The organism is Aliikangiella coralliicola (assembly GCF_007004725.1).
GTDB lineage: Bacteria > Pseudomonadota > Gammaproteobacteria > Enterobacterales > Kangiellaceae > Aliikangiella > Aliikangiella coralliicola.
This window is the reverse complement of sequence record NZ_ML660166.1, coordinates 230,686-346,028: the sequence shown is the minus strand read 5'-3', so window position 1 is coordinate 346,028 and position 115,343 is coordinate 230,686. Positions and strand designations below refer to the sequence as shown.

The following is a 115,343-nucleotide window of genomic DNA, read 5'->3' as shown; positions in this document are numbered from 1 at the left end:
CATCCGATAAGTGTGACGACTGGGAGTAACAGCAATAACTTTAATTTCAATGGGTTTTCCTTATTAGCGTTAAGGTTGTATAACCAAAACTGTTCTAGGGTCTGTTGATCTGATCTGGATTTAAACTTACGGTATCGGTTGTCCAAAAAAATGGTTGCCCAAAAATGAAGTCTAATAGAAGCCTGGATTCATTCTTAATTGAAAATAATCTAGCTTACCAGGTTATAGGGATCTTTGGATTTTAGATCAAATTAGTCTATTGGAAGCAAATGTTATTTTTATTGAGCTGTTATGTCAAATCCTGGTTAAAATTTGGCTAAAAACTGTCTTTCCATTGCCGAATGACTGCGAATACTTCTGGTTCGCTTAAGGTGTCGCGACTAACCCGATGCATCGCACTCGAAATCACACTTGGCTCTCTGATTCGAAGAAATGGATTAACCTGTTTCTCTACTGACAATTCGCTTGGCAAACTAGGCTGGTTTAATTCACGTAGCGCCTTAACTTTCTCTATATAGTGAGTTAAATGTTGATTTTGAGGCTCGACCTCACTCGCGAACTTTAAATTAGACAGGGTATATTCGTGGGCAGGGTAAATCTTGGTATTTTCCGGTAACGAGAGAATTTTCTGCATAGATTGCCACATTTGCTGCGGAGTACCCTCAAACAGGCGTCCACAACCGCCAGAGAACAATGTATCGCCACAAAACAAGCCGTTAGTGCAAAGACTGCTCTCAGGCATAAAATAAGCGATGTGGCCACGCGTATGTCCCGGAACATCGATAACCTGAAAAGATAAGCCGAGTTCTTCAATTGTTATCGAATCTCCCTGATCAAGTCGATAATCTAAACCATTAACTGAATCGTTACTCGGCCCATAAGTTCGACAACCATACATCTGTTTTAATCGAGGCACACCGCCGATATGATCGCCGTGGTGATGAGTGATTAATATGGCGGCCAGGTTGAGGTTATTACTCTTTAAATAGGCATCAACAGGCGCTGCGTCACCCGGATCCACTACAATTGCGTCGACGCCGTTGTCTAGCAGCCATAAGTAGTTGTCATTAAAAGCGGGAATAGGAGTGATGGCTATCATTGAGGACCTGATCTATATTTAATAAATGGGTAAGTTATTAGTCATAACGACTTAATCAATGTTCTTTGTAATATTGACTTTGCAGGGTAACTAATAGGTAGAATATTAAGTAATGAGTTACCAAATAACAAATTTTACTCGCTCAAACAGGCCGATCTATAGAATCGTCTTATCGAGCTATGCTCTGTCAGATATTATCATTTAACATGGATTTTAATTTTGGATCAATATCCCGGTAACTGGCTTATCAACATAATAGAGGACCGCTTTATTGATTCTCTTTAAATTTGGCTAAATGAGTAACAGTCTTCAGGAAAAAACGGTGAGCTTGAAAAATGAAGAATTAGGTAGTAATCGGCATCAATTGATTGCAGAAAAGCTGGCGCCACACCTGGCGCAGATCTTCGGCTATCACGCATTGCTTTATTCGCCACTCGCAAAATCGCTTTGTGGTGAGGAACTTGTCATCAAGCATCAGGTCATTGTTGCTGAATCTGGCGCTAAGTCACCGAAAGTTCAAAAAGAGAAAGTCACGTTACAATGCCTATATACAGAACTGCCTATTGCAGCAGATACGATTGATCTCGCGGTTTTACCCAATGTTTTACAAAATAGCACACACCCTCACCAGGTTTTGCGTGAGGTTGAGCGTATTTTAATTCCTGAAGGGGTTGCCATTATTGTGGGTCGCAATCCATTTAGCTGGCAGGGGGTCAACTTTCGTTTCCAACAGTGGCGACAAAAGCCGAAAACCCCCATTCGTGATATTAGCCGCAGTCGAATTGCTGATTGGTTTAGCCTGCTGGGCTTTGAAGCAGAAGCGCAGATTAATATCAGTTTGACGAACGACAAGTTGCAAAATAGCCATTTTTATTCCTGGGTGAAGAAGTTAGGTTATTACGTCTGTGAATTTTTTTGCAGCTATTACGTCATCATTGCCAGGAAAAAAGTATCTACACTAACACCCATCAGACCAAGCTGGAGAAGAAATAAACAACTCGTGCCACCGAGGTTGGCAGAACCCAGTGTCAAATCTCAGGTCGAAAATTGGTTTAACCATCTGAAAAACAGTTAGCTTACCCAGCGTCTGATAACATTTAGTATCAATAGACTGTGACTGCTCCGATTAATATTCTCTTTATATTAGTATGCCGCCAATTTGTGGCGAGTGTCGATATTAAAAAAGGCGCGACGCTGTGACTGATTATTGGCATAATAGGTTTTTGAATTCGACTTTAAGAGAATTGAGGCTTGAGTAAAATCGAAGTTTTTACCGATGGTGCTTGTCGGGGTAACCCTGGACCCGGTGGTTGGGGGGCACTTCTGCGAGCAGGTTCTCATCAAAAAGAGATTTATGGTGGAGAGCAAGAAACAACCAACAACCGAATGGAATTGACGGCGGCAATCAGAGCGTTGGAGGCAATAAAAAAACCGAGTGTTGTTGTGCTGACAACTGATTCTCAATATGTGCGTAAAGGCATTACAGAGTGGATGAGTGGTTGGAAGACAAGAGGATGGAAAAATTCTGCTAAAAAGCCCGTAAAAAATGTCGATCTATGGAAATTACTCGATGCGCAAAACGAGCGGCATCAGGTTACCTGGAAATGGGTTAAGGGGCATAGCGGACATCCAGAAAATGAAACCGCGGATCAATTGGCCAATCGTGGAATTGACGAACTCGGCAGTGTTTAAACCTTCTGACAAATTTAATTGTGACACTGAATTGAAATTGATAGTCAGAATAAAATATTTGGGATAGTTACTCGGAATTAAAAAAGTATGCGGCAAATTGTACTAGATACTGAAACAACCGGTTTAGAGCCAACTCGCGGACACCGTATCATCGAAATTGGCTGTGTTGAAATGGTCAATCGGCGACTCACCGGAAACCATTTCCACGTGTACATTAACCCTCGGCGGGAAGTTGATGATGGTGCGATGGAAGTCCACGGAATTACCAATGAATTTTTGGCAGATAAGCCATTTTTTGAGGACATAGCTCAAGACTTTATTAACTACGTAAAAGATTCTGAATTGGTAATTCACAACGCACCGTTTGACGTTGGATTCTTAAACCATGAATTAAAACTTTTAACGTCACCGCTTGGTCAATTAGAAGATTATTGTACTGTTCTGGATACGTTAGTGCTTGCCAGGCAGATGCATCCCGGGCAGAAGAACAGCCTCGACGCGCTATGTAAAAGATACTTTATTGATAATTCTCATCGAGATCTTCATGGCGCACTACTTGACTCTGAGATTCTAGCCGAAGTTTACCTCTCAATGACAGGGGGACAAACTGATTTAACGCTTACACAAAAACAAGATTATTTGAGTGCGAATAGAGACGAAGACGGAATTCGTCGACTGCCTGAAAATAGACAGCAGTTTAAGGTTTTGTCGGCGACATCAAGTGAACTGGAAGCACATGAAGCTTATTTAAAAAAAATGCAAGAAACCTGTGGCGATAAGTTGATCTGGAGCTGATAGAGCTTTGTCGATTTTTTTGCCAATTAATGGGAATAGGGCAACCAGAGACTAGATGACCGATTATTGTAAGTACCATCCTAAACAGAAAGCAAGTTGGTTTTGTGCCAATTGTGATACTGCTTTTTGTAATACCTGTACGCCAAAAGATGAAGAAAACTATTTCCCTAAGTGTGTTTTATGCCGGCGCAGCCTTCGCTCATTAAGTATCGCCAATACCATTAAGCCCTTCTGGCAAAATCTTGCTGCTATTTTAAGTATTCCGCTAACGACGGCCCCGTTACTTTTTATCATTATTTTCGCTTTTATTTTTTCATTATTACCGACCGGAAAAGTTGGTGCGATTTTATTTTTGCTTTTTACCATGCCGCTGATTGAGTTTTTGCTTAAATCTATGGAGCAGGTTGCAAGTGGCGAGTCGGTGAGGGCGAAAGTGACCCAGATTTTTAATTTGAAAAGCGACGCGTTATTTTTAAAATTGCTGGTGGCCTATGTTTTATGTGTGCTTGTGGTCGCAAAGTTGTATGCGTTTAGCCCTGTTTTTGGGATTTTACTCGGCGCTTTTTTAATACTGGGAACACCTGCTTCATTTATTATTTTGATGATGGAAAAATCGATGCTGGAAATGTTTAACCCGGCGAAAGTAATTTATATTATTAAACTTTTCGGTGGTGCCTATTTTTTACTTTACGGAATAATCTTTGGCGTTGTTGGACTTTCTATTGAGTCATATCAAATTGCTTTGACGTCCCCGTCTTTTTTAGCATCGATGTTGGTGAATTCGCTGATTTTATATTTGACGGTGACTGTTTTTGTGATGGCGGGTTATCTTGTGTTTCAATATCATCAGGAGTTAAGTTTTTCTATTAATCGTCAGGTACTTCACGACATAACGCCAGACTTGAAACCGGATGATATGTCGGAGGTCAACATTTTTGTGCAAGAAGGACGCTTTGAAGATGCGCAAAAGATATTGTTAGACAGAATTAATAATCATTCTCTGGACTATAAGGCGAATGAAAAACTGATTTTGCTTTATGCCATTCAAGAAAAACCGCAATTTCTTGATAAAATAGCGCAAAGCTATTTTACCCAGTTAGTTCAAGCGGGTAAGCAAAAACACGCCGCTGACTTTTACCAAAAGCTACAATCAAAATCTATCCAGTTTATACCTGAGAAAGCTAAAGTTGTTGCAGCAATCTGTGGGGAAATGAAAAATAAAAGTCAATTTAAAATAGCGCTAAGTTTAATTGACGCATTTCTTGAAAACAATAAAATGCCTGAAAACTGGGAGAGCTTATACTTGGTGCATTCACAGCTTTTGGCAGAGTTTGCCAACCGGGCCGATGAGGCTCGCGAAAAGTTGAGCATTATTATGCGTCGAAGTCTGGACCAGGATTGGTCGGAGCAAGCGGAAAATTACCAACGGTTTCTAGATCAAACTTAGTTTCTGATAACGCACTTTAATTAATGTCTGAAGTTTACCAGTACCAGTTTTTCCGATACTAAAACTTTATCAATACCGGCAATCTGATAAAACTAACGAATGATTTGAGCTTCGATTTGTTTGCGCATATTCAGCGCCCAACGGCCGGACTCTGTTTCTGCATAATAAGCGATTATATATTTGAGCTCGTCTCTCACCTGAATTAATTTATTTTGACGGATAAGTTGTTCGCAGCCTAATTGAAGTATTTCAGGCGTAATTTTGTCATCGGCAAACTCCTTTTTAATTCTATCCCTTAAGCGTTCAGTTTCATCGAGTAAGTGCGAGTTGCCTAATTGTATAAATAAGTTAAACAACTGAGTTTTATTTAATGGCGGCGGCTCTTGTCTGAGTTTCGAGTAATCGCAATAGGTATTAACAATTAATGATTGTAATTCTGGTTTATTAGATTGAATGGAAAAAATATGCTGGCAGATTTTTTGATAGCCAGAGGAGTTTGGGCGCTTGATCTCTAGCGGATAAATTCTCTGAATTAGTTCGAGGTCTTTAGGGTGTTCTTCTAACAATTGATAGAAAAGCGTTAAGGCTTTGTCCAGTTCAAGTTCTCTTAACCAGCTCAAAGCCTTATCGATAGTTTCTGTGTAGTCCATTCCTGAGTATTAATCTTTTGGTCGGCGGTTCAATGACTCCATATTAACCGCCTGAAAAGTTAACTTCCAATGGTTCCGTTAACAATCGGCTCGAAAGCCGTCATGCTGTCAATTAATGCGGAATTACCAAGACCATGATTAGGGAACAGGTTAGCGAAATTATTCTGCTCACCATGTAGTGCCATGTAGTTGAGAATAATTGTTTCTACCAGCAAGTTAGGGTTGTTAGCCGCCGGGGAAGATGCCGTCTCAGTCGAACCGTCAGAGCGCATGTAACCAATTTGCTGATGTATGGCTTGTTCTTCTGGTGTCGCACCAATCAAGTTTGCACGTCCGTCAGGGTTATAAACCATAAAGAATGAGCCAGCAGTAGAGGAGTTATCACTCTGCCACATAAACTTGCCACGACCTTCTACAGAGTCATCAACAACGCCGTTGGCGCTGACTGAGCCATCACTAAAAACGTACATCATCAATGGAACGCCGACCTTCGCTGCGTACTCCAGGCAAGCTCCCATACAACGACCAGCGCGGAAATCTCGCACTTCGCCGGTTGAACGGCCTTGACCGTGATAATCATAACCACCCATGGTGATTGTTCCTGCACCTGAAAAGCCGTTAATAACCATTTTCATGACAGAGGCAGTTTTTCTAAATTCGCTATCTGAGTCAAATTCAGCTTGTGTAAAGATACCCGTCGGGCCGACAATATCAGGGTCTAACGCTGGGTCGAGAGTCGATGGGTCACCAAATCTGTCAGCCAGGTCAGCACTTTTAACATAACCGCAGCGAACCATTTCTTTGATTACCGCGTCGGAACTGACATTGGTATTTACCTGGTCCATTTTATTGTCTGAAATTCGGTATATCGACTCCATGACCGAAACAGCATCATCCTGGCTAAGTAGTCCGACTAAGTCGCCAACATCAACCAGGCCTGTTACGTCGCTCGGTCGATCAACTTTGGTCGGTCGAACAGACAGATCAATCATGTTATTTGGTGACATGGAGTTACCGCCGGAATCACTGTTTCTCGATCCAATTAAAGTGAGTAGCGAGCCATCCGCACCTGCTCTGTTGATCCCATACATTGGATTGTGTGGGTTGTTTCCAGTGTCATTGTCAGAACGTGCCGGTATTACAGCACCGTTTGTATTTGCAGCAGTTGTTGCTGTGGTTTTGTCCTGAATTCCACGTAAAAAAGCACTATCGGTATGAAATGACAAACCATAATCAGAATTAATAAAGTCAGATAATCCAGTTTGGGGATTCATCACCGAAGGAATCATATCTCCCGGTAATCCTTGTCTGCTGTAACCCGCTGAAGATATAAAGTCCAGCTGGCCGCCACGACCGCCAATCAGCACATTTGAGCCGGCAACATTCGCGCCGCCGGCCAGGTCAAAACAGATAAAAGGGATTTTACCCGCGCCCTGTACCGCAATTCCACAGGCACTTTTAAGTGCTTCAATATCTGGAGACAAGGTCGCGTGAGCCTTTTGCGGATTGGCGAACAGACCCAGAATTGAAGGTCCCATTACGCTCGCAGTACCAGCCATAAAACCTTGAGAGATAAAGTCTCTACGAGTGGTTGGTCGTTTATGCGAATTGTGCAATAAGGGCGCATTTAATAGTTGCTCTTTAGTCAATTTCTTCATGTTCATGCTCCCGTTATTGAACTAACATTGCTGCGCTGCCTAAGGCGGTTGCGCATACTGCTTTTACTACGATTTCCGTTCGGTCCGCTGAACAACCTGCTCCACAGGAAGTTAAAGTATCAGTCAGGCTACCTAACTCTGTTTTAACATCGACAACTGCAGGCTGTGTCGACAGATTACTGCCCATAATATTGGTAATCAATGGGTCGTAAATCAGATCGCGTTTTGCCTGAGAGTCAAACGCTACATTGGCTGCCGAGCTAAAATTAAAGCCGCTAAAATAAGCTGCTCTTGCGGTATTGTCTTCAACCAGTGCATTACAGTATTCGATTGCTAGCTGAGTAACCCCCATCTGTTGCGCTGAAGTAAAGAAGTCAATATCAGTCAGCGTTGGAAGTTGTTGCTTAACACGCTCATAGGTTTGTGCAACATCTGTTTGAGCCATACTGATCCCCGTCGCTTTTGACATTGAAGCGTGAATTTCAAAGAAGTCTCTTATGCCAATTTCAGGTCTTTCTGGTAAATCTGTCGGTGTTGCAGGCGTTGGAGCCGGAGGTTCAACAAACGCGTTTTCCGCTGTTCCGATTTTTTCGAAAGTCAGGAAGAACTCGTCGGCTGTAGGACCTTTTTCCAATGCTATTACCGTGCCCAGTCGAGACATAGTTTGTCCGGTTTCTGTGCTGTAATCCGTCGTATTCAGATTAACATTCAGATTCTTATAAGCTTGGCCGTTTTTAACTTCTTTACCGTTAACCGCAACACGAATTTTTTCAATATCAATGTTGTCAGGAATATTCTGGTCGTTAAGGTTGATAAAGAATGGTTTGTCGAACAAGTATCCATAGCTATCCCATTGGCTAACTTCATACACAACATAGGACTCTTCCAAATTGATCAGATGAGAGATACTGAACAACATGAAGAACTTCTCACCGACACCTACATCAAAATTTTGCACAATCTGTTCTGGCGTCAGTGTTCTATTATGGATAGCAACCATTCGTAGAGTTCCTTGCCACAGTCGGTCACTTGATACTTCATTACCCATGACCACCGCGAAAGTGTCATCCCAGTCATTGAGCGTGCCACCGGTTTCTACTTGCTCCTGAGCGACCAATTCTCCGTTAACAAAAAGTTTTCTACCTTCAGTAGGAGAGAAAGTGGCAACAACATGCTGTAATGCCGTTTGTACAATTTCGTCAGCATCTGGTGTTGCTAATGAAGCTTCCCCATTTGCGTCTGTTTCGCTTGAGCGATTAAGGAATTCATAGTTATACAGCGTTTGACCAAGGGTAAAGTTTCTCGCTGTCGTTCCTGCCGAGTAACTAACGATACCTGCTGGACCTTCTTGGGTGACATTACCAGGGGCAACCCAGGCTTCAATTGAGTATTCACCGGTTGCTGTAATCAAATCATGTAGTTTTTTACTATTGCTGGTCGAGCCTTGCGCTTTACCGTCGATAATCTGGATACCCCAGCCACCGACCCAGTTGTAGCTACCACTTAGGGTGAGATTGATCGCTGGTTCTATACCACTGGTGTCAAAAGCCGTATCACCTTGACCCGTTTTGAAATTCCAGAGGGCAATAACATTGGTGTCGTGACGTCCACCGCCGCTAGCAACAATCCCATCGGTCAAGAATAAAGATTTACTGGCCAACAAGTTAGGATCAACTTGAGTGAGCGGGATTTGATTTGCAAATGAACGAATTGCGTCTTCCATCTCAGTTGAGTTAGCGCCGCAGTCACTCCAGCAGTTATGGAATTCATTACGCAGTCGAATAACAAAACGTGAGTTTTCAGGTGTATCCAAATTGATTCGAGCTTTCGCCGCGGCGTAAGCAGAGTCGATATCATCGTTTGCGAAAAACGGTGAAATAGGATTAGCAGAGTTTTCGTTGTGACAACCTGCGCAGTACTGGCTCAACAATGGATAAACTGTGGTTCCAAAAAGCGCTGAAGATTCTGGAAACGAACGGCTATCACCTGGATCTCGAATAGTCGGAGCTACCAGTTCAATGGTGGTTCCGCCGCCTGCAGCGTCGCCAGCCCAGGCTGTGATATAGCTGGTAATGGTATCGGCACAGGCCGCATCACTAGTTAACCAACAGTTATGCCCGCCGGCCACTTTGGATACCATTCGGGACTCTGATGGTCGTTCTAAATCAACTATTTTATTCGCTTCAGCGTAGGCGATATTAATATCAGATAAATTAACAAATTCCGGGGCCTGGCCGTTTCCATGACATTCGCCACAGCGATTTGAAGGAGACAAGTTATCCCAAACATTGAGTTTAAAAGCTTGTACATCGTCTGTTTGAGGTGGTGGTCCGCTATAGTTTGAGCTGGGAGGCGGTGCGACTACTGGGTTCTCTTCAACATCTGCGCCGCCGCCTGAACATGCCGCTAAAACTGAAATGAGTGCTGCGCCAAACGAAAGTCTGAGCATTTTCTGGCTACTCTTAAATTTTTCAACAATTGACAGTGCGGACATCAGTTGAGTCGGCTGTCGTTTTTGAGAGAATAAGGTTTGCTTTAAATTCATCATTTATTCTCCCATACAATAAACGGCTGATTCTGCGAAAGTTCGCTTTAATTGATAGCCATTCGCTTTTAGTGAAGCAATCATGGTATCGACCTGAGTTCTATCGGCGCTATTTCCCGGTGGTCTTAAGCAAACATTTTCGAATACTTTTTCAACCTGACATCTGGCAAACTTTTCGCTGTGGGCCAGTTCTTGTCCCATTGATTTTGCACCATTTCCGCTACCGGGCAATGCTGGATCCCAACCAATCAGCTGATTTGGACCTTTACGCCAATAGTTAACCCAACTGTCATCTTCAGTGACATATCCGGGAGGGAAGTTAAATTTATTGTTGTGGTACTTGGAAACAACGCGAGTACCTGTTTCCGCATCGAGTTGGCCTTCGCCGTTGTAGACTAATCGGCCGCTTTCGCCATCCGGGTCTGAGTCGACGTCATAAACATAATCATAATAAGCAAAGGATTGAATCATCGGATCCATTCCTGAATGGCAGCCGTAGCAAGAGTTCATAAAGATTCTGCTGTCGCCACCGGGGCTACGTGATACATCTTGCCTGATTCGGTCTGCTGCACGTTCGATATCTTTCAGAGGTTCTAGATCACCACAAAAATGGTTGATTAAGGTAAATCGAAATATTGCGCGATTGGTTCCATCAATTAAAAATGCTTTCGCCGCCGCTCGCGTTGTTAATACGCCGGCGGTGGCTTGCGCTTCAATACCGGTAACGCTTGATTGCGTAGCCTGTTGTAACACAGTGCCAAGCGGCAGGGCTTGTGACTCCATTTGTTCATAGTGGTCATTATTCGTGGCTGAATAAGCAGGAAGACCTGCAGATTGACCAGTGTAGATAATGTCACCAAACAACATTTGTCTAATATCTACATCATCTCTAATCATGCCAATAACAGTCGCGGTATAATCATTTAGTGGTGCAAAGACTGTTTCAGGCTCATTGGTCCAGGGAGTTACCCAGTTTTTGAGTGTAACACTATAAAAGGCATCATTATCCATTGCCTTGTAAGCTGCCGCGACAGCATCTCCTGATTGAATATCTGCTTGCATACTAGTTAAAACAGCTTCTGTTGGTGGTATGCCTGCGATCCTGTCGTGGATTCGTTTTGCTTGTTCGCGAGGGCCTGCACTAGCAGAAAGCGAAAAAACCGTTATCATGCCGACGATAAAACAGGTGAGCTTACTTCTTTGGGGGGTAAAGTTACCTATAGTCATAACGAGTGCCTTTCTATGGAACACCGGTAGGTGTTTGGAACGGAAAAGAGGCAATATTGTCGTTATTTTACTTAATTGACCCCTTTATCATTACGAGATAGTTTAGCCAATTCAACTTCATTTTTCCGTGAATCTTCGCACAGAAATCAAATCGCAAATAGTGGATAATACCGTTCAATGGGAGAAATAGCCCTTTCATACTGTTTGCTGTTGTCGGTGCGAAAATCTTTGCTGATAACAATGAGAGCCGTATGAATTTTTGCTAGTCTAATCAACCAGGTCTAATCAACAAATATGCTGTGTTTAGCGACGAGATCATTAATGAAAAAATCTTATTTTAGTATATCGGCGATTTTAACAATGGCAATGCTTGCCGGTTGTACTGGCGGCGGCTCTAGTGTGCAACAAACAGGACAAGAACCTGACCCAGTCGTCATTGATTTTCCAATTGCCTATATTAAACGTCCTCTGCCAGTGGAAGTCGATGACAACAATAACGAAACGCCTGTAGAAGAAAACTTAAGAGAACCAATCGCATTTAATGCTGGCGCAGCATTATTTATAAGAGACCGGGCCACTCCAAGTGCGGCAGAAACTAATATCACCGCTCAGGCATTTGAAGAAGGCGCTTTATACGATGTTAGAGATGTCGACGTTTCTCACGATGGGAATAAGCTTGTATTCGCGATGAGAGCTCCAGAAATTGAAGGTGCTGATGAAGATGAACAACCCAAATGGAATATTTGGGAATATGATCGTACGACCCAGGTACTAAGAAGAATTATTGCATCAGATATTACTGCCGAGGCAGGTGATGATGTCGCACCTCATTTTTTACCAGATGGGAAAATTGTTTTCGCATCCACCAGACAAAGATTGGCGAAGGCAGTTTTATTGGATGAGGGCAAGCCTCAATTTGCCGCGCTAGATGAAGATCGAAATGTTGAGGCGTTATCGCTTCATGTCATGAATGATGATGGTAGTGAAATAAAACAGATTACTTTTAATCAAAGCCATGATACCGATCCAACTGTTTTGACCAACGGAAAAATTGTATTTAGTCGCTGGGATAATTATGGTCGAGACGTGATTAATTTATATCAAGTCAACCCAGATGGGACCGGTTTAGAAATTTTATACGGAATGGAAAGCCATAACACTGGTACCGACGGTGGTGCTGTTGAATTCTCGTCGGCAAGACAGGTGGAAGATGGCCGCATATTAGTGCATTTGAAACCCAATACCAGCCGCCGACTAGGTGGAGAGCTAGCCTATATTGACTGGGAAAACTTTATTGATATTAACCAGACGACAGCTCAGGCAGCAGGAGCAGCCGGCCCTGGTCAGGTGAGCGCAACGCCGTTTGAAGTACGCACAGATGATGAGCCTTCTAGTGGCGGAAGATTCTCGACCGTATTTCCGTTATACGATGGTAGCCAGAGACTGTTAGTGAGTTGGACTCCTTGCCGACTCGATTCAGTAGACGCTGATAATAATCCTATTATTGTTCCCTGCACAGATGAAGCCATAGCCCAAGGCGGTGTTGTCGAAGCGCAACCGCTTTACGGCGTGTGGATTTATAATCCTGCCGATGGAACTCAGTTGCCGATTGTCACCGCAGTAGAAGGGCAGGTGATCAATGAAGTGGTTGCGATGGGGCCGAGAGAACTACCTGCAGTATTCGTTGATACAGCACTCACTGCTGATACGGATCTGGTTGCTGAAAATGTTGGGGTGGTTCACATTCGCAGTGTTTACGATTTTGACGGTCTTGATCTCAGCCCACTCGGTATTTCTGCGATGGCCGATCCAGCCCAGGCTGACGCTGCGGACAGACCTGCTCGGTTTATTCGAATCGTAAAAGCGGTTTCGATGCCTGATGAAGATTTAGTCGACCTCGATAACACGGCCTTCGGTCGAAGTCAGGCGCAGTTGATGAAAGATATTATTGGATATGCGCCGGTAGAACCTGATGGTTCCACTATGTTTAAAGTACCTGCAGATATCGCTTTCGCGATCAGTGTTTTAGATGTTAACGGCCGCCGAATCGGTGGCAGGCATCAAAACTGGATGAGTGTGAAAGCGGGAGAAGTTAAACAATGTAATGGCTGCCACACTGATGTCGGTGTGTTACCGCACGGTCGACTTGAGGCTCAGGCTGCTTCTGCTAACGCCGGCGCGCCTACAACAGGTTCTCCATTTCCAAATACCGTTGCTACCCTGTTTGCCGATGAAGGGGAGACTATGGCGCAGGTTTACAACCGTATAAATGGTTTTCAGGATTTATCCGTTAATATCAATTTTGATGATGTCTGGACTGACCCGGCCGTAAGAACGCCAGATGTTTCATTTACCTATTCTTATGCAGATCTGACTACGCCTGCGCCAACAACAATAGGCTGTGTTACGAGTTGGAACGGACGTTGTCGAATTACAATTAATTATGTTGATACTATTCAACCGATCTGGGATTTGCCACGTCAGGTATTAGATGGCATGGGAAATTTAGTTCAAGATAACACTTGTGTCAGCTGTCATAGTCAAACCGACGCAATGGACCAGATCCAGGTACCAATTGCGCAGCTGGAACTTGTGGGAACTCCCTCGGTTGATGAACCCGATCATGTTACTTCCTATCGTGAATTGATGTTTGCCGATAATGCTCAGGAACTGGTGAATGGGGCTTTAATTGATCAGTTAGTACCGGCGACTGATGCAAATGGCAATCCTATTTTTGAAGTTGACGAAGATGGAAATCTCATCCTGGACGCAAATGGCGACCCGATTCCCGTGATGAATACCGTTGGGGTTACTGCTGCGCTCAATGTTAACTCTGCGGTGACAAATACACGTTTCTTCCAACTATTTGATGCTGGAGGTTCTCATCAGGGCTGGTTAAGTCCGGCAGAACTTAAATTAATCGCGGAATGGCTGGATATTGGTGGTCAATACTATAATAATCCCTTTGACGTACCCCAGTAATTTGGTATTCAATAGAGCAACTGTATTTAGGGACCAAAAATAAATTGAATAAACTTAAATCAGATATCAAACTCGTTTTGATATTTTTTCTGATGATTAGCTGTGGCACGCTCGTTGCGAAAAGTAACGATGGTGCCGAAAGTGAAGACGAAGAATATCAGTCTGTCGAAATCGTCGATCCTTTTGTTGAGTTTCATACTGGGCCGGGCAGAGGCTATCCGGTTTTTCATATCGTCGAGAAAGGCGAAAAAATCTTATTGATAAAGAAAAAAACTGAATGGTACAAAGTGAAGTCTCCAAGAGGAAGGCTAGGCTGGGTTCACGAAGATGAATTAGAAAAGACTTTGGCTGACGATGGTGAAAATTACGAAATTGATAAACCAGATCAAGAAGGATTTATCGCACGGAGATATGAAACTGGGGTATTAGCAGGTGATTTTGGTGGAGCGACAGTGATGACCTTGCATGCAGGTTGGAACTGGACCGAAAATATCGCGACAGAAATTGCTTATTCTCAAGCGCTTGGTAATGTATCAGATATACAATTTTTAAATTTAAATATTTTGCACCAACCTTTCCCTGAGTGGCGAGTTTCACCCTACGTTAAGCTTGGCACAGGTATTATTAAAGTAAAACCGAATGCGACATTGGTGTTGCCTGAAGACAGAGAAGATGAAATGGTTCATGCCGGTATCGGCGCGAAGATATATGTTTCTCGACAGTTTTTCATTCGCGCAGAGTACAACTCGCATACAATTTTAACCAGTAGAAACGATAACGACGAAGTAGAAGAATGGAAATTAGGATTCAGCGTATTTTTCTAGGGGCTCTATTAGTCGGAGCCCTTACAATTAACTCTTCTCTGGTGTTGGCCCAAGAGGCTGATTCTGAGCCGGAGGAAGAGCAAAGTATTTCGAATGTGAAAGTGTTCGATCCGCAGGTAGAGCGACGTGAAGTTGATCGTGATGCGATAGATACTGAAAATTGGGAAATTGGTTTGCAGTACGGTGTCATTAGTATTGAGGATTTCGGCTCTAATGAAATTACCAGTTTTATGGCGGCCTATCATGTCACCGAAGACTTTTTTCTATCGTTGAATTATGGCGAGTCTAAGGCCGGCGAAACCAGTTTTGAGCGGTTAAGCGGTGACGTGGTACTGCTTACCGATGAACAAAGAGAATATTCCCATTATAGCGTTGCCCTTGGATTTAATATTTTGCCAGGCGAAGGTTTTATGGGAAGAGACTTGGCGTTTACCAGCTCATTTTATATTTTGACAGGATTGGGAAGTACTGATTTTGCAGGAGATACTCGTTCGACGGTTATGCTTGGTGGCGGCTATCAGGTCTTGTTTAATGATTGGTTCTCAATGCACGTCATGCTCAAAGATCACTTTTATGACATTGAGTTGTTGGGAAGCAAAAAGACGGCAAATGATTTAGAAATCTCAACTGGTTTCACAATATTTTTCTAGCACCCGGCTATAATTTGATGATTGGCTCTATTAGAGGAATTGGAAAGTAACATGAAAAAGCGAACAGTATTTGGTTTTAAGGCATTTTTAACGGGTTTGATGTTAGTCGCCTGCTCAACCTTGTCAGCAGCGGACAAAGTCGCGGCACCAGATTTCACATTGAAAAGTTTAACCGGCGAAAATTTGCGTTTGTCTGACTTTCGTGGCCAGGTGGTATTGTTGAACTTTTGGGCTTCCTGGTGTGGGCCTTGCCGTCAGGAAATGCCCATTCTCGATGAAATCCATAAAAAATACGAACCGCTCGGGTTTGCCGTGCTGGGCGTTAACGTCGATTTAAAGTCGGAAAAAGCGATTGATTATTTAAGAGGAACGCCAGTCAAGTTCCCGATATTACTTGACCCAAAGAGCAAAGTAAGCGAACAGTATAGTGTTTCTGCGATGCCTAGCACTGCGATTATTGATCGAGATGGCAATGTCAGGTACGTTCATGCTGGATATAAAACCGGCGACGAAGAAAAATATAAAAATAAAATCAAAGAGTTAATGAGAGAGTAAATTCTGTCATAAGACAAAGATTGAAATGGGATTGTGCATGAGAGATTTGTTGTGAAATATGAAAACACTGTAGTCAAATTGAAAGCCGATTGGTTTCGTGCAATCCTGTTAGTTACCACCTTGGTAATTTCAGGTTGCTCTTCTTTAGAACCTTGGGTTAAGCCTTACGAAAGGCAAAATCTGGCCGATCCAATCATGGCTTTCGGACGAAATCCCGTTTCAGATAATTATCTGCATCATGTCCACCAGGCCCGTGAAGCGGCTCGTGGAGCAGAAGGAAGTGCCGGTGGAGGCTGTGGCTGTAACTAGCCCGAAAATCATCAAGTGAAATTAATTCAATGAGAGTGATAAAAAAAATTAACAAGCATTGTCTATCTTATAAAGTTGTTCTTGTTAGCTTATTTTTCGGCTTAAATTTAAGTTGCAATAGTTTATTGGCGGCAGTTCTTCCTGTAGACAGGGCTGATGCGTTATACCACTATTTTGAAGGTGGCGGTGTCGATATTCAGGGACCTTCATTTTTAGTTAGAAAGTCGATTAAGGATACAGTGTCGATTTCGGCCAACTACTATGTTGATAATGTCAGCAGCGCCTCTATTGACGTGGTAACCACCGCGAGTGCTTATACCGAAGAGCGAAAAGAAAAGAGCGTTGGTATTGATTACTTACGCGATAAAACTGTCATGAGTTTCAATTACACGGAAAGTGATGAAAATGATTTCTCTGCCAGATCTGCCCACTTTAATGTTTCTCAAGATTTTTTCGGCGATTTGACAACGCTCAATATCGGTTACTCACAAGGTTGGGATACCGTCGGAAAACGTGATGAACCTGAGTTTTCTCGTGACACTGACAGGCGGCACTTTCGCTTGGGTGTATCGCAAATATTGACAAAAAATAGCCTTATTAACGTATCCTGGGAAACAATTACTGATGAGGGATTGCTAAATAACCCTTATCGATCAGTTCGTTACCTCGACCCGTCTGTTGCTACCGGTTATAGTTTTCAGGATGAATTATATCCAGACACTCGTACCAGTGATTCGTTTGCGATCCGTGGATTGTACTATTTACCTTATCGGGCAGCATTGAAGTTAGAGTTGAAACAATTTTCAGATACCTGGGGAATAGGAGCTAATACTGCTGAAGTCGGTTATACCCACCCGATAGGTGACGAATGGACTTTGGAATTTAAATTGCGAAGTTACAAACAAGATCAAGCAGATTTTTATAGTGACCTTTTCCCAAGAATCGACGCACAGAACTTTCGTGCCAGGGATAAAGAAATGAGCGCCTTTACCACCAACAGCATTGGTGTAGGAGTGACTTACGAGCAACCGTTAAAGAGTTGGGAAAATTTCGATAAGTTCAGTTTCAATCTATATGTCGATCATATCCAGTTTGATTATGATAATTTTAGAGATATTCGAGTTTCTGCGGAACCTGGTACTGAGCCATTTTATAGCTTTAATGCCAATGTTGTTCGCTTATTCTTGTCTTTGTATTACTAATCGCGAATTCATTCTAGAGAGCTGAATTTCAAATCAGAAATAAAAAAAGCGTGACTTTAAGTCACGCTTTTTTTATGGAATTAGTGGATTAAAACTAGTTTCGCTTAGTTAAAGCTTATTTTCGGTACTTTCCAATTAGAGCCAGTATCTCCAAAGTCGACAGGTAAGCTGCTGAGCTCATTTTTATTGGAAACAACTTCCAGAAACTCAACATAAGCGTATTTGCACTCGGTTCTACTCGAATAAGGTCCATAGTTAATGCCTTCTCGAGTTTTAAAAAACCAGTTTCCATCGGAATGATAAAATCTGCCGCTGCGAGCAAATTCTCTCGTGGTTTTTTCGCCGTTGCGAAATGTAAAAGCCGTCAATCTGTCAGCCATTACTTCTCCTCCTTGACAGAGCTGAAAAATATTTTTTGTGAACTACATCTCAATTAGAGAGAAAGATACCACTAAAATAGACCTTTGAGAACTAATTAATCAAGAATAAATCGCTATTTAGAAGAAAATCCTTCTAGACGGCCGATCTATTAGAATCAACGGGCTTTTATTAAGCGATGTCGAGGGTCTGGTCGGCATGTAACTCTGGCCAGACTCTGACACTTTTGATCATATTGGATTTGACTTGCAAGATTTCCATTGGATAGCCAGATAGCCTCATACCGGTTCCAGCCTGGGGAATAGCCTCGATATATTCGAGAATTAATCCGTTAAGGGTCTTAGGTCCATCGGTTGGTAGTGTCCAATCTAGTGAGCGATTAATATCTCGAATGGTAGCGCTGCCGTCGATAATAATACTGCCATCTTTTTCTTTTTGAATGTCTTTGCTGGTATCTGCAAAATCAGTGGTGAACTCTCCGACAATCTCTTCCAGAATATCTTCCAGCGTCGCCAAGCCTAAAATGTCGCCATATTCATCAACAACCAGGCCGATTCTCAGTTTTTTGCGTTGGAAATTTAACAACTGGGTGTTAAGCGGTGTCCCTTCGGGAATGAAATAGACTGGTGTAATTGCTTCCAGTATCAATTCTTTTGTCAGATCTTCATCATCATATGCAAGCAGCTTAATGATTTGACGCGAGTGAAGAAAGCCTTCGACGTTATCAATTTCGTCGCGATAAACGGGTAACCGGGTGTGGACGGCGTTTCTCATTTGGCTGATTACTTCATCAATTGGTAATTCCAGGTCTACGCCAGTTACCTCGTTTCTGGGAATCATAATATCTTCGACGGTGACTTTTTCTAAATCTAAAACACTCAAAAGCATATTTTGGTGCCGCTTGGGGATCAGTGCCCCGGCATCACTGACAATTATTTTTAGTTCGTCCGAATTGAGGTTGTCATTTTGCCCGTGCTCGACATTGACACCGACGAGCTTTAGAAGCCCATTGGTTACTGCATTTAACCCCCAAACGAATATAAAACAGACCTTGTATAGAGGTGTAAGGATAAATGACGCAGGGTAGGCTATTTTTTCTGGATGCAGCGCTGCTAGGGTTTTAGGCGTCACCTCTGCGAATATCAGGATAACGATTGTTAGCCCGAGTGTTGCTATCGCAATGCCTAAATCTCCCCAAATTCTGACACAAATCACTGTCGCGATTGATGCCGCAAGGATATTAACGAAGTTATTCCCAATAAGGATCAGGCCGATAAGACGATCTGGTCTGGCGAGTAATTTTTGAGTAAGTAATGCGCCTTTGTTTCCTTTTTTAGCCAGGTTTTTAAGGCGATATCGATTCAGCGACATCATACCTGTTTCTGAACTCGAAAAGAATCCAGAGAGTACAATGAGTGCGACAAGAATCAGCGAGAGGGTCGTCGTTGAGATATTTTCCAATGAGGTAAAGACTCTTTTTTGATAACGATGGTTTTAAAATGTCAAACGGGTTGACTAAGAATGAATTCAAGCACTAGCTTACTACCAAAATAACCTAAAAGCAGCAAGAATACACCTAGTAGGCTCCATTTGGCGGCAAAAACACCACGCCAGCCTTTTATATATCGTCCAAACATCAATATCGCTAATATTATCCAGGAAGCGATAGTTAATAAAACTTTGTGTAATGTTTGACCTGAGGTTAAATCTCCCGGAATAAGTGCAACTAATGCTAGTGAAATCGACATCAAAATAAAGCCGATAGTTAGTAATTGAATGAGATAGCGCTCCATCCCCTGAAGCGGGCCTAACCATGGATGAATGTTAGCCGGGTGCATCCGTAATCCTCTATCAAGATAAAGCACCAGTAGGGATTGAAGGGCGGCCAGCAATAATATGCTCATTGCCGCGACGCCGCTGAAAATATGAAGAAGATTAATGGCTTTTCCCCCTAACGCTATTGGCGAGGAGCCTGCAAATAAGGAAACTTCAACGATACTAATTGCAGCGATAGGTAAGGTGACCACTAATAAGGATTGCGCCTGGTGTTTTATCAAGTTCCAACCAACCATGCACATTGCTAACCAGGTAGTCATACAGAAAATGTTAAATAAGCCCAGGTTTTGGCCTTCGCCACCATCAATGTGCAAATACGCAACATACCCGTGACAGGCTATGGAAAACAAAACCGCAATATTGATATACGGGTTTAATTTTTGCCCTTTGGAAAGTTTTTGCCATGAATAGATGAAGAGCCCGACGTATAATATAACGGCAATTGACTCTAAAATTACTAAACTCAATTTGTTAGTCCCTTGATAAGCTTGGCTTTATTATCTGTTAGCAATTAAAAACTGTAAACCTTTAATGAAGATAAAATTTCCCTGGGAAGAGAAGTGAATATACTCAAAGCGAATATGGAGCTATACGACCTTATTTTCTAAAATATTTGACATATCGCCGGTTGTTAACGCTCAATATTAGTATTACTGTTGTGAGGAATAAGAAACTGGCTATAATAGCCGCCATTGATAGAAATGATTTGCCCAACAGGTTTCAGGAAATTTAAATGTTTGACAATTTAAGCGATCGCCTTAATCGAGTTCTCAAGAAAGTCAGCGGGAAAGGCCGGATTACTGAAGACAACATAAAAGCCACCTTGCGAGAAGTGCGAATGGCTTTGTTGGAAGCCGATGTTGCGCTTCCAGTTGTGAAAGATTTTATTACTAAGATTAAGTACCGAGCGCTTGGACGTGAAGTTAAGGCCAGCCTCACTCCAGGCCAGGCTTTTATCAAAATTGTTAACGACGAAATGATCACCGCGATGGGAGCGGCGAATGAAACGCTGGAGTTAAAGGCAAAGCCTCCGGCAGTCGTTTTGATGGCTGGTCTGCAAGGGGCCGGTAAAACTACATCGACGGCTAAGCTAGCCCGCTATTTAATTGAGCGAGAAAAGAAATCGGTAATGGTGGTCAGTGCAGACGTTTACCGCCCTGCTGCGATTGACCAGCTGGAAAAGGTTGCAAGCGAAGTAGGTGCTCAGTTTTTCCCAAGTAATGTTGAGCAAAAACCGGTTGAGATCGCTAAATCAGCTATCGCCGAAGCTAAAAAAGCCTTTGCAGATGTGTTAATTCTCGATACTGCTGGTCGATTGGCTGTTGATGAAGAAATGATGGATGAAATCAAGCTTCTTCACAAAGCCGTTGATCCAGTTGAAACGCTATTTGTTGTTGATAGTATGACCGGACAGGATGCAGCAAATACTGCAAAAGCGTTTGATGAAGCGTTACCCCTGACAGGTGTAGTATTAACAAAAGCTGATGGTGATGCCCGTGGCGGTGCTGCACTCTCGATTCGACATATAACCGGCAAACCGATTAAGTTTATTGGGGTTGGTGAAAAACTAGATGCATTAGAGCCCTTTCATCCTGAAAGAATAGTATCTCGAATTCTTGGTATGGGTGATATGTTATCTCTTATCGAAGAAGTTGAGCGTAAAGTTGATAAGGATAAGGCGCAAAAACTAGCGAAAAAGGTAATTAAGGGTCAAGGTTTCGATCTTGAGGATTTTCGCGAACAGCTCGTTCAAATGAAGAGTATGGGCGGATTAACGAGTATGATGGATAAGCTCCCTGGCATGGGAAATGTGCCGCAAGCAGCGAAGGATCAGATGAATGATAAAGTCACTGTGCAGATGGAAGCCATTATCAACTCAATGACTCGCAAAGAGAGGGCTTTCCCAGATATCATCAAAGGTTCCCGCAAAAAGCGCATTGCAAACGGTTCTGGTACTGATGTGCAGGCCGTTAATCGTTTATTAAAGCAATTTAAGCAAATGCAAAAAATGATGAAGAAAATGAAAGGCAAGGGCGGCATGATGAAAATGATGCGAGGCCTTCAAGGCATGATGCCTGGCGGTGGAATGCCGCCGATGGGTCGTTAGACCCTGATGATTCCTTCATTCAAATGGAGTGGAGTTATTCCAGGAAAAAGGTAATTTAGGCAAGCTGGAATTGGGGGGAGCTATTCATACCGGGGTAAAACCGCTTGTATTAACTTTATAACAATTAAGTGTTGAGGGCTTCTTCCGGGAGCCTGGTACTGGAGTTTTCCAGCTCATTTGCTTGCCTTACGGCGAATAACATCCATCCCTTCTCTATTTAGTTCTAACAATCAAATCAATCCCTACATTATCTTTTTCGTATTTAACCGGCCTTTTTAGCGTAAAAAGGGTTCCCAAATGAGGCGAATAAGGATAAAATGCGCGTCCTTTGTGAACTGGGGCGATTTTAAGTCTTTTCAGACGGTCGATTTCCCAGTAATTGGTCAAGAATTTAGAGGAATTTTAACGCATGGTAACCATACGTTTAGCTCGCGGCGGTTCAAAGAAACGTCCATTTTACCACATGGTTGTAACCGACAAGCGTAGTGCACGTGACGGTCGATTTATTGAGCGTGTTGGTTTCTTTAACCCGGTTGCTACTGGTCAAGAAGAACGCATTCGCGTTGACCAAGAACGTGTTGATCATTGGATTGGTCAAGGCGCTCAGTTGAGTGATCGTGTTAAAAAGCTGGTAAAAGAAAGCAGCGCTGCTTAATTTAGTCAGTCAGAAATTATTATGTTTGAATCTCCAGTTATTATCGGTGAAATAACTGGGGTTTATGGCGTTAAAGGCTGGGTTAAAGTATTTTCACATACCGAACCTCGGCTTAATATCGTCAAATATAACCCTTGGTTGATTAAACAGGGGAAAGACTGGAAGTCTGTAAAGCTTCTCAGCGGCAGATCTCAAGGTAAGACTATTGTTGCCCAGATTGAAGGAGTTAACGATAGAGATCAAGCACATGCCATGATTGGTACCGAGATTGGGATTGAACGGTCGCAACTTAAAACGCTTGGTAAAGATGATTTTTACTGGCGTGATCTTGAAGGATTGAAAGTTGTTGATGTTGATGGAAAAGCCTTAGGGCAGGTTTCACATCTCATTGAAACTGGTGCTAACGACGTGATGGTTGTGAAGTTACCGCCTGAGCAAGCGCAAGATAAAAAGATTAAGGAAACAATGATCCCTTATATATTTGGGGACGTTGTTAAAAGAGTCGATCTCCAAGGTCGCTTAATTGAAGTTGATTGGGATGATGACTACATCTAACCCAATACTCAGGTTTTCGGCGATTAGCTTATTTCCTGAAATGTTTGCCGCGGTAACCGAATCAGGTGTTGTCGGTAGAGCGATAAAAAAGGGCAAAGTTGCCGTGGATTTGATTAATCCTCGAGACTTTACCACTGATCGCCATCGAACCGTTGACGATAGACCTTATGGTGGCGGGCCGGGGATGCTGATGAAAGTTGAACCGCTGGAAAAGGCAATTGAGTTTGCCCAATCTAGTCAGCCAGACGGTAATCGCCCGGGAAAAGTTATCTATCTCTCTCCTCAAGGAGAGAAAATTGATCATCAGATGGTGAGTCAATTAAGCCAGGAAGAGCATTTGATTCTCTTGGCTGGTCGATATGAAGGTATTGACGAAAGACTGTTGAATAAGCATGTCGATTTAGAGTTGTCACTGGGAGATTTTGTTCTTAGTGGCGGTGAGTTAGCCGCTATGGCGGTTATTGACTCGGTTACTCGTTTGGTGCCAGAGGTATTAGGTCATAAAGAATCTGCAGAGCAGGATTCATTTGCTGATGGTTTGTTAGATCACCAGCACTATACTAGGCCTGAAGTTTATGATGGTAATCGAGTACCACAAGTTTTATTGAGTGGTAATCACCAAGTAATTGAGTCTTGGCGGTTACAACAAAGATTGGGTCGAACGTGGCTGCGTCGCCCTGATTTACTAGCTCGAAAAAAGTTAACAGAGCAAGAAGAGAAATTGCTCAGTATGTTTCAGGCTCAATTTGAGTCTGAACAAAAAAATTGAGATTTTTAATTTTATAAAACCCAGGAGTGAACAATGAGTAAGATAATTGATCAGCTGGAACAGGAACAAATGAGTAAAGAGATCCCTGAATTTGCACCAGGTGATACAGTCGTTGTTCAGGTGAAGGTAAAAGAAGGTGAACGCGAGCGTTTACAGGCATTTGAAGGCGTCGTTATTGCGGTTAAAAACCGTGGTCTAAATTCTGCTTTCACTGTAAGAAAAATTTCTTATGGCGAAGGTGTAGAGCGTGTTTTCCAGACTTACAGCCCACTTGTTGACAGTATTACTGTTAAACGTCGTGGTGATGTTCGTCAAGCTAAGCTCTACTATCTACGTGAGCGTAGTGGTAAGTCAGCGCGAATTAAAGAAAAGTTGGATACTAAAAAGTAATCGATTTTTTGATGGAAAAGGGTGCTTTGATAGCACCCTTTTTTATTGGTATCCAATTTTTCTCATTTACTAAATTCTTTTACAACAATAAGTATCTAAATCGCTGCCCAGAACTCGAAGTCATATCTGGCTAATATAACGCCCTGTTATGCCGCTTTTTCCGAATTATTATAACCTTCAATCGATCCTTGAGCTGACAATTCAATAAGGCGTCCTGCCGTTCCATTTTGTTTCGAATTACTTGTCAATTCATAGATAAATCCTGCTAGAGCCAGTGTTTCAAGCAACAGCAATGGAATAATGACAAAATAACTTAAGAAGCTCATTTCAGAGGTTGCACCCAAATAAAGTAGGGCAAATAACTTGAAAGTTGCGATGGTCCAGATAATTTTTGCGCTGAAAGTGGTCACGTCTTTTTCTCCGTTCATTAAGAAGTAACTAAGTGTTATCTATGTTACTCCCCACGATTTCTTGACAAAAGTGGCGTTATTGACTTAAATGGTGCTATAAGTGACAATTTAACAAAAGCGTGAGTACTATGAAAAAGATTTCGATATTGGTCAGTGATGATATTGTGGCCAGTAGTGTCACGGGCCCGATGGATATGTTTAATGTTGCAAATGCCGTTTGGCAACATATAAGCGACAATCAAACCGAACCCTTGTTCGATGTTTCATTGGTTTCTCAATCTGGTGAACCGGTGACGCTGAAAAATGGCGTCGCGTTCCACCCTAAACAGAAGCTCAGTCAACTGAGTGATTGTGAGTTTTTATTGATTGGAGCTTATAGTTACGGAAACCCAAATGGGTTAAACAGGTATATCAGAGGGCAACAAAGCTGTTACCAGCATATACGTCGAATTCATCATGAAGGGGGGATGGTCGGTGGCTATTGCTCTGCTACTTTTACGCTGGCGAGCAGCGGTTTGCTGGATGGTATTCAAGCCACAACCAGCTGGTTTTTAAAGTCTTTATTTGCAAAAAAATATCCTGATGTTGAGTTAGTCATGGACAAATTAGTCGTGGAGCAGAATGGAATTTGGACGGCAGGTGCATCGACCTCATACTTAGATTTATGCTTGAAGGTGATCGAAAAACTGGCTGGTCAGCAAATAGCCAGCGGTATTTCAAAAGTAATGTTGCTTGATATTAATCGCGCATCTCAACTTCCGTTTATGAATTTGCCAAGCGTTGTTAATCACAATGATAATGTTATTGCAAAATGTCAGGACTGGATCCAAAAAAATCTCGCCAATAATATTCATCTTGATGATATGTCGAATCAAAGTACGATGAGTAAACGTAACTTTATCAGGCGCTTTAAAAAAGCCGTAGGGGAAACCCCCGCAACTTATTTGCAGCAAATACGAGTTGAGGCCGCTAAGCGTTATTTAGAAACAACAGATCTTAATCTTGAGCAAATCATTGGTAAAGTCGGTTACGATGACTTAAGCGCGTTTCGTCGAGTTTTTCAAAAAATGACTTCGCTAAGCCCGAAGGAGTATCGAGTAAAGTTTGCAACGCAAATTTAGGTTTGTAGGTTCAAGCTAAAACAGAAATACTAAGAAATATTAAACAATATTAACGCAATTTCTTCCATTGTTTTTCGAACGATAGAGTGCTTTGTCTGCTCTATCAATTCCGTCGGTTAGAGATTGCTCTTGTTGAATATCTGAAACGCCAATCGAGATTGTGATGCGTCGCAAATATTCGTCGCTGCCTTTCTTTTTTACTGTTAGTTTTTCGATTCTTTTGCGCAGTGACTCTGCTACTACCGCACCGTTTTCTTTTTCCGTATGTGGCAACAGCAACAGAAATTCTTCGCCACCGAATCTAGCCAGGATATCGCTTCTCTTAATATATTTTTTCAGTGTCGCTGAAACCAGTTTTAAAACATTATCCCCTATCAGGTGTCCATGCTCATCATTAAATGCTTTAAAATGGTCGATGTCTGCTAACAAGACTGCCATTGGATAGCAGTTGTCTTCATCGGCAAGATTTTCGAAAGCTTCTTGAAGTCCTGAGCGGTTAAGCACTTGAGTCAGTGGATCGCGATTTACTTTATCTTTAAATTGCAGGTGCTCTTCCTGCAATGCTTTTATTTCCTCTGTCGCTAATTTCAATTTGTCCTCTAACGATTCAGCATGACGGTGGACTTTTTCAGTCTCATTGATCAGCAGAGAAATAACATTTATTTTGGCGTCACCTGAGGTAGCTTCCAACAACGGTTGTATTTCTTCTAAGGTTCCCGAGTAGGCTTTAAGGTGAATTTGAGTATCAGAGACGTTAAAAAGAGTTCTATTCGCCAAGTTATCAATTTTTCTCGAAAACTGGCGCAGGTTATTTTCTTGCTTTGAGGTAATAAAGTCTTGGTAGATCTGTTGGAAACCTTCATACATTTCATCGGGCGTCCCATGCAATTGAGCCACTCGTTGTTTCATTTCTGGGTTAGGGCGATGGAAAAGCTCGTAGGCAACATGGTAGCAGACTGGATCAGCAGGCAGCTGTAAATCTCTTAACCAAGCCATGGCCTGGCGCGAAATGTGTCCTGACTCTTTGATTGTCTCTTGAATTTGTTCCGACATAACTCAATTAATTTAGATTCTTTAGATTAATAGTAGACTATGTCTGAGGAAAAGGTAGTTTTGAGGCATGGAATTATGCCTCTTTAAAATATTTCCTTTTGAGATTTTTGGGTGCGAAATTTCTTCATTCGCTACGCGATAAATAAAGCGGCCTAGAGTGATTGCTGAACAATTTTCAAGTAGAAATTTTTTACCATTGAAATAGCTTCGTTTTCATCCATTGATTTTTCTCGCGCGACTTTTTTCGCAATTTGATGGATAGATTTTTTACCGTCGATTAACGCGGTTAGTTCAGCATACAGCGAATGGTTAAACGAGAAAGATTTAATCTCACGGGTTAACGGGATTGTTTTAGAGATATCAACAATCCAGTCGGGTAAATTCTGCAGGTTTGTTTGTGCCTTAACTTCTTGTGTTTTAACTGCTCTCCAACACCAGACTCGTTCTACTCGATAGCCGGCAGAGTAAGGAGATTTTAAATAGGGAATTTCATGCTCGGTTATGTCCGCGATCTCAAAGCCGGCTTGAGCAGCCATTTCCTTGACTTCATCAATAGCGTAACAAAAACTATCGCGTTTTTGATTAAAGACCAAGCTACCAAAGTTTAACCAGTGTGCACCAATTGGCAAGTAATGGTTAATTGCACGCATAAAAGTGACAAGTTCGAAAGGCTGTATATCAATTAACCATGGAGTGACTACAAGCTCAAAAGCAGATTTTTTTAGTGCAGGTGTCGCTGCATCGCTAAATAGCATATAAAAATTATCAGGCCAGGATTTTAGCGGTGATATTTTATGTTCGATAGCAACCGATTGTGCATTTCGAGGATGAACGGGAAATTCATAAATTGGAAGAGAACGACCGGAAAAAAGTTGATGTGCAGCAAATAAAAGTAACGGATTAATATCATTGGCCACTGTCATTTTTGGCGCAATGGCCTGGTGGAGATCATAGGCTAGTCTGCAGGAGCCTGCACCGAGAACAAGAAGACTATCCGTCGAAATATCTTTTGTGTGTTCTAAAAGAATATCTGCAGTTATCTGGTTTTCCTCTTCTCCCCAAACCCAATCACGATAAAGATTGGACTCATAGCTTAACAGGTTTTGGGTGTGTGGTGCTCTATCACTTAGTGCATCGTATACCGGCTTACTCGATACTTTGGCTTTTAATATTGGCGAAACTAAATGGGAAACAGATTGTTGGAACGCTTGTTTTCCTTTTAATAAAAGCTGCAATCTTGCTAGCGTTGGCTTCGGCGCTTTTTTTATTTCATTGTTGAGTTGTCTTATTTCATCAGAGAGCACTTGATTGAAATGGTTCAACTTAACACTCCAGTCAACCATCGAATGAAGTGGATTACGCAACAACCAGGGAATTTGATTAATAATTGGATAGTGAATTTGCTCATCGACTGTTACCAGTTGCTTATCTTTAAGCGTCAAAGGCAATGCCGACTGAGGGCAAGACAGTACTGCAAGCAGTTCTTCTGAAATTTCCATTATTAGAATTTACCTGGTTGTTTGCTTGGCGAAACTAAATTAATTTAATCTATATTAAATTATTTCAGAAATAGTATATGCGCGCTATTTCATTAATTTATCAATAACCAATTAAAAGAAACTGCCTTGTTTATTAACCTGGCTAGTATCCACTCTAGTTGGTGTATCGGTACCATCCACTAAGCTCTCTACGCCGTTTGCTAGCGATTCTATAATTGCATGCATTGATTTTAAATCCAACGTTTTTACTTCATCAGTAACTTTATGGTAATAATGATCTTTGTCTATTTGTGAGCTAGAAAAACTATGGGCGGGAACGCCTAGCCTTGCTAAAGTCGCGTTATCTGAGCGATAAAAAAGTTGTTGCTGGGGGTAGGGATCTGGATAAACTTTTTTGTTAATTCGTTTCAGGTTTTTATCCAGTATCTCAGCGAGGTTTGAGCGTTCGTATCCTGTCATCCAAAATTCTCCGGCGCCGAATTTGGAAGGCTTACCGATCATTTCAATATTAATCATAGCGAGTACTTTGTCTGCATTGAGCTGCTGTGAAAAATATTTTGAGCCAAAACCGCCAATTTCTTCCGCAGTAAAAGCAACAAACATGAGAGTTCTTTGATTATTCTTTTGTTTAGTAAAATATTCCGCCAAGTTAATAACGGCAGCGGTACCTGAGGCATCATCGTCAGCGCCATTATAAATGTTATCACCTTTTTGATCTTCTACCGTTCCGAGATGATCATAGTGTGCAGAAAATAAAATCATTTCTTCTTTATTTTTCTTACCTGGAAGTATCCCAACAACATTACTTAAAGAGCGTGTACTGATATTTGATTTTGCCGAAATAGAGAAACTGTCGAGTTTAGAAAGCTTGGTTAGTATTGCGACAGCTGACGGACCCTGGTTAATTTTAAATTTGTTCAATCCATTGCCAAAGTGATTACGAAAACGGTTAAAAATTTCTGCGTGAGACTCGTCAACGAGAACCAATACATTGTCTTTTTGTTGGTTGATTTCAAAAATTCGCTTTCTAAAATTATCTTCAGCGGAAATAACGAATGTTTTAACATTACTTTTTTCTGACCATTTAAGGGATTCATGACTGGTTAATATCATCGCCTTGTCATTAGCGATAGACGAGCCATTCAGTGATATTTTCGAATCGTCTGGTTTGATCAGAAATAAGTTGAAAGTTTGCTTGAAGTTTTTATCGCCTGATAGAGATTGCAATCCTATTTGATTGAATCTTTGTGAAATGTAATCTGCAGCTAGCTCAATTCCAGCAGTATCAGTTGCTCTACCGCCTAATTTATCATCGGCTAGAAAGGTAACGTCTTTGGTTACATTTTCAAGAGAAATTGAAGAAGCAACTGCGTTTTGAAAGTAACTAAAAAAGAGCACCATTAACACTGGTTTAAGCCCTGTGGAAAAAGCGTTTATTTTTTTCATATCAAATGATTTCCTGCATAAAGTCAGCGAACTATTGAAAGCTGAATATTGTTTAATTTAATTATCTTTGTAAATTTTCTATCACGGTTGATATTCGAACTATTAAGTTTTGTGCTTATCTCAATGCGTCGTTTTAAGCACTAAGAAATTAAGAGTCAAGAAGTCAGTATTTAGACATTCTTTTCAACATGCAACGCTATTGATGTCGAAATGTTAGTGCTGTAGAACTAAGCCTTCTTTAACATATTTATCTAATTGTATGCCGAATGCGCCATTAGGATGTACTTTTTTTATCTGGTAAAGTTCTCCATTAGAATGGACCGCCATCTTGCTAAGATTAACAACTTTCTCATAACCAGAGCATTTTTCTTCATCAGTGACTAATAGTACACGCGGTTTGAGTTTTTGCTCCGGGTACACTTTAGTCACAATGCCTACTTCTCCCGTTCGCATTTCAACTAATGAGCCCACGGGATAAATTCCCATCCACTCTACAAACTTGTAAGTTAATTCTTCATCGAACTGGGCTGAGGTATTTTCCTGTAATATTTTAAATGCGACCGCCGGCGCTTTTGCAGCTGAGTAAACCCGCTCACTTGTGATCGCATCATAGGTATCAATGATAGATACAATTTTTGTAAAATAGGAAATTTGGGATGAGTCAAGTTTACGGGGATAGCCCTTTCCATCGATTCTTTCGTGGTGTGAATAGGCGATATCAATGGCAATTTTAGACAGCAGAGGCTTTTGCTGTAATATTTTATAGCCTTCCTCAGAATGCTTCTGCATGATTCGATATTCTTCGCGGGTCAGCTTTCCTGGTTTGTTCAGTATTTCGTTTGGAATACGCATTTTACCGACGTCATGGAGCATAGCGCCAACGCCGATATAGCCTAGTTCGTCTTGTGACAAACCTAAATATTTCCCAAAAGCGATAGCCATGATTGCCACCCGTAAACAATGTTCTGCAGTATATTCGTCGGCATTTTTAATGTTGCTGAGCAATAGCAAGGCGTCCTGATTACTTAATATACTATCGATACAATCTTCAACTGCTTGCTTCACTGGTGCTAATTCGAAATCTTCATCATGCATAATGTCATGCATGATGGTTTTTACCATTGTGGTCGAATTTTTATAGTGGTTATTTGCTTTTGGCAGCTCGTAGCTTAGTTCATTTTTCGGACGGAGTGGGACATGATTAGATTTGATTTTGGCATTGCTGATGGTCATTAAGTAAACATGGTAATCCTCACGAGTAGGAAAATCGACGTAAACCCATTCACATTCATTTCTTACTGCCTGAAGGTCTTCCTCTGTTTCAATTGGAAAGCCTTGAAATAAAAATGCGGATTCGCTCCACGCTTTATCTAATTCACTAATGTACATGCCTAGATGCAAGTTTTGAGTTTTTACTTTAATCTTTTTTAAATATTTATACTGTCCGGCCATTTAAAACTACTATCTGAAGCGGTGTTTAAGCTGCTCGATTGAGAGAATCAAACGAATTAAATACCATTTAAAGATTTCATGATTGGGAACAACTCATGAATTTGAAAATGCCACGAGATTTAAGATACCTCTATTTTTTACAGATGAAAACCTTAATTGCTAATAAAATGTATCAAACTGTGCATTGCATTCTGTTGAATGAGTTTTCGATGTGATTGGTAAGTCGTGATGCGCAACAATGTGGATTGCGGCATCGTACTACTCGTTTCAGATGATTAGCGAGGCGATTAAGATTTGGAACAGATGGTTGGTGGGGCGCTAATATTTTATATCAAAGGTTTTTGTTCTTTCCCATAACCTTTGGGCAGCACTATGACTCGGCTGTCGCAGCTTAAGTCCTGTAAACCGCGTTTCTCCTTGTCGATCAAACACCATAAAGTACCTAGTCCACCAATTGATGCGATTGAGCGAATATAGGCTTCTTTCCAACTTAAATGCTCGCCATTTGGTCGACAAATTTTTAAATTCCAGGCTCGCATGCCGACAGTCTGTCCGCCCTTAACCCAACACCAAACATAATAATATTGAACACATGCGAGAATGTAGATTAACCAAAGTGGATTATTGCTTAAAGCACTGGAGACTGCAGCGCCATTTTCTGCCCATGGTAAAGTCACCAGGTAGGCAATCAACAGTCCAACAGACAACGCGAGAATAAAAACTGCCAGGCCGCCAAGCAGGTCGTAAATCCAGGCCGCAAGTCTTTTCCAGAAAGGGGCCAATGAGACTTGAAGCAAGTTTTTAGTTGCTGATGCGGGTTGTTTTTTACTCATGTTTGAAAGTCGGTTTTTATTCGCTTAATTGCGGTTAACAAAGGATTTGCTTAAGGCTGGGGAGTCTAGCAGAAGGCAAACCCGATTGGTATAGATCGATTTGGTGCGAAATTGTTATTTTTATCGCGATTTATAGTGATTCAGCTATAAGTAAGTAGGAACTTATACTGATGATGCTTAAGGATACAGCGAACCAGATAGGCCGCTGTATCCCCGATCTAAAAACTAAGAATGCAGTTCGTGCATCAATTGCGCAAATTGCGTTGGTGGCAGGGCCTGAGGCCCATCGCTAAGCGCGTTATCGGGGTCTGGATGAAACTCAACCATTACCCCGTGTGCGCCAACGGCCTTTGCTGCTTTTGCCATCGGCAAGACTAATTCTCGTTTACCAACGGCATGAGAAGGGTCAACGATAATCGGCAAATGTGTTTTTTGCTTCAGCAATGGTACTGCACTTAAGTCGAGGGTGTTACGGGTCGCCGTTTCAAAGGTTCTTATACCTCGTTCGCAGAGAAATACCTGCATATTCCCTTGAGCAAGAATATATTCAGCGGCGTTTAATAATTCTTCAATTGAAGCCATTAAGCCGCGTTTAAGCATGACTGGACGATTAACTTGCCCGACAGCTTTAAGCAAGGCAAAGTTTTGCATATTGCGCGCACCGATCTGGAGCATATCAGCTCGCTCGACGACTTTGCGAACATCTTCAGTGTCCATTACTTCAGTAATAACAGGCAGATTGAATTGGCTGCCTGCTTGTTGCAGTAATTCTAATCCTTCAAAACCAAGTCCCTGAAAGCTATAAGGTGAAGTACGTGGTTTGAAGCAACCACCCCGTAAAATGGAGACTCCGGTTTCGTTGGCAAGCTTCGCGCATGCGCTTATTTGCTCGGGAGACTCTACTGAGCAGGGGCCGCCAATAACGGTAAATTCATCACCGCCGATTTTGACGCCCTTGACCTCAATGATGGTATCTTCTGACTTATGATCTCGACTGGCCAGGTGGTAGCTTTTGCGAGCAGCGCCCATGTTTTCAGCTGTTACTTCGGTCTGATTCTTTTCCTCAGTAATCTGTTGATTTAAATTATCTTGTGCTTGCAATGCGTTCACCTTGGTTCGACTCAAGGCTTCGGGAGATACCTTGGTGGCATTAACATCTTCGGTGGCATAACTGCCTAGCACCTTCAAGAATCGACAGAGCCGAGAAGTATCCTGAATCGCCTGTTCAACTGCTTTGTCTTCAATATTCCCCTGTAAGTCGATGTAAAACATTTGCTCCCAGGGTTTACCTGCTATTGGTCGGGATTCTAACTTGGTGAGCGGTATGTTGGCGTCGCGAAACACCAGCAGAACCTCTGCCAGTGAACCTGGTTTTTGCCCGGTTGAAATAGCAATAGAGGTTTTGCAGGTAACCTGCGGCGACACATTTTGGGTTTCGCGAGCCAGGACTAAAAATCGAGTTGTATTATCTTTCAGATTAGCAATATCAGTCGCAAGTACGTGAAGTCCGTACTGTTCTGCCGACTTTTGGCTAGCAATAGCCGCAACCTGGCCCGTCGTGTCTTGCTTCGCAAGTTGTAATGCCTCTGCTGTGCTAGATACTAAGCTTATTTCTGCACTAGAGATTTTAGGCAGATTTTTGTTGCACTGTTTATTGGCTTCTGGATGAGCGTGAATTTTGGTGATGTCGCTTAATTGAGTGTGCTGAGAAGCGACCAGGCAGTGATTTATCGGATACTTGACTTCACCTATGACCGACAGATTAGATTCTAACAACAAATCATAGACTTCCGTAATTCCACCCGATGTTGTGTTTTCGATGGGAATAACCCCATAGTCAACTTTTCCTTGCTCAACTGACTTTAAAACTTTATCAAATGTCGAGCAGCCATGATACGTATTGTTGCTGTTACTAAAGTGTTTAGCAGCTGCAAGGTAAGAATAAGAACCTTCGCCACCTAACATCGCGATGGTGGTAATTAATTGCGGTTTAGTGTTCGGATTAGACTGAGATTGCAGGTATTTTCGTTGGACTGCTAGTGAGTCTTCTATAATCGCGTGGAATAGTCGTGTCACATAGTGTGAATCTAGCCCCAGTTTACTTCCTTCATCTACCAGGTATTCGAGTAATTCCTGTTCTCTCTGCTGATCCCGGATCGGTTTAAGGCTCGACTGTTTATTCACCGCGACCGCCAGACTCAGTTCGCGTCTTCTGGCAAATAACGTCAGCAAACTATTGTCTAGCTGACTGATTTCTTCACGAATATCACTCAGTGGCATGACTGGTGGTTCTGACTGAGACGATTTCGATTCCGTCATAGAGGATTCCTCAGATGTTGTGACTGTTTTATATCTTATTGAACGAACTATTCCTGGTTAACCCGGTTTTGCGTCAAACTCATAATAGATTGTCTGATTACATTATAAAAGGGCTAAAAAAAACCTCCCGTCAGGGAGGTTTTTAGTTAATCAAGTGGCCTATGAACAACAGAAAACTTCCCCATGAGAATGGAAAAACATAAAAAAGAAATATTTGCTGTGTTGTGCCTGCTTCATAAAGTGAAAAATAACTGGGATGGACCTGAAGGGTCAAATGCCGATTGGTTATTAAAAGCTTTGCAAATCTGGTATTTTCCATCTGATAGCAGGGCTCAAGTTTAAAAGGGGTCATGGACTTCATAGATGTCATATAGATAATCAATAAGCGAATATTGTTCGTCTATCCGCACTCTGGTTACAACCTGAAGAATTTTTGTGCTAATCACCGCCAGAATTCAATTTGTATTAACCATTTATAGTAAGCTTCGGTATAATGCTGCGTTCGTATTTTAAAGATTAGAGAATGGGGAAAGCAGTTTGAGCGGTCTGGGCCTTCAGAATCAGCGCGTTTTATCGGGAATGCGTGCGTCAGGTCGTCTGCATTTGGGGCATTATCATGGTGTTCTTAAAAATTGGACGAAATTACAACATGAGCACGAATGTTTCTTTTTTGTCGCTGACTGGCATGTATTGACAACTCATTACGATAATCCTCAAATTATTGAAAATTCTGTCTGGGATATGGTTGTTGACTGGCTGGCTGCAGGAATTAACCCAGGTTCGGCGACGCTGTTTGTCCAGTCTAAAGTGCCTGAGCACGCGGAATTACACTTACTTTTGTCGATGCTAACGCCGTTAAGTTGGCTTGAGCGAGTGCCTACCTACAAAGAGCAACAAGAAAAGCTCACCGAAAAAGATCTAAGTACCTACGGTTTTTTAGGATACCCGTTATTACAAACAGCTGATATTTTACTTTATAAAGCTGGCAGTGTGCCTGTTGGCCAAGATCAGGTTCCACATGTTGAAATGTCGCGAGAAATCGCCCGCAGATTCAACCACTTTTATGGTAAAGAAGCCGGTTTTGAAGAAAAAGCCGAAGCTGCTGTAAAAAAGCTCGGTAAAAAGAATGCCAAGTTATACAATAACTTACGACGTGATTTTGTGCAGGAAGGAAATGAAGAGTCGCTAGCAAAAGCACGCGCACTTGTTGAAGGACACTCAAGTATTTCTTTGGGTGATAAGGAACGACTTAACGGTTACCTGGAAGGTGGCGGAAAAATCATATTGCCTGAACCTCAGGCGCTATTAACACCCGTTTCTAAAATGCCTGGACTCGATGGACAGAAAATGTCGAAGTCTTATAAAAATATTATAGAAATGCGTGAAGAGCCTGAATCCATTGAAAATAAGATTAAACGAATGCAGACCGATCCGGCTCGGGTAAGACTGAGTGATCCGGGAAACCCTGATGTGTGCCCCGTGTGGCAGTTGCACGAAGTTTATTCACCTGAGGATGTTAAGAGTTGGGTCAAAGAAGGCTGTACGACAGCCGGTATTGGGTGTCTGGAATGTAAGAAGCCTGTGATTGATTGTGTTTTAAAAGAAACCAGTGAGTTTCGAGAGCGGGCGAGAGAATTTGAAGAAAATCCAGAAATTGTTCGTGGCATCATCGCTGAGGGCTCGGAAAAAGCCCGTGACATTGCGAAGGAAACGATGGATGATGTCCGAGAAGTTATGGGGTTATCATACCGATAACCACCAGAATTGAGTTTGTAAGCTGAATAATGAGTGATATTGAAACCCTTGAAAAGGGAGCTGAAAGTCCAGAAGAAGCTTCTACATTAGAAACAAGTTCTGAGACTGGTCGTCTTTCTGATAAGCAACTTGAGTCTGAGACAGACGCTCAGGATGCGCCTCAACTTAATGAATCACGTGAAAGCAACCAGGTAGAAGAACCTGGGCAATCCGTTGTGCAAAATGGGCTGTTTGATGGGGCTTCAGGGGAAAATAAAGCATCTGCGCAAGATGAAGGAGTTGCACAAGACGAAAAAACTGAAGGTGCAGATAGCCCGTCTACTTCCCCGCCTGAGCAACAAGGTATTCTTACCGGCGAAGCTTTTTCTCAGGAAGAAATGCACTTTGCGGTAGTTGAAGGTGAACCGATTAATGATGTTCCCCAAGATCTTTATATCCCACCTGATGCATTGGAAGTCTTTTTGGAGGCCTTTGAGGGGCCACTCGATTTATTACTCTATTTAATCAAACGTCAAAATGTCGATATCTTGAATATTCCTATCGCGCATATTACTGAGCAATACATGGAATATGTAGAGTTGATGAAGGCAATCAATCTTGAATTGGCCGCTGAATATTTGGTAATGGCGGCTATGTTAGCGGAAATCAAAAGTCGTGTGTTGTTGCCTCGGCCGAAACTGGATGAGGATGAGGAAGATCCGCGAGCGGATTTGATTCGCCGTTTGCAAGAATATGAGCGATTTAAAAAAGCTGCTCAAGATATTGACGAGATGCCAAGAATGGAAAAAGACATTTTCCAGGCTGGCGCAGAAACACCAGAATTGCATTTAAGTAAGCCTTTACCTGATGTGGATATAAAAGACCTTTTGTTAGCGTTGAAAGATGTGTTAAAGCGCGCTGAAATGTTTACCCACCATCACATTCAAAAAGAGACACTTTCGATAAGAGAGAAAATGGGCCATGTGTTGGCTATTTTGTCTGCCGATGGATTTACTGATTTTGTGTCATTGTTCCGCGTCGAAGAGGGGCGAATGGGAATTGTTGTGACTTTTCTGGCTGTGATGGAATTGACCAAAGAGTCGTTGATCGAATTGGTACAGAGCGAACCCTATGCACCCGTTCATGTAAGAGCACGAATTCAATAATTGTTGTTATTGATGGGGAGCATCAATTTGAACAAACGACACTAAAAGTATTTTCGTAGAAACAAAACTACACCATCGAATTTTTTAAATTAAACTATTACATTAAACAAAGTTAGCAATAGAACAGATTAGAGATAACACTGATTAATGAGCATTGACGATAACAAATTAAAAAATATTCTTGAAGCCGCACTAATGGCGATAAATAAACCCATGAGTATCGAGCAGATGACTGGGTTGTTTGAAGACGAAGAATGTCCACCCGCGAGCCGTATAAAAGAAGCACTCTCTCAGCTGCAACAAGATTGTGAGGGGCGAGGCATTGAATTGAAAGATGTTGCCAGTGGTTATCGTTATCAGGCTCGTCAAGATTATGCTGAATGGATAGGCCGTTTATGGGAAGAAAAGCCTGCTAAATATTCCAGAGCCTACTTGGAAACGTTAGCGTTAATTGCTTATCGACAACCTGTTACCCGCGCGGAAATTGAAGAAGTGCGTGGTGTTGGTGTCAGCAGTAATATTGTTAGAACAATGCTTGAACGAGAATGGATCAGAGTTGTGGGTCATCGGGATGTTCCCGGACGTCCTGCGCTATATGCTACGACGAAACAATTTTTAGATTACTTTAATATGAAAAGTCTGGATGAGCTACCGTCCCTGGCTGAAATCAAGGATCTTGATGATCTTAATCCCGAATTAGAGTTGACAGAACCAGGAGCTGAGGATTCATCAGATATTTCAGCCGAATCAGATAGCGTTGCTGAGTTTGTAGACTCCGCAGATATCGATTCTATCGATGACAGTGATATCAATGACGGTAGTATTGACGATGATGATATCGGCGACGAAAGTGAAGTTACGTCAGACTCTAATGATGAAGCTCAACTTGAAGTTCCGCCTGTCGAAGATAGCCTGGATGAACACAATCCTGAAAGTGAGACTCTCAACCAGAGCTCTCTGGAAACGGAGGATAGTTCTCTCACTCAAAACGCTGAAAGTCGCGAAGATATTGAACAAGAAATAAAAGAAGATATTGATTTAACCCCATCTCACGATTTAGATAGTTTATACGTAGACAATTTAAATCAAGACAGTTTAAATCAAACGCCACAGGGCAATCCTGAGGTCGACGATTTAAGCCAATTAGATGAGGAAGATATAGCGGCGGAAAACCAGCTGGATCAACAAGCGACAAAGGATGACATCGAATTTGAAACTGAAGAAGTCGCTACTGATACTGTGGACTCAGATAAGTTGGGGTAAGGTATTAAATTTAGGATTGTTCAAAAAAACAACCTGATTATCTGTCGAAGTAACTAGCAGTTAACTCGACGACTAACACAGTGAAATGATCTCTATGGAAAACGAAAAGCTGCAAAAAATTATTGCTCACGCAGGGTTATGTTCTCGACGTGAAGCTGAAACCTGGATTAAAGCAGGCCGAGTAAGTGTTAATGGTAGCATTGCTGAACTGGGCGATAGAGCTAGTGGGAAAGATAAAATTCGAGTCGACGGAAAAATTCTTCAAGTTACCGCAAAAGAAGACTTTCAGCGTCGTATGTTGGCATATCATAAACCAGAAGGAGAAATTTGCTCGCGCAAAGATCCCCAAGGCAGGCCAACAGTTTTCGATAATTTGCCTCAAGTTAAAAATGCACGTTGGATTAATGTTGGACGTCTGGACATTAATACAAGCGGGCTCATGTTTTTTACTAATGATGGTGAGTTGGCGAATCGTCTGATGCATCCAACGCACCAGATAATGCGAAAGTATGCCGTGAGAGTACGCGGTCAAGTGACCGAAGAAATTATTAAAAAGTTGACGCGTGGTGTTGAGCTAGAGGATGGATACGCAAAATTTGAATCCATCAACGACGCGGGCGGTGAAGGCAGTAACCATTGGTATCACGTTGTGTTACGGGAAGGAAAAAATCGCGAAGTGCGCAGAATGTGGGAAGCCGTTGAAACTCAGGTTTCTCGATTACATCGAATTCAATACGGAAGTTTTGAGCTGCCACGTTCACTAAAGCGAGGACGCTGGAGCGAGTTAGATTTGAAAGAGCTTGGAGTTTTTGAAGAGCTGGTTGGGTTGAAGAAAAGTGTTAGTGCAAAAACTTTGCAACAGTCCAATCGTAAACGTCAAACGAATAAACGGTTAAAAGCTAGAAAAATACATCGACGATGAAAAAAATCAGTATTGTTATTTTAGGGTTATTGTTAACTTCATGCGGTGACTTTCCAGATTATCGCTACGAGCAGTCAGAAGACTACTGTGTATTAACTTTTCCTTTTGCCGGTGGTTTTTTTAACCGAAAATATATTGGTTATTTGAATATCACGTCAACTCTGCGATACCTTGATTCAAGTCCCAAGCTTGCCATTTTTGTTGGAGAGCCTTCCCATATTGAACTGGAAGTGGGAAGCGTGCAGAAAATCGAAATCGATGACAAAGAATATATTCCCGAGTTTCATCAAAATTATCTTCATGCGGAGTTGCAATATTGGGGCCCCGCATTTGTGTTTAACGACTCGCAAACAGAAAACATTTATAAAGCCCTACAAGATGGCCACAATATGGTTATTCATGGAAGGATTGAAATAGGGTCTCAATATGAGACGGAAATTTATAATTTCTTTTTTGAAGACAAGGAAGAACCTTTTAATGCTTGTGTCAATAGACTGCTTGATGAGGATGATCTCAAGCAAATAGAAATGGCGAACGAGTCATAAATCCAATTTGTAGAAATTCACAATTGTAAATTGAGATATTTTTGATTGACATATCGCCGATTAATTGATACTTGTTTCGGTTATTTTGTAGATGTAGTTGGAAGTAGTTTTGAAACGGATTTTTCCATTCAGTTAGTTCAAACTCCATATATATCTTACTTTGTTTTGCTTCTTAATCTGAATTGGCGCCTTTGGCATGCGTGTAGCCTATTGATTCAAAAACAATGTCCGAATTTTTATAGTCATTGTCTGAATATTGATAATTGTTTGTTGTTTGGATAGGTGATAATTATTTTGATGATATTAACCGTCAATTACTATCTAAAGGAATTATTATGAAAAAAGCGTTTATTTTTTTAGCATTACTAATAATCTCTATGCCGTCTTTTGGCGAAGGGGGAGTTGGTGAAGTTGCCAGAATTTATCCTCACAATGGTAAAGTCTACTTCAGATTAAAAAATGACTCGTGTCAATCACAAGGAAATTCCCATCGATATTATTATTTTAATTTGGGTGATGAAACTTCTCGTGCTTGGTATTCTATGTTGTTAGCTGCTTCGTCCACGAAAACTAAAGTTTCGGTAGTTGTTTCTGACTGCACACAAAGTTCTGACATACTCATTTCGTATATTTATCAAGATTATTAAAAGTTCATACATTCTGACTGATGAGCGCTACAGAATAGACTTGTAGTCTATTCTATCGATCTACCAAGCTAAGTTTAATCTATGGGAAAAGTTAAAACGATTTTAACTCTTAAGTTTTTTAGATTGTTAAATGGAGAAAATAGTAAGTGAAAAAGTTAATTTGTTTTATGTTATTAATGTTCCCTTCGTTAGTATTCGCCGACCAGCTTTTAGAAGCCAAAACAGTGAAAAGGATATTTTCAGAAAGTCAATCGACCGCAGGTTTTTATACAGTAGAAGGTTTACCGCAATGTAAGTTCCAAATTATGTATATTCGATTATCTAACTCTGATGGGACGCCTAAAGAAAGTGGTCGGGCACAGCTGTCCATGGTGATGGCGGCTAAATCAGCAAAGTGGAAAATTGTGAGAATGGATTATACAGTCGACTCAGGCGGTTCGTGTAGATTGACTGGTTTACACACTGAATAATATGTATTAATTAAGTTATTTTTAATAAGGAGTTTAAATGAAAAAATTACTATGGTTGTTGTTTTTTACTTCATCAAATGTGTTCGCGACAAATGTGGATTCTGATGGCCCCAAAGATATTGTCAACTTGTTCTTCTATTCGAAAGAAGACACGACCTATTCTGGCTGGCAAGGAGTAGTTCAATTAGAGATGGCTTCTTTGACATGGTCTGCGAGTACAACCTGCAGTACTCGATATGTACTCATTCGCAGTACCGACGAGCATATGCTTTCGGTTGCATTAACTGCACGAACAGCAAATAAGCCGTTAAGAATTTACGTCGATGATACTAAAAGAATTGATAACTTCTGTTTCGCCAGAGCGCTTGGTTATTAAGAGAGTCCTTAAAAAACACGACTAAAGCTTGGTTCTAATGATTCAGCCCGATAGATTAGTAAGTCCATCTCATTAACTTACCGGGCTAATTCTCTTGTAATTTAATTAAATTCTGTTTTAATTCCATCTCCACGAAACATGTCGCTTAAACATGACACTATGAGATTTTAATGAGAGATGAAAATGAAAAAGCTAATTATTAAAGGATTACTACTGGTGCTGACATCAGTCAGTTTTCAAGTGTTTGCGAAGCAAGAATGGATATTAAATTCTGAGATGTCCAGTGTGTACTTTGTTTCGGTTAAAAAATCTGCGGTAGCGGAAACGCATACTTTCAAAAACATCAGTGGTGTTTTAACTGAGTCTGGGCAAGCTAAAGTGTCTATTGATTTGGCGAGTGTTGAGTCGATGATTCCAATTCGTAATGAGCGAATGAAGCAGCATCTTTTTGAGGTGGATAAATTTCCTAAAGCGACAATTTCAGCGATGGTCAATGCCGATAAAATTAAACGATTGAAACCCGGCACTTCTAAACAGCAACCGCTAAAGTTAAAATTATCGTTGCATGGAATCGAATCGGAGTTAGAAGGAGAGTTTTCAGTAACCAAGCTGGCTAATAACAAAATTCAGGTTTCGACCTTAAAACCGGTTATTGTTAATGCTGCAACTTTTTCCCTGGTTGATGGAATTAACAAGTTGAGAGAGTTAGCGAGCCTTCCTTCCATTTCAACTGCTGTCCCAGTTATGGTGACACTTGTTTACGATGGCAAATCGATAGCACCTTAACGGACCCTATTTTATAAACTCAATTTCAGTTAAATTAAATTCTGAGATGGCCTTCTTAACATTGATTGTGCTGGCGAATCACTAGCACAATCTGTTTTTCACTCTATTTCCCCTGTCGGCTTCAATTAGCAAATGCTTGCATTGTTGCTCGTTTTCTACTTTTTAGTGCAATCATAAGTACCTTAATAATCGCACTTCACCAAATCTTCACCAAAATCAATAGCAATAAAACTGAACGTAAGTTATTAATATTACTTGATATAACGAGATTTTATCTAATAAAAGATTGAACAAAACAATAAGCCTGAAGGAAGTAGAGTATGGGAAAAAGCCGACACATGAATCTGGATATGATCCGAGGGGTTGTTATCCTGGCAATACTTTTTATCAATATTAATTACCTTTCAACACCGAGTATTGCACGTTATAACCCGTTAGTGCTGGGTGATTTTAGCTTATTTGATCAGTGGGTCTGGTTTTTTGAGTACAGCTTGATTAAGCAACGGTTTATGCCGATATTGGCGGTCATGTTCGGAGTCGGGATTTGCTTATTTTCGCAAAGTTATTTTCGTCGCAACGAGAGTCCGGTCGCAGCCTATTTAAAACGGAGTGTTTCGTTGATTGTGATTGGGCTAGCACATGCTTATTTGATTTGGGATGGAGATATTCTGGTTGCCTATGCTATCTGTGGCTTATTCGCATTTTTTGCTCGAAATCTCGCTGTTAAGTGGTTGGTTAGTCTTGGCGTCGTTCTGATAATTACTCCAGTCGTCCCCGACGTTTACCGTGCCATTTCTGAACTTATTGCTGTCAGTTCAAATATTAATGACGTTACAACAACACCTGATTTTTGGGCCACTGACCTCAAGAAAGTTGATGAGATGGTACGAGCGTATGATGGTAGTTGGCTCAGTTTGACACCGGCTCGCGTTGAGACGGCTTTAAGCCGTCAAACTTCTGATTTGATTTACTTTACCTTATGGCGCTGTACTGGATTAATGTTAATTGGAATCGCATTGGCGCGTTCTGGTTTCTTTGAAGGCGAAGGAAATTACCAGGTGGGTCTGGCTATTGGCCTGGGGATTGGTTTACCGGCGAGTACATTGAGTAGTTATTTCTATATTCAGAGCGGTTTTGACTATCAGTTTTTCACGACAGTGCTGTCTCTGTGCTTTTACGTGGGGACGCTCAGTTTAGCCTATGCTTATCTCTGTTTGCTGGTTTTATGGGGATGTTCTGATCAGTTTCTGAAACTAAAGTCAGCTTTAGCCAAGGTTGGTCGTGTTGCCTTAACTTTATATATTGCTCAAAGTCTGATTTGCGCCTTTATATTTTATGGCTGGGGGTTGGGGCTGTATGGAAAGGTATGCCGAGGTGAACTCTTTTTTATAACATTGGTTATCCTGGCTATTCAGTTTATTTTTGCTCAAGTGTGGTTTAGACGCTTTAATTCAGGACCGTTAGAGTATCTTTGGAGACTATGCTATCGGGGCAAACCCGTGCTCAAACAAAACGAGGCGATAACTGATAGCTGAATCAATATAAAATGACAGAATAAAAATCTCTCGATTTTCTTGATCTCATTTTATATTGGTTTAGCTATAGCTCGTTTCAGACTAAACTGCCTGATCTTTATTTCCGGTTAGAAGTTTTTATTTGGTCTGATAGATTAATATTTTGTTTTTTGTACTGCAAATCGTTGTGTCGAGAGTATCCTTCTTACTGTAGAAATAGCCTTCTTCCGCAGGTTAGGGGCGTTTCAAAGTGACCTAATCTTGACATTGAGTAGCTCCGACCTTTCTGAATATTAAATTTTAACTACATTTTCTTATGCTAAATTTTAAGCCAAAAATAGTTGGCTCGCAGGCATATTTTCACAATTTCTACTACACTAAAATGAAATATCACGAATAATTTGAGTTCAAGATAAAAGTATTATTGGTCGTTGGTGATGAAGTTCATTTATCAAAGACTGTTGTGCAAAATGACTATTTTTATCATGAATTCAGGTTAATAGACAACCCATCAACCCATTGTCTTATAAGGAAAAACCGACCAGTAAAACTTTTATGATCGGACAGAATATTAAGGAATATAACCTTACTCAATGCTACACGTAAATGACCTGATTTGCCTGAAAGCGACGAATTACTTATGACTGAAAAATCCAATTTACAACTAAGCGATATTGGCGATCAAGAGATCTGGAAAGTGCTTGTTGTTGATGATGATATTGATGTTCATACCGTTACCAAGATGGTATTAAACAAATTTACATTTGAAGATCAGCCTATTGAGATACTCACGGCATATAGTGCGCGAGAAGCTGAAAAGATTCTCGAGGATAATAATAACATTGCTGTTGGTTTCATCGATGTTGTGATGGAGAGCGATGATGCGGGACTAAAATTAGTTGAATATATTCGGCATGTTTTAGGCAATATCGAAATGCAGATTATATTAAGAACAGGACAACCTGGAATGGTTCCTGAAGAGATGACAATTCGAGAATATGGTATCAATGATTATTTGAACAAAGCGGAACTATCGGTTGCCAGACTAACGACATCGTTAGTCACCGCGCTTCGGGCCTATCGCTATATTACGATTGCAAAGCATAACCAACAGGAAAAAAATATTGCAGAGGCAGCGACTAAAGCGAAATCGAAGTTCCTTGCGCATATGAGTCATGAAATTCGAACGCCGGTAAATGCTGTGGTTGGTCTAACGGATATGCTGTTGCGAACGGAGCTTAATAGTATTCAACGAGACTACGCTGATACAATTAAAAGTTCGGGGAAGCTGCTGGTTAACATTCTGAATGATATTCTGGACTTTTCTAAAATTGAAGCGGGTAAGTTGCCACTTGAAAATATCGTATTTGATCTTGCTGCAATCATTCGAGAAGTGAGTGTTTTATTTAAGCCTCAAGTTGCTGCTGCGAAGTTACAACTGAATATCAGTATGGAAAATAATGTTCCACAATTCATCGTGGGAGATCCCACCCGATTACAACAAATTCTGATTAACTTGATAAGTAATGCAATTAAATTTACCAAATGGGGAAGTATTAATGTCAGGCTTTTGAATAAGGGAATCGAAGGTTCGCGCATTGCCATCGAGGGGGTCGTTGAAGATACCGGAATTGGTATTTCAGAGGAAAATTTACCTAAGTTATTTAAGTCTTATTCGCAAGCCGAAGCTTCTACCAGTCGCAAATATGGCGGAACTGGACTAGGCCTGGAAATCGTAAAAAATTTATGCGAACTAATGGAAGGAACAATTACGGTGACGAGTGAACTCGGGGTCGGTACAACTTTTCGATTTAATATTCACTTTGGAATTTGTGATGATATGTCGGATCAGGAGAAATTGAAAAGTGGCAATGTTGCAATAACAAGCAGGCAGTTGAGCATTCTGCTTGTAGAAGATAACCCGATTAATCGAATTGTTACATTAGATATTCTTGAGCGTTTAGGGCATGAAGTGGGTATCGCAGAAAATGGGCTCGAGGCGATTGGGGAGTTCAGACAAAAGTCTTATGATTTAGTTTTTATGGATTGTGAAATGCCAATACTTGATGGTTACGAGGCAACCAGGATTATTCGCTCGCTTGATAGTGGTAAAGACGTTCCTATTATTGCATTAACAGCGAATATGTTAGATTCTGACCACGAGGAATGCGTTAAATGTGGCATGAGCGATTTCGTTTCGAAACCTTTAGAAGCGCCGGGGATCGATAAAATTTTAACGAAGTGGATTAAAAACTAATCTGTTGACTATTGTTGTTGAATCAATTTTTTCGGATTACTTATTGTCATTTTTCAAATTAATAAAGCCCATTGAACAAATTATTTTTAAGTTTCGTTCAACGGGCTTTGGTTAAAGTAAAATTATTGACAAGATGAAACTTTTATCCATGCGTCAGACCAGGCCCAACCAACTCCTGGCTCATAAGCTGTGGCGCTTTGATTACACCATCCTTCATAAGGGAATGGTTTACACTCATAAAGATCGCCATTGTTTTGCACCTGGCTTCCTCCCGCGTAACTACCATGACCGACTGGATAATCGTCAATACCATCACATTGACCACCAGTAGAATCGCTAACTGTCACTGTTTTAGTCACCGGCGTTGAAGCATCGCCGTCGTCATCAGTGACGGTTAAAGTCACTGTATAGGTACCTGCGGCATAGGTATGAGTTGGATTCGTATCAGTTGAATTACTACCGTCGCCAAAATTCCACTGGCGGCTGACAACTTGTCCATCAGAATCACTACTCATGTCAGTGAAACTCACGGTCAAACCATCAATTGCAGTATCAAAATCAGCCGTCGGCGGAATATTGGTATTAGGATCTTGAACACTGATATTGACAACCGCCGCACCACTATTGTTGTCATTGTCTGTTGCTATCGCTTTAAGTGCGTAGTTTCCAACCGCAGCATTGCTGATAGTCGTTGTGTAAGGTTCGCTCGTTGAAGTCGCGATAAGCGAGTCGTTCGAGTAAAAGTCAACTTTGATAACAGAGCCATTTTCGTCTGCCGCATTTACACTAAACTCGATTGCTGTACCAAGATTAAAAACAGCACCATCGGCTGGTGAAGTGATGTTGACAACTGGCGCGGGATCAGGAATCGTTGGATCACAATCTTTCACGAAATCCCAAACGTTACTAACATCTGGTTGGTCGCCTCTAGTCCACCATTTAGCTCGATAGATTTTCCCGTCATAAAGCACTTCTGCACCACCGTTATAAACCGCGCTTGCATCCCATGGCGTACCAGTACACTGGATTATGCTAAAGGTTTTTGACACTGTTTTACTGTAGCCGACATTGTTTGTCGCAGTGACAGATAGTTGATGTTCTCCATAGCGAGTTGGATTCCATTGCGCTGAATATAAATTGTTGCCCGATGAACTACCGTTTATTGTTGTGTTACCGATAGCGAATTCAACTGAAGTAATATTGCCATTATCGTAAACCGCCGACGCTTCAAGTGTGACGCTGGCTAATTGATCTTGAACGATTTGATCGTCAGGTTTAGTGATGGAAACTTCTGGTCGCAGGTGATCTTCGTTAACGGCGATACGGACCTTCGGAGATTCTTTATTATTGTTATTATTGTCGTAAGCTGTTGCAGTTAAGTCGTAAGTACCCTCGGCCACATTATTCCAGGTGAAAGAGAAGGGCGCTGAACTGCTGCTACCAATTTGATTACCATTGGCATAATAATCAACTTTGGTGATGCTTCCATCTGCATCACTTGCCGCTACTTCTATCACAATATTGCTGCCGGGTGCGAAGTGATCGTTTGATGACGGTGAAGTTATTCTCACATTTGGACAACCTTGGCAGCCGGTTGCAAATACCTCATTAAGTTTGTTCGCTAGCGTTGGATTTAGACGATTACATTTTGGCAATTTGCCATGCATAGTGTAACCATCCAGACACTGTTGATCACCGGATACCGCCCAAACAATCACACCTCCAAAATCATAATCATTAACATATTGTGCTTTAAGTCCGATCGATTCTTCGTTGTCATAACTTAAAAAGTATTTATCTTTTGTCATGTAAGGGACTTTTGCTTCATCATCCCAGTGTACTGACCAACCGTCACTTTGTTTTTGTTTTACGAAGAAATAGTTAGGAGTTGCATCGTAAACATCTTTAGGCCAGTTGACGAAGTCACCGGCGCTTGATACAGGGCCATCTGGCTGAATGACAATGTCCACTTTGTGAGTTGGCGCATTCAAGTCTGCGGTTCCTTCTGTGACAACACCGCGACCGTAAAAAGGAACGCCCATATTTATTTTGCGGCTTGGTATGCCTTTATTTAGCATCCATTGTGCAGTGTGGTTCCAGTTAAATTCTGAGATTTCCGCGCCAGAGTATGGGTATAAAGGCGAGTTGTGACCTGCAATATTTGACCATCCACCATTAAAGTCGTAGGTCATCATGTTGTACAGATCCATGTACTTGTCTAGTTCAACCCAGTCGAAGCCTTCAAGTTTAGCGGTTGCAGCAGAAAAAGCTGCGGTGATCAGTTTATCAGGGCCAATCTCTGCTCTGATTTCTTTTACTAGTGTTAAGAAGTTACCATAGTCTGCTTCAGTACCAGTAAAATTCATGCCGCTGAACGGACCTGGATATTCCCAATCAAGATCAATACCGTCAAAGCCAATTTTCATCAGCTGCGCGACACCTTCAATAAACTTAGCACGCTTTGCCGGATCGGCCGCCATTTCTGGAAAGTGACGACACATACTCCAGCCACCAATTGACGCCATTACTTTCACGCCTTTGCTTTGTGCGAGTTCGATAAGACCTGGTTGACCACCTGGTTTTTTTACCGGAATTGGCATTGCGCCTGAAAGTCCTGTTACCGTATTTTTCCAGCCGTTTCCTTCTAATACAAAGCCTTGGGCTTCTGCATCATCGTTCATGTTGTAGGTTGGTGCGAGCTCTCCATAGAGCAAGTAATAGTCCCAACTACTGTATACGTCTCCGTTGAGTAACTCTGCTGGTTGTTGAACCGTACCTTCTTTGTATATCTCTTTGTTGCGGAAATCGCCAGAGTGAAGAGAGCCGTCAACAGCAACACCAAAGAAAGAAAAATTTAATATTGTATATTTACTCATATCCACGTTCAGGTGGTTTGCTGCACCTTTAACGGCAAAACCTGCTTTTGTGTCCTTCCAGGGTGCCCATTGAGTAATGTAGCCGACAACTTGTTTGTTATGATCAGCAGTTGTTGCTGCCTGTAAATTGAAACTAGAAAATATTGAAATGATGAAAGTACTGAACACCGCGAGACAAAAACTTCGAAACTGTGAAGTTCGTCTCTGCGGCCATGAGTGATTAAACATAATTCCTCCTCCTCGCTATTAGTAAAATACCCAGGTATCCCAACCCGCTAAAAGGCTAAAACCCAATTGACTACTGACAACGACAACTTAACGATGATGGACTCTGGGAGTGTTTGTTATTATTGGCGACCATACGGCATGAATTAATTATTGGCAGCGCTGTCATTACGATAATGATAGCGTTGTCATTTTGCAAGTGAATTAGTCATGTTTAAAGCAAATAGATATCATTTTTGTCATTAAAATGAAATAAAATCTAAATTAGAGATTTTTGTTGCGTCACTAAAATTACTAACAATTATGAAAATAATTTAATATAGGGTGTCATTATTTTTAAAAACATTAGTAAATTACAAATGTATAGAGAAATACATTTTTGTTGACGAATGTGAGCGAAATAATTGCTTTGTTTATCTGAGTAACTTGAAATGTAAAAAATGTGAAAGGGAGTCAGTTGACGAAATAGCTTTTTTGATAGAAATATTTGATGAAGTATTTGTGACTTGAAAGTCATCATTAAGTTCTGACTTGAATAATGTGCATATGTTCACAAAAAGTCGTATTTGTATATTTTTATTTACACTTGAAAAAGTGATGAGTGTTCTTGTTAATGCCCGCTTCAATCATTTGTTTTTTGAAAAACAACTCTGTCTCTACCTAGTCGCTTTGCTTCGTACAGGGCGTTGTCTGCGCGGGTAATAATTTGTTGCTGAGTGTCACCCGGTTGCCAGGTTGTTAATCCAAAACTGGCAGTGACCTGTTTAACTTGATCAAAGCGGGTAGATTTCAAGCTATTTCTAAGTTTTTCAGCAACCGTTGTCGCTTCATTAGAATCTGCTTCAGGGCAAATGACTAAAAACTCTTCGCCACCCCAGCGCCCTAACAGGTCATTGTGTCGCAGGTTGTTCCTTAACTCCTGGGCTGCTCTGAAAAGTACTAAGTCACCAATAATATGTCCATAGTTATCATTGATGCGTTTAAAATGATCCAGGTCGATCATGATTATCGAGAGTGGTCGGCGGTAGCGTTCCGCTCGATTTAACTCTGTAATTAAGACTTGATCCATTTTTAATCGATTAAAAATTTTAGTCAACGGATCGGTAATCGAAAGTGCCTCCAGCTCCATTGATTTAATCGCAAGTTCTGAATGAGCTTTTGCTAATTTTTCATTCAACGCAGACAGTCGTCGGTTCCACCAGAAAAATATAACTAAGACCAGAGTCGCCGCGCCGGAAATTTGCCAAAGTAATTGGTAGTCAAACCCTGTTTCAAATTTTAGCGTCGCCCCCTGGCTAAGAAAGTTATTAATGGCTCTGGGATCAATAGTTTGGATAGACTTTTGTAAAATGCTATGCAGAATAGCGTCTTCTTTTCTGGTAGAGAGAGAGACAATATCATCAAATGCGGACGGTAGACTACCGGCTATTTTCAGGCTTTTAATTGATCGGTTATTAAATAAATGGCTAACCGAATAGAGGTTCGCAATACTCGCAAAAGCATTGCCATCAATGACCATGTCGAGTGAGTCAGAAGTGTGAGCTGTGTGTACTAATTTTATACCCGGATATTTTTCTCTCAATTGCTCTATGACGGCGTTGTTAAACTCCACCACGAACACTTTGTCAATATGATGGATAATATCTGGTATAAAAGGTTGTGCATGTCTGGTGACAACCACCCTTACGATTCTTGCGTAAGGCGTAGTAAAATTCATAGTCTGCTTGCGTGGTTCTGTTTCGGTGGCCCAAGGTAATACATCACACTTTTTGTTAGCCAGATTTTTTAATCCTTCAGGCCACGAAAGCGGTGTGCTTGGTTTGAAGTTTAAGCCTGTTTGCCGAGTAATAAGTCTGACAATATCCAAACTTGAATCGGGACCGGCTGATAGTGACACACTGCAAACCGTCAGAGGTTTCGAGTGAGCTATGAAAGCTTTTTCTTCACTAGTAAGAAGGGAATCGACAGTATGCTTTGTAGACTCACCGTCTGGCGCTTTGCTATCGGTGAAGTTTGGGAATTGGGCTGGCTGGGCAAAAATACTGAGCGAAATAAGGGCCTGACAGAGTATCAGCAACCTGGTTAAAGTTATAAAACAATTGGATAAGCTAGCGCGATTTGGCGGCATAAACGTCTGAACAGTCATACATCTTTATTATTAATCATGGAGGTAAGATTGAATTTCGTCAAGTCGAGACGTTTTTCGCTGATTGATGCTGATTAATATTGGTTAATAAAGAAACCTGACTTTTTGTGTTTTTGGCTTTGGTAGCGGGGTCTTATCGAAGTTATTTTTATGAATATTGCCAGTAAAAGAGGGGATAGCTAAACGCGTTGATTAGCCGGGCTATTTTCAACGCGTTTGCTAATTTGATGATTAATGAAGCCTGCGGTGTCCCCTGGCTTTGAAAATTGCTCTGATTACAATTCTAACGTCCTTGAAGTTAATTCGATGATCCTGGTTCAGATCATAACGCCGATTTTTACCGGTTGCAGCTTGGCGCATGTGACGAATGACGGCAAAGATATCACGAAAGTTAAGTCTGCCATCATTATTGATATCTGTCTTCGGCTTTAGATTCAGACCAATCACAATAGGGTCGTGATCTGAAGCACGAAAAGGTTCTTCACTATAAAGTGATAGTTGTTGTTCTGATGTCTTGTACTCCAAGTTGTAATCAAGTGCGCGGGGCTCATCGGTATTAATATGCCATTCGGTCGTATCGATAATTTGCGAAGCAAGTTGGCTGTTTGATAATGCATGATCTAACGTGCCGGCTTGCCCATAGAAAACATAAGAATAATTGAGTTCTCCGCTATATTTTTTCAGTAGATTTTCATAGCCCATTGCTTCAAGTGTTGTAACCGGATCTTCCATTGCATAGGCGTTGAGGTCTCCAATGATTAAAATATCTTTATCTTTCAGGCCGGTTGGATTGGTATCAAGCCAGCTAGCCAATTCTTGCGATGCTTCTGTTCGAATTGAGTTCCAGCAGCCTTGTCCATCGCCTTGCGCAGCGTTGATATCGGTGGTATCTGATGGGCAACTACCTTTTGATTTAAAGTGATTCACAACAACAGTGAATTCGCCATTACTTTCAATTTCACGAAAGCTTTGCACTAACGGTTGTCTATTTTTATCTGAGAAAGCACCGGTTGACAAAGTTGCTGCAGTACCAGCTGTATCTATTTTGTCCTGGTTATAGATAATACCGACCGCAATTTGATCAGAACCAGGTAACTCATCGCCAGGTTGTACAAAGGTGTAGTTTTTACCTGTTGCATTGTTTAGTCCATTCACTAAATCTGCAATCGCGCTGTTGCCGTCGTATCCATCATTTTCAATTTCCATCAGGCCTATAATATCGGCATCCATTGCTGCTATTGCATTAATTATCTTATTTCTCTGACGTTCAAATTCCGCAGGAGTATCAGCACCACGAGCTGTTGGAAATTCTCCGCCAAGTCCGTCACCATTGAAGTAGTTGAGAACATTGAAGCTAGCGATATACAAAGGCGAATCTTCTATTTCAGGTCGATAAGTTCTCATGTTGTTTGAGTGGAAATCTGGCTCGGCCGTTGGCTGAACGCGATAGCTACCGAAAGCCTGATGCATGACGCCATGGAGCAAAGACAGAGTATCACCACCTCTGACAGTGTTGTAGGCGGAAAGCCCTGGCTGCGGAAAACCAATTTCGGCGGGATTTTGGCGTGTACTACCGTCATCCAGAATAATCCGATTCAGGTCATTTTTTGCCTGCATTGAGTTGGCTTCATCACCGGGAGAAACAATGTTGGTCGGGTTAAACAGGCGCCCGTTGGATAACACTAATTCGCCGTAGCGTGCCAGGTTATAGTTTTCTGATACCGTTAAAGTTTGCTCAATGATGATGCTCATACCTTCAAACTGTTCAGCTTGTTCAGCAGAAGTAAAAGGTAAGTGGACAATCGCAGGAGTGACATCTTGATTGTTTGCACAAATAGCGAGTTGGCTGACACTGCTGATTTGTGTGGTACCGCCATATTCGCTGGCGTAGCCTGCGACTCTCACTTTATCGCCGAGTTTAACATCAGTGCCAAATCCATTATCGTAAACAAATATACCTTCAGAAGTTTGTGCATTGTTATCTTGATCGCTATCTTCCTCTTGTAAAAAGAACCCGCGAAGCTGATCGCTTTGTTGAAAGTCACCGACAACGATCGCTTCAACTTCTATCGCTTGACCTTGCATCGGAGTGCTTGTGCCAGTTCCCTGAATATTGTGAATAAACTCCGCAGGCTCATTGCAGGAAAATTCTACGGGGGGCTCTACAGAATCAATTTTTCCAAGGTCATCGAAGCTGTCTTTGGCATAACCAGACCACTCGTCAGCTGGAAAAAAAGCGTTGTTGGGATCGGTGTCTCCGTTCTCAATATTCAGATTTCTACGTAATGTATTATCTTTGGTACTTTGCAAATCCTGGCCCCACTCACTACCGGGATCGAAACCTATCTGACCGATACTATCAACGATAGTATTATTTTTTAAAAGCACGATGGCATCGTCACCGTTAAACCAGCCAGAACCTTGCGTTTGATTTGCTACGTTTAAGATTTCGTCGTTTGCACGAGCATGGGCAATCACGTGAACCTGACCCGGCTGAACATTTCCTTCAAGGTTAATGGTTAATCCTGCACTAGAATTCCCATTGAAGTACATCTTCAACTGGTATTCTGATAAGTCGATATTACTTTCACTAGTGTTAGCGATTTCGAGCGCTTTATTGTTACTCGAACCCTCGATATACTCTGAAATAAACAGCCCCGACGGCGCTGCGTTAACTAATGATGTCCCCATTATAGATAATAATGTCGTTGCTAAAATTTTTTGTTTCATAGACCTCTCCAAGCTGACTTGATGAGCGCCCATTGCGCTCACGATAACGCGGGAACTTTGACTAATTTTTGTTACATCTCGGTGACCAATTATTTAAAAGACGCTGACATAAAAATGAAATTTTTGTGACATAGCGCTCAATGAGGTACTGGTGGATTTACAAATAACAATATTGCGAGGGTGAATGCGCTTGGGGGCCGTCAAACAAATGAACCGTTTGCGTTGTGAGATATGAGGTTGAATGCTAATTTTAATGTAACGGTTTTTATTTTTAGTTTGTCTTAAATAGTAAGTGTTTTGATTCCGTGATAGTTTTCCTGAGTCAATAGTAACTGAATGTTCTTAACAAAAAGCATTGCGAAATGGTGATCAAATAGATGACGACGAAAATTGGGTTTCAACAAGAGTTGCCAGAAGAAGTCGTCGAGCAAGCGAAACGAGGAGATATGAAAGCCTTTGAGCAAATATATCGTACCTATGCTAATGCCTGTTATTCAGTGGCGCTAAGAATTTGCGATCAAACCACAATGGCGCAAGATGTGATGCAAGAAAGTTTTGTCAAAGTTATGCGTCGAATTGAAAGTTTTCGAGGTGATGGAAGATTCGCCTCCTGGCTCAAACAGATCGTTATTCACGAAACCATTAACCGAATAAGAAGTAACAACCGAATTCATCTGGTGGGTGAAGACGAATTACTGAAAAGTGAGTCGAAGGATTTGTTTAATCAAAGCTGGTTAGATGTCTGTAGAGATCTTGACAGCTTTTTGTCTCGTTTATCAACTACTGCAAGGGCTGTTTTATTGTTGCACGAAGTTGAAGGCTACAGCCACAGAGAAATTGCAAACTTATTTGGTAAGTCTGAAAGTTTTTCCAAAATTACTTTATTTCGAGCTTATGCTGCGTTGAAGCAACTGGCGGAGAAACAACAGGAGCGTCAGAATGCACTTAAGTGATGAACAACTAATAGAACTTGATAGCAATGCTCGATCACACATAGCGGATTGCCATCAATGTCAGCAGAAAATAGCGAACCTCGAAAACTTACGGCAGAGATTGAGGGCATTGCCGGAGGTGCCTGCACCGGAGAATGGTTGGCTTCGCGTCAGTCAGGCTTATCAATTTCAAGTGGAGCAACAGCAAGCCAGAAAACAGGTTTCTTTTTGGCGATTCAGTAGCTTTGCATTGGTGGCATCGCTGAGTTTGGTGTTGTTTTTTCTCTGGCCGTCAGAAAAGGCCGGTCAGTTAGACCAGAGCATGTCTGAGAATCAACTAGCGCATTCACAGAAACTAAAAAGTTTGATCGAGCAGAATGATCTGCTGCAACAACAACTCAATCGTCAATTGATGCTGAATCATCTAGATGAAGCAAATTTCAAACGTTTACAGGTTGAGCTCAGCGTTGTTGATAAAGCGTTACAACAAGCCTACATCCAGCGGCTTGGAAGCGACGAAAAGGTTCAATTGTGGCAGCAACGCCAACGATTGATTGAACAATTACTTGAGTCCGCAAAGCGTCCGGAAATAGTTAAAATTTAATGATGGAGAATAGACTGATGAAACTGATGAGTATTATTTTATTATGGTTTGTTTGGGTTTCAGGAAGTTTGGTACTCGCCGCGCCTGATGAGCGCAGAACTTCGCCGGAAGTTTTATTGGAGAAAGCTTCTGAATTTACCCCGGAATCCCAGCTATTGCTTAATCAACTGGAAGGGCAGATAAAAGGAACCGTGTTGGCGATTACCGAAAATGAACGTAAAGCAGGTAGAAATATCGATGACTTTTACTTTGCCATTGAGCTACCGGCACAACAACAAGCTAGTCTGGGAATGGTTCTGGATGTAGAAAATGTGGAGCAAGGTTATTCCGTACTTTCTGTCGCGCCCGGAAGCCTGGCGGAAAAAATCAATATTAATCGCGGTGACAAAATTGTTGCCATCAACGACATTGAAGTTGAGGCAACTTCCAGTAATGCTGCGTTAGAACAGTTACAACAACTCACACCTGGACAAGAATTAAGATTAGCTTTTAATCGTAATGGCAATATTAAACAGGCTGTCGTAGAAATGGCTGGCGATTATATACCTGGTATTAAATTAGAAATTGGATCGCAACCTGTTTTTAAGACGGCTTTGTTGAGTGAAGCCGGTGATGACAGTGAGAACAATAGTCAGAATGCAGATGATAAAAGTATGCTTGATGAAAATGCTTGTGGAGAAGTTTCTGTATTCTTTCGACCACCTGAGACGAAAGATATTTATCCTGCCTTTATCAATACCATTGACGACCGAGGTGTGATTAGGACGCGTCATAGCTTCAGGCTTTCGCCGGGCAAACATATCATAAAACTTCACGAATTGATTACCGATCCTTTTTTGAGACGCACCCGCGGAATGCAAAAAGCGAAACCAATTGAGATCGATGTAAAGCCAAACATGACCTATTACCTTGGCGCAAAGTTTATTCGTGCGAAGCGAAGTAGGGTGTTTAAAGAATTATATTGGGAGCCTGTCATTTGGCGAACGTCTGAAAGAGAATGTGAGCTGTAGTTCAATATGAAATAAATAACTCGCAACTAAAATAGTTAAGCTTATATTTTTCTATGAGTTTGCGATCCGATAAATATGTAAGAATACTAAGTTGAATTAGTTGTAATAGTTCAGGTGTAGTAGCTCTGATGTAGTAGTTCAGACTTGGCTTGAGTAATGATATTAATGACTCCAATTAAGTTTGAACTACTACACGTAAAGCTGTTGACTATCCGGTCAAATAAACTAAATTCAGCTATGTCAGCTTTTAAACAGGTTTTTTAAATTGATTGCGAGCTTTGGCTGCTTTAGCGCGAAAGCTACAATCTTCAGAATGATCATTTACCAAACCCATTGCTTGCATAAACGCATACGCTGTTGTTGGGCCAACAAATTTCCACCCTCGTTTTTTAAGCTCTTTAGACATGGCGATAGATTCATCACTGGTTGAAATGGACTGAGGCTTATTTGTTATACTTTCTGGTTCATAACGCCAGAAAAATGCTGCGAGTGAGCCTTCTTTCTCTACCATTTTCTTCGCTTGCTTTGCATTATTTATCGTGGCTTCAATTTTTCCCCGGTGACGAATAATGCCTTCGTTCTGAAGCAATTTCTCTATATCTTTATCGGTAAACTTGGCGACTTTGTTAAAATCGAACTGTTTAAATGCCTTTCGGAAGTTCTCTCGTTTAGTCAAAATTGTGCGCCAACTTAGGCCAGACTGAAATCCTTCCAGGCAGATTTTCTCAAACAATCGTTGATCATTGCTAACAGGGTATCCCCATTCATTATCATGATAAGCAATATAATCATCGCTAACTGCGCACCATTGGCAGCGAAGCTTACCATCAGCGCCTTTTTTCGTTTTTTCCATTTTTTTTATTCCTTTATTTATGCAGCCATCAAAAATTGAAGATTTTCTATGGTCATAGATGGGGTCACTTCAAAAACTTCTGCCTTAACAATGTTTTCAGTCACAAAAGGATCTTCACTAATGCGGGATTCCAGAGCTTCTTTTTCAATATTATTCGCAATGATGCAGCCCCCCTGATCAGGTTGAAGGCTACCCACAATCAGGAATAGACCTTCCTTTATACCTTGTTGTATCCAAGCTTTATGTCCTTGAATAAAGTCAGGAGCTTTTGCTTTATTAGCAGAAAATCTTAAAAATACGATAAACAAGTTGATTACCTCATCTTTTCTGGTTAACTATAAGTCGTAAGCCATTCATTTAATGTTTCGACTTCTCTGTAAAGAACCGTCTCATCCTGAAATGCACTGGCAATAGTTGCTATACCTTGACTACGAGCCAATAAATGTAAAGCTAATTCTTTTGCATTTTCCTTTTGTCCCAAATCTAAAAAACGCTTTTCTAGCCAATCAGCAAAAAGAGAAAAAACTTTATTAGCGTCAATAAGTGACGGATGATCCAGCTTGGCTAATTCAGTTGTTAATGTACCTACCGGACAACCATAGAGTTTTATCTTTGCGCGATTCATAATCAGAATATTGATAAAACACCTTATTTGTTCAAGGGATGTCTGTTCGTCTTCCTGCCAATCGTTCAGCATTTTTTCAGTATTCGCTAAACGTCTTTGAATAACAGCATCAAGTATGTCGTCTTTGCTTTTAAAGTGATGGTAGAAGTTACCGCGTGATATACCGACCTCATTTGATATATCTGCAAATGATGTATGTTGATAGCCTTGCTGGTAAAACAACTGATCAGCAATTTCAACAATGATATCTTTAGTCGCTAATTTTGACATATAGATTTCGATGTATAGATTTTGACATATAGGTTTTGATATATAGCACTCTAGGACGGCCGTCCTAAAATTGTAGGGCAGTCGTCCTAAATAGTCAATTGGATGTCGAAAATACTTTTCGAGTTAGAAAGCCATTTGGAATTGGTGTCTGTACAATCTAGTTGTCGCCAACGGTAAGTTGAATATCGCAATTAATTTGAGTTTTTCGTTTTATTTATTCAGAGTTCAGGTTATTTGCCAGAAAATTAGTGCTGCAGTTTAAAATACCAGTCAATGACCGTTATTTACTGGCCTGGTCATCGACTGTGAGGATAATATAAATTGAGAGATTATGAGCATTAAACTCTAAATTGAGCAACCAGTGCTTTTAAGTTGGCGGCAACGTCATTTAAAAATTGGCTGTTTTCAGCTGAATCTTGCGCTGCTTGTCCGGTCAATTCTGAAATTTCTTTAACGCTCATGATGCTGCGATTGATTTCATCGGCAACGCTGGTTTGCTGAGTGGCTGCTGAGGCGATTTGCTCGCCCATTAAGCTGATATGTCCAACAGATTCTGAGATCTGTTTCAACGCATCGCCGGCTTTTTGAGCGTCGCCAACGGTTTGCTGGCTTTTATCGTTACCACTATTCATCGCTTTGACAGACAGAGAAGCTGAAGTTTGTAATTTATCAATCATGTGTCTAATTTCTTCTGTGGACTCCTGAGTTTTGCTAGCCAGAGTTCTTACTTCATCGGCGACAACGGCAAAACCGCGGCCACTTTCACCTGCTCTGGCGGCTTCAATGGCGGCATTCAGCGCGAGTAAATTGGTTTGATCGGCGATACCCTGAATGACGTCAAGCACCGAACCAATTCCATCAACGCTAGCCTGGAGTTCGTGAATGGAAGAAGACGCGTTACTTAATTCATTGGCCAGCTCACTGATCGAATCTATCGTGCTTTGTACAATTCGATAGCCAGCTTTCGAATCGGTATCAGCACTGGCGGTTGACGATGCTGTCTGCTCGGCATTGTTAGCGACTTCTTGTACGGTGGCCGACATTTGATTCATTGCAGTGGCTACTTGTTCTACTTCAATATTTTGTTGTGAAATACGTTCGCTGGTCTTCACCGATGACTGGTTGTTTTGCTCTGCTGTGTCGACCAGATCATTCGTTGCCGATAGTACTTTGCAAACTAGTGACTTAGTATTTTCGATCATCTTATTGATGTCATCGCCAATCGTTTTCATTTCGTCATTTGATTGAATTTCAACTTTAACCGTCAGGTCACCATCAGCGACAGCATTGACACATTCTTTTACTCGATTAATTGAATTAAGAATATTTTTAGAAAAACAGGCGAATAAGTAAATAGCGCCGATAAGCAAAGCGATCGACGATAGAATATTAATTAGCACCTCCATTTCTGTTTCGCCTTTCCTTTGATTAAGCGACTTTTTTAGCTGTTGATAGGTCGCGTCATAAAGTGAAAGTGTTTTCTCTACGACCTGGGTTCCCTGGGAAAAATACTCATTGGAAGAGATTTCAATTTTATCGGGGTCCAATAGTCTACTTTTGGTGGTTTTCAAGAAACTTTCGACTGCCTGATTGAAAGTGTCATAAGTCCCTTGAAGCGAGGAGAGTTCGTTACTGGTACCAAAAGCGCCATCAAAACTTCGCTTAATGGCGTTTTGTGCGATCATTAGTTGCTTGTAGTAGTTGGACAGGGCGATAAAAGTGTCTGCTGAAAAACTGCCCTTTGCTGCGATACCTGCTCCCATGCCGCGAGTTTGTCCCGTTATTTCCACAATCAGCGGTAATTCGCTTACGAAACTATTGATCAAAAAAGACGTGTGAGCTTCTGAATCGATCATCAGCGTGCTTTGTTCGCGAATAGATTTTATGGTAGCGTGAAGATCGGCGACCAGATTTGAATGGCGATCAAAAGAGGCATCTGCTTCGAGATTTAGCGCATCAGACTTCAGCTCTTTCCATGATGTACTAGTCGTTGACACTTCACCTTTTAATTCAGCTGAAAGCTTCTCGAAAACAGGGTGATTTGTGATGCTTGAAAACTGACTATCGATTAGCGCTTGCACACCCGAAATTTCGCTTCTGGCCGACTCATTACCGTTCAAGTAGGCGTTGGTTAAGCCCCTTGATTTGGCCGTGTTCACAAACAGTGGTTTAAATGCGTTGACGAGTTCCAAATGCTCTAATTCTTCCTGAGTCGCGGCAATGGCTGCCTGGTGTTTACTAATTGCATAGTAGGCAACATACCCGACAGGAAACAGGTAAAGAATAAAAATGAGTAGGAACTTACGAGTAATTGAGAGTCTACCAATGATTTCCAGGCCTGGTTTTAGAAGCAGCTGCAGCATGTGTGTTCCCGTAATTTTTAGATGATTTATCTGGTCTAAATAATCAAATGATTGTTCTCAGTTTGATATATGAATTTGTTCAGATTTGTGCGTAAAAAATACTTACTTAGAAAGCAGTATAGTCAAGCCTCGAAAAATTGCATAATCTATTGATTTTGCTTGATATCTGTACAAAAACTCAGAGACTAGGCAGAGGCGGAAATTGTTACATAAAATGATGGCTGATAAGATGATTTAAAGAAATGCGATCAAAAAACGATGACCAATTCAGACATTGCCAGTTCAGACGAGATGTAATGTCGAAACGAATTAGAAATTAGTGCAAGAGATAAATGTTTTAGGGATTAACGGTGACTTCTTCGGCGTCTGATTGCTTCGAAGCAACGCGGGTTTCCTGATTTTTCTCTTCCGGTGTTGGTTCAGGGGCCTGTTGTTCTTCATCTAGCCAAACTAGAACATCATAATAGCGACGTATGTTAGTCACGTATTTCACTGGTTCGCCGCCGCGAGCATAACCATGTTTGGTTTTTTTATACCATTTTTTCTTCTGCAGTAACGGTAGTCGTTCCTTTACTTCCGACCATTTATCTGCGTTGCCACCTTGCATTTGAGTAATGATGCGAGCGTCTTCAACATGCCCCCAGCCGACATTATAACCGGCAAGCGCAAACCATGTTCGATCAGGTTCTTCAATTCGATCTGGAACCCTGCGCTTTACCTTGCGAAAATATTTTGCGCCGCCGTTGATACTTTGTTTGACGTCGAGCCGGTTGGTAACGCCAAGCTGACGAGCGGTATTTAAAGTGAGCATCATCATGCCTCTAACGCCTGTTGGAGATTTGGCTTTGGGTTTCCAGTGTGACTCCTGGTAGCTTACCGCCGCCAACAATCGCCAATCGATATCTTCGCCTGCAGCATTCACAAAATAATTTTTATATTGATCGAGCTTTTTCTGTGCCGCGCGGTGAAATTGTCTAGCACCCACGTAATCAAATTTTTCTACATGGCTGTAATACTTTTCCTGAATGTGAGAAATTTTTCCGTTTGCATTTTGTTGACCGAAAAATTCGATAGCTTTGGAAAATAGAGAGTAGTCGTCGGTTTGCGAAAAAGCCCAGGCTAAACTTTGTGGTTTACCAATTGTGAATGCGACTGCGAGTTCAGGATGAAAGCGTCGATTCAAGGCTAGTTCGGTGGAGTCAACAATGGTGTAATCAATCGTTTCGTCTAACACCATCATTAGTAATTCTTCAGCAGTTTGTTCCGTGGTTTCTGACCAATGAAGCTGAGGATATTTTGGCTTCAGTTTAAGTAATTCCTGTGAGTAGGAAGAGTGGGCAACCACTCTCAGCTCGCCCTCTAACTGAGAGATATTTCTCGGCCATTTTTTCCCCTGTTTAAAAACCAGCTTCGAGGTAATTCGTTGGTAAGTTGGGGCGAATCTGAGATTTTGTTCCCGTTGTGGCGTTACCGTGAGACCTGCCGCGGCGAAATCAACTTCGCCTGAGTTAACCATATCGGAAATTTCTTTCAGATTATCGTTGACGATAAAATTGGGTTTTACGCCAAGAGACTCGGCAAACTGGGTTACCAGTTCATATTCAACACCGGCAAAACCATCGGCATTTTCATAATAAGTTGTCGGGCTATTGCGAGTGACAACATTGAGGGTACCCCGTTGCTTGATTTGTTCCAATTTGGATGGGGTATGTTGTTTGGAGCAGGCGTTGGTTAGAAGAATTAAAGTTGTGACGAAATAAGCCCGAAAGTCCTGACGAGCGAACACCTTAAAATTAATGCATTTTTGAGTGAAAGATAATAATTTCTGCATAATTTTGAGTCTGTACCTGACGTTCTAGCAAGTACGATAATTTCTCCCGAGTCCTGTTACTTGCTGGCCTCCGCGGACCTGCCCAGGCTCAACGTTTCCGGTTAAGCCTCTTCAAGTGATTGATTTTAATCCGTTTTATCTGAATTATCGTTGTTAACAGCCAAATACGCAAGCTAGATTAGACAGGCGGTTTGTAACGGGATGTAGATTTTTTACCCTGAATTGCTCTCAAAACGAGATTTCGCGAGGGCTGACGGGCGAGAGGAGGTGATTGAGTAGGGATTAATAAAAATTTTGAATATGATGATTATCTCAATTGATTGAATGGTTATCGGTCGGTTATTCGTCGATTGGTCTATTTTTGAAGACTTCGAGCTCATTAGAACGAAATTTCTAGTAAACAATCGGTGAAATTGGGTACATAATTGATTCAAATTAGCGTATTATTGCGCCTTGATTTACAACCCACATTTTGAGTCAAATCAGTATGCTTATTCTCCGTGGTGCACCCGCTTTATCGCAGTTCAGAACACAGAAATTACTCAACGAAGGAAAAAAACTAGTCGCAAATCTTGGACAAATCTATGCTGAATATGTCCATTTTGCTGACTTACAATCTGAGTTATCCGAGGCTAAACTCGACACACTGAAAAAATTATTAACCTACGGTTCGCGCAAACTGGTTAAGGAAACCAAGGGCGCATTCGTATTGGTGACACCGCGTCAGGGAACAATTTCACCCTGGTCGTCTAAAGCGACTGACATCGCACATAACTGCGGTTTAAGTGAGATCATTCGCCTGGAGAGGGGAGTCAGCTGGTACTGCCAGGATAATGAAGGTCGAGATCTAGACGATAGTGCTCTTCAACAATTGCTCCCTTTGTTACATGACCGCATGATGGAAAGCGTGTTTGATAAACTTCAGGCGGCTGAAGTGCTATTTCAACATGAATCTCCCAAACCACTCACCCAGGTTGATGTGCTCACAGGCGGTCGAGAAGCCCTGGTTGATGCCAACCAATCACTCGGTCTGGCATTGGCCGACGATGAAATTGATTACCTGGTGGAGCGCTTTGTAGAATTACAGCGTAACCCGACAGATGTTGAACTGATGATGTTTGCTCAGGCGAATTCTGAGCATTGCCGGCACAAAATATTTAATGCCAGCTGGACGATTGACGGTGAAGATAAAGACACTTCACTGTTTGCCATGATCAGAAATACACACAAAGTCTCGCCAGATGGCGTGTTGTCAGCATACAGTGACAATGCTGCAGTTATTGAAGGCCACGAGCAACCGCGTCTGTGGTCTGAAGCCGATTCAGGTGAATATCGTTATCATCTGGAACCTATCCATATTTTAATGAAAGTTGAAACACACAATCATCCAACCGCAATTTCTCCGTTTCCCGGCGCTTCGACCGGCTCTGGTGGCGAAATTCGAGATGAAGGCGCGACTGGCCGTGGTGGTAAGCCAAAAGCTGGTTTAAATGGGTTTAGTGTTTCTAACCTGGAAATCCCCGGATTCGCCCAACCATGGGAAAAGCATTACGGAAAACCGAGCCGTATTGTATCTGCGCTAGATATTATGATTGAAGGACCACTCGGCGGCGCGGCATTCAATAATGAATTTGGGCGGCCGAACCTTTGCGGTTATTTCCGTACCTATCAGCAAAATATCGAGTTTGATTTTGGTGAACAAGTGCGCGGTTACCACAAGCCAATAATGATTGCTGGCGGTATGGGGAATATTCGCGAGCAGCATATTCAGAAAGCGGAAATCAAGCCTGGATACCATGTGATTGTCCTCGGTGGACCGGCAATGTTAATTGGTCTTGGCGGCGGTGCTGCTTCGTCAATGGCTTCTGGCACCAGTGACGAGAATTTAGATTTTGCTTCTGTGCAACGGGATAACCCGGAAATGGAGCGTCGTTGTCAGGAAGTTATTGATCGTTGCTGGTCGATGGGCGAGAACAATCCAATCGAATTTATTCATGATATTGGTGCCGGTGGATTGTCAAATGCTGTTCCTGAGTTAGTCCATGATGGTGGGCGAGGCGGCTCGTTCGAGTTACGTCGTGTACCAAATGATGAGCCGGGAATGAGCCCGGTTGAAGTCTGGTGCAATGAGTCTCAAGAAAGATATGTGATGGCGGTTGCGCCTGAAAAGTTAACCGAGTTCAGTGAAATTTGCGAAAGAGAGCGTTGCCCGTTTGCAGTATTGGGCGAGGCGACTGAGGCAGAACATTTAACCCTAAGCGATGAACATTTCGATAATAAGCCGGTAGATCTACCGATGGATGTCTTATTTGGTAAGCCGCCGAAGATGCACCGCACTGTTGAGTCTGCCCAGGTTGTGAAAAGCAAAGTTCAGATTGAAGCGACATTAGATGAAGCACTTAATCGAGTTTTGAGTTTGCCTACTGTTGCCGATAAAACTTTCTTGATTACAATTGGCGATCGAACCGTGGGTGGATTATCCCACCGAGATCAGATGGTTGGTCCATGGCAAGTTCCTGTTGCCGATTGTGCGGTTACTACGTCAAGTTTGTCTGCAAATTGTGGTGAAGCAATGGCTATGGGTGAGAGAACCCCCGCAGCTAATTTAAACTATGGCGCTTCTGCGAGAATGGCTGTTGCAGAATCTATCACCAATATTGCCGCGGCAAAAATTGAAGATATTAGTAAAATTCGTTTATCTGCGAACTGGATGGCGGCGTGTGGCGCTAGTGGTGAAGACGCAGGTTTATTTGAGGCGGTTGAAGCGGTCGGCATGGATTTATGCCCTAAATTGGGGATAGCCATTCCGGTTGGTAAAGACTCCATGTCAATGCGCACTGTGTGGCAGGAAGAAAATGACGGCGTAGTACAAGAAAAGAATGTGACTGCGCCGTTATCGTTGATAGTCACAGCGTTTGCCCCTGTTACTGATGTGCGTAAATCACTCACACCTCAACTCAATCAAGATGGCGACAGCCGGTTGATCTTAATTGATCTTGGCCATGGTAAAAACCGTCTCGGTGCAACAGCTTTGTCGCAAGTTTTCAATCAACTTGGCGATGAGTGTGCGGATGTTGAGTCTGCGGAAAGTTTCAAACATTTCTTCCAGGCAATTCAGCACTTAAATTCAGAAGGCCAATTGCAGGCTTATCATGATCGTTCTGATGGCGGTTTAATTACAACACTTGTTGAAATGGCATTTGCGGGCCACTGCGGTGTTGATGTTGATCTAGGTACTCTTTCCAGTGAAGCATTTAACGTGTTGTTTAACGAAGAATTAGGATGTGTTATTCAGGTTGCGGAAAAGCATTGCAAGAAAGTGATGCAAACACTGACGCAATTTGAATTAGGCGATGTTTCTCACGTGATCGGAACTGTCACTAAGGAAATGGTCGTTAAAGTTTCTCACTCAGGCGCTGAGTGGCTTAACCGTGAGTTAACCGAACTACGTTCAATCTGGTCAGAAACCACTTACCAGATGCAAGCACTAAGAGATAATCCAAAGTGTGCGCTGGAAGAAAAAAATCTGCGTTTGGATAGCGGCAACCCTGGCATTGTACCGCACCTGACTTTTGATCCGGCAGAAGATGTCGCCGCCGAATTTTTAGACGTCGAACACAAACCGAAAGTTGCTATTTTGCGTGAGCAGGGTGTCAACAGTCATTTGGAAATGGCAGCGGCGTTTATTAAAGCGGGCTTTAATGCTATTGATGTTCACATGAGCGATTTACATGCGAAAAGAGTGAGTCTCGATGATTTTGTTGGATTGGTTGCTTGCGGTGGTTTTTCTTATGGTGATGTTTTAGGTGCGGGCGAAGGTTGGGCGAAATCAATTTTGTTTAACAGCCAGTTAAAGTCGCAGTTTAAAGCTTTCTTTGAAAGAAAAGATACATTTACGCTAGGGATATGCAATGGCTGTCAAATGTTATCAAATCTGCGGTCGATTATTCCGGGGACCGATCACTGGCCACACTTTGTCAGAAACATTTCTGAGCAATTTGAAGCGCGTTTTTCGATGGTTGAAGTGGCTAAGAGCCCGTCAATATTTCTTCAGGGAATGGAAGGTTCGCGAATTCCAATTGCTGTATCCCACGGTGAAGGAAGGGCTGAGTACGAAAGTGACGAAGCGGCTCATGCGGCAAACAATTCTGGTATGGTGGCGGCGCGCTTTATCGATAACTATGGGCAGGTTGCCACTCAATACCCAAGTAATCCGAATGGCTCTTTGCACGGAATTACTGCACTAACCACAACTGATGGTCGGGTGACAGTAATGATGCCGCACCCAGAACGTGTGGCTCGAACGGTGCAAAACTCATACGCACCAACTGAGTGGGGTGAAGACGGACCCTGGACTCGAATGTTTAGAAATGTGAGAGTATGGGTCGGTTAATCTACCGCTAAAAAAACGGGCTTATGGTCCGTTTTTTTGTTGCGTCAATTTCGCAAATTCGCCTTTAAAGCAAATGGAAAAAGAGTAACGCCATGAACAAATGCGCAATTCTTTCTATGGATAATCTCGAAGGACACATGGTCTATGACGATTTGCTCCATGCGCCTTTGAAAAAAGCCAATTGGGAATTTGAAACGGTTTCCTGGCAACAACAAGGTGTCGACTGGGATCAATATAACCTGGTCATGATTCGTTCAACTTGGGATTACCAACTCAATTCAGATAAGTTCATCGAAACGCTTCAACAGATCGAAAACTCTTCTGCGCATCTGGATAACCCGTTAGATATCGTCCGTTGGAATATCGATAAAAAATACCTTCGAGATCTCGAATCAAAAGGCATTCAAATTCTGCCAACACTTTGGCGTGACTCAATCGACGAGAATGAAATCAATGATTTTTTTGAACAATTGCAAGCGGAAGAAATTGTTATCAAACCCTGCATTAGCGCCGGTGCTTTTAATACTTTTCGATTAACGCCTTCGCAGGCAATCGAGAAGTCTTCGGCACTCGTGGACGCATTTCAACAAAGAAGTTGTATGATTCAGTCGTTTAGTCAGGCAATTATCGACGAGGGCGAGTTTTCTATTTTTTATTTTGATGGCGAGTACAGTCACACGGTTTTGAAAAAGCCAAAGACAAATGATTTCAGAGTGCAGGAAGAGTTTGGGGGGCTACTGAAAAAAGTTGAACCTGAAGCTGCGCTCAAGCGACATGCAGAACGAGTTTTAGATGTTGTCGGTCAATCGTTACTCTATGCGAGATTGGATTTTGTAAGAGATAATTCAGATGCTACCAACAGTTGTTTTGCGCTAATGGAAGCAGAACTTATTGAACCTTCACTTTATTTTAATCTTGATCCAGAGTCCCCGCGGCGTTATGTTGAAGCGATGCAAAGACGAATGAAACGATTGGGCGTCATTGAGTAGTTATTATGCAATGAGTAGTTATTTGGTAATCTATCGTTAACCAACAACTATTTGAGCAATGGACCTTTAAAACACTAACCTTGATGAATATACCATTAAAATTTAACAATCGATTTGTTGAACAGTTGCCGGCAGACTCAGATAAGAGTTCTACCCCAAGGCAGGTTTTTGGCGCCTGTTACTCGTTGGTTGAACCGACAAAGGTTGCAGAACCTACCGTCGTAGGAGTCTCTTCAGAAGTGGCGTCACTGATAGGATTGACTGAAAAAGATACGCGAAGCCGCTGGTTTGCGGAAACCTTTGTCGGTAACCGAGTGATTGACGGCATGCAGCCATTCGCCATGTGCTATGGTGGACACCAGTTTGGACACTGGGCAGGGCAACTTGGCGATGGCCGAGCGATTAATCTAGGTGAAGTCGTTGATGTTGATGGTTGTAATCAGACGCTTCAACTTAAAGGCGCCGGTCTCACACCTTATTCCAGGACAGCTGATGGTTTGGCTGTGTTACGTTCATCAATTAGAGAGTTTCTATGTAGCGAAGCGATGCATCACCTGGGAGTTCCAACAACGCGAGCACTCAGTATTATTTTGACTGGCGAAAAAGTGATGCGCGATATGTTTTACGATGGTCATCCTGAACTGGAGCCGGGGGCAGTTGTTTGCCGAGTTGCTCCTTCATTTCTTCGACTGGGAAATTACCAGTTATTGGCCGCCAGGCAAGAACGAACGATTTTAAAACAGCTCATTGATTTCACCATTCGTCATGATTTTCCTCACTTGGGAGAGCCTTGCATTGAGGTTTACGAGCAGTGGTTTGATGAAGTTTGTCGTCGAACCGCTGATATGGTCGTGCACTGGATGAGGGTTGGATTCGTTCACGGGGTGATGAATACCGATAATATTTCTGTGCTGGGTTTAACGATTGATTATGGCCCGTACGGCTGGCTTGAGGGATATGATCCCCATTGGACGCCCAATACGACTGATTCAGAAGGTCGTCGTTATTCCTTTGGTAATCAGCCGAAAGTAGCTCAGTGGAATCTTTACCAGTTTGCTAACGCAATTGCTTTGATCATAGAGCGAACCGAAAATTTAGAGAAGTCTATCAATCAGTTTGCCAGTTATTATGAAGAAAAATCTCAAAAAATGTATGCGGGCAAATTAGGTTGGGAAAATCATCAAGGTGATAGTGACCAGAAGTTAATTAGCGAACTGTTTGAAATTTTGTGTTTAGCAGAAACCGATATGACGATATTTTTTCGTTTGTTAAGCCAATTTAAATCGACTAAAAACTATACCGACGAAGAATTATTTCAAACAGTAGAGCCTGCTTATTATAATCTCACGGCTCTTGACGAGTCGACTCGCAAAAAAGTTATTAACTGGTTAAAAAAATATTTCGAGAGAATACAACAGCAAAATCTGGATGACGAATCACGTCGAGCGATCATGAACGCTGTCAATCCAAAGTATGTGCTGCGAAATTATCTTACTCAGGTTGCAATTGATAAAGCAACTAAGGGCGACTTTTCTGAAGTGGAAAAATTACTCACGATAATGCAGAATCCTTATGATGAGCAGCCGGAATATGAAGACTATAATAAAAAAAGACCTGAATGGGCGCGTTTTAAGGCAGGATGTTCTATGCTGTCATGTAGTTCATAAGCATTTTTCAAGCAATCAAAAGTAATAAGCGTTTAGCAATACATGTTTCACTAAACAATCGGTAACCAATAATAATCACATTTGAATCACGGAACACTACGATGCATAAATATCGAATTACACGAAAGAGAAAGCAAGCGTTTGAATTAACCGAACAATTGGAAAAACCGTTGGATTTATATGATCATTTGCCATTTCAAATCGCGGTTGTGAGTAATTTACTTCAATTAAATCGTGACGTTGCTATACGCGACATTATTGAATTAGAGCCACGTGAGTTACGCACAATTTTAAACATTGGTTCTTATATGCCAATAAAAGCCGCTGATATCGCTTATCAATCTCGCCTGGACTCATATACGGTTAGTCGAGCAGTAAAAACTTTGCGTTCGTTAGAGATGATCGATTCAGCGCCAAATGACGCAAACAAAAAAGTCAAATACCTGGTGCTAACAGAAAAGGGCAAAAGCGTGTACCAAAGGCTATGCCATGAGATAAATGAGCGGACCAGGGAGTTAGAATCGGTACTTGAAGAAGATGAGAAATTAACTTTGATGGAGTTGTTGGCGAAACTCGAAGACAAAACAGAATCAATGCTTGCTGGACATGCCCAGAGTAAACTTTCTAACAAAGAAACAATCACCGCTGATCAAAGAGAAATTATTCGCTGGTGGAAAAAAAGTAATAAATAGATGTTTTTATTTTATAAATGCGTTTTGTATTTTAGAAAGGCGTTTTGATGACGAAATAGCCTGAACTTGGGATAAAAGTAAAGGGTCTTGTCGAAGTACTTCATTTTTATTTGGGTGAGAGATTTTTTATCATGTTTTGCGACACCGCGACAGATAAAGAACCACTCACCGATTCATTTGTTTCAAACTTAACCGAATTCTACACTAGATAAAGCTGCAAATATCTTCTAGCGGCTTTTTGATTGTCGCATGATCCGGTATGGTTGCGTCATCCGATGGATAACCAACAACTAACAGAATGTAAGCTTTTTCTGTTTTAGGCCGTTGGCATATTTCATTCAAAAAAGTCATTGGTTTTGGAGTGTGAGTTAAAGTGGTTAAGCCAGAGTGATGTAAGGCGTTAATCAAGAACCCGGTAGCGATGCCGACAGACTCTCTAACGTAGTAATTTTTACGCTCTTCTTCAACGGTCACTCCACCACGTTGTTGCGCAAAAATAGCGATTAGCCAGGGGGCTTTTTCTAGGTAAGGTTTGTGATCGTCGGTACCTAAAGGTGACAGCGCATCCAGCCATTCTTCCCCGGCTCTGCCTTCGTAAAATGCACGTTCTTCTTTTTCTGCGGCATCGCGAATTGCAGTTTTAACTTCCGGGTTACTAATGACGGCAAAATGCCAAGGTTGGTGATTGGCGCCACTCGGTGCAGTACCCGCAGCTTTCAAGCAGTTTTCGATAATTTTTCTATCTACCGGACGGTCCGAAAACATTCGAACCGTGTGTCGTCGCTTAATCTCGTTATAAAACTCTTCAGATCGTTGTTCCATTTCCTCTGGAGAATATTCGATAAAGTCGGGCAATGGTTTTGAGTCGTGTTCCTGCATAATTGTTAACCTAAATTTTCAATGTTGCGTTACTGTTTGGTTGATTACTGTTGGTTTATCGTTGTTTTGCTTGTTACTGCATAGTTTAGATTTTTGTTTAAATTTTACCAAAAATTAATCAAAAAATTATTATTGCATAAGCAATAAAGTACAGTTTGGTATTGAATTAGTCAAGTACAAAATTATCATATAATAAAATGGTCTAGCATATCGCCTGGTTGAAGATTGACCAAAGATTCGCGATCCCTGGTTTTAAAATGATTTGACTTAAACGATTGATTGATACGATTAATGAATAAACTAAGCCAAATGTATTGATGAAAAAATTGATTAATTCCTATTCATTTTTTTACTAAATAGTTGTGCGATTTATTGCGAAAGCTAAACATAAAAGCACCTCTGAAAATTACAAAAAAATCCAAGTTGTTTGGTTTATTTTATTTTTCAATTCAACCGAGAGATTTTTTTGTTTTTTGTTCTTGTTCATTTTGATTAAGATCAAATGTTTTAAAAAAATTCACGACTTTGTCATTAAAAATCGATAGACTCTCGGCCCGCAAATACCACCCAACTTTTTCTGTAGTTGGTCTATTTATCAGCAAAAAAACTAAGGAATTTCTAATGAAAAAAGCGAGCGCTTGCATCGCTCTGACATGTGTTGGATTTTTAGCCACTGGATTGATAAGTGCGAAGAATTCGTCAGAGATTGTTTCAACATCGTCTGTAGAAAAATTGTCCTCAAAAAATAAATTACTTGGTGAAAAAATATTTTCAATTGCCCCCGATAATCTCTTTCACCTCGATGGAAAAACTTATATTCGTTCAGGCGATATGTTGTTACTGGTTAATAGTGATAACGACAGTCGTAAAATCGAAAGTACGGATAATAAGCAGTATAAAAATCGGGCATCGAAATATCATATCAATAAATTTGATATTTCAAAAAGTCAGTGGAGTGATGGAAAAGTTTATTATCAATTTGATGATCAGGTGATTGCTGAAAACCGTCAGCGTTTCATCGAGGCAACTGAAATCTGGAGTAGTATTGCTAAACTCGAGTTCATTGAACGAACTGATCAACCAAACTATATCTACGTACAAAATGATTCCCGCAATTATGCGACGGTTGGTATGGTTGGTGGTAAACAAATCTTATCAATGGTTAATTGGGGCTCGCTTTATGTCATTGTTCACGAGTTAGGACACAGTTTAGGAATGTGGCATGAGCAACAACGGAGTGATCGCGACCAATTTGTTGATATCCATCTCGATAATGTTAAAGATGGTATGGCTTATAATTTTTCCAAACATGCAACCACTGATTACGGCGAATATGATTTTATGTCTGTGATGCATTACGACCTCTATGCTTACTCCAAAAATGGTCAGCGAACCATTGAACCAAAAAGTGATTATCAAGCTTTTGTTAATATAGCCGGCCAGAGAAGTTATATTAGCGGCGGCGATCAACTCAATGTCGCGTCACAATACGGCGCTAAAAAACTCTCTTTTACTGACACCGAATTTAAGCGTTTTCTAGTCAGCCAATTTGATACTGATGGTGACGGTGAAATCAATAGTATCGAAGCGCTTAATGTGACTTCAATCAAGACGCCGGGAGAGGGAAAAATTTCTTCTTTGTCAGGAATTGAAAATTTCAGATATTTAGAAAATCTGGACGTTTCTAATGAAAATATTGAGATCCTGGAAAAGTTACCGAATCGTTTAAAATCACTTAAGGCAACTCATAATCAACTTGATGTCATTCCTGGAGAATGGAGTTTTTTACCCTTAATTAGTTCTATCGATATTTCTGGTAATTTTGTTGATGTGTACTCGTGTGAGTCGCTAGAGTTTTTGTCAAATAAAATCGGTAGCGATAACCTGGTGATTAATCCGGTTGCAGATGGTTCGCATGTGAATTGTAATGGTGATTCTCGCTGGGGGTTGATTAACGGAAAACCTCGCAAAGATTTGCGCTCAAAAGGTTCGCAAATTTACCATATTGATGTTCCGCAAGGAGCGAAAAAACTGGAAATTCGAACCTCAAATTTTGAAGGAAAGCAGGGCGGGTTAATGGATTTGTTTGTGAGTCATGGTCGCCAGCCCAGCAATAGTGACTCAGATTATCGCTCAACGAATAGCGCTAATGAAGAATATATCGAAATTCAAAACCCGCAAGCGGGCATCTGGTACGTCACGCTGGAACCTTCAGAGCGATCTTTTGAGTACGTTGACCTTGTCGCGACTTACTCGCTTGATTCCAGTACAGATAATATTCTCACTAACAACGAGCCTTTAAATTCGTTAAGTGCAACACAAGGTGAAACTATCCAATATTTGTTAGACGTACCGGCGCTTATGGATGAATTAGTTGTAACGGTTAGCGGCGGAACCGGCGATGCCGATCTTTATGTTCGCTTTGGTGAAGCGCCAACGTTAACTGAGTTTGATTGCAGGCCATGGATAAATGGTAATAGTGAAGTTTGCACCATTCAAAAGCCGAAAGCAGGTCGTTACTTTATCCATCTTGTCGGTTATCAATCATTCGAAAACGTGACCCTGAAAGGCGCCTATACAAAAGCAAAAGGGGGAGGAAGCTACTTTGTGTCGGATATGGCGGGGCTGCAAGGAGAGTGGCGATACTTTCCGATTGATATTCCATTTGGTACGTCCAAATTTGATATCAGTCTCTTAAATGGATCAGGTGATAGTGACCTTTATGTTCGGTATGGTGCTTACCCCAGTGCTCAGTATTATTACTGTCGCCCGTATCTGAACGGTAACAATGAGAGTTGTAGTTTCGTTAATCCACAAGCGGGTACCTGGTATATCGGTGTTTACGCGTTTAGAGATTTTTCTGGCCTTGACCTGAATGCGAAGTGGAGCAGTGATGGAGCGAAAATGTTGGTAATAAAGTGATAATTTCTAAAAGCTAATGGTTGCTTTTAATTAGGCGAGTTAGCGAGTGTTACTGAAGAACTTTTCACTAAAAAGGCTCGTCAATTGACGAGCCTTTTTAGAGGTTAATGCAAGAAATTAACGCTAGGATTTAACGCCAAAATCTAACGCTAAAATCTAACGGCTAAGGAAAAATGATTTTCCAACGATCAATATATCCCGTGTCAATTCGAGCATGGTCGCTCACTTTAAGTTGCCAGGTGCCCAACGAATCCACAGAGCCAACATTGGCTGTGTAGGTTTGATTGATATTATTTGAAGAGCCGCCAGTCCGATTATGCAGGGAGTAGCTAGACCCGTCTGGGGCAATCAAATCGACTTTTAAGTCGCCGATGTAGGTATGCACAATTTCAACTTCGACTGAAACCGTTCCTGATGCGCCGCTACGATCGACACTGATTGAGCTGGTTACGCCGGTGGAATTGTTATCTGGAATGTTGACGTTGGTGGTATTTTCAAAATCTTCACCGCCTGAACCAATCGTATAGGTTCCCGTCACGCTTGTTCCGCTGTAGGCTCGATATCCTCGAAGCATTACATGGTAGGTGCCAGCCTGAATGTTGGTAATTGTACAGGTTTCTTCGTTGCCATTTCGATAAGGACGGCAGTCCCAGGTACCCGTGGTTGGTTTGCTACCATATCGAACATAGAGATCTGCATCGCCACTGCCGCCAGACAAGACGAAATTTAAAGTATTAGCTTCTGCTGGCACTTCAAGGTAGAAGAATGTTTCAGAGCCGCTTGCACCGGACAGATTAGACTTGGCTACCCCGTTTTCCAGCTTGCTATCGTCAGGTGGCACATCGCCGGATACAACAAGAAAAATTGCCGATACTGGTCCCCAGGTACCGCTTGCATCTCTTGAGCGGAGGTAAACGATGTGTTGACCTTCGCTTAACCCGGAAGTATTAATTGTGGCGGTAATGCCTTCAGAAGTGCTGTTAAAATTACCGTCTGCTGCTGAAAGAGCGTTGGCAGAAGCGCCGCTAACCCAGGGGGGAGTGTCAATGTAATATTCTGCAGCGGTGATATTTTGAGTCGATTCAGAGCCATTTCTGGTACTAAACTGGGTATCAGTTGCCGTTGCCGCTAGCGTTCCGGTAGAGCCCGGAGGAATGGTCCCTGAATTGCTACTGCCGTTAATGGTGATGCCTGTGGTACTAGGTCCTGACGGTGTAACATAGGGGGCTCGCACAACTTTGGCTGCGTAAACTAATGCCGGCAGATTGCCCGGCAGGATATTATTTTCGTAGACTGAGCAACTTTGGAAAAAGCTGGTACCCAGTTCGAAAGTGTAGGCCGGTACACCGAGTTCGCCATAGCTAATATTGTCGGTGGTGCCGTCGGTTGGATAAAGTCCGATTGATTGCTGCGGGTAATAACCATTGAAATAAGCAAAGCGTCTTCCGAGGGTTTGTAAAGCTGTGCCGTTCGGCGCCGCTGAACTTTTATCACCCCATGGCCAGAGCACTAATTCACTATAACTGTGAATATCCAGATGAATACCGCTGGTATCAGAAGGCGCGGCGTCACTATCATTGGGTCCTCTGCGGTCTGGAAAAATGGAGCGAACATAACTTTCCATTGCCTGGGTTTCCGGCTCGGATGCCGCTGACGGGCCACGGAAAGTCGAGCTACATTGATTGCCACTAGAACCTTGTCCGTTGGTGATATTCCAGCGTGAAGAAAAATTTCTGTTCAGGTCAGTGCCACGGCTGTTTGAGGTCGCACCACAATAATTCTGGTTGGTATTTTTACGCCAGGATAGCCCGGTTTCTGCCTTTTTTCTGCCGTCAGGATTGGCCTGTAGCAACAGGTGGACTTCATGATGATCCATTATCCAGGTCGCATCGGCATTCGTGCCATAACCATCAACCAGCCAACGTGCAAATGCCAGGTTTAGCGGCGCAGTCGTATACTCTCGTGCATGAATGGCACTGTTAATAAAGAGTTTCGGCTTATCTCCACTCACATTAGAGTTGGTTAGTTTCAACACGCGAAGATCATAACCACCAGAACTTTGAGATTTTTCCCAGGAATCGCCAATATCAATTAACTGCGCGAAAGTTGGGTTAGCGCTCACGATTCCTTCTGCAGCGGTAAAAGTTTCTTCCACTGTCTCATAACAGGGATATCCCGGGATTGCTTGAATGGAATTATCAGGAGATAAGGTATTAGACTGATTCGTTCGGTTGCGCATCAGTTGCTGCTGAATATTTTCCAAACGCTGATTTCGGCGCTTTATAAATTCTGGCGCAGGCTTCATTTTAAATCCAAAAGCGTTGAGTCTTTCTATATCTTCTGCGGAGAGTTGCAGAATTAAAAAACCGCTTTCTATATTCGACTCTAACAATTGAGAATGAAATGTTATCGACGCTTTACGGGCAATATCTTCATTTGGAAAATAAGCTCGATAAATATTGGTCGTTGATTTTTCTTGCTCGAGTGCATGAAGGGTTTGTTCTGCCAGATTCGGATTAGTCCGAGCGATATTTGCGCTGTCATCATTCGAACTCGCGCCGAATGACACGCAGGCAAAAATCAAAGCAGACGCAGCTTTTATTTTGTATACGTTTTTCATTATTATTCCTCTTATTTCTCTTTGGGTATTAGGGCGCCTCCCTACCGCAAGTTTTTGTCGCCAACGTAAAGCGTAGCGAGAAATTTGTTAGCTTTTTGAGGAAATTGAAAAATCTTCTGGGTTTGAGATTATTTAACGGCGTGTTTAATATTATTTGGTAAAATTTACGTTTTTTTTGATCTGAATTTCGTGTTTATAACTGTTAATAACAAGGAGATTTTTTTAACTTCAGTCTCACAAAAAATAGTGAGCGCGCGAAACCAAAGTTAAAAAAACAAGTGAAAATAGAAAATAAATGAAAATAATTTGTCCTGAATTTAATCTTAAATGACAAAATAATAAACGGTATAAAAGTGGCAAATACAACCGCCTAAAACAAACAAATGCCATATCGCATGGGTGTACTTTTTATGTTTAGCGACATAGAAAAGAACGCCAACACTAAAGAGAATTCCGCCAGCCAAAAGTAACCATAATCCACCCATGGGAATCGCCTGGGTCAAAGGATAAATCAGGGCAATCGCAAACCATCCCATGGCAAGATAAGTACCCACGGAAATTTTTGGAAAACGCGTTCCGGTGAATAACTTAAAGCCAACTCCAAACACCGCCAGTGACCAGATAAAAACGATGCTGACGATCGACAGTGTACCAGTGATGGAAACCAGAAGAATCGGAGTATAAGTGCCGGCGATCAAGAGGTAAATGGCCGAGTGGTCCAGCACCTTCAGTCGTCTTTTCCATTCGGGATTACTGATAGAGTGATAAACCGTTGAAGCGAGAAACATCAAAATCAATGTACCGCCGTAAATGCTGACGCTAGTTACTGCGATAGTACCTTCGGCTCTTAAGATTAAATATACCAGTCCAATAATGGCAACAATAAAGCCGATACCATGAGTCAGCGAATTGAGAAGTTCTTCCCGTGAGCTATAGGCAGGCGCTTTTGCCGCTGAGGCGCGCGCGTTTGAAACTGCTTGAATTGAAGCCACTTAAGTTACCTTGTGTTATTTTCTGGCAATGTGGCTTGTCATCATACATTTTCAGCTAACACTTGTACACTGAAAATAATTCCATATGGACTTATGTTGGCAAAACCAGGTGTTGGCAAAAACAGATTCTGGCAAATCAAGAATATGCTGATGGTATAGTCTTTTCTCCTACTTGCTAAAAAATACCCCTTAAACTGATACAATCGCTCCTTTATCGACACCTTCGTAGGCTTTGACTTTAAAATTGGAGTCCGGTTTTTTAGCTTTCAGGTAATTAGCCAGATAATCTGCAATTAATTCAACGGTCGTATCTGTCTGAATAATGTGGCAGTCATTTTGAGGAATGGTCAGTTGAAACATACCCTGGTTAGCATGGTATCGAAATACGTAATACTTTTGACCATTAATGATTTTCGTATCTTGTATGTCTTCTTCAGTCGCGAGGTAGATGTCTCGCCAGATTTCAGCAATATGTGACGTCCAATCTGGTGCGTAGTGCTCATTTTCCCAGACTTCTATTTTTGAGCGATGACCGTGAGCGATCCGTTGACAGTCGCCAAAATGTTTCTTAAGCCCATGACTGTAATGATAAAAATCTTTTTGGATGTCTTCTGCACGCAGGCCTAGTGTAAGTTTTTTGACGTTGTCAGGGAGTATTTCCATGATTTCGCTGTTAATCGCGGTTGAGATTGTCTCTGGGGTTACAGATTCTGCATCAACGAAATAAACGGCTTCGTGTGGGCTGATGTGCTCGTAGTAGTCCCCGGTGGTGCTCTTTAAAGTGATATTAAGATGTTGAGGTGATTCACTTATTTCAATTTCAGCCTGTTGTTTAGCGACCAGAAATTTGTGGTCAACAAGGCTATCAACGCATGACTTTATTCGCTTTTTAACAAAAGAGAAATCAAACAGCATTCCTTCGTCGTTTAGCTCGCCGAAAAGCGTTACATCGAGTATCAAACTTTCACCCACAATACCCCGCTCAGGGTGAAAATAAGCGAAATCGATCACAGTAAGATTGTCTACAAATAATGCCTGCATGAAAGGAATTTACGAAAAATACGAATGGTAGGTGCAATTTTACCACAACAATCTGTTAAAATGCCCCAACTTTCAGGGGCTTGGTAGATAAGCGCAAAGCAGACCCGTTGTTTGGTTTTATCAATGGCATTGAAAGCTGGCATTGAATGCTAGTTTTGACGACATACATTGATGAATGAAGCCGGCTAACGACATCGATGAAAAATATCTCAAGGTTTGCTTACAAGTTTGATATTAGGCTTGATCATAAAGCATAAGCAAGTGACATAGGCACAGGTGAATTAAATGGCAAAAAAATATCAGGTATATGGTATTGGTAACGCGTTGGTAGATTTTGAGATTGAAACGAATCCTCAGGAACTTGTGGAGCTAGAGGTTGAAAAAGGGGTAATGACGTTGATTGAGGAAGATCGTCAGGAAGCACTTTTTCAAGCTTTTCAGGGGAAACATCATTCTCGTGCATGTGGCGGATCTGCAGCTAACACGATTATCGGCGCGCAGTCATTCGGGTCACAGTGTTTTTATTCTTGCAAAGTGGCTGATGATGAAACTGGTCGATTTTACCGAGACGATTTGCTTGCTCATGGTGTTCACAGTAACCTTTCTAACGAATCACTTGAACAGGGAAAGACCGGTAAATGTCTGGTCATGATCACCGAGGATGCTGATCGTACTATGAATACTTTTCTTGGTATTACCGGCAACATCGGGTACGAGCAAATTGATGAAGAAGCGCTAATAAATTCTGAATATCTTTACGTTGAAGGTTATCTTTCAAGTTCTCCGGTTGCGTTAGAGGCGGTATTAAAAGCTAAGAAATATGCGCAAGAAAACGGCGTTAAAACCGCTTTTTCACTATCAGATCCCAATATGGTGAAGTTTTGTCGAGATGGTCTTGATGCCATCATTGGCGACGGCGTTGATATTTTGTTTTGTAATTTTGACGAAGCCACTTTATATTCCGGTTGCGATAATATAGAAGATGCAGCAAATGCGTTATCGAAATTGGCAAAAACTGTTGTCATTACCCTGGGGGCGGAAGGGGCAATCATCGTCGAGCAAAATAAAACCATAAAAATTGAAGGCAATAAGGTAGAGGCTATTGATACCAACGGTGCCGGAGATTTGTTCGCTGGCAGCTTTTTACATGCTGTAACACAGGGGCTAACATTGGAGCAAGCTGGAGAACTGGCAAGTTTTGCTTCAGCGCAGCTGGTGACTCAATTTGGTCCAAGATTAACCGAAGAAAAATTTGCGATAGTTAATTCTTTTGCGAAAAAGTTAGTTGTTTAAAAAAATAACCGCTTAAGGGCAATTGTTATGCTTAAAACATTATGGATAATGCGACACGGCTTGGCTGAGAGTGAGTTTGATACTGATTTTAATCGGGCTCTTTCAGCAGTAGGAAAATCACAGGCTGCCGATGTCGCCGAGCAGTTAATAAAAACTGAAGTCGAACTGCCGGATAATATGCTAGTCAGTCCATTTCGACGAACTCAGGAAACTGCACAAATTGTTCATCAAAGTTTGGCAATAGACAAACCTTTTGAGACGGAAGATTTACTTGTTCATTTTGCTGATCCTCATTTACTTGGGGATTTTTTGCTTGCCGCCAAATTTGAAAAGTTAATTGTTGTCAGTCATATGCCGATTGTCGCCCGGCTATGTCAATATCTTTCCCCCGATTGTGAAATTTACGGGTTCCAGACTGCGCAGGTTGTTAAAATTGAATTTGATAAAAATGGTGTAGGAAAAGTGAACCATAGCTACTTGCCGAGAGTTTAAGTTTTATTGTTTGAGTGAAGAAGATTGTGAGATTACCAGCCAACAGGCTGTTGAATTTTAAGGTTTAGTATGACAGGTAAAAAAGCGAGTAAATTAAGATTTTGTTGGATCGCATTTATGACTGGCGTGTTTACATTCTGGTATAGCATGAAAGTTATTCTAGGGTCTTTTGTATCACGCGATTTTCGAACTTATGTTAATAAAACCATGTATCGGTGGGCAGAAAAGCTATTAGGACTTATTCAGGTAAAGGTCAATGTGATCGGATTAGATAACATGCCGAGTAGTGGTCAACGACCGGTCATTGTGATGTGCAATCACAGTAGCCTTTACGATATTCCTATCAGTGCCGTTGCACTCAATACCAGTCTGCGGATGCTGACCAAAAAAGAACTATTTAAGATCCCTGTTTTTGCTACTGCACTAAGAAAGGGAGAATTTGTTTCTGTTGATAGAAATAACCGCGAACAATCACGAATGGATTTGAAAATCGCCAGACAGAAAATGCTGGACGGTATTATTTTGTGGGTAGCGCCGGAAGGAACTCGCTCTAAAGATGGCAAGTTGGCTAAATTTAAACGAGGCGGCTTTCATTTAGCGTTAGATACTGAGGCGTTAATTGTTCCTATGGTGATCAAGGATATCCATAAAGTTCAGGCTGGTGATGATCTAACGCTTTATCTGGGACAAGAAATTTCTGTTGAAGTTTGCAAGCCAATTGACGCCGCTGAGTTTTCTGTTGAGGAGCGTCGCGCTCTGGTTAGTAAGGTCAGGAATCGAATGCTGTCTGCACTCGATCAACCGTGTGAGAGTGAAGACAATCGTCCAGGCAGCCGAAATAATGCTGGTGATAAAAATGCTGCTAGTTATTAAAAAACAACTGAGTAATATCAATGACCCTAAATAGCACGCAAGAAAACACAGCTGAAATTAAACAGAGCATACTTGATGAAGCGATACAAGATTTGAGCTCAATTCAGGATGTTATTCGCTGGGGGTATTCTCGTTTCGATGAATATGCACTTTTTTATGGCCATGGTACGGATAATCCCTGGGATGAAGCGGTCGCGCTCGTTTTGCAGAGTTTGAGTTTGCCCGATGATACCCCCGATACTATTTTACAATGTCGTTTAACGAAATCTGAAAAACAGATGTTAGTGGAGCGAATCGGCCGTAGAATTAACGAGAAAATTCCACTGGCATACCTGACCAATAAAGCTAATTTTTGCGGTAGTGAATATTATGTCGATGAAAGAGTGCTGGTGCCACGTTCTCCAATTGCTGAGTTAATTGAAGGCCAATTTCAGCCGTGGATCGACGCTAATCGTGTTAACAATATCCTTGATCTATGTACCGGTAGTGGCTGCATTGCAATCGCTTGTGGGCAGTATTTTCCCCATGCCGTCGTTGACGGGGGAGATATTTCTGTTGATTGCATTGACGTGGCTGAAATTAATCGAGAGAAGTTACAACAAGAAAATGTTTCTTTTTATCAATCTGACTTGTTCGATCAAATTCCACAAAAGAGATACGATATTATTGTATCGAACCCGCCTTACGTCGATGAAGAAGACTTTGACGAAATTCCAGAGGAATTCTTAGCTGAGCCGAAGCTAGGTTTGGTTTCAGGCGTTGATGGATTAGATTTAACCCATCGGCTGTTAAAGCAGGCCAATGCTTACCTCGAAAAGGATGGTATTCTCGTTGTTGAAGTGGGTAATAGTGCGGCAGCCCTGGAGCACTTATACCCAACACTTGGCTTCACTTGGCTTGAATTTGAAAGAGGTGGGCATGGCGTGTTTTTATTGACTAAAGAACAGCTCGAAAACATTTAGACGTGGGCGATTAAATGTTTAATCAATACTGCCCAAAATTTATTTGAAGTTCATTTAATGAAGGATATATTGAGTTTTAAGGATAGAGAGAACCAATATATTCTGATTTTTCTTAACAACTACAACATTATTAAAATAAAAATCGAGATATGTTTGGTTGTTGCTCTTATCCGCTCTGTTATTATTTTTTTTCGATGCTAGAATTTAAAGTAGCGCACTATGAATCTTTAGATAGAGAGATAAAATGAAAGTTGTGTTTGATTTGGGCAACGTCGTGCTCGACTGGAATACGAATAAAATTCTTGATTCGCTCAATGTTAGCCAGGTCGATCGAGAGTTATTGAAAAATCGACTTTTCGAGCACCAGGACTGGTTAGACATGGATCACGGAATTATGTCTGAACAGTCCGTCGTGACCAGAGTTTCCAAAGCGACAAATCTTGAAACTAATATCGTCGAACAGGCGTTGTTAACTGCTAAGCGTTCGTTGCTACCTATCGCTCAGTCGATTGAATTAATGAATGATTTCCACAAAGCTAAAATAGCGATGTATTGTTTATCGAATATGTCAGTAGAAACTTATGATTTTGTCAAGGAACAAAAGTTTTTTAGTTTGTTCTCAGGAATTGTCATTTCTGGACACGAGAAATGTATGAAACCTGACACCAAAATTTTCGAAATACTTCTCAATCGTTATAAGTTATTACCGTCAGAAACCTTTTTTATCGATGACAGTTTGCCAAATATTAAAGCGTCTGAAAAGCTTGGGATGAGTGGTCATCATTTTAAGCGTACTGAAGATTGTTATTCAAAAATCAGAACGCACTTGCTATAAGACTTTTCTCTTCATTAACGATTGAGATCCTGAAGTTTCCTCAAAAAACTTTGCATTATCTCAATTATTGATTTAAGTTTTATTGATAAAATAAATATTCTAATACTGCTGATCAAAGTTGTTCTGCTGGTTACGGATCATATTTTTCTGAAAAACTAATTTTTTATTATCGAAATAATTTCTTATTGGGGATTATTGCGATTGAGAGTTGGCACTCTAAAAAACATGGTCTACGTTTAAGGGAGTTTCGAGAGCTGCTTTTAAAGTGGCTCAAAAACAAAAATAGTGCATCTGCAAACATACTATATGTTTGTCGTCATTGAAGGAAAAGCGATATGAACAAAGTTTTATTAATTATTCTAGCGATTTTATTACCACCTGTTGCAGTATTTCTCAAAAAGGGAGCGGGTAAAGATCTCGTGATCAATATCATTCTCTGCATTTTGATGTTTTTACCTGGCGTAATCCATGCTCTGTGGCTTACGACAAAATAACATCATCATTGCTACAACAGTATAAAGTTGTTGACTGTTGTAGCTTTCGTTTTATTGTCCTTTTCTCGCAACCTTATGTTCCTGCGCGCTTCTGGTTAAAAAAGCTATAATTAAGAACGAGATCTTGATTATCTTTCTGGTTATTCCTATCACGAGTTCAGGATAGAAAGTGATTTCTATCAAGGTTCACCTAGTTAACAAACCATTTCCAGACTGGTGTTAAAATTAAGGAGAACTTAATGAGTACAAATTCTGAATTAGTTAATCGTTGGTTTCAAGAAGTTTGGTGCGAACCACGTAACCCAAAAGCTATTGATGAATTGATGGCTGAGGATGCACAACTTCATGGCAACTACTCACCGGAACCTGTTAGCAGAAGCGACTTCAAGCAGGTTTGGGAACAATTTACTTCGACTTTTCCCGATATCCGAATTGAAGTGAGGAAAATAGTCGATTCGGGCGACTTTGTGGCATTTCATGCTCATGTTTACGGCACCCATCAAGAGTCATCAAAGCCTGTCAATTTTTCCGGGACTGCCATAGTTCGTTTTCGAGATGGTCAGGTGGTTGAAAGCCATGAAACCTGGGACTTTGCTTCGATGCTGATGCAAAGTGGCGTCGTTGCTGATGATATTATGATGAGAGTATTGTCTGCGAAGTAAGCTGTCACACTATGGGGTATCGCTCATCCAGACAAGCAATTAACTGGAACTGGCTGTAACTCGTTTTACTAGCCAGTTCATTGAGAATTACGAAGTTTGTAGTGAGATTTAAGCGCAAAAGAAGTGCTATCGTTGATAAGTATGCGCGTTCCGGTATCATTATTTTTCATTAAAATCAGCTAATTACGCCTAAATTCTATAAAAACGAGAAAAACTTGTTTAATTTATAAACAATTTTCTTGCCTCTACTAACTTTTTAATTATAATTCTCCGTTCTTAATTAATGCTCTGAATTTACGCTTCAGACCGCAGTTGGAAGTACTCATGTCAAAATATATCGTATGCGCGCTATATAAATTTGTGGCGCTTGAAAATTACCAATCTCTTCGTCAACCTCTATTAGATTTCATGTTAGCGAATCAAATTCGCGGCACTTTGTTACTTGCTCATGAAGGAATTAACGGCACTGTTTCCGGATCGCGAGAGGCAATTGATAGTCTGTTAGTCTGGCTCGAAATACAGCCTGGACTAGACAATATTGTCACTAAAGAATCAATATCACAAAGCGCTCCATTTAAACGCACCAGAGTTAAGTTAAAGAAAGAAATTGTGACCATGGGAGTAGAGAACATTGACCCAAACCAGGTGGTAGGGACCTATGTCGAGCCTAAGGACTGGAACGATTTGATTAATGATCCTGATGTTATTCTTGTCGATACTCGAAATGATTATGAAGTTGCGGTAGGGACTTTCGATAATGCGGTTAATCCTAAGACTGAAACATTTCGAGAGTTTCCTGAATATGTCGATACCCATTTAAATCCATCCAAGCACAAAAAAGTTGCGATGTTTTGCACCGGTGGGATTCGCTGCGAAAAGTCTACCGCGTATTTAAAACAACAAGGGTTTGACGAAGTTTATCATTTAAAAGGCGGCATTCTAAAATATCTCGAAGAAGTGCCGAAAGAGCAGTCAACATGGAATGGAGAGTGTTTTGTATTTGACGACCGAGTGACGGTTGATCATGAATTAAAGCCTGGCAGTTATGATCAATGTAATGCTTGTCGATTACCAATTACCGAGCAAGATAAACAAAACGAAAAATTTGTACAAGGTGTGAGTTGTCCTTATTGTTACGATAAAACAACGCCTGAACAAAAAGCACGATATCTTGAGCGAGAAAAACAAATTCAACTAGCCAAATGCAGAGGTCAGCAGCATATTGGCGGTGACGCAGAAAAAGAATTATTGCAAAGACGCGCAGAGAAAAAACAACAGAAAGAAAGACTAAGAGAACTTAGTCAGCAAGGTAAAGCAAGCCAATAAGTTTTGTACTTTTTCTGATAGTTAGACTTCCTTTCACTGCAAAATAAGTGGACGCTAAAAAAATTGGTAGCGTCCACCCAATCATACTAATTCAGTCACACTAAATCCGTCTTACTACTCCTTATGTTTTTTGTGAGCTTTTTTGGCATCACTGATGTTATGAAATGCGAGGTGAACATGATGAAAAGCTTTATCAAACAACTTCTGATCTTGATTACAAGTCTCTGCCAGTGCAGTTAGATTTTTTGTTAATTGTTCGCTTTGCGGGATATCTGTGGCGAGCTTTTTTAACTTGGCGACTTTGGCACAAGTATCAGTTTGTTTCTGTTTGCCATCAGGTGAATGCCACAAGGGTGCCAAAACGTCGTGGAAGGCGGCCACTTCTTTGGTAAAGTTGTGGTGGTGACTTTCTTCCTTTGCTGCCACATTGAGAGAAAGCAAAGAAACCGCGGCAATGGCCAAGTATTTGAAGTTCATTTTTTTTCCTTTTAATTTTTAATGACGCTATTCTTAACTATTCAATAATGAGATCGCAAAAGAAAACCAGATCCCAAAAAAATAGAGTGAGTACGAAAACAATGTCATTATAAACTGAATTATTTTTTAATGAACCATCATTGGACGGTAATATGGTAGCTGGATCACAAACCAATAATCCAGCTAATTGCTGAGGGGGCTGTTTCTATGCCTATGGATTATGCATACTGGTGAATTAAACTATGCCAGTTTTTTCGCTGTTCAAACCAGCTTATTTTTAATTCATTGTACTGTTGAGAAATATTGCTCTTCTCAACATTTTCTACCAGTTGGTCTTTGGTGACTTCCAACCAGGCTCTTTGCGCTTTATAAAATGCTGTCATTCTTTCTAATAGTTCATCGTACTCTTGCTGCACCTTTGCTAAAACTTCTTCTCTATCAGGCAAACTTAAATTCATCAATTTGCAGCAAGTTTTGTTAAGTTGTTGCTTAGCGATTGCCTGATTGATTTTTTCTTCTGAAATCTTTTTCAGGTTTTTAGCCAGACCGAGCCAACTCAATGACTTGATAAACCATTTGGTTGGGTCAAACTGCCACCATTTGATTGCGTTACGATAATCATATTGAAACGCGTGATGGAAGTTATGGTAGCCTTCGCCGTATGTGAGCAATGCAACCAGAGGGTTGTCTTTTGCCGTGTTTTGGTCGCTATAAGGTTGGCTGCCCCACATGTGAGCCAAAGAGTTGATAAAGAAAGTGACATGGTGACTGACAACCAGACGAGTAACGCCAATTAATAATAAACTGCCGACGATATTTCCGTTGATAAGACCAAATAAAAGCGGGAAACCAAAATTAGTCAACACGACCAGCATTAAGTAATTTCTGTGTTGCCACATCACGATAGGATCTCTTTGTAAGTCGCGAACATTCTTATAATCGCTGTAGCGATGCTGTTGATACTCTCGCAACATCCAACCGATGTGGGAATACCAAAAACCACGTTTAGCTGAGTAGGGGTCGATATCATTATCATCGACATGTCGGTGGTGAACACGGTGATCGGAACTCCAGTGAAGCGCACTGTTTTGAATAGCAAAGGCACCACCAATGGCATAAATAAAGCGAATAAAAATGTTGGTTTCATAAGCTCTGTGTGACCACAGTCGATGATAACCTGCTGTAATGGACATACCACAAAAGCCAGTTGCAACGATGAAGGCAATGATGGTCTGAACATCAAAATCGTAAAAATAAGCGTAAACAGGCAATCCAACTAATGCGATAGCAAAGGTAATTGAGAAGACTAATATATTCAGCCAAATCAGTTTAGGTTTGTGAGAAGTGCCGTTCGGGGTTTGAGAGTTTGTAGCCAAATTCTGGGATTTTTCCGGTGAATTATGAGACTGCATTGTAAAGAAATCCTGTGAATGATTAATTACATTATTACCAACAAATCAACTATCAATAAATCGATCATCAATTAAGCTTCAATTTAAGCGTACAAATGTGCGCTGAATTTGTTTCGAAGTATAGCCATGCGTCACGTTAAAAGCAATGTGAGAATCCAATGCTTTGTCAAAATTTTGTTGCTCACTATTTTCGTGTAAACTGTGTGCTAATTTTGAAATTAAAAACAATATTTAATAAAATCAATTCCTTATGGCTATCAGTCGTTCGCAACAAAAAGAAAGAACCCGTCGTGCAATTATTGAAGCGGCGTTAGGTCAGCTTAGCGCGGATAAAAGTTTTGCCAGTTTAAGTTTGCGAGAGGTTGCTAGAGAAGCACAAATTGCGCCTACCTCTTTTTATCGACATTTCAAAGATATGGAAGAACTTGGGCTAACGCTGGTTGATGAATGTGGTCTCGCACTTCGTCAGTTAATGCGTAAGGCGCGAAAAAGATTTGAAAAAGGCGGTAGCGTTATTTACACCTCGGTGGAAACCTTCATGGAGTTTTCCGAGAGTAACCCAAATATTTTTCGTCTGCTTTTTCATGAGCGATCAGGAACAGCTTTAACCATGCGTCAGGCGGTTGCCAGGGAAATTCAGTATTTCATCGTTGAGCTTACTGATTTCATGCAATCTATCGGGTACGAAAGAGAAGCTGCCTACGCCCAGGCGGAAGCCATGGTTGCCATTGTATTTAATGCCGGGGCAGAAGCGCTAGATTCAAAACCCGGTCAGCGCGATCAAATTGCCAAACGGGCGATAACTCAGCTTAGATATATTGCTGCTGGCGCCAAGTTGCAGCATTTGGGGAAATAGTCAGATCAGGGCAACACGCCCTAGTTATAAATTCTGTAGCGGAGGTGCTTAAATTGCGGCCCGTAAGAAATCGCTTTAAGTAAAGGAATTAATCTCGATGGTGCGGGTTTAAACGACGGCAGGCGATACCAATTATTGCCATGGCCCTTGTACACCACCACTTGTGGCGTCGCTGAGCGCCAGAATTGAAATTTTCTGGGAGAATGGCGCAGGGTAATCTGAATACAGGCTTGATCGCGAGGATCGGCTTCAACTTTTAAAATTTGCTCACTCATAACAACTTTGACTGAAAGTGACTGACTTAAATAGCTTTAGTTGATCAAGTATTTCTAATTGATCAATTACTCTGATTGAGATTAGAAGACGGAATAGTGAATATCGCCGTTTAAAACCAAAATCATTTAAAAATGAATCCAGTTATCATTAAAATCCCAAAGATAATTACCATAATTATAGTGAATAGTTTGCAAATGAGCATTAAAATTGCTTACTAATTTGTTGAATTCCTGGATTTATGATGTCGGGTAAGGCCCCAAAGTTAGATAAGTTGGTAGAAATCTTTAATCAGCTGTTCTTTCAGAGTGAAAATGTTCGTTTACAAATTGGCGCAGACGAGCCCTTTTATCGTGCGGCAAAAGGGGGATCGCCTGCTATCATATACTCCCGAGAAGACTTTCTCTCTAGCGCATTGCATGAAATCGCCCATTGGTGTGTTGCCGGAGTAAAACGTCGTGGCCTGGATGATTTTGGATATTGGTATAAACCAGAAGGGCGATCGTTACAGGAACAACTTGAGTTTGAAAAAGTTGAGGTTAAGCCGCAAGCGATAGAATGGGCGCTTTCTTTAGCCTGTAATCATATTTTCAATTTTTCCGCTGACAATGTTTCGCAAAACATTGACGCTTCGGCATCATTCAAAAAATCGGTGACTGAGCAGCTAAAAGATTATTTAATGAATGATTCTTTACCAACGCGTGCGGCATTACTCTTCAATACATTAAGACAACACTTTAACCGCGACTTAACAATCCAGCAAATATTGCCTGACACTTTAGTCGATGACCGTCAGGAAAAGTATGAAAATCAGTCTTCACTAGTGGGAATTCAAAATGTTTAAACTTGGCTTAATCGTTAATCCTTTTGCTGGTATCGGCGGGCGTATTGGATTAAAAGGAAGCGATGGACAAACGATTCGCGAAAAAGCCATGCAGATGGGAGCGATCAAACTTGCACAGTCAAAAGCTTCTATTGCGCTCGAGGTCCTATTGCCGCTAGCTGACTCATTTGAAGTGTTTACCGTATCGGGAGATATGGGGGAAGACCTATGCCGTCGACTCGGTTTTTCATATCACACGCTAGTGCAGGCTGAACAACCTTCGACCGAGAAGGACACCTGCAATGCGGTTAAGGTTATTCAGCAGCAGGGAGTTGATCTGTTGTTGTTTGCTGGTGGTGATGGAACGGCGCGAAATATTTACCAGGTATGTGACGAAGAACAGCTAGTTCTTGGTATTCCTGCCGGCGTCAAGATTCACTCAGGCGTTTACGCTATCACTCCCCAGGCTGCGGGATTATTGGTCAAGGAAATGATCGAAGGTAAGATTTTGAGCTTGCTGTCGGCAGATGTGATGGATATTGACGAAAATGCTTTCAGAGAGGGGGTCGTCAAAGCAAGGCAGTATGGCAATCTTAATGTCCCGGGTGCACTCGCTTATGTTCAGGCGGTCAAAAGTGGTGGTCGAGAATTAGAAGAGCTTGTCCTTGACGATATTGCAGCGGAAGTCATTGAGTCAATGGAAGACGACACTTATTACGTTATTGGTTCTGGAACAACTTGTGCGGTAGTGATGGAACAGCTTAATTTGAACAACACACTACTTGGATCTGATATCGTTTTTCAGGGCGAACTATACCGAGAAGACGCCATTGAGAAAGATTTCCTCGAACTATTGGCGCAAGGAAAACAACTTAAGTTTATCATTACCGTGATAGGTGGCCAGGGGCATATACTCGGCAGAGGTAATCATCAGTACAGCCCCGAAGTGATTCGTCAGGCAGGCTGGAAAAATTTTGAGGTGATTGCGACCAAGTCCAAACTCAATCAATTAGATGGAAGGCCTTTATTAACCGATACAGGTGACGCGGCACTCGATAATGAGCTTGTTGGCAGAAAAAGGGTTATTACCGGGTATCGTGATTTTGTGGTTTATCCCGTGGGAATATCCCAATAGAGCGACAATATTCAAACTTTGACGGTTCTATTGTTTGTTTTTTGACCTCTATGATCAACTTTGATGTTTCAGAATTTGATGCTGTATTTCCCGCAATCGAAGGTCTCAAATTCGATTTTTTTAACGCGTATTGAGATTATTGGTTTGATTTCTTAATGAGTTCCAGTTTATGCGCCAATCCGAAAAATAAGTCGTGTAGGATTTTTCCTCGGGGGCTTGTGAGATATCTCTCACAAAGCCGTGGGATATCGCCTAAAAACAGTTAAGAATTAATGCCTTCCATTTTATAAAAAAACGCTTAACTTATTGATAAATATAATTTATTAACTTTTTTCAAATGTCAGGACAATCGCTGTCCTTCAAAAACTTGGAAACTTCTCGCTTGTTTGTAAATCTGTTTCGACTAGAATTTCTCCTGTGCCAAGGATGAATTGACAAGGAAACACCGCTTAAGGGAAAAGCGACCGGTAGGAAACTGGTGTGATGGATAAGTTCAAAGACGAACTTAGTAGGTGTGAGAAAGGAATATGTCAGGAAGACGGCATGGATTGCAAAGGATTTATTGGATAGTGGTAAAAGGGTTACCTGTCAATGGAATTGAGAGAAGGACTTGAGGAATTTGACGGAGCCAAATCGGAAACGGCAACGGATTATACTTGGATAGGTCGAAGAAATTTAAAAAAGGCAGCTTCTTAGCTGCCTTTTTTAATGCCTGAAAGAAAGTGATAAGGCCTGCTAAATCAACAAAACCATAATATTCTTTAAAACATTTCTGTTTAGACCTTAAAATGCGCCTTGTAACCCATTAATATGTACCCCACAATATCTGCGATTGTAAATGGCTTTGTTTCAAGCAATTTTAAGCGGCTATTTTAAGCGAATGAAGGCGCTTAATGTTTCTTCTGTCATCGATTGAGTTTTACTAAACTAAGACCACTAAACTAAGACAATCAGATAACTTGATTCTTCGATGTTAGATAGAGTTGCAGATAAAAATTCTAATAAAAAGCGAATAGAGAACTTAATTTCATGCCCATCAGCATCAATTACGATGAACTGGCCACGCTTGTCGATGATTCGACTTTAATACTGACACCCAACTCACGAACCCAGGGAGCAGTGGTCGTTGGTGCATTAAAGAACGAAGCAGAGCGACAAGTTGTAAGAGCACCTGATGTTTTATCTTTGTCTCAATGGTTGCAGAACCTGTGGCAGGAAATTTCATTTATCGAGTCTATTCCGTCAATTATTGGAAACCTGGAACTAAAAACCTGGTTAAAAGAACAAATAGCCAACACAGACAATTGGCAACTGACGAACGAATTAGGGGTTGCTGAAAAAGCGTTGGAAGCGTACAGAAACCTTATACAATGGGAATTGTGCATTGATGATATCGAACAGGCTGAAGTGCCGGAACACCATTACTTTATTCGGTGGAGCAAACAACTAGAGTCATTTTTACAGGATAAAGCACTAATTCCAGAATTTGCGATTACCAATTTCGTATTAGATAGATTAGATCTGGTTACTGACAGGCTGCCGACGAAAATTGTTTTGGTCGGTTTTAACCAACTAACGCCGGCAGAAAAATCATTATTTAAGAAATGCCAGTCTTTTAATATTGAAGTGAATGAATTCACAGCAAAATGCTCGGCAGATAAAGTATCGAGAATTGAAGTATTAGATTTTAGACAGGAAGTAGAAATTGCAGCAGCCATAGCCAGAGATTCCGCCGCCGATTCATCGACGACTTCCGTCGCCGTTGTTGTTAATCAGTTGGCAAGTCATCTCGACCTGGTTCATCAAATCTTTAGTGACTATTTTCAGCCAGATGAATCTTTGCCATGGAATTCTCTCAAAAAATGTCAATACAATGTGTCTGCCGGTCAGCCTATTCAGCAAATGCCGATGGTGTCGGCAGCAGTTAAAATAATCAGTTTTCAAAGCTCAGGCTTGGATCTGCAATCACTGTTATTTATCAAAAACACGCCATATATCAATTGGGGGGCAGAGGAAGGCTCAATCAAACGCTTTCTTTACCAACAAGGTTTGTTGGCTTATGCGAAATATTCCTACCATTACTTAATTAATGCTATTGACCAGTCACCGGAATCCTCAAAGCTTTCTGTTTTACGGCAAAGAATCGATGAACTGCAAAATAGACAAAATTACTCAAGGACGATGACTGCCTGGGGGGATTTCTGGAATTCAGTATTACGCCAGTGGGGTTGGTGCCATGAGTACGACTTTGATGAGGCAGAGCAGAAGTTATTGGTTGAGTTTAAGGCTCTGATAAAACAAACATCAAAGTTAGCCATCGTCTATAAAAAAGTTAAAGTTAATCTCGCGCGAGAATTTTTATTACAGCTGCTAAAGCAAACCGCTTTCCAACTTCCCAGCGACAGAACGAATGTTCATGTGCTAGGAGTTCTCGAGGCCAGCGGTCTGGTATTTGATAAGACGATTTTAGTTGGATTTAATCGCGATAATTGGCCGCAAAAAGTAAAATCAAACCCGTTTTTACCAATTGCTTTTCAGCAAGCTAACGCTATGCCGTCATGTTCTGCTGAGCGCGAGTTTGAGTACGCTCAAAGTTTGTCGCAATCTTTATTACAAAGTGCCAGTCAAATCTGGATAACCGAGAGTGTTGCAGCTGATGATGAACTTTCCACCGCATCTCCATTTTTTATTCGATTTCCAACAGAGGAAAATATTAACGCTCAAATCTTAGAGCCTTTGTTGCCGGTGACTCCTGATTATCATTGGCGTTACGATGACAATGTGGAACTGCCTGCCGGTAAAATTTCCGGTGGTGCTTATCTACTCGGTCAATATGCCAGTTGCCCGTTTAAAGCGATGGCCAGGTTTCAGTTTCAATTGAGAGGTACGCAACAGCAAGTAAAGGGAATTGAAGCAAAAACCAAAGGCGCCTGGCTACATCGTTCGATGGAGCTTTTGTGGGATGAACTAAAAACTCAAGCAAAATTATTGTCGCTTTCTCCAACTGAAATTAAGCAACAAGTTGCGCGTATTTTAGAAACATCAAAATCTGAATTTGAATCTGAACTCTTTGCCAGCGCGCCTGCGGAAATCATTGATATCGAATATCAAAAACTTATTTCACAAATTTGTGAGTGGCTTGAATTAGAGAAGACGCGCAAACCTTTTGAAGTTGAAACAGAAGTTGATAAAAGTCTACGTCTCGGTCAGTTAGAGTTTAAATTTCGAGTAGATCGAATTGATCGGATTACTAATGACAGTGAACAGCAAAGCGGTAGCATTGAGATTATCGATTATAAAACAGGGCAAACGGATTTTAAAAAATGGTTGGGAAAAAGACCGGAAGAAGCCCAAATGCCTGCTTATGTTTTGGCATGTAGTGACGAAATGATTGAAAGTTTATCCTACGCTAAAATTAAAACTGGCGAAATATCGATAAGTGGCGTTTGGTTTAATGAACAAAAATCAAATCAAAAAAGTGATGACAAAGCAGATGAAACCACTTATCGATTTTTAGAAAAAGGGTTGGGACAGGAAAAAGATAAAACCAAATATTTACAAAGTAATGCCGAATTGATTGATAGGTCGGCATCCCTTGCGCAACAGTGGAAGAGAAACCTCGAAGCGCTGGTTGAAAAAATTTCAAGCGGTGATATGCCGGTATCTCCCAAAAGTAGAACTGAATCGTGTCGATATTGCGAATTTTCAGCTTTTTGCAGGATATCTGAGACGCAACCCGAGGCAGAAGAATTAACCGTTAGTGACACAGGAAAAAGTAAATCCAGCGATGAGTAATGTAATTGATCAGTCAGTGCGAGAAGAGGTGCTTAACCCGGTTGAGTCGTATATTGTGCAGGCTCCGGCAGGGTCTGGTAAGACTGAGTTACTCACTCAGAGAATCCTTGCGTTGTTAGCCGCTGTAGAAAAACCGGAAAATATTCTTGCGATTACTTTTACCCGAAAAGCAGCCGCTGAAATGCGAAGCCGAGTGGTCTCTGCATTAACTTTAGCGCAAGGACCAGAACCAGAAGCGCCTCATGAACGATTTCGTTGGAAAATGGCAAAAAAGGTACTGAAACGGGACAAAGAAAAAAATTGGCATCTGGTTGAAAACGCTTCGCGTTTGAACGTGACTACCATTGATAGTTTATCGGCCAGTTTGAGCGCTGCGTTACCATTGCTATCGCAGACAGGAGCCCTGCCGGCGATTGCTGAAAATGCATTTAAATATTACCGTGAGGCCGCAGATAATTTGTTGGCATCTATTTCTAATGGCGATAAAACTGCTGAAGATATTAAGCAGCTGCTTAAGCATAAAGATAATAACCTAAATCTGGTTAGTGAATTGATCGCGCAAATGCTTGGGAAAAGGTTGCAATGGTTGGCGCAAATTGGCGCACATGGTCGTCGGTTTAATCAGCAATTACTGGCACGTTCTCTGGATGTTGTCGTACGAAACACGTTGAAGAACATTTACGACATAATTCCTGTTGATGTTCTTAGTGAATTACCGGCTTTGCTTAATCAAGCCAGTGCTGTGTTGAGAAATAGTGAAAAGGTAACTAAACATTATTTGTGTGACCTTCAACCGGTGGATGCAATTGTCCGTCCTGATTGGCTCGACAAAAAGACCTGTATATCTGCCAACTACGAAGAGAGCGACTTTTTTGAGCATGAAGTTGAGTTAGCTGAGGAGTTGTATTTGTGGAAAGCTATCGCTGAACTATTTTTGAAAGCGAGTGGTAAAGGAGAAATACTCAGCCGTTTCAATGTAAAAAACGGGTTTCCACCAGAAAAAAATGCCAAAGACGAAATAGAAAAACAACAATTTAAACAAAACAAAAAACGAGTTGACGAAATCGCTAAGTGTTTGAAGGCTCATTCAGGTGTCGGGAGCTTACTTTACCAGGTAACGATTTTACCCGACCGTTACAATTTTGTTCACACGGAACAAGATGGCTTCGATTCTGAACCTCTTAGTCATGAACAATCTGACAAAGAACAAACCTACCAAAGTTTAAATTCTGCCATCGCGCTATTACCGGTTGCGTTAGCTCATCTCAAAATTGTTTTTAGTCGTCATAACGTAATCGACTTTTCCGAACTGGCGCTTGCTTCTCTCGAAGCGCTTGGACATGAAGATATGCCTTCAGATCTGGCTTTGGCACTCGATTATAAATTGGAGCATATTCTTATTGATGAGTTCCAGGATACGTCGACGCCGCAGATCGAATTAATTAAATTGCTAACGGCAGGTTGGGAACGCGATAGTGGGCGAACTTTATTTTTGGTCGGCGATCCGATGCAATCGATTTATCGGTTTCGCGACGCGAATGTCAGCTTATTCATGAGAATTAGAAATCGAGGAATCGGTATTATAAAACCAAAATTTCGCCAGCTAAAAGTCAACTTTCGCTCTCACAAAACAATCGTTGACTGGGTTAATAGGCAATTTAGCCAAATTATGCCGGAAGAAGAAGATTTGACATTTTCAGCGGTGAGTTATGCTGACTCTGTTGCTTTCAATCAAAGCAGTAAGAGCGCCCAGGTTGAAAGTTTCTTCACTGTAGATGCGGACAATAATATCGCACAAGCCAACAAAGTTATTGAAATAGTCCAAAGTCACCTTGATGAAAACCGGCAACTCGAAAAGAAGAAAACCCTCGCAATTCTAGCGAGAAGCAGAACAAACTTCACTGAAATTATCGAGTTGCTTAATCAAAACAATATTGATTTTGAAGCGGTTGAAATTGATCGGCTTTCGCAAAAAATAATCGTATCAGATTTGACTAGCCTGGCGTTTGCGTTGTGCGACCAGTTTGATGAATTGTCATGGGCGGCTTGTATGCGTTCGCCCTGGTTTGGTCTTGATTTACAGGATATTAAACAGGTTTTCACAGAAACAGAGCAAGGCATGTCGATACCTGAAAGAATTGTTCGTGCAATGCCGATGATGTCAAAAGGATCACGAGCGCGGTGTGAAAAAATTCTACCAATTTTGCAATCGACAATCAGGTTTAAGGGAAGAAAACCTTTTCGTAAGTGGCTGTTGGGGTGTTTCGTCGCGTTGGGTGGTTTGTCTCAGCTTGATTATCAATCCGAGCGAGATGACTTGCTCGTGTGTCTGGATAAATTATCGGAATTGAGTGAAGGTGGCGAATTGAATGATCGTCAACTGGTAATCGAAGCGATTGAACAACTATTTGCGGCCTCAAGTCCCGCGGCTGATGGTCAAGTTCAAGTGATGACCATTCATAAATCGAAGGGCTTGGAGTTTGATACCGTCATATTACCCAGGTTGGATAGTGGCAAAAAAATGGCAGATCAAGTGTTGTTAAAATGGACGCAAGTGTTAGATGAAGAAGGCAATGGACATAACCTTATCGCCATATCTAAAGAAACCGGTAGAGAAAATGATAGCGTCTACCGTTATATTTCATACTTAGATAATGAAAAATCAAAGTATGAAGATCAGCGAGTATTATACGTTGCCGCAACTCGTGCGAAGCAAAACCTTTATCTTTTAGGTAATGTAAAAACTGATTCTAAATCTGGCTCGCCATCTGAGCCAGCTTATAAACCGGCCACTTCTCTAAGCTATCTTGCAATGCTATGGCAAGGTGTTAAGGATGATTTTAAAATCATTAATGGCTTTGAAGGAAAAAACATCAATTCAAAGTTGGCTGATTCTGTTCAAATTGAACAAGAAAAATCTGAGTCGGTGGACTCGTTTTATGAATCTAGAATGATCAAGCAAGTTAATATTTCTCGTACCGCTCAAATGCCGCAACAAACAATACCTGATGAGTTACCTGCGGGTGAAGCGATTGCGGGAGCGCAGGAGGAACTCGGCCAGGCGATTTCCGATGGAGCGAGCACAATCGGAACGGTTTTACATCGCCAATTGCAGTGGGTGAGCGAACATTGGCATGATGCATTCGAATTGCCGCAAAATTGGGCACAAGTAACCAGCGCTCAACTGAGACAACTTCACTGGTTTTCCGATGATGAGTTGGATGATGCAGTGAGTAAAATTTTATACGGATTGAAAGAGACGCTCAATGATGATTTCGGACGGTTTGTTTTGAGTGCAAAAGAGGAAGCTGAAAGTGAACTGATTTTGCATAAAAAACTGGAGCATGGCAATTATTTAACCAGAATTATCGACAGGACTTTTGTAGACTCGGGTGTTCGCTGGATTATTGATTACAAGTCTTCTCAGCCAGAAAAAAAGGAATCGTTAGAGGAATTTTTGCAACGAGAGACTGCGCTTTATCTCACCCAGATGACCGATTATTTTAATATGTTCGTTAGTTTAGAAAGTCGCCCAATAATTGCCGGGCTCTACTTTCCAATGATTGGTCATTTCGAAAAATTACTTGAGCGATAATATTTCGAAATTAAAGCCTTGTATAAAGGAAATTGAAGTTTATTCGAAAAATCAACCGACAGAAAACAGGGTCAGTTTTCTAAATCAAAAAAATGACTTTGAACTTGAGAATTTTTAAGCGACAGATAGTGTCCTTGTTCTGCCCAGTCGCTCAATACCACTCTTTCGACTGTATTATTATCACCCATGTCGACCATATGCCGTCCTTCTCGGTGTGTATGGCCGTGAATGAGCCACTGGCACTGATTGGATTTAAAGCAATCAAATACGGCTTGCGCGTTCACGTCCATAATTTCCGTATTTTTATTTTGTTGTGCATCTTTGCTTTTCGCACGAATTCCATCTGCGATTTCAAGCCTCTTAGATACTGTTTGACTGAGAAACTGTTGTTGCCATTGTTCGCTTCTTACTGTATTCCTAAGTTGTTGATAAGCGACGTCGTCGGTGCACAATGCATCACCATGCATCATGCAGATTGTTTGTCCTGCCCAGTCTAGCAAATGAGGCTCATCAATTAGTTCACCGCCACAGGCTTTGGCAAATTGATGTCCAAGTAAAAAATCTCGATTTCCATGGGCGAAAAACAATTGGCCATGTCGACTATATTCTGCGAATAGATCAATAACCTGCTGGTTAAAATTCGTATGATTATCATCTCCGACCCATACTTCAAATAGATCACCCAGAACATAAAGGCACTCGCTTTCAGGCGCAATCTTTTGTATGTAATGAGTAAATAAATTGAGCAGATGTGGCTGACTTTCCACCAGATGTAAGTCAGAAATAATGTGAATAATTTTCGACATGGAATGTTTACCCTGAATAATTCGCTCTGTGTGCCTTGACCTGATTTATTCTACGGTGATCTTAATAATCTCTACAGGTTCAACAGGGACATCTTGCATTCCGCTGGCAAAGCCGGTTTCGACACTCTTAATCTGATTAACGACAGCCATTCCGTCAACAACTTCACCAAAGACTGCATAGCCCCAGCCCTGAGCTGTTTCGGCTGTAAAGTCGAGGAAGTTATTATCTTTTACATTGATAAAAAACTGACAGGTTGCCGAGTGTGGGTCCATTGTTCTGGCCATGGCGAGAGTACCGGTTTTATTGGAAACGCCGTTTTGTGATTCGCATTTAATTGGCTGATTGGTTGGTTTCTGGTTCATTTCTTTATCGAAACCGCCACCCTGGATCATAAAATTTTCGATCACTCGATGAAAAATGGTCCCTTCATAATGGCCGCTTTCCACATATTCCAGAAAATTCTTGACTGACTCTGGTGCTTTCTCAGGCAATAACTCGACTTTAATGTTCCCAAGATTTGTCTCAATAGTTACCATAATTGCTCTCGCTTATCATTTGCTTTATTTGAAAATGGGATTCTACCTTAAAGATATTGAGATTGAAATTAGCGAATGATTCACCAGATGAGATAAGTCATTCGTTTGAACTTCTCAAGACTGACCGGAGTGGCGACTTATCAATCGTCTATTGTGTCTTCGAAATTCTTTGGGCTTCTGGGAATTCTTCTATCGAATTGTTTGATTGAATCAATCTTTGTTCTTTATATCTTTACCGCATAAGATATGAACAAAAAATAATGAAAAGTTTGAATTGATCTATTTTAAATCAAGCCCTTACTAAACTGTATTAAAGCTAAAAGTCAATAATTTAAAATTGAAAAGATGATTCATTTTACTCGGTGAAATATTAAAAAGAACGACTATACTTAATATTATAATAGACCAATCAACTTACATTGCGATGGACCGACACCTTCAACTATTTCTTATCATTTCTCTTTTTGTTGTTTCTAATACCGGAATTGCACTAGCGGCAGAACCAACGGCTGCGGAGCTTATAGAGCTTCAACTGGAAGACTTGGTTTCGATGGACATAGAAGTCGAGAGTGCCGGTAAAAATACATCGAAAGCATTTGATTTACCCTATGCTGCCTACGTTATCACCGCAGATGACATTAGTCGAAACAATATTCAAAATATTCCTGATGCTTTGAGTATGGTTCCCGGCGTTCTTGTCGAGAGAATGGGCGCAAGTGAATGGGGGGTGTCAATTCGAGGTACAGGTGGGCGCTTTGCGCGATTCGTATTAGTTCTCATTAATGGGCGAGTGACCAATAACACTAATTTTAGCGGTGTGAATTGGGACGAACTTAATGTCTCAATCAATAGCATTGAAAGAGTTGAAGTTATCAGGGGGCCTAATGCAGACTCGTGGGGGGCAAATGCGGTAAACGGTATCATTAATATTATTACCAAGAATGCTGATTCGGCAACGAAAAATAAACTCCGCGTTGTCACTGGAAACTCTTATCGAAATAATATTGATGTTTATTATAACAACAATGTTAATGATAACTGGTTTCATTCGATTAGCATTCATAGGAATGATGCCGAGGGGTGGAAGAACAGAGATGAAACCATACAGCAGCGAGATTTTGTCGATAGTCGTGTGACGTATCAATTAGAGAAACACAGTGAGCAAAGTGAACTACAGTTTTCTCTTAGCCATTTTCGCAATAAACAGTCTAATTTTTGGACTGCATATGAGTTACCCAATGTCACTCAGTTTGAAAATTTTGAAGATAAAACCGGTGATGTTTTTCAGGTGAATTACCACCTTCAACTCACGCCAGAAACATTGATTCGTTCCAGACTATCTTACGATATCACCGATAGAAATTTGAGTTTGTATCATTGGGATTCGGAAAACATTCAGTTTGATCTTGAAACTCAGCATAAATATCATCAGCATTTATTCGACACAGGCATTAATTTAAGGCACGCGCAAACGGACTTTTTTGCTGACCCTCGTTTCCCAGTTGCCGTTGACCCAGAGTCACTCGGCGTTGACTATGTCGGTGGATTTATCAACGGTAATTTTTCGTTAATGGATGAAAAACTACTGCTAAAAATTGGTGCGAGAATCGATAATAATTCACTGACCGGTTATGAGTTTCAACCTTCGACTCGGCTATTGTGGAAGGCTTCTGATAAAGATCGATTTTGGTTTGCCGCATCACAAGCCGCTTCCATTCCATCCGTCGGCTTGCTAAAAAATACTCGAACAATTATTGGTGCTATTCCCGCGGAAAACACAGGAACCGGATTTCCCCTGGTCATTAATATCACTGAAAGTCACAAGGTTAAAAATACGCGAGTTAATTCGGTGGAGTTCGGGTATCGACACTTGTGGGAAAATATGAATATTGACTTGACCGCTTTTCGGTTTGAATATGAAAACGAGCTTATGACTTCAAATCTAGGGTTGCCCGGGTTTTCCGAGTTTCCACCGGGGCCTGACAGTTATTTAATTCAAAGGTTAGCTTACAATTCTGAAAAATCATTTCGAACCGATGGTGTTGAGATAAACTTATTGGCTAGAATGAGTTCGGATTGGAAACTGCAATTTTCCTATAGCTATCTTGGCGATAATGATAGCGGCCTTGAGGCTGTTGATCACTTAGCTTCATTACAAAATAGCTATCAGTTCACTGAAGATCTAGGGCTAGAGTTGTGGTTAAGATATTCTTCTGGTAATGATGTGATTTTATCTGATGACTTTGTTACAGCTGACGTGAATGTTAACTATCAGTTTTCACCAGGTCTGCATTTGAATTATACCTTTAAAAACCTGAGGGAAAGTCGATACCTGGAAGGTCAGAGAATCTTTTTTTCGATTGATGGTTTGTATGTTGAAAAAGCGCACTACCTCACTTTTTCCTGGAGTTTTTAGCGGATGGTTTGTAGGTTGTTCAACTGTTGTACTGCATTAGTAATCCTGCTTATGTTTTGTGTGCAATCAACCGCTGCGGAGCAGAAGGCTGCGGCCATGAAAGTTGCTTATCTTTACTATTTTTCAAAGTTTATAATTTGGCCGAAAGATAGTTTTGCTAATACTGAACATGTCAACCTCTGTATTGGTGATGTTAATAAAGAGGTTCAATATCAACTATCGACTATTAACAACAAGAAAGTTAAAGAATATAAACTCAGAGTGATTCATATCGGGGGAATAAAAGAAAACTTCAATCAAGAGGCTATTAAGGAGGAGAGTAGCGCTACTCAGGAAAGTCTCGACCTTTTAAATCGCTGTCATATTATTTTTGTTAGCGAATCAATGTCTCAATGGTTCAATGAAAACAGCGAGCGGTTTCCTGAGTATTCACTCGTTGTGGCTGAGGATGAACAGGTAGTTAATAGTGTTATTCTGCTTCATATGCGTGGTCGAAAACTCAGTTTTGAAATTGACAATGAATTAGCTGTGTCAAAGCAATTAAAAATAAGCGCGAAACTGCTCAAGTTATCTCGTAAAAGGAGCGAGTTATGAAGTATTTTGTTAATGCTTCTATTCGAGGGAAAATTATACTGATAACTTTCTTTATCAGTTTGATTGTCTCAATTGTGATGACTTCGATAACTGCATTTAAAGAGTTTGCGCATTTTTCTGAGGCATTTGAGCAAAGGGTTCAAATGGAAATTCAAATCATCAGCGACAATATTGGTTCTGCTTTATTATTTGAAGATAAAGATAACTTGAAAGAAACGGTTGAAAGCCTGTTTCAAGATAAAGCGATAGTAAATGTAAAGGTTTATGATGCTGAGGAGCATTTGTTTTTCGAACTGTCTTCTGGCGCCGAGAACATCCAACCGGAAAGAATTGAAAATATCGAAAAACAGATTGTTGTTGATGGCGAAAGTATCGGCATAATTCGAGTCGATGTATTTAATCACAACCTGAATGAAGTCATAAAGAATATTATCATTGCGATGTTCTTGAATATTACTATTTCAGTTGTTTTGGCGGCGATTCTGGCGTTAATTTTTCAGCGTTTGATCTCCGCGCCCATTCTTCATTTATATTCGATGTCTGCGCAAGTTGCACAAACACAAAACTACGGTCTGAGAGCTGAACAGTATTCATCAGACGAGGTTGGCAAACTTGCCGCAATGTTTAATCATATGTTGGAAAAGGTTGAGCAACGAGATGAGAAATTGGAAAAGCTTGTTGAAATGCGGACTGTCGAACTGGAAAAACTGGCGGACGAATTTCGCCATCGGGCATTTCATGATTCGTTGACAGGCTTACCCAATCGAGCCGTGCTTTCTGAGCGTTTTACTTTGGCCGCCGATCAGGCGTTGCGGCGTTCCAATAAGTTTGCTTGCCTGTTACTCGATCTGGATAACTTTAAAACGATTAATGATACTAAAGGTCATAATTATGGCGACAAATTGTTAGTTGAAGTGGCCAGAAGGTTAAAACAAACTGTTCGAAAAGAAGATCTGGTTTGCCGACTCGGCGGCGATGAATTTGTCATTTTGTTGGTTGGTCTTCGAACCCTTGACGCGCTCAACATTGCCACAAGGAAAATACTGAATGTGTTTTCGTCAGATTTTTATATCAAAAATGAACGTGTTAAAACTGGTGTCAGTATCGGGGCCTCATTGTTTCCTGACCATGGAGAGTCTCTCAATTCAATAAAAAGAAAAGCAGATGTAGCGATGTATCGAGCAAAAGATTCAGGTAAGAATTGCTTTTTTGTATATACGCCTGACATGCAGGAAGATGTTAAGCATCGTTTAATGATCCAGAACGATCTGGTAAAAGCATTAGAAGAAGAACAACTGGTTTTATATTATCAACCTAAAATATATTTAAAATCGAATAAGGTGTCAGGGTGTGAAGTTTTAATTCGCTGGCAGCATCCTAAGGAAGGCTTCCTGACGCCTGCTGCATTTATTCCATATGCCGAAGAAAGTAAATTAATTATCCAGCTTGATTATTATGTGTTGAGAAAGTCATTTGAGACATTGAAAAACTGGCAAAGTAAAGGGGTTTCCAATACGAGTCTGTCAGTCAATTTATCGGGCAGACATTTTACAAACTTTAATATTGTTAAAGTGATCAAAGAGCACTTGGCGACATACAAAATTGAACCTGAGTTACTGGAAATAGAAATTACAGAAGCGGTACTTATTGAAGATCCTGAAGTAGCACAAGAAGTGGTGTCAGCAATTAAAAAGCTCAGGGTTCGTTTGAGTCTGGATGATTTCGGTACAGGATATTCCTCACTGAATTATCTAAGAACCTTACCGATAGATTGTATTAAACTCGATCATTCGTTCATTCAGAGGATTGATATAAGCCAGCAAGACAGACGATTAATTAAGGGAATTATCTCATTAGGAAAACAACTACAAATTGAGTTAGTCGCAGAGGGAGTTGAAACCGAAAGTCAGTTGGAAATTTTACGGGCACTTAATTGTGATTATGTTCAGGGCTATTATTTTCTAAAACCGGTACCAGAAACTGAATTTGTTGAGTGGCTAAAACGCTCAGAACCTTTTGACCCTGCACAATCTGCCTGAAGTATTAAGTTTTTCTTCGACCGCCGGAATTTCGGGGCCTTATATCTCAAAAATATTACACGTGCTTTAGCAAAGTAACCTCATTATAATAGGCTTTGATTTTATCCAGGCTTGTTGAAAAGGATGATATGGGGAAGCACTAACCAAGGGTGTGTGAGTATGGTGTGTGAGTTTTGCTGGAGCCAAAAGTAATATTGCATTTGGCTAAAAATCACCCAATAGTTCCTTTGCAACCTAAGTCACTGGTCATCAATTCAACGACTAATAACGAAAACATAACGAGAACAGATGGAGTTTTGACAAAGATGTTGCGAATTTATAACAGTATTTCACAGGGCAAGCAGGAGTTTAAGCCAATTGAACCAGGTAAAGTCCGCATGTACGTCTGCGGAATTACTATTTATGATTACAGCCATATCGGTCATGCAAGAACTTTTGTCGCATTTGACGTGATTGCTCGTTATTTACGCTATAGTCAGTTCGATTTAACTTTTGTACGTAACATCACTGATATTGATGACAAAATAATTGCCCGCGCAAATGAAAATAACGAAAGCATTAATGAGTTAACCAATCGATTTGAAAAAATCATGCATGAAGATTTTGACTCTCTTGGCATGATTAAACCTGATATTGAGCCGAAAGCTACCGAATCAATCAAGGAAATTATTGATATCATTGAGTTGCTGATTGAGAAAGATTTTGCTTATCAAGGAGCGAATGGCGATATCTATTACCATGTTTCTAAATTTGCGGACTATGGCAAGTTAAGTAAACAAAATCTTGAGGCACTTCAAGCTGGAGAAAGGGTTGAAGTCGCGAGCGATAAAAAAAGCCCGATGGATTTTGTGTTGTGGAAGATGGCGAAGGCCGGAGAGCCTAGCTGGGAGTCGCCCTGGGGTGATGGTCGACCAGGTTGGCATATTGAATGTTCTGCCATGTCAAAAAAATGCTTAGGTGAGCATTTTGATATTCACGGTGGCGGCTCTGATCTTCAATTTCCGCACCACGAAAATGAAATAGCACAATCGGAAGCAGCTAACGGCTGTTGTTTTGCTAACACCTGGATCCATACTGGTATGGTGCAGGTTGACAAAGAAAAAATGTCAAAGTCATTGAATAACTTCTTCACTATTCGAGATGTGCTTGCTCAGTATCGCGCTGAATCTGTGCGATATTTTATGGTTTCCAGCCACTATCGTAGCCAGTTGAATTATAGTGAGGACAATTTAAAGTCAGCCGATGCTGGTCTGGAAAGATTGTATCTTGCACTACGTGATCTTGATTTATCTAAGTTACCCTCGGTTTCCGCAGATAATCCTTACATTACAAAATTCAAACAGGCAATGGATGACGACTTTAACACGCCTGAGGCCCTCGCTGTTTTATTTGAGCTGGCGAAAGAAATAAACCGCGTTAAAGCATCAAATGTGGAAGCTGCCAGAGAACTTGCGGCCATATTAATTGAATTAGGTGATGTTCTTGGATTGCTGCAACAATCGCCAGAGGCTTTCTTGAAGTCAGGGGCTGGTGACGCTGCAGCTGATGACGAAACTTCGGAAATTGACGCGATGATTGCTGAGCGTAATCAAGCACGGGCTGAAAAAAATTGGGCGAAAGCCGATGAAATTCGTGACAAGCTACAGCAGATGGGGATTGTCTTAGAGGACAAAGACGGTAAAACCGGGTGGCGAAGAGTATAAAACAGGCAATAGGTCTTATTTTCTCTAATCCTGTCGTAGTTGAAAAGTTGCCAGGTAAACGCGAAAGCACAGACCAGAATGCTACTCAAAGATAAATAGGCTATTGTTTGCTAATCATTCAGCTTACACTTGTTCACTAAGGTCATACCAGTTATGTCGAGTAAACAAGGGATAATAGCGCGATTTTTAGCTGGGGCAACAAATCGGCTTTTGACAGTCGTCAATATTTGAGTGGATATTTTCAATTGAGTGTCCAATCAGAGATCCTTAATAAGGATCTCTGGACGAGTATAGATAACGTCTTGTTCCGGATTAACTTTTTAACCTAGCCGTCATTTATAAGGTTTATATTCTATGAGTCGTACCGAGTCTTTTTCCCGCGAAGAGTTAATTGCCTGTGGTAAAGGTGAATTGATTGGTTCTGCTTCCAACGGACGCCCAATTGCCCGTTTACCTCTCCCCAACATGCTGATGATGGACAGAATTACCTCCATTAGTGATGAGGGAGGCGAATACGGTAAAGGTCAAATTATTGCAGAACTTGATATCAATCCTGATCTCTGGTTCTTTGACTGTCATTTCGAAACCGATCCCGTTATGCCTGGATGTTTAGGCTTAGATGCTTTATGGCAATTGAGTGGATTCTTTCTGTCCTGGATGGGCAATCCAGGTAAAGGCCGCGCTTTGGGCGCAGGCGAAATCAAATTTGTGGGTCAGGTTTTACCAACTGCAAAGTTGGTTACCTATATTGTTGATATCAAAAGAGTTATTAAAAAAGGCCTGGCGTTGGTGATTGCTGACGCAAAAATGCTGGTTGATGATCGCGAGATTTATACCGCGAAGAACTTGCGTGTCGGATTATTCGAATCAACATCTGACTTTTAATCTCCTGACTTGAGGAGTATCTTATTGTCACGAGAAAAATTAATAAGACTTATTGCTGAGTCTGATTTCTAAATATTGAGTGAGGAAGTAGAATGAAACGAGTCGTAGTCACCGGAATGGGAATTGTATCTTGTCTAGGTAATGATATAGACAGCGTCGCCGATTCTCTTAAACAAAGCCGTTCCGGAATTCGATTTATTGAAAAATATAAAGAAGTTGGATTACGTAGTCTTGTGGCCGGTCGCCCTGATATCGAAGTAAAAGAGCATATCGACCGAAAAGTACTCCGATTTATGGGTGATGCTGCGGCATACGCCTATATTTCCATGAAGCAAGCAATTGAAGATGCCAAATTGACCGACGATCTGGTTTCTAACCCACGTACTGGTGTCATTATGGGATCCGGCGGTGGATCGCAAAAACATCAGGTTGAGTCTGTCAACATTTGCCTGGAGAAAGGCGTTAAGCGGGTTGGCCCTTATGCTGTTCCTAAAACCATGGCCAGCACAACGTCTGCTTGTTTAGCCACTCCCTACAAAATAAAAGGGGTCAACTACTCAATTACTTCAGCTTGTGCAACCAGTGCGCACTGTATCGGTAATGCATTTGAGCAAATCCAGTTAGGTAAACAAGACATCATGTTCGCCGGTGGTGGTGAGGAAGAAGATTGGCGTTTAACTTTACTGTTTGACGCAATGGGCGCCCTTTCATCGAAGTATAATGACACACCTGAAACGGCTTCCCGGCCTTACGATGAAACGCGTGATGGTTTTGTCATTTCATCAGGTGGCGGTACGCTTGTTCTGGAAGAGTTGGAGCACGCTAAAGCTCGTGGTGCGAAGATATATGCGGAAGTTGTTGGGTATGGCGCGACATCTGATGGCTATGACATGGTTGCTCCATCTGGCGAAGGTGCAGTGCGTTGTATGCAACAAGCACTGGCAACAGTAGACGGAAATATTGATTACATCAATACGCATGGAACCAGCACACCTGTTGGTGACACTGCTGAGCTTTCAGCCATTAAAGAAACTTTTGTTGATTACTTGCCTAAAATCAGCTCGACTAAATCCTTAGCAGGGCACTCTTTAGGCGCAACTGGCGTTCATGAAGCAATTTACAGTTTGATCATGATGGAGCGAGGATTTATTGCAGGATCGGCCAATATTAATCAACTGGATCCCGATGCAGATGGCCTACCGATAGTCCAGAAAAGTGAAGATGCACAATTAAACAGAGTGTTATCGAATAGTTTTGGGTTTGGTGGTACTAACGCAAGTTTGGTATTTGAAAAATATAAGGGCTAGTTGGATAATTTGTATTAGGAATATTTGTATTAGAATTATTTGAGAAAAAGCGCCGTTCAGGCGCTTTTTTTTGTCTGTCAAAATTGCATTTTATTTTAGCGCAGAGCACTCATTATCAATTGGAACTAATAATGCGGCGGAGGCGTTTCCAGGCTGGCGTCAATGACATTCGGTTGACGAAGATCTTCTAACTGTGTATTCATTCTCTCGATGATCTGGGTGAGTTTTCGAATGTCTTGTTGTTGACTAATGATCGATTGGTTAAGTTGTTCGATAAGATCTTCCTGAAACATCATTTTAGTTTCAAGTTCTTCAATTCGGTTAGTGGCAGACTCTAATGGGGTCATGGCTTTGTCATTCATAGCTTTGTCAATTGTTAGCGGGCCTTAATAGAGCCAATTATAAGTTCGCTAATACTTCTTTCTCAATATCTTCTGGCTTATCTTTTGGTGCAAACCGTTTAATTACCTGGCCTTCTTGATTGACAAGAAATTTGGTGAAATTCCATTTGATACTTTTCGAGCCTAACACCCCAGGGGCCTGCTTTTTTAGATAGTCATAAAGTGGTTCGCTATCATCGCCGTTAACATCAACCTTACTAAACATTGGAAAGGACACTTTAAAAGTTAAATCGCAAAAATTCGCGATTTCTTGATCACTCCCAGGTTCTTGCTTTCCAAATTGATTGCAGGGAAAACCCAGCACAACTAGTCCTTTGTCCTTATGGGACTCGTAAAGAGATTCCAGACCTTCATATTGAGGCGTAAAACCACACTTACTCGCGGTATTCACGATAAGTAATGTTTTGCCACGAAAATCAGCTAGCGATACTTTATTGCCTTTAATGTCGTTTACTTCGAACTGATAGATTGAATCTGACATAACCCGGAGCCTTTATCTGTGTTCTAAGGTGAATTATTAATGCGATTGTTATTTAAGTTGTAAATCATATTACACTTTATTGGCTTATTTGATAAGCTTTGCGGCTTCAGGAAAACGCTTAATAGAAAATTATTAAGAACAAAATAGGCTTAAACAATGAACAAAACGAGTTTCCTTTTCATCATATTTTTTACATTAAACTTTTTTGCCGTTGTCGCGGAAGGCGCAAGCGAGACTTCAAAACCGCAGTCTGAAACAGAAGTTGTGGCGTCATTGAGAGATAAGGCACTTAATAGTCATTTAGCTTTTGATATATTAGAGTCTCTAACCACTGAAGTTGGTGCAAGAATGGCTGGAACACCGCAAGATGCGCTAGCGGTGAAATGGGGAGTTGAGAAATTAAAGTCACTGGGTTTTGACAAGGTTTGGACAGAACCGGTGACCTTTGATACCTGGATCCGTAAAGAGGAATATGCGGCGATTGTTTCGCCATATCAGCATGAAATAAAAATTACTGCGCTGGGGTTTAGTGTGCCGACGCCTGAACAGGGAATTGAAGCCGAAGTGGTTCATTTTAAATCGATAGAAGATTTGAGCCAGTCGCCAAAAGACTCGGCGAAGGGAAAAATTGTTTTTATCAGTCGTAAAATGGAACGGTTTCGAGACGGTAAAGGTTATGGACCTGCGGTTAAAGCACGTAGTAACGGCGCGGTAGAAGCTGCGAAAAAAGGCGCAGTTGCGGTTGTCATTCGTTCGATTGGTACAGACAGCCATCGATTACCTCACACGGGAATGATGCGTTATAAGGAAGGCGTTAACAAAGTGCCTGCTGCTGCGATGTCAAATCCTGACGCAGATTTGCTCACTCGAATTTTTGCTCGTAAAAAAACGGTCAAAATGAAATTACAGATTAATTCTCATGCGGGGCCTAAATACACATCCCAAAATGTGATAGGTGAAATGACTGGCAGCGAATTTACTAATGAAAAAGTCGTGATTGGCGGACATCTTGATTCATGGGATTTGGGTACCGGTGCCGTTGATGATGGCGCAGGTGTCGCAATTACGATGGCAGCCGCAAAAATTATTGGTGATAGTAAACAGCGCCCTAAAAGGACTATTCGTGTAGTTTTATGGGCGAATGAAGAGCAGGGGCTTGTTGGTGCTAAAGCTTATGCGAAGCGACACAAAGATGATCTTGAGAATCATATTACTGGTGCAGAGTCGGATTTTGGTGCTGGCAAGATTTATGCGTTTGCTTCTAGAGTTGCCGAGGATAATCTCGCAGTTGTTAAGAAAATGGCAAAGCTAATGAAACCACTTGGCATTGAGTATGTTGATAACGAAGCAGGACCGGGGCCTGACCTGATTCCGATGTATGAGTTAGGGATGTCGGTGTTTAGCTTGCGTCAAGATGGCACAGATTATTTTGACTTGCATCATACTGCTGACGATACTCTTGACAAAGTTAAGCCGGAAAACCTGGCACAAAATGTCGCTGCCTACGTTGTGTTTGCTTATCTGGCTGCAAACAGCGAACAGAAAATCAGTCGATAATAGAATCGAGGAACTTTATTTATGATTAAACCAGAGTTTTTGTCAAATGAGCCTGTCATTGCTTACAAAGAGGGCCCGGTTTACGAAATTTCCATTAACCGTCCCGATAAAATGAATGCTCTCACCGACGCGATGTACGGTACTTTAATCGAGAATTTGAAAATTGCTGAAAAGGATAAAGCGACAAAAGTTATTTTACTCAGAAGCACCGGTGATCACTTTAGCGCAGGCAATGATCTAGCAGATTTTCTGGAAACTGATTTTAATCTGGAAAGTAATGTTGTGCAGTTTTTGCTAACTATGGCCAGTTTAACCAAACCTATTATCGCTGTAGTTAATGGGGCGGCCGTTGGAATCGGCACGACGATGTTATTACACTGTGATCTGGTTTATGCCGCAGCAGATGTTAAATTTTCAGTCCCGTTTATTAAACTGGGGCTAACACCCGAGGGTGGTTCAAGTCGTTTATTAGCGGAATGTTGTGGTGCCAGGAAAGCGAACGAGTGGTTGCTTACGGGCAGGAATATACTCGCGGACGAAGCGCTTTCTAGTGGTTTAGTCAATCAGGTGTTTGATGATGCTGAGAGTTGCTGGCACGGGGCAATGGATACTGCGCAAAAATTAGCCAAAAGTTCCAGCGAAGTGCTGGTTGCCAGTAAAAAATTGCTAAAGGGTGATCAGGTTGACAGTGTCGTTGAATTAATAAAAAAGGAAGCGCTGGTATTTGCAGAGCGATTGCAATCAGATGATGCGAAAGCTGCGTTTGCCGCTTTTCTTAATCGTTAGCTACAAATACTCGCAAAAATCAAAATAGCCAAAAATTAAAAGGACTTAAATATAGGGACTTAAATATGAGGGCTTAAAAGTTTAGGGATTTAAAAGACAGGCATTTACAATAGAGGACCGCTGATGAATTTTAGTGGTCCTCTATTTCGTTTGATAAGCGCTACTTTGAATGAGCGCGTCGGTTAAATGAGTAAATAACAAACTCCCGTGATTAACAGCGTTCCCAACAAATTCAAAGCAAAGCCATTCTTCACCATTTGTTGAATCGGCACTTTCTCACTACCATAGACGATCGCGTTTGGCGCAGTAGCTACCGGTAGCATAAAAGCACAACTCGCGCTCATTGCGGCGGGGAGCATCAGCAGGGCCGGATTAATTTGCGCGCTTAACGCTGCCGAGGCTAGTATCGGCATCAATAAAGCTGTTGTTGCGGTATTACTCGTCATTTCGGTCATGAATGTAACCGTGATTGCAACCGCAGCGATTAGCAAGATAATAGGCAGAGCAGTGACGCCTGCTAGTTGGTTGCCGATAAGCTCACTCAATCCGCTCGCACCAAATGCCTTGGCGATACAAATACCACCGGCGAATAATAACAAGACGCCCCAGGGGATCTCATTGGCTGCTTTCCAGTCGAGTAAGCGGCCCTCTTTACCGTCGGGAATCACAAATAATGCGATACAGGCTAACATCGCGACGCTCGCATCATTGGCGCCGATTAAACCGGTGAGTTCGCGCCAACCGCCAAAAGGTTCCTGACGGGTTATCCAAAGTAAAGCTGTGACGGCAAATACCCACATGACTCTTTTTTCTATCGTAGTCCACTTACCGGTTTGCGGTATTTCGATTGTTTCTTTTGTGGTGATGTTACGTGTAATCCATAACATCATCAGTGGGATGAAAATAATTACCAGTGGCAGCGCCCATTTCATCCAGCTCAAAAAGCCAAGGGATTGACCGGTTGTTTCTTGATAGGTCGAAAGAAACAATGCGTTAGGCGGTGTTCCTATTGGCGTACCTATACCACCGACACTTGCTGCATAGGCTATGCCGAGTAATAGTACTGTTGTCAGCTGCTTGTCTTTAACATTTTCCATGGTGGCCAGCGCTACCGGCAATAACATTAAAGTGGTTGCGGTGTTAGAAATCCACATGCTCAGAAGTGCTGAAGCGGCCATAAACCCCATGACCAGCCTTCTCGGAGACGCGCCACCAAAAAGGTTAACCATAATTAGTGCTATTCTACGATGGGCCCCTGAATAAGCCATTGATTGGGACAAAATAAAGCCACCGAGTAGCAGCAGTATTAAATGATGGCCATAGGCCTGGGCCACTTGAGAAGGGGTTAATACGCCTGTCATTGGGAAGACCGCCAATGGGATCAGTGAAGTGACAGGAATAGGAATCGGTTCAAAAATCCACCACACTGCACACAACAATGTGGTACTGGCAACGATAATTAACGGTGGTTCAAACCCTGAATAATGTAGTATCAAAGCTAAAGTCAGGCTAATTACGGGCGTTAACCATAATAATGTCGATTTTAATTTTTTCATTGATGATTGTATAAGTATTAGTTTTCTTATTTAATAAGAGTCTACACTTAAGTAATCGTTATCAACAATAGGAATATTGGTCTTCTTTTATGAGAGTAGAGGAACTTGGGCTGGCAGTCGGTGATGCCTTGCAATTACAAATTGGTGATAATATCGATCAGCGGTACCCTGTGCGATTCTATGGGATCAATCCGAAGGGGAGTGTCATTGTTTCCGCACCGCAAAGCGGCGCAGACAAAATGATTTTTGTGCGCGAAGGTTTGTTGGTGACGCTACGTTTTGTTGCTAAGAACGTAGCCTCTGGTTTCACTACAAGAGTCCTGGTGACGCGTGGCCATCCCTATCCCTATCTTCATTTGGAAATACCGAAAGAAATTCAAACTGTAGAGGTTCGCAAAGAGGTTCGAGTCGAAACGGAAATTCCAGTTACCGTGATTAACAAAACTCATAGCTCTCCGGCGCTTACCGGCCGCATGTTAAACATGAGCTGCTCCGGCGGTCGTATTGAAACGAATATGAAGATAGCTTTGCAGAATAACTTGCTCAATGTCACCATGAAACTTTTGATTGAAGATATTGAGCGATTGGTGACTATGGATTGTTTGGTCACCTATGTTAAAGAAGTTTCAGATGATTTGTTTACTTATGGATTAAATATTGAGCAGATAGATGATGAAGATATGGTTGTTTTGAGAGGTTTCGTTTATCAAGAGCTATTGAAAAGTTTACATATGATTTAACTGAGTCATCGATTCTGAGACTTGTTCTAGCAGACGCTCAAAATATGAGCGCCTGTTTTGGTGTGAACCTGGCTTTATCCTTGCGCGTCCAGAAACTTTTCTGCATCTAGCGCGGCCATACAACCGGCACCCGCAGAAGTCACTGCTTGCTTATAAACTTGATCGGCTACATCTCCAGCTGCATATACGCCTTCAACGCTAGTCGCAGTCGCATTTCCCTGAAGACCACTTTGAACAGTAATGTAGCCGTTTTTCATTTCTAGCTGGCCGGCGAAAATATCTGTATTTGGCTTATGACCAATCGCGATAAATACGCCTTCAAGATCGAGATCCTGGGTTGAGTTGTCTTGTGTACTTTTAATGCGAATACCGGTTACGCCCATGTCGTCGCCAAGAATTTCGTCGAGCTCATTATTCCAATGAATAGTGATGTTACCTTTCTCTGCTTTTTCAAACAGATGATCTTGAAGAATTTTTTCGCTTCTTAATGCATCTCTTCTGTGAACCAGGTGAACTTCTGAGGCAATATTCGATAAATACAGCGCTTCCTCAACGGCTGTATTTCCGCCGCCTATCACCGCGACTTTCTTATCGCGATAAAAGAAACCATCGCACGTTGCACAGGCCGAAACGCCTTTTCCTTTGTAGGCTTCTTCAGATTCTAATCCCAGGTACATGGCTGATGCGCCTGTTGCGATGACTAACGCGTCGGCAGTGTAGGTGCCCATATCTCCGGTGAGAGTGAAAGGGCGCTTGCTAAGATCTGTGGTATGGATATGGTCGAAGATGATTTCAGTGCCAAAACGAACTGCGTGCTTTTCCATTCGCTCCATCAGCTCAGGGCCTTGGACACCGTCGTTATCACCCGGCCAGTTGTCTACATCGGTGGTAGTCGTGAGCTGTCCACCTTTTTCCATACCCGTAATAATCACAGGGTTAAGATTAGCTCGCGCACCGTATACCGCAGCAGAATAGCCTGCCGGGCCAGATCCGAGAATTAATAATTTACAGTGGCGAGATTGAGACATTAGTTACTCCAAATTGATACGTTTGATAATGACAATATTTAATCAATATTAAACTTAATTAGTATGAAAAATATTCTGTTTAAAAATTAGATAGCGAATTTTAAGAGGGAAACCGCTTTGACTCAATAGATCAAAAATTATATTTCGATTGCAAAAATCAATAACCCCTGTTTTCCACAAATAAAGGTATTCAAAAATAAAGGTATTCACAAATAAGGTACTTTAATTGTCTACCACATCAGATCATCCGGGATTTGATATTCAGCATAGGGATCGTCTTCATCGGTCTCTTCAACTTTGTCATTTAATAAAACAACATAATCCTCAGAACGCTCCTTAATCTTTTCAGCCACCACCGGGGGAACCAGGTAATATTGCTCGTCAAATCGTGCGATTGCCAGCTTAC

At 41.4% G+C, this 115,343-nt stretch carries 96 protein-coding genes (2 of these 96 only partly in view); 58 read left to right on the top strand and 38 right to left on the bottom strand.

Annotated features, from left to right (window positions below; all coding sequences use genetic code 11):
* Positions 1-50 carry the 5' end (the start) of a LysM peptidoglycan-binding domain-containing protein gene (locus FLL46_RS16960; RefSeq protein ID WP_142932513.1) on the bottom strand. It extends 1,573 nt beyond the left edge of the window, so the window shows 50 of its 1,623 coding nt (coding positions 1-50); the start codon lies at positions 48-50; its stop codon lies off the left edge, out of view.
* 266 nt (positions 51-316) lie between these two features.
* Complete coding sequence (gene gloB / locus FLL46_RS16955) at positions 317-1,099, bottom strand: hydroxyacylglutathione hydrolase (RefSeq protein ID WP_210418734.1); 783 nt, start codon at positions 1,097-1,099, stop codon at positions 317-319.
* A 322-nt stretch (positions 1,100-1,421) separates the two neighbouring features.
* Between gloB and FLL46_RS16950 the strand changes: the two genes are divergently transcribed.
* The 4 genes from FLL46_RS16950 to FLL46_RS16935 all read left to right on the top strand — a co-directional run bounded on the left by FLL46_RS16950 (position 1,422) and on the right by FLL46_RS16935 (position 5,033).
* Entirely contained in the window at positions 1,422-2,174 is a 753-nt protein-coding gene (locus tag FLL46_RS16950) for a class I SAM-dependent methyltransferase (RefSeq protein WP_168204206.1), read from the top strand.
* Positions 2,175-2,350: 176 nt separating this feature from the next.
* Positions 2,351-2,791, top strand: coding sequence for a ribonuclease HI (rnhA, locus tag FLL46_RS16945; RefSeq protein WP_142932511.1), 441 nt, complete (start codon positions 2,351-2,353; stop codon positions 2,789-2,791).
* Positions 2,792-2,878: 87 nt separating this feature from the next.
* Positions 2,879-3,586 (top strand): DNA polymerase III subunit epsilon, encoded by a 708-nt coding sequence (gene dnaQ, locus FLL46_RS16940; RefSeq protein WP_142932510.1) that lies wholly within the window; start codon positions 2,879-2,881, stop codon positions 3,584-3,586.
* A gap of 55 nt (positions 3,587-3,641) precedes the next feature.
* On the top strand, positions 3,642-5,033 hold the full coding sequence (locus FLL46_RS16935) for a hypothetical protein (protein ID WP_142932509.1): 1,392 nt from the start codon (positions 3,642-3,644) through the stop codon (positions 5,031-5,033).
* Positions 5,034-5,125: 92 nt separating this feature from the next.
* Here the strand turns inward: FLL46_RS16935 and FLL46_RS16930 are convergent, their stop codons facing one another.
* The 4 genes from FLL46_RS16930 to FLL46_RS16915 are packed head-to-tail and all read right to left on the bottom strand — an operon-like array spanning position 5,126 to position 11,113.
* Positions 5,126-5,683 (bottom strand): hypothetical protein, encoded by a 558-nt coding sequence (locus FLL46_RS16930; RefSeq protein WP_142932508.1) that lies wholly within the window; start codon positions 5,681-5,683, stop codon positions 5,126-5,128.
* A 59-nt stretch (positions 5,684-5,742) separates the two neighbouring features.
* A complete protein-coding gene (locus FLL46_RS16925) occupies positions 5,743-7,341 on the bottom strand; it encodes a general secretion pathway protein GspF (protein ID WP_142932507.1) in 1,599 nt (532 codons plus the stop codon).
* Positions 7,342-7,354: 13 nt separating this feature from the next.
* Positions 7,355-9,889, bottom strand: coding sequence for a LamG domain-containing protein (locus FLL46_RS16920; RefSeq protein ID WP_246119341.1), 2,535 nt, complete (start codon positions 9,887-9,889; stop codon positions 7,355-7,357).
* The gene (locus tag FLL46_RS16915; protein ID WP_142932506.1) at positions 9,890-11,113 is read right to left on the bottom strand and encodes a hypothetical protein; all 1,224 of its coding nucleotides are present in this window, start codon (positions 11,111-11,113) and stop codon (positions 9,890-9,892) included. It lies immediately after the preceding gene.
* A gap of 321 nt (positions 11,114-11,434) precedes the next feature.
* Between FLL46_RS16915 and FLL46_RS16910 the strand changes: the two genes are divergently transcribed.
* Genes FLL46_RS16910 through FLL46_RS16885 form a run of 6 tightly spaced genes read left to right on the top strand, consistent with a single transcriptional unit; the run spans position 11,435 to position 17,635 of the window.
* On the top strand, positions 11,435-14,095 hold the full coding sequence (locus FLL46_RS16910; RefSeq protein ID WP_210418733.1) for an HzsA-related protein: 2,661 nt from the start codon (positions 11,435-11,437) through the stop codon (positions 14,093-14,095).
* 44 nt (positions 14,096-14,139) lie between these two features.
* A complete protein-coding gene (locus tag FLL46_RS16905) occupies positions 14,140-14,919 on the top strand; it encodes an outer membrane beta-barrel protein (RefSeq protein ID WP_142932505.1) in 780 nt (259 codons plus the stop codon).
* Entirely contained in the window at positions 14,889-15,569 is a 681-nt protein-coding gene (locus FLL46_RS16900) for an outer membrane beta-barrel domain-containing protein (RefSeq protein WP_142932504.1), read from the top strand. Before FLL46_RS16905 ends, FLL46_RS16900 begins: the two co-directional genes overlap by 31 nt.
* Before the next feature lie 51 nt (positions 15,570-15,620).
* Positions 15,621-16,124: a TlpA family protein disulfide reductase gene (locus FLL46_RS16895; protein WP_142932503.1), complete on the top strand. Its 504-nt coding sequence runs from the start codon at positions 15,621-15,623 to the stop codon at positions 16,122-16,124.
* A gap of 51 nt (positions 16,125-16,175) precedes the next feature.
* Positions 16,176-16,433: a DUF4266 domain-containing protein gene (locus FLL46_RS16890; protein WP_246119340.1), complete on the top strand. Its 258-nt coding sequence runs from the start codon at positions 16,176-16,178 to the stop codon at positions 16,431-16,433.
* 29 nt (positions 16,434-16,462) lie between these two features.
* Entirely contained in the window at positions 16,463-17,635 is a 1,173-nt protein-coding gene (locus FLL46_RS16885; protein WP_142932502.1) for a DUF3570 domain-containing protein, read from the top strand.
* A gap of 104 nt (positions 17,636-17,739) precedes the next feature.
* Here FLL46_RS16885 and FLL46_RS16880 read toward each other — a convergent pair whose 3' ends face one another.
* The 3 genes from FLL46_RS16880 to FLL46_RS16870 all read right to left on the bottom strand — a co-directional run bounded on the left by FLL46_RS16880 (position 17,740) and on the right by FLL46_RS16870 (position 20,316).
* Positions 17,740-18,015 (bottom strand): DUF6316 family protein, encoded by a 276-nt coding sequence (locus FLL46_RS16880; protein ID WP_142932501.1) that lies wholly within the window; start codon positions 18,013-18,015, stop codon positions 17,740-17,742.
* 169 nt (positions 18,016-18,184) lie between these two features.
* Entirely contained in the window at positions 18,185-19,474 is a 1,290-nt protein-coding gene (locus tag FLL46_RS16875) for an HlyC/CorC family transporter (protein WP_142932500.1), read from the bottom strand.
* A 41-nt stretch (positions 19,475-19,515) separates the two neighbouring features.
* Positions 19,516-20,316, bottom strand: coding sequence for a cytochrome C assembly family protein (locus tag FLL46_RS16870; RefSeq protein ID WP_142932499.1), 801 nt, complete (start codon positions 20,314-20,316; stop codon positions 19,516-19,518).
* A 266-nt stretch (positions 20,317-20,582) separates the two neighbouring features.
* On the opposite strand from FLL46_RS16870, the gene ffh reads away from it, so the two are divergent.
* From ffh to rplS, 5 genes are all read left to right on the top strand, one after another.
* Positions 20,583-21,956 (top strand): signal recognition particle protein, encoded by a 1,374-nt coding sequence (gene ffh, locus FLL46_RS16865; RefSeq protein WP_142932498.1) that lies wholly within the window; start codon positions 20,583-20,585, stop codon positions 21,954-21,956.
* Positions 21,957-22,365: 409 nt separating this feature from the next.
* The gene (gene rpsP, locus FLL46_RS16860) at positions 22,366-22,611 is read left to right on the top strand and encodes a 30S ribosomal protein S16 (RefSeq protein ID WP_142932497.1); all 246 of its coding nucleotides are present in this window, start codon (positions 22,366-22,368) and stop codon (positions 22,609-22,611) included.
* Between the two features lie 21 nt (positions 22,612-22,632).
* Positions 22,633-23,166 carry a ribosome maturation factor RimM gene (gene rimM / locus FLL46_RS16855; RefSeq protein ID WP_142932496.1) on the top strand — a complete coding sequence of 178 codons (534 nt, stop codon included), beginning with the start codon at positions 22,633-22,635 and terminating at the stop codon, positions 23,164-23,166.
* A complete protein-coding gene (gene trmD / locus FLL46_RS16850) occupies positions 23,150-23,935 on the top strand; it encodes a tRNA (guanosine(37)-N1)-methyltransferase TrmD (RefSeq protein ID WP_246119339.1) in 786 nt (261 codons plus the stop codon). Before rimM ends, trmD begins: the two co-directional genes overlap by 17 nt.
* Positions 23,936-23,968: 33 nt before the next feature.
* Positions 23,969-24,325 (top strand): 50S ribosomal protein L19, encoded by a 357-nt coding sequence (gene rplS / locus FLL46_RS16845; protein WP_142932495.1) that lies wholly within the window; start codon positions 23,969-23,971, stop codon positions 24,323-24,325.
* 146 nt (positions 24,326-24,471) lie between these two features.
* Here rplS and FLL46_RS16840 read toward each other — a convergent pair whose 3' ends face one another.
* Positions 24,472-24,753, bottom strand: a complete 282-nt coding sequence (locus FLL46_RS16840; RefSeq protein WP_142932494.1) for a hypothetical protein — start codon at positions 24,751-24,753, stop codon at positions 24,472-24,474.
* 110 nt (positions 24,754-24,863) lie between these two features.
* On the opposite strand from FLL46_RS16840, the gene FLL46_RS16835 reads away from it, so the two are divergent.
* Positions 24,864-25,856: a GlxA family transcriptional regulator gene (locus FLL46_RS16835; RefSeq protein ID WP_142932493.1), complete on the top strand. Its 993-nt coding sequence runs from the start codon at positions 24,864-24,866 to the stop codon at positions 25,854-25,856.
* 39 nt (positions 25,857-25,895) lie between these two features.
* On the opposite strand, the gene FLL46_RS16830 is transcribed toward FLL46_RS16835, so the two are convergent.
* From FLL46_RS16830 to FLL46_RS16805, 6 genes are all read right to left on the bottom strand, one after another.
* Positions 25,896-26,909 (bottom strand): GGDEF domain-containing protein, encoded by a 1,014-nt coding sequence (locus tag FLL46_RS16830; RefSeq protein ID WP_142932492.1) that lies wholly within the window; start codon positions 26,907-26,909, stop codon positions 25,896-25,898.
* A 152-nt stretch (positions 26,910-27,061) separates the two neighbouring features.
* Positions 27,062-28,408: a class I SAM-dependent methyltransferase gene (locus tag FLL46_RS16825; RefSeq protein ID WP_142932491.1), complete on the bottom strand. Its 1,347-nt coding sequence runs from the start codon at positions 28,406-28,408 to the stop codon at positions 27,062-27,064.
* Positions 28,409-28,519: 111 nt separating this feature from the next.
* Positions 28,520-29,854: a M20/M25/M40 family metallo-hydrolase gene (locus FLL46_RS16820; RefSeq protein ID WP_142932490.1), complete on the bottom strand. Its 1,335-nt coding sequence runs from the start codon at positions 29,852-29,854 to the stop codon at positions 28,520-28,522.
* A 213-nt stretch (positions 29,855-30,067) separates the two neighbouring features.
* Complete coding sequence (locus FLL46_RS16815) at positions 30,068-31,306, bottom strand: cyclic di-GMP phosphodiesterase (protein WP_142932489.1); 1,239 nt, start codon at positions 31,304-31,306, stop codon at positions 30,068-30,070.
* Positions 31,307-31,632: 326 nt separating this feature from the next.
* Positions 31,633-32,139: an RDD family protein gene (locus FLL46_RS16810; RefSeq protein WP_142932488.1), complete on the bottom strand. Its 507-nt coding sequence runs from the start codon at positions 32,137-32,139 to the stop codon at positions 31,633-31,635.
* A 225-nt stretch (positions 32,140-32,364) separates the two neighbouring features.
* Entirely contained in the window at positions 32,365-34,458 is a 2,094-nt protein-coding gene (locus FLL46_RS16805; RefSeq protein WP_210418732.1) for a bifunctional 3-deoxy-7-phosphoheptulonate synthase/chorismate mutase, read from the bottom strand.
* 189 nt (positions 34,459-34,647) lie between these two features.
* Here FLL46_RS16805 and FLL46_RS27025 point away from each other — a divergent pair, with 189 nt between their 5' ends.
* From FLL46_RS27025 to FLL46_RS16750, 12 genes are all read left to right on the top strand, one after another.
* The gene (locus tag FLL46_RS27025; protein WP_168204205.1) at positions 34,648-34,800 is read left to right on the top strand and encodes a hypothetical protein; all 153 of its coding nucleotides are present in this window, start codon (positions 34,648-34,650) and stop codon (positions 34,798-34,800) included.
* 195 nt (positions 34,801-34,995) lie between these two features.
* A complete protein-coding gene (locus FLL46_RS16800; protein WP_142932487.1) occupies positions 34,996-36,213 on the top strand; it encodes a tryptophan--tRNA ligase in 1,218 nt (405 codons plus the stop codon).
* 29 nt (positions 36,214-36,242) lie between these two features.
* Positions 36,243-37,358, top strand: a complete 1,116-nt coding sequence (locus FLL46_RS16795) for a segregation and condensation protein A (RefSeq protein WP_168204204.1) — start codon at positions 36,243-36,245, stop codon at positions 37,356-37,358.
* 147 nt (positions 37,359-37,505) lie between these two features.
* A complete protein-coding gene (gene scpB / locus FLL46_RS16790; RefSeq protein ID WP_246119338.1) occupies positions 37,506-38,621 on the top strand; it encodes an SMC-Scp complex subunit ScpB in 1,116 nt (371 codons plus the stop codon).
* A gap of 94 nt (positions 38,622-38,715) precedes the next feature.
* Positions 38,716-39,543 carry a 23S rRNA pseudouridine(2605) synthase RluB gene (gene rluB, locus FLL46_RS16785; RefSeq protein WP_210418731.1) on the top strand — a complete coding sequence of 276 codons (828 nt, stop codon included), beginning with the start codon at positions 38,716-38,718 and terminating at the stop codon, positions 39,541-39,543.
* Positions 39,540-40,088: a hypothetical protein gene (locus FLL46_RS16780; RefSeq protein WP_142932485.1), complete on the top strand. Its 549-nt coding sequence runs from the start codon at positions 39,540-39,542 to the stop codon at positions 40,086-40,088. The genes rluB and FLL46_RS16780 overlap by 4 nt, the downstream gene beginning before the upstream one ends.
* Positions 40,089-40,423: 335 nt before the next feature.
* On the top strand, positions 40,424-40,735 hold the full coding sequence (locus FLL46_RS16775) for a hypothetical protein (RefSeq protein ID WP_142932484.1): 312 nt from the start codon (positions 40,424-40,426) through the stop codon (positions 40,733-40,735).
* A 146-nt stretch (positions 40,736-40,881) separates the two neighbouring features.
* Complete coding sequence (locus FLL46_RS16770) at positions 40,882-41,205, top strand: hypothetical protein (RefSeq protein WP_142932483.1); 324 nt, start codon at positions 40,882-40,884, stop codon at positions 41,203-41,205.
* A 37-nt stretch (positions 41,206-41,242) separates the two neighbouring features.
* Positions 41,243-41,581: a hypothetical protein gene (locus FLL46_RS16765; RefSeq protein WP_142932482.1), complete on the top strand. Its 339-nt coding sequence runs from the start codon at positions 41,243-41,245 to the stop codon at positions 41,579-41,581.
* Between the two features lie 183 nt (positions 41,582-41,764).
* A complete protein-coding gene (locus FLL46_RS16760) occupies positions 41,765-42,367 on the top strand; it encodes a YceI family protein (RefSeq protein ID WP_168204203.1) in 603 nt (200 codons plus the stop codon).
* A gap of 320 nt (positions 42,368-42,687) precedes the next feature.
* Positions 42,688-43,902: a DUF418 domain-containing protein gene (locus FLL46_RS16755; protein WP_142932480.1), complete on the top strand. Its 1,215-nt coding sequence runs from the start codon at positions 42,688-42,690 to the stop codon at positions 43,900-43,902.
* 619 nt (positions 43,903-44,521) lie between these two features.
* Entirely contained in the window at positions 44,522-46,138 is a 1,617-nt protein-coding gene (locus FLL46_RS16750) for a response regulator (RefSeq protein ID WP_142932479.1), read from the top strand.
* A 122-nt stretch (positions 46,139-46,260) separates the two neighbouring features.
* Here FLL46_RS16750 and FLL46_RS16745 read toward each other — a convergent pair whose 3' ends face one another.
* From FLL46_RS16745 to FLL46_RS16735, 3 genes are all read right to left on the bottom strand, one after another.
* Positions 46,261-49,242 carry a glycosyl hydrolase family 18 protein gene (locus FLL46_RS16745; protein ID WP_142932478.1) on the bottom strand — a complete coding sequence of 994 codons (2,982 nt, stop codon included), beginning with the start codon at positions 49,240-49,242 and terminating at the stop codon, positions 46,261-46,263.
* A 619-nt stretch (positions 49,243-49,861) separates the two neighbouring features.
* Positions 49,862-51,136: a transporter substrate-binding domain-containing diguanylate cyclase gene (locus FLL46_RS16740; protein WP_168204202.1), complete on the bottom strand. Its 1,275-nt coding sequence runs from the start codon at positions 51,134-51,136 to the stop codon at positions 49,862-49,864.
* A 480-nt stretch (positions 51,137-51,616) separates the two neighbouring features.
* Entirely contained in the window at positions 51,617-54,115 is a 2,499-nt protein-coding gene (locus FLL46_RS16735; protein ID WP_142932476.1) for an ExeM/NucH family extracellular endonuclease, read from the bottom strand.
* A 377-nt stretch (positions 54,116-54,492) separates the two neighbouring features.
* On the opposite strand from FLL46_RS16735, the gene FLL46_RS16730 reads away from it, so the two are divergent.
* Genes FLL46_RS16730 through FLL46_RS16720 form a run of 3 tightly spaced genes read left to right on the top strand, consistent with a single transcriptional unit; the run spans position 54,493 to position 56,661 of the window.
* Positions 54,493-55,068, top strand: coding sequence for an RNA polymerase sigma factor (locus FLL46_RS16730; RefSeq protein ID WP_142932475.1), 576 nt, complete (start codon positions 54,493-54,495; stop codon positions 55,066-55,068).
* Complete coding sequence (locus FLL46_RS16725) at positions 55,055-55,651, top strand: DUF3379 domain-containing protein (RefSeq protein ID WP_142932474.1); 597 nt, start codon at positions 55,055-55,057, stop codon at positions 55,649-55,651. The genes FLL46_RS16730 and FLL46_RS16725 overlap by 14 nt, the downstream gene beginning before the upstream one ends.
* 17 nt (positions 55,652-55,668) lie before the next feature.
* Entirely contained in the window at positions 55,669-56,661 is a 993-nt protein-coding gene (locus FLL46_RS16720) for a PDZ domain-containing protein (protein ID WP_168204201.1), read from the top strand.
* A gap of 247 nt (positions 56,662-56,908) precedes the next feature.
* Here FLL46_RS16720 and FLL46_RS16715 read toward each other — a convergent pair whose 3' ends face one another.
* From FLL46_RS16715 to mltF, 5 genes are all read right to left on the bottom strand, one after another.
* On the bottom strand, positions 56,909-57,514 hold the full coding sequence (locus FLL46_RS16715; protein ID WP_142932472.1) for a DNA-3-methyladenine glycosylase I: 606 nt from the start codon (positions 57,512-57,514) through the stop codon (positions 56,909-56,911).
* A 17-nt stretch (positions 57,515-57,531) separates the two neighbouring features.
* Positions 57,532-57,822, bottom strand: coding sequence for a YciI family protein (locus FLL46_RS16710; protein ID WP_142932471.1), 291 nt, complete (start codon positions 57,820-57,822; stop codon positions 57,532-57,534).
* 23 nt (positions 57,823-57,845) lie between these two features.
* Complete coding sequence (locus tag FLL46_RS16705; protein WP_142932470.1) at positions 57,846-58,409, bottom strand: TetR/AcrR family transcriptional regulator; 564 nt, start codon at positions 58,407-58,409, stop codon at positions 57,846-57,848.
* A gap of 338 nt (positions 58,410-58,747) precedes the next feature.
* Complete coding sequence (locus tag FLL46_RS16700) at positions 58,748-60,772, bottom strand: methyl-accepting chemotaxis protein (protein ID WP_142932469.1); 2,025 nt, start codon at positions 60,770-60,772, stop codon at positions 58,748-58,750.
* A gap of 337 nt (positions 60,773-61,109) precedes the next feature.
* On the bottom strand, positions 61,110-62,603 hold the full coding sequence (mltF, locus tag FLL46_RS16695; protein WP_142932468.1) for a membrane-bound lytic murein transglycosylase MltF: 1,494 nt from the start codon (positions 62,601-62,603) through the stop codon (positions 61,110-61,112).
* Between the two features lie 487 nt (positions 62,604-63,090).
* Here mltF and purL point away from each other — a divergent pair, with 487 nt between their 5' ends.
* From purL to FLL46_RS16675, 4 genes are all read left to right on the top strand, one after another.
* Positions 63,091-66,996, top strand: coding sequence for a phosphoribosylformylglycinamidine synthase (gene purL, locus FLL46_RS16690; protein ID WP_142932467.1), 3,906 nt, complete (start codon positions 63,091-63,093; stop codon positions 66,994-66,996).
* A gap of 92 nt (positions 66,997-67,088) precedes the next feature.
* Entirely contained in the window at positions 67,089-67,985 is an 897-nt protein-coding gene (locus FLL46_RS16685) for an ATP-grasp domain-containing protein (protein WP_142932466.1), read from the top strand.
* A gap of 83 nt (positions 67,986-68,068) precedes the next feature.
* Positions 68,069-69,652, top strand: coding sequence for a protein adenylyltransferase SelO (locus FLL46_RS16680; protein ID WP_142932465.1), 1,584 nt, complete (start codon positions 68,069-68,071; stop codon positions 69,650-69,652).
* Between the two features lie 101 nt (positions 69,653-69,753).
* Positions 69,754-70,344, top strand: a complete 591-nt coding sequence (locus FLL46_RS16675; protein WP_142932464.1) for a MarR family winged helix-turn-helix transcriptional regulator — start codon at positions 69,754-69,756, stop codon at positions 70,342-70,344.
* 204 nt (positions 70,345-70,548) lie between these two features.
* On the opposite strand, the gene FLL46_RS16670 is transcribed toward FLL46_RS16675, so the two are convergent.
* Positions 70,549-71,223, bottom strand: coding sequence for a nitroreductase family protein (locus FLL46_RS16670; RefSeq protein ID WP_142932463.1), 675 nt, complete (start codon positions 71,221-71,223; stop codon positions 70,549-70,551).
* 621 nt (positions 71,224-71,844) lie between these two features.
* On the opposite strand from FLL46_RS16670, the gene FLL46_RS16665 reads away from it, so the two are divergent.
* Complete coding sequence (locus FLL46_RS16665) at positions 71,845-74,145, top strand: pre-peptidase C-terminal domain-containing protein (protein ID WP_142932462.1); 2,301 nt, start codon at positions 71,845-71,847, stop codon at positions 74,143-74,145.
* 163 nt (positions 74,146-74,308) lie between these two features.
* Here the strand turns inward: FLL46_RS16665 and FLL46_RS16660 are convergent, their stop codons facing one another.
* The 3 genes from FLL46_RS16660 to FLL46_RS16650 form a co-directional block, all read right to left on the bottom strand.
* The gene (locus FLL46_RS16660; RefSeq protein ID WP_281281975.1) at positions 74,309-76,765 is read right to left on the bottom strand and encodes a M14 family zinc carboxypeptidase; all 2,457 of its coding nucleotides are present in this window, start codon (positions 76,763-76,765) and stop codon (positions 74,309-74,311) included.
* A gap of 323 nt (positions 76,766-77,088) precedes the next feature.
* Complete coding sequence (gene trhA, locus FLL46_RS16655) at positions 77,089-77,757, bottom strand: PAQR family membrane homeostasis protein TrhA (RefSeq protein WP_246119337.1); 669 nt, start codon at positions 77,755-77,757, stop codon at positions 77,089-77,091.
* A gap of 189 nt (positions 77,758-77,946) precedes the next feature.
* A complete protein-coding gene (locus FLL46_RS16650; RefSeq protein ID WP_142932461.1) occupies positions 77,947-78,798 on the bottom strand; it encodes a 6-carboxytetrahydropterin synthase in 852 nt (283 codons plus the stop codon).
* A gap of 285 nt (positions 78,799-79,083) precedes the next feature.
* Between FLL46_RS16650 and FLL46_RS16645 the strand changes: the two genes are divergently transcribed.
* From FLL46_RS16645 to trhO, 8 genes are all read left to right on the top strand, one after another.
* Positions 79,084-80,091: an adenosine kinase gene (locus tag FLL46_RS16645; protein ID WP_142932460.1), complete on the top strand. Its 1,008-nt coding sequence runs from the start codon at positions 79,084-79,086 to the stop codon at positions 80,089-80,091.
* A 27-nt stretch (positions 80,092-80,118) separates the two neighbouring features.
* A complete protein-coding gene (gene sixA / locus FLL46_RS16640; RefSeq protein ID WP_142932459.1) occupies positions 80,119-80,583 on the top strand; it encodes a phosphohistidine phosphatase SixA in 465 nt (154 codons plus the stop codon).
* Between the two features lie 69 nt (positions 80,584-80,652).
* Positions 80,653-81,456 (top strand): lysophospholipid acyltransferase family protein, encoded by an 804-nt coding sequence (locus FLL46_RS16635; RefSeq protein ID WP_142932458.1) that lies wholly within the window; start codon positions 80,653-80,655, stop codon positions 81,454-81,456.
* A 20-nt stretch (positions 81,457-81,476) separates the two neighbouring features.
* Positions 81,477-82,418, top strand: coding sequence for a 50S ribosomal protein L3 N(5)-glutamine methyltransferase (gene prmB / locus FLL46_RS16630; RefSeq protein WP_246119336.1), 942 nt, complete (start codon positions 81,477-81,479; stop codon positions 82,416-82,418).
* Between the two features lie 244 nt (positions 82,419-82,662).
* On the top strand, positions 82,663-83,253 hold the full coding sequence (locus FLL46_RS16625) for an HAD family hydrolase (protein ID WP_142932457.1): 591 nt from the start codon (positions 82,663-82,665) through the stop codon (positions 83,251-83,253).
* A gap of 335 nt (positions 83,254-83,588) precedes the next feature.
* Positions 83,589-83,747 (top strand): YqaE/Pmp3 family membrane protein, encoded by a 159-nt coding sequence (locus FLL46_RS16620; RefSeq protein ID WP_142932456.1) that lies wholly within the window; start codon positions 83,589-83,591, stop codon positions 83,745-83,747.
* Positions 83,748-83,986: 239 nt separating this feature from the next.
* Complete coding sequence (locus FLL46_RS16615; protein WP_142932455.1) at positions 83,987-84,409, top strand: ester cyclase; 423 nt, start codon at positions 83,987-83,989, stop codon at positions 84,407-84,409.
* 324 nt (positions 84,410-84,733) lie between these two features.
* A complete protein-coding gene (gene trhO / locus FLL46_RS16610) occupies positions 84,734-85,735 on the top strand; it encodes an oxygen-dependent tRNA uridine(34) hydroxylase TrhO (protein WP_142932454.1) in 1,002 nt (333 codons plus the stop codon).
* Between the two features lie 114 nt (positions 85,736-85,849).
* Here the strand turns inward: trhO and FLL46_RS16605 are convergent, their stop codons facing one another.
* Entirely contained in the window at positions 85,850-86,212 is a 363-nt protein-coding gene (locus FLL46_RS16605; RefSeq protein WP_142932453.1) for a hypothetical protein, read from the bottom strand.
* 218 nt (positions 86,213-86,430) lie between these two features.
* On the bottom strand, positions 86,431-87,624 hold the full coding sequence (locus FLL46_RS16600; RefSeq protein WP_142932452.1) for a fatty acid desaturase: 1,194 nt from the start codon (positions 87,622-87,624) through the stop codon (positions 86,431-86,433).
* 250 nt (positions 87,625-87,874) lie between these two features.
* Between FLL46_RS16600 and fabR the strand changes: the two genes are divergently transcribed.
* Positions 87,875-88,480, top strand: coding sequence for an HTH-type transcriptional repressor FabR (fabR, locus tag FLL46_RS16595; protein WP_142932451.1), 606 nt, complete (start codon positions 87,875-87,877; stop codon positions 88,478-88,480).
* A 20-nt stretch (positions 88,481-88,500) separates the two neighbouring features.
* Here the strand turns inward: fabR and FLL46_RS16590 are convergent, their stop codons facing one another.
* Entirely contained in the window at positions 88,501-88,755 is a 255-nt protein-coding gene (locus tag FLL46_RS16590; RefSeq protein WP_142932450.1) for a hypothetical protein, read from the bottom strand.
* 242 nt (positions 88,756-88,997) lie between these two features.
* Between FLL46_RS16590 and FLL46_RS16585 the strand changes: the two genes are divergently transcribed.
* The 4 genes from FLL46_RS16585 (at position 88,998) to FLL46_RS16570 (ending at position 98,101) form a co-directional block, all read left to right on the top strand.
* The gene (locus FLL46_RS16585; protein ID WP_142932449.1) at positions 88,998-89,597 is read left to right on the top strand and encodes an elongation factor P hydroxylase; all 600 of its coding nucleotides are present in this window, start codon (positions 88,998-89,000) and stop codon (positions 89,595-89,597) included.
* The gene (locus FLL46_RS16580) at positions 89,590-90,711 is read left to right on the top strand and encodes an ATP-NAD kinase family protein (RefSeq protein ID WP_142932448.1); all 1,122 of its coding nucleotides are present in this window, start codon (positions 89,590-89,592) and stop codon (positions 90,709-90,711) included. Before FLL46_RS16585 ends, FLL46_RS16580 begins: the two co-directional genes overlap by 8 nt.
* 1,029 nt (positions 90,712-91,740) lie before the next feature.
* Positions 91,741-94,506, top strand: a complete 2,766-nt coding sequence (locus FLL46_RS16575; protein WP_142932447.1) for a PD-(D/E)XK nuclease family protein — start codon at positions 91,741-91,743, stop codon at positions 94,504-94,506.
* Complete coding sequence (locus FLL46_RS16570; protein ID WP_142932446.1) at positions 94,499-98,101, top strand: UvrD-helicase domain-containing protein; 3,603 nt, start codon at positions 94,499-94,501, stop codon at positions 98,099-98,101. The genes FLL46_RS16575 and FLL46_RS16570 overlap by 8 nt, the downstream gene beginning before the upstream one ends.
* Positions 98,102-98,172: 71 nt before the next feature.
* On the opposite strand, the gene FLL46_RS16565 is transcribed toward FLL46_RS16570, so the two are convergent.
* Together FLL46_RS16565 and FLL46_RS16560 are read right to left on the bottom strand one after the other, a co-directional pair.
* Positions 98,173-98,907, bottom strand: coding sequence for a UDP-2,3-diacylglucosamine diphosphatase (locus FLL46_RS16565; RefSeq protein WP_246119335.1), 735 nt, complete (start codon positions 98,905-98,907; stop codon positions 98,173-98,175).
* Positions 98,908-98,952: 45 nt separating this feature from the next.
* Positions 98,953-99,444 carry a peptidylprolyl isomerase gene (locus tag FLL46_RS16560; protein WP_142932445.1) on the bottom strand — a complete coding sequence of 164 codons (492 nt, stop codon included), beginning with the start codon at positions 99,442-99,444 and terminating at the stop codon, positions 98,953-98,955.
* Positions 99,445-99,868: 424 nt separating this feature from the next.
* Here FLL46_RS16560 and FLL46_RS16555 point away from each other — a divergent pair, with 424 nt between their 5' ends.
* The 6 genes from FLL46_RS16555 to fabB all read left to right on the top strand — a co-directional run bounded on the left by FLL46_RS16555 (position 99,869) and on the right by fabB (position 108,388).
* Positions 99,869-101,860: a TonB-dependent receptor plug domain-containing protein gene (locus FLL46_RS16555; protein ID WP_142932444.1), complete on the top strand. Its 1,992-nt coding sequence runs from the start codon at positions 99,869-99,871 to the stop codon at positions 101,858-101,860.
* A gap of 51 nt (positions 101,861-101,911) precedes the next feature.
* Entirely contained in the window at positions 101,912-102,454 is a 543-nt protein-coding gene (locus FLL46_RS16550) for a YfiR family protein (RefSeq protein ID WP_168204200.1), read from the top strand.
* Positions 102,451-104,493, top strand: coding sequence for a putative bifunctional diguanylate cyclase/phosphodiesterase (locus FLL46_RS16545; RefSeq protein ID WP_142932442.1), 2,043 nt, complete (start codon positions 102,451-102,453; stop codon positions 104,491-104,493). Before FLL46_RS16550 ends, FLL46_RS16545 begins: the two co-directional genes overlap by 4 nt.
* 305 nt (positions 104,494-104,798) lie before the next feature.
* Complete coding sequence (cysS, locus tag FLL46_RS16540) at positions 104,799-106,196, top strand: cysteine--tRNA ligase (RefSeq protein ID WP_142932441.1); 1,398 nt, start codon at positions 104,799-104,801, stop codon at positions 106,194-106,196.
* 354 nt (positions 106,197-106,550) lie between these two features.
* Positions 106,551-107,081, top strand: coding sequence for a bifunctional 3-hydroxydecanoyl-ACP dehydratase/trans-2-decenoyl-ACP isomerase (gene fabA, locus FLL46_RS16535; RefSeq protein WP_142932440.1), 531 nt, complete (start codon positions 106,551-106,553; stop codon positions 107,079-107,081).
* A gap of 92 nt (positions 107,082-107,173) precedes the next feature.
* Positions 107,174-108,388, top strand: a complete 1,215-nt coding sequence (gene fabB, locus FLL46_RS16530) for a beta-ketoacyl-ACP synthase I (RefSeq protein WP_142932439.1) — start codon at positions 107,174-107,176, stop codon at positions 108,386-108,388.
* A gap of 125 nt (positions 108,389-108,513) precedes the next feature.
* Here the strand turns inward: fabB and FLL46_RS16525 are convergent, their stop codons facing one another.
* Positions 108,514-108,750: a SlyX family protein gene (locus tag FLL46_RS16525; RefSeq protein ID WP_210418730.1), complete on the bottom strand. Its 237-nt coding sequence runs from the start codon at positions 108,748-108,750 to the stop codon at positions 108,514-108,516.
* 37 nt (positions 108,751-108,787) lie between these two features.
* Entirely contained in the window at positions 108,788-109,270 is a 483-nt protein-coding gene (locus tag FLL46_RS16520; RefSeq protein ID WP_142932438.1) for a glutathione peroxidase, read from the bottom strand.
* A gap of 156 nt (positions 109,271-109,426) precedes the next feature.
* Between FLL46_RS16520 and FLL46_RS16515 the strand changes: the two genes are divergently transcribed.
* The gene (locus tag FLL46_RS16515) at positions 109,427-110,827 is read left to right on the top strand and encodes a M20/M25/M40 family metallo-hydrolase (protein WP_142932437.1); all 1,401 of its coding nucleotides are present in this window, start codon (positions 109,427-109,429) and stop codon (positions 110,825-110,827) included.
* A gap of 21 nt (positions 110,828-110,848) precedes the next feature.
* Positions 110,849-111,613 carry an enoyl-CoA hydratase-related protein gene (locus FLL46_RS16510; protein WP_142932436.1) on the top strand — a complete coding sequence of 255 codons (765 nt, stop codon included), beginning with the start codon at positions 110,849-110,851 and terminating at the stop codon, positions 111,611-111,613.
* A 182-nt stretch (positions 111,614-111,795) separates the two neighbouring features.
* On the opposite strand, the gene FLL46_RS16505 is transcribed toward FLL46_RS16510, so the two are convergent.
* The gene (locus tag FLL46_RS16505; RefSeq protein ID WP_142932435.1) at positions 111,796-113,169 is read right to left on the bottom strand and encodes an SLC13 family permease; all 1,374 of its coding nucleotides are present in this window, start codon (positions 113,167-113,169) and stop codon (positions 111,796-111,798) included.
* Positions 113,170-113,258: 89 nt separating this feature from the next.
* Here FLL46_RS16505 and FLL46_RS16500 point away from each other — a divergent pair, with 89 nt between their 5' ends.
* Complete coding sequence (locus tag FLL46_RS16500) at positions 113,259-113,909, top strand: flagellar brake protein (RefSeq protein ID WP_142932434.1); 651 nt, start codon at positions 113,259-113,261, stop codon at positions 113,907-113,909.
* Positions 113,910-113,983: 74 nt separating this feature from the next.
* Here FLL46_RS16500 and trxB read toward each other — a convergent pair whose 3' ends face one another.
* Positions 113,984-114,937, bottom strand: coding sequence for a thioredoxin-disulfide reductase (gene trxB / locus FLL46_RS16495; protein ID WP_142932433.1), 954 nt, complete (start codon positions 114,935-114,937; stop codon positions 113,984-113,986).
* A 230-nt stretch (positions 114,938-115,167) separates the two neighbouring features.
* Positions 115,168-115,343: the end of a DUF2058 domain-containing protein gene (locus FLL46_RS16490; protein ID WP_142932432.1), read on the bottom strand. 361 nt of this gene lie beyond the right edge of the window; 176 of the gene's 537 nt are visible here — the last part of the coding sequence; its start codon lies beyond the right edge, outside the window; it ends in the stop codon at positions 115,168-115,170.

Excerpts from the sequence above, each read along its gene's own strand:
- FLL46_RS16560 (WP_142932445.1), bottom strand. The coding sequence starts at position 99,444 with ATGGTAACTATTGAGACAAATCTTGGGAACATTAAAGTCGAGTTATTG.
- sixA (WP_142932459.1), top strand. The coding sequence starts at position 80,119 with ATGCTTAAAACATTATGGATAATGCGACACGGCTTGGCTGAGAGTGAG.
- FLL46_RS16805 (WP_210418732.1), bottom strand. The coding sequence starts at position 34,458 with ATGACGGAATCGAAATCGTCTCAGTCAGAACCACCAGTCATGCCACTG.
- FLL46_RS16885 (WP_142932502.1), top strand. The coding sequence starts at position 16,463 with ATGAGAGTGATAAAAAAAATTAACAAGCATTGTCTATCTTATAAAGTT.
- FLL46_RS16755 (WP_142932480.1), top strand. The coding sequence starts at position 42,688 with ATGGGAAAAAGCCGACACATGAATCTGGATATGATCCGAGGGGTTGTT.
- FLL46_RS16775 (WP_142932484.1), top strand. The coding sequence starts at position 40,424 with ATGAAAAAAGCGTTTATTTTTTTAGCATTACTAATAATCTCTATGCCG.
- FLL46_RS16645 (WP_142932460.1), top strand. The coding sequence starts at position 79,084 with ATGGCAAAAAAATATCAGGTATATGGTATTGGTAACGCGTTGGTAGAT.
- fabB (WP_142932439.1), top strand. The coding sequence starts at position 107,174 with ATGAAACGAGTCGTAGTCACCGGAATGGGAATTGTATCTTGTCTAGGT.
- FLL46_RS16575 (WP_142932447.1), top strand. The coding sequence starts at position 91,741 with ATGCCCATCAGCATCAATTACGATGAACTGGCCACGCTTGTCGATGAT.
- dnaQ (WP_142932510.1), top strand. The coding sequence starts at position 2,879 with ATGCGGCAAATTGTACTAGATACTGAAACAACCGGTTTAGAGCCAACT.
- rimM (WP_142932496.1), top strand. The coding sequence starts at position 22,633 with ATGTTTGAATCTCCAGTTATTATCGGTGAAATAACTGGGGTTTATGGC.
- FLL46_RS16525 (WP_210418730.1), bottom strand. The coding sequence starts at position 108,750 with ATGAATGACAAAGCCATGACCCCATTAGAGTCTGCCACTAACCGAATT.
- FLL46_RS16895 (WP_142932503.1), top strand. The coding sequence starts at position 15,621 with ATGAAAAAGCGAACAGTATTTGGTTTTAAGGCATTTTTAACGGGTTTG.
- rluB (WP_210418731.1), top strand. The coding sequence starts at position 38,716 with ATGGAAAACGAAAAGCTGCAAAAAATTATTGCTCACGCAGGGTTATGT.
- FLL46_RS16780 (WP_142932485.1), top strand. The coding sequence starts at position 39,540 with ATGAAAAAAATCAGTATTGTTATTTTAGGGTTATTGTTAACTTCATGC.
- FLL46_RS16930 (WP_142932508.1), bottom strand. The coding sequence starts at position 5,683 with ATGGACTACACAGAAACTATCGATAAGGCTTTGAGCTGGTTAAGAGAA.
- FLL46_RS16685 (WP_142932466.1), top strand. The coding sequence starts at position 67,089 with ATGAACAAATGCGCAATTCTTTCTATGGATAATCTCGAAGGACACATG.
- ffh (WP_142932498.1), top strand. The coding sequence starts at position 20,583 with ATGTTTGACAATTTAAGCGATCGCCTTAATCGAGTTCTCAAGAAAGTC.
- mltF (WP_142932468.1), bottom strand. The coding sequence starts at position 62,603 with ATGCAGAAATTATTATCTTTCACTCAAAAATGCATTAATTTTAAGGTG.
- FLL46_RS16555 (WP_142932444.1), top strand. The coding sequence starts at position 99,869 with ATGGACCGACACCTTCAACTATTTCTTATCATTTCTCTTTTTGTTGTT.
- rplS (WP_142932495.1), top strand. The coding sequence starts at position 23,969 with ATGAGTAAGATAATTGATCAGCTGGAACAGGAACAAATGAGTAAAGAG.
- FLL46_RS16795 (WP_168204204.1), top strand. The coding sequence starts at position 36,243 with ATGAGTGATATTGAAACCCTTGAAAAGGGAGCTGAAAGTCCAGAAGAA.
- fabR (WP_142932451.1), top strand. The coding sequence starts at position 87,875 with ATGGCTATCAGTCGTTCGCAACAAAAAGAAAGAACCCGTCGTGCAATT.
- FLL46_RS16625 (WP_142932457.1), top strand. The coding sequence starts at position 82,663 with ATGAAAGTTGTGTTTGATTTGGGCAACGTCGTGCTCGACTGGAATACG.
- FLL46_RS16605 (WP_142932453.1), bottom strand. The coding sequence starts at position 86,212 with ATGAACTTCAAATACTTGGCCATTGCCGCGGTTTCTTTGCTTTCTCTC.
- FLL46_RS16500 (WP_142932434.1), top strand. The coding sequence starts at position 113,259 with ATGAGAGTAGAGGAACTTGGGCTGGCAGTCGGTGATGCCTTGCAATTA.
- FLL46_RS16585 (WP_142932449.1), top strand. The coding sequence starts at position 88,998 with ATGTCGGGTAAGGCCCCAAAGTTAGATAAGTTGGTAGAAATCTTTAAT.
- FLL46_RS16600 (WP_142932452.1), bottom strand. The coding sequence starts at position 87,624 with ATGCAGTCTCATAATTCACCGGAAAAATCCCAGAATTTGGCTACAAAC.
- purL (WP_142932467.1), top strand. The coding sequence starts at position 63,091 with ATGCTTATTCTCCGTGGTGCACCCGCTTTATCGCAGTTCAGAACACAG.
- FLL46_RS16505 (WP_142932435.1), bottom strand. The coding sequence starts at position 113,169 with ATGAAAAAATTAAAATCGACATTATTATGGTTAACGCCCGTAATTAGC.
- fabA (WP_142932440.1), top strand. The coding sequence starts at position 106,551 with ATGAGTCGTACCGAGTCTTTTTCCCGCGAAGAGTTAATTGCCTGTGGT.
- FLL46_RS16510 (WP_142932436.1), top strand. The coding sequence starts at position 110,849 with ATGATTAAACCAGAGTTTTTGTCAAATGAGCCTGTCATTGCTTACAAA.
- FLL46_RS16810 (WP_142932488.1), bottom strand. The coding sequence starts at position 32,139 with ATGAGTAAAAAACAACCCGCATCAGCAACTAAAAACTTGCTTCAAGTC.
- FLL46_RS16920 (WP_246119341.1), bottom strand. The coding sequence starts at position 9,889 with ATGATGAATTTAAAGCAAACCTTATTCTCTCAAAAACGACAGCCGACT.
- FLL46_RS16840 (WP_142932494.1), bottom strand. The coding sequence starts at position 24,753 with ATGAACGGAGAAAAAGACGTGACCACTTTCAGCGCAAAAATTATCTGG.
- FLL46_RS16900 (WP_142932504.1), top strand. The coding sequence starts at position 14,889 with ATGGAAATTAGGATTCAGCGTATTTTTCTAGGGGCTCTATTAGTCGGA.
- FLL46_RS16680 (WP_142932465.1), top strand. The coding sequence starts at position 68,069 with ATGAATATACCATTAAAATTTAACAATCGATTTGTTGAACAGTTGCCG.
- FLL46_RS16830 (WP_142932492.1), bottom strand. The coding sequence starts at position 26,909 with ATGTCGGAACAAATTCAAGAGACAATCAAAGAGTCAGGACACATTTCG.
- FLL46_RS27025 (WP_168204205.1), top strand. The coding sequence starts at position 34,648 with ATGGAAAAACATAAAAAAGAAATATTTGCTGTGTTGTGCCTGCTTCAT.
- FLL46_RS16515 (WP_142932437.1), top strand. The coding sequence starts at position 109,427 with ATGAACAAAACGAGTTTCCTTTTCATCATATTTTTTACATTAAACTTT.
- FLL46_RS16880 (WP_142932501.1), bottom strand. The coding sequence starts at position 18,015 with ATGGCTGACAGATTGACGGCTTTTACATTTCGCAACGGCGAAAAAACC.
- FLL46_RS16935 (WP_142932509.1), top strand. The coding sequence starts at position 3,642 with ATGACCGATTATTGTAAGTACCATCCTAAACAGAAAGCAAGTTGGTTT.
- FLL46_RS16580 (WP_142932448.1), top strand. The coding sequence starts at position 89,590 with ATGTTTAAACTTGGCTTAATCGTTAATCCTTTTGCTGGTATCGGCGGG.
- cysS (WP_142932441.1), top strand. The coding sequence starts at position 104,799 with ATGTTGCGAATTTATAACAGTATTTCACAGGGCAAGCAGGAGTTTAAG.
- FLL46_RS16545 (WP_142932442.1), top strand. The coding sequence starts at position 102,451 with ATGAAGTATTTTGTTAATGCTTCTATTCGAGGGAAAATTATACTGATA.
- trhO (WP_142932454.1), top strand. The coding sequence starts at position 84,734 with ATGTCAAAATATATCGTATGCGCGCTATATAAATTTGTGGCGCTTGAA.
- FLL46_RS16590 (WP_142932450.1), bottom strand. The coding sequence starts at position 88,755 with ATGAGTGAGCAAATTTTAAAAGTTGAAGCCGATCCTCGCGATCAAGCC.
- rpsP (WP_142932497.1), top strand. The coding sequence starts at position 22,366 with ATGGTAACCATACGTTTAGCTCGCGGCGGTTCAAAGAAACGTCCATTT.
- FLL46_RS16720 (WP_168204201.1), top strand. The coding sequence starts at position 55,669 with ATGAAACTGATGAGTATTATTTTATTATGGTTTGTTTGGGTTTCAGGA.
- FLL46_RS16750 (WP_142932479.1), top strand. The coding sequence starts at position 44,522 with ATGACTGAAAAATCCAATTTACAACTAAGCGATATTGGCGATCAAGAG.
- FLL46_RS16635 (WP_142932458.1), top strand. The coding sequence starts at position 80,653 with ATGACAGGTAAAAAAGCGAGTAAATTAAGATTTTGTTGGATCGCATTT.
- FLL46_RS16705 (WP_142932470.1), bottom strand. The coding sequence starts at position 58,409 with ATGTCAAAATTAGCGACTAAAGATATCATTGTTGAAATTGCTGATCAG.
- scpB (WP_246119338.1), top strand. The coding sequence starts at position 37,506 with ATGAGCATTGACGATAACAAATTAAAAAATATTCTTGAAGCCGCACTA.
- FLL46_RS16815 (WP_142932489.1), bottom strand. The coding sequence starts at position 31,306 with ATGGCCGGACAGTATAAATATTTAAAAAAGATTAAAGTAAAAACTCAA.
- FLL46_RS16765 (WP_142932482.1), top strand. The coding sequence starts at position 41,243 with ATGAAAAAATTACTATGGTTGTTGTTTTTTACTTCATCAAATGTGTTC.
- FLL46_RS16670 (WP_142932463.1), bottom strand. The coding sequence starts at position 71,223 with ATGCAGGAACACGACTCAAAACCATTGCCCGACTTTATCGAATATTCT.
- trmD (WP_246119339.1), top strand. The coding sequence starts at position 23,150 with ATGATGACTACATCTAACCCAATACTCAGGTTTTCGGCGATTAGCTTA.
- gloB (WP_210418734.1), bottom strand. The coding sequence starts at position 1,099 with ATGATAGCCATCACTCCTATTCCCGCTTTTAATGACAACTACTTATGG.
- FLL46_RS16700 (WP_142932469.1), bottom strand. The coding sequence starts at position 60,772 with ATGCTGCAGCTGCTTCTAAAACCAGGCCTGGAAATCATTGGTAGACTC.
- FLL46_RS16660 (WP_281281975.1), bottom strand. The coding sequence starts at position 76,765 with ATGAAAAACGTATACAAAATAAAAGCTGCGTCTGCTTTGATTTTTGCC.
- FLL46_RS16925 (WP_142932507.1), bottom strand. The coding sequence starts at position 7,341 with ATGAAGAAATTGACTAAAGAGCAACTATTAAATGCGCCCTTATTGCAC.
- FLL46_RS16745 (WP_142932478.1), bottom strand. The coding sequence starts at position 49,242 with ATGTTTAATCACTCATGGCCGCAGAGACGAACTTCACAGTTTCGAAGT.
- FLL46_RS16820 (WP_142932490.1), bottom strand. The coding sequence starts at position 29,854 with ATGAAAAAAATAAACGCTTTTTCCACAGGGCTTAAACCAGTGTTAATG.
- FLL46_RS16615 (WP_142932455.1), top strand. The coding sequence starts at position 83,987 with ATGAGTACAAATTCTGAATTAGTTAATCGTTGGTTTCAAGAAGTTTGG.
- FLL46_RS16650 (WP_142932461.1), bottom strand. The coding sequence starts at position 78,798 with ATGCAGGCATTATTTGTAGACAATCTTACTGTGATCGATTTCGCTTAT.
- FLL46_RS16760 (WP_168204203.1), top strand. The coding sequence starts at position 41,765 with ATGAAAAAGCTAATTATTAAAGGATTACTACTGGTGCTGACATCAGTC.
- FLL46_RS16725 (WP_142932474.1), top strand. The coding sequence starts at position 55,055 with ATGCACTTAAGTGATGAACAACTAATAGAACTTGATAGCAATGCTCGA.
- FLL46_RS16665 (WP_142932462.1), top strand. The coding sequence starts at position 71,845 with ATGAAAAAAGCGAGCGCTTGCATCGCTCTGACATGTGTTGGATTTTTA.
- FLL46_RS16730 (WP_142932475.1), top strand. The coding sequence starts at position 54,493 with ATGACGACGAAAATTGGGTTTCAACAAGAGTTGCCAGAAGAAGTCGTC.
- FLL46_RS16715 (WP_142932472.1), bottom strand. The coding sequence starts at position 57,514 with ATGGAAAAAACGAAAAAAGGCGCTGATGGTAAGCTTCGCTGCCAATGG.
- trxB (WP_142932433.1), bottom strand. The coding sequence starts at position 114,937 with ATGTCTCAATCTCGCCACTGTAAATTATTAATTCTCGGATCTGGCCCG.
- FLL46_RS16620 (WP_142932456.1), top strand. The coding sequence starts at position 83,589 with ATGAACAAAGTTTTATTAATTATTCTAGCGATTTTATTACCACCTGTT.
- FLL46_RS16675 (WP_142932464.1), top strand. The coding sequence starts at position 69,754 with ATGCATAAATATCGAATTACACGAAAGAGAAAGCAAGCGTTTGAATTA.
- FLL46_RS16735 (WP_142932476.1), bottom strand. The coding sequence starts at position 54,115 with ATGAAACAAAAAATTTTAGCAACGACATTATTATCTATAATGGGGACA.
- FLL46_RS16550 (WP_168204200.1), top strand. The coding sequence starts at position 101,912 with ATGTTTTGTGTGCAATCAACCGCTGCGGAGCAGAAGGCTGCGGCCATG.
- FLL46_RS16910 (WP_210418733.1), top strand. The coding sequence starts at position 11,435 with ATGAAAAAATCTTATTTTAGTATATCGGCGATTTTAACAATGGCAATG.
- FLL46_RS16915 (WP_142932506.1), bottom strand. The coding sequence starts at position 11,113 with ATGACTATAGGTAACTTTACCCCCCAAAGAAGTAAGCTCACCTGTTTT.
- FLL46_RS16570 (WP_142932446.1), top strand. The coding sequence starts at position 94,499 with ATGAGTAATGTAATTGATCAGTCAGTGCGAGAAGAGGTGCTTAACCCG.
- FLL46_RS16825 (WP_142932491.1), bottom strand. The coding sequence starts at position 28,408 with ATGGAAATTTCAGAAGAACTGCTTGCAGTACTGTCTTGCCCTCAGTCG.
- FLL46_RS16835 (WP_142932493.1), top strand. The coding sequence starts at position 24,864 with ATGAAAAAGATTTCGATATTGGTCAGTGATGATATTGTGGCCAGTAGT.
- FLL46_RS16565 (WP_246119335.1), bottom strand. The coding sequence starts at position 98,907 with ATGTCGAAAATTATTCACATTATTTCTGACTTACATCTGGTGGAAAGT.
- FLL46_RS16520 (WP_142932438.1), bottom strand. The coding sequence starts at position 109,270 with ATGTCAGATTCAATCTATCAGTTCGAAGTAAACGACATTAAAGGCAAT.
- prmB (WP_246119336.1), top strand. The coding sequence starts at position 81,477 with ATGACCCTAAATAGCACGCAAGAAAACACAGCTGAAATTAAACAGAGC.